Raw genomic sequence first — 115,343 nt, 5'->3', positions numbered from 1 at the left:
TGGGATATGTTATTGGACAAATATGTATAGGTACATTATCACAAAACGGTTTAGCGACGGTCTTAATTTTAGTCTTTTCTTTATTTGCTGTTGTGCTTAGTATATCTGGAGTATATATATGGGTATATGTTGATTTGAAGAGGAAGGAAATGGATGGGATGCATAATGGACAAATATAATGGCAACAACATAGTGGATTGTATACGAATATTAATACCATTTGATATAAGGAATGTTATAGGGGCCTTTATGTGGGTTTTCATGAATTTTCTTCTACTCATCATTTTATTCATATTTCCACCGTACAACATATACTCTTACGTAGCTTTGCCATTTTATGTGATATGTAATCTATGGGGGATTTGGGTTTTCTTTTATAAGCCTCGGCAGCCTCAATTGCAACATTTACTATATTCTGGATTTGTTTCGTTAAGTATTTCATTTTGTAGTTTTATAGCTGTGCAAAAGTTAGCTTATGAATTCGTAAAAATAGATTCACCTTTATTTTTTATTCTATCGCTTATTGCATATAGTTTAATTGTTTATAAATCTGAATTATTCTGGATTAAATATTTTACAGCTCACTTAAGAGGGATAACTGATCAAAATGTGAAAACCCCTAAAATTGTATTTTTTTCAAGCTTAGGTTATATAATTGGTCAAATTAGTATTGGAATTTTGAGCCAAAAGGCTTTGGCTATTTTATTAATCATTCTCGCCTCATTTTTTTCGTTGTGTTCTTAGCTCTAAGTACACATTTGTATTTTTACTTTGATTTTAGAAAACAAGGTATTACTTCGGGACATTTAAAAGAATTACATTCTCAAAAGAAGTCTAAATTGTCAAGGAAGGAAAGGAGACAAACCATGGCTGCCTCGGGGCATGTAAATATACTGCAATCTCAAAAGAAAACTAAACTTACAAGAAAAGATATACGAAATTAAGAATTTGTAATTAAATAAAACCTAGGTTTACGTAAATATCACGTCAAATGATAATAGAATTTTATCTTGTATGAATGGAAATTAAAGAAGTTAGATAGGAATCAGGCTGTACAGAAAAATTCGATAGGTTCAAATACTAATTAGTATGAGATATATAACTTATACTGATTAAAGCTTCGCCGTACGGAAAAAATAATATTCACAAATATTAATAGGTTTGGTATGATTAATTTCGACAAGTTAATCGAGGCCGGAGATATTTGAGATAAGCCATAAATTTATTTAGGGATACAGAAGTGTCCTCTAAATAAATTATGGCTTTTTTTATTGATGAACTGTAATCAATAAGGAGTTACATGTGAATAGGAGGGATATGGAAAATAAATAGTATAGTAATAACATAGAGGAATTATATTTGTAAGATTGGAATTTTAATATAGGCTTATAAAATAATGAAAGTGTATCTTCTATTTCGTGTAAATCTCATTAACTTGTTGAAATTTGCAACGTAGGAAGGGTTAGAAGGATGAGAAAAATTATTAGCGTGTTAGTTATTTTCTTTATGACGGGAAGCATCTTTGCTGGGGGAGCTGTTCATGCAGAAGCAGAAGGGAAGCATGAATGGAATACAAATAAGTTTTTAAACATTGCACATCGCGGAGCAAGTGGACATGCACCTGAGCATACTTTTGCTTCTTATGATTTAGTGAAAAAAATGAAAGCGGATTATTTGGAGTTAGATATTCAATTAACTAAGGATGGCCAATTAATTGCAATGCATGATACAGCAGTTGACCGCACTACAAATGGAACAGGTGAAGTACGAGATAAAACACTAAGTGAAATAAAAAGCTTAGATGCAGGAACTTGGTTCAATAAAGCTTATCCAGAAAAGGCTAAGCAAGAGTATGTTGGGCAAAAAGTTCCGACTCTTGAAGAAATTTTCCAAAAGTACGGAAGAAGCATGAAGTATTACATTGAAACAAAATCACCAGATGTGTATCCAGGAATGGAAGAGAAATTATTAGCTTTATTAAAAAAATATAATTTAGTAGGTCAAAACATGTCTTCTAGCCGTGTTATGATTCAATCATTTAGTAAAGATAGTTTAACAAGAATTAATAGTATGAATAAAAATATTCCGTTAGTTCAACTGCTTTGGTATTATCCAAATGAAAACAATGAGATTGTTGAATGGTCTGGCATTACACATGAACCGAAAAGTGTAACAAATGAAGATTTTCAAGAAATTAAAAAGTATGCAGTTGGTATTGGACCAAACTTACGTAATGATAACGGAGAACTAATTATTGATGAGTCATATATGAAAATGGCTAGAAATAATGGACTGCTAATTCATCCTTATACAATTAATGAGAAACCAGATATGAGATTGTTAATTAAATGGGGTGCTACAGGAATGTTTACAAATTATCCTGATCGATTACATAGTGTGTTAAAAGAAAAATAAATAGGAGAAAAGGTATACCGACGTTTTGGTATACCTTTTTCTATTATGCTAGATTATAGTAGTAGGATACATACTCTTCTAAGCCTTGAACTTCTTTTTCAGGTGGCTCAATACCGCCTTTTCTACCGTAGCAAATATTTCTCAAGTATTCTCCGAAAATCATAGAGCGACTCTTCTCATTTTCCATCCAATTATATCTATTAATTATAAATTCACCATCGAAACTTGTATCAAGTGTATATGGGATACAAGTAATAGTTTTAGGTAAATGTTTTTTTAATACTCTATATTGCCGACCAGCGCCTAAACTTTTGCATACAAATAGTAGCCGATTGATCTTTGTAAAATCAAAAATCTTTTTCGCTTCCATTACATTAGCGATAGAATGGAGGGAGTTTTTCTCGAACATGATAGCATCTTTTGGTACGCCATGTTCCATTAATTTATTTACAATTACTTCTGCTTCTGACAAATCCCCGTAATTCCAGCTCGGATGTTTCATGCCATGCAAACTAGTACCGCCTGTAACGATAATTTGATTTCCCAAACCTTGTCGATAAGCTTCTAGAGGAGCTTCCCAATTGCCAGGATGAGAACCGCCGAACACGAAAATTGCATCACATTTTTGTGGTGTAATGTCTTTTAGAAAAGTGATTTCTGTAATTTGATCGATTTGTTTTTTCGTAAGAGTAGGGACATTAGGATATTTAGGGATTACCATGTGAAAACCTCCTATATAATGAAATGACAAATTCATTATATAGCGATTTTATTAAGTGAAAAAAGGGAAGCATTTCATTTGAAAGTACCCCTTTTAAGATAACTCTCCAATAAACCAAATCTCTTTTTCATCGATTGCATCCCCATCATAAATGACTTCTTGAAAGTGCAACATTTGGGCAGTAGGACAAATTGAAATTCCCCATGTTTCCCAAAAATCAATTTCATTCGAAAGAAGAATCCATTTTTGAAATTCATTATTTCTATTGAAAAAGTTATGAAAGTAGTCATCGTTTTTGAATACGATAATTTGTGATCTCCATAAATTCTCTATAGAAATTAAAGTAACAACTCGATATGTATGTGTATCACTCGGTTTTATTTTTATTAAATGATTTACTCGATCTATTAAGGTTTGTATACATAATCGTTTTACTTTTCTAGGTGTTTTATGAGACTCAATAAAAGCTTGAGAAACTGGTAAAGGCATATACCAATATTCATCGTTATAAAAAGTAGAAGGGAACGTTTTTGTATGTTCTTCAATTCGCTGTATCATCGTGTTTGTTTTACGCTTCACCCCACGTATTTTCTTTTCACGCATTGTCAAATCATCTCCATAAATTTTTGTAGTGCAGCTGAGTGATATATATCTTTTCTAGTAATAAAAGTAGTAGGAACTTTTTTGAATCTATTAGGTAAAGGATTGAGTGATAAGTTATGTGTATGATCGTTTAAAATAGATTTCATCATAATCGCTACTCCCATACTTGATTTTACACATGCAAGTATAGCTTCAATTGTTCCGAACTCTAATACTCGTTTAGGCGAGACTCCTTCTTCTTGAAGCCAGTCCTCTAATAAACTTCTATAATAGCAACCGTGACTAAAAGCGAGTAAATTCATATCTTCTATATTTTTAAGAGAGGATAAAGGTTTTTTACTGATGAGAACTAATTCTTCTTCACGAAATACATTTGTATGAAGTTCAGTATGCTGAGTAGAGCCAGCTATAAACGCTCCGTCTAGTTTTCGATCTAATACAAGACTAATTAGTTGTTCGGTCGTATTTGTTTCTAAAATCAATTCGACTCCTGGGTATTTCTCATAATAGGCCGTTAATATAGATGGCAGCCTAACCGCGGTTGTAGATTCTGTACATCCGATTTTCAAAGTACCTTTAGGGGCGGTTCCATTACTTTGAACCGCTTTTATAGATTGATCCATTAAGTGGATAATTTGTTTGGCGTATGTTAATAAAATCTCACCGTTAGAAGTTAATGTTACACCTTTTCCGTTACGATAAAATAAAGGCACACCTAATTCGTTTTCTAGTTGTTTCATACGCATTGTTACGCCTGATTGTACATAGTTCAAATTTTTCGCTGCGTGAGAAATATTACTTTCCTTTGCCACTTCGTAAAATATAGTTAAATCTTTTATGTCCACGTATCATCCCTCCGAAAAGGTATCAATTTTTTTGATGGATTATATGATGAATCTTTATTTTATATGATATCAGAACTTTCATACAATGGAAGGGGATGGAGGGATTACAGTGTTAATCGAAGAAAGAATGAATCGTGCTTATAAGTGGGTTATGTTAATGTTTGCGACGATTGCGCAAACAACAGCAACACTTATAACATATGGTGTTGGAGCTTTCGCTTTATTTTGGAAAGAAGAATATGCGCTTACAAATATGGAAAGTGGATTGTTAGTAAGTGTTGTAAATGTTGGACCGTTATTTTGCATGCTTTTTGTCGGTCGATTACTGGATCAATATAATGAAAAATTATTAATTTCTATCAGTTCATTTTTATTAGGAGGTTCGTTTTTACTAACTAATATAGTAAGTGGATTGAATGGTCTGTTATTTGTACTTTTATTAGTAGGAATGTTTTATAGTGTTTCCCAGCCAGGAGGAAGTAAAGTGATTTTGAAATGGTTTTCAAAAGAAAATCGTGGATTAGCGATGGGAATAAGACAAGCTGGTATACCGATTGGTGGCGCATTAGCGGGAGTGCTAATCCCATTTCTTACGATACAATATAATGTGACTTACGCGATAAATAGTATGGCATGCATTTGTATAATTGGAGGATTATTATTTTTTATGTTTTATAAAGAGCCATATGTTCAAGTGGATGCAAGGAAAGGACATATTAAAATTTCTTTTTGGACGCAGCTAAAAGTAGTGATATGTAAAAAAGAGTTGTATCCAATATATATAACGGGTATTTGTATGATTTCATTGCAAATGGTGTTAGTTGGACACTTTATGAAATTTTTAGTAAAGGAACAATCTATCACATCTATTGTAGCCGGAACAGTATTTTCAGTGATGTTCTTTTCTGGAATGATTGGCCGTGTTATATTAGCATCTATTAGTGATTTGTTTTATAATGGAAATCGGCGCACGCCATTATTTATAGCTGTCTGTGCTTCTATCGGTTTAATTCTATTGTTAGTCATGAACATACATACGGTAACGACTGGTGTATTGTATGGTGTAAGTGCATTGTTAGGTTTCTTTTCAATTGGTTGGTTTAGTCTTTTTATCGCCGAAATTGCTGAATTGGCGAGTGAAGATTCCGTTGGGATAACGGTTAGTTTGGCACTTACATTCAATCAAATTGCTATTATTGTTGCACCTATTTTATTTGGTTATATTGTAGATAAGAAAGGGTATACGTATGCGTGGTTATGTATAGTGGTATTACTATGTATCTCAGCAGTCAGTTTATATAGAAAAAACAAAAAATAAAGGGAAGTTAGCAATGTAAATTTTGTATGAAGAAAATCTAAAGAAATGCCGAATGAGCGACATTTCTTTTTTTATTTGTTGTATAATCAAAACATAAATGAGAGTTATTTTCAATGATGTTCATTGCCTGTAATTTTAGACATAATGAGTTGTTTTTCTGTATCGTTATTTGCATGATTTATTTTGATTGAAAATTTTCAGTAGCATTTCTCTTTAAAGTTATAATCTATTTTACTTAATATTAAATTATAACTATATTTTATTATAGGATAGTGAAACATCATATCACCTAAACGATTATCTCTATCTGTATTTTTCATCTTAACAACTCCGTTTTTTATCCCGCATTAACGGGCAGTAAGACCCCCACCTCAAAATTCAGCGGAGGCAAAGAAGTTAGGTGGGGGTCGGGCTGCCCGTAAAAGCCCGATTGGTGAGGGCTGATTAAAGTTTCACTTTATAGTGTGTAACAAATGTTACATAAGATATTGAAATTATAGTAGGGTGCATCCGATTGTAAGGTGGAAATTTTGCAAGAAAGAAATACAATAGAGAGTAGCCAAAAACTGAATATGAGAAAAGGGAATCTAGTTCACTTGGATGAATAATAGATAGTTATTGTAAAAAATTTGAAAATTAATAGATATAGAATAGAATAGAATGGAATGGATGTGCGTTAAGTGAAACTAGATAAAAGAGGGTTCCTATTATGTTAAAGAAATGGTTAATCGTTTTCTTTATTTTTGCTATTTTTTGTGGGAGTGTCGTTGCACTCATACATGCAAGTAAAGGAAAGAAATATGATATAAAGGCATTTTCTAATGTAAATAGTAAGCAAAAGGACGATATGCAAGAAGTTGATGCCAATGAGAAAAAGCACTATGAAGTTGTAGCTGGAAAACTAGATCAATATTTAAAAGATAAAGGATTTAATGGAAGTGTTCTTGTAGCTAGTAAAGACCATGCGATTTTACGAAAAGGTTATGGGTATGCAAATGTGAAAGATAAAGTATTCACAACGCCAAGAACGAAATATCGCATTGGTTCTATTACGAAAACAGTCGTTGCAATATCTATTATGCAGCTAAAGGAAAAAGGGAAATTAAATATTGAAGACAATGTAAATAAGTATATTCCATCGTTTCCGGCAGATAAAAACATTACGTTACGAAATTTGTTAACACATACGTCCGGGTTACCAGATCAGGGACAAGGTAGGGTAGATGCGGCGTCACGATTAAAGTTAGTAACGTGGATTGGCGCGCAAAAATTGCAATTTCCTGCAGGGACAGGATGGAAATATACAGACTATAATTATATGGTACTTGCGTATATTGTAGAAAAAATAGCAAATAAACCGCTCGCTGAATATGTGAAAGAAAATATTTTTACTCCTGTTGAAATGCATGAGTCTGGAATGGGGGCAACTCTCCCTGAAGATATTTTTTTAGCAGAAGGTTATACGAGAAAAGATAATGAGTTAATCGCTACACCCCGTTTGAAAATGAACTGGTTGTATGGGTGTGGTGAAATGTATACGACTGTTGAAGATATGAAAAGACTAGATGAGGCAATAATGGATGGGAAACTGTTATCGAAACAAAGTGTCTCAGATATGTTTACTGCATCACCTGCAAGAAAATATGGATTTAGTTTCTATACGTATCCAGATTATTATCATAACCATGGCGTATTAGCAGGTTGGAATACTTTTAATAATTTTAACTGGGATAAAAAAACGTTCGTCATATTATTCTCTAACGTTCAAAATGGTATGAATGATGCATTTAATCAAGAGTTTAGGAAAATGGCGAATGATTTAATAGAAGAAAAGGGAGCATAAAAGAGAAAGAGCCTCTAGCGAGAGGCTCTTCTTTTTATAGAGTTGAAAACTCTTCAACAAGTGAGCTAAAACGATTTAGTGCACTCTCAATCGGTTCAGGAGTAGTTAAATCAACACCAGTTTTTTTCAATAAGTTTAATGGGTAGTCTGAACTTCCGCTTTTAAGGAATTCAATATAATGTTTTTGAGCATTTGGATCGCCGCTCAATAATTTATCGGCAATTTGGATTGCAGAAGCGAATCCAGTTGCATATTTGTATACGTAAAATGGACGATAGAAATGCGGTATTCTAGCCCATCCGTATTTTACTTCTTCGTCAAATACGAGAGAGTCGCCATTATACTCTCTAAATAAGTTTTCATAAACTTCACTAAAGACTTGGGCATTTAATGGTTTACCTTGCTGCGCCATTTCATGTGTGATTTTTTCAAACTCAGCGAACATGATTTGTGTAAAGAAAGTGCCTTTAAATTTATCAATGAAATGGTTTACTAAATGATTACGTACATTAGCATCTTTTGCTTCTTTTAATAAATGATGAATTAATAGCACTTCATTTACTGTAGAAGCGACTTCTGCAACAAAAATAGTATAGTGTGCAGAAATTCTTGGTTGGTATCCGTGTGAGTAGTGCGTATGCATACCGTGCCCACATTCGTGAGTAAGAGTGAAAAGGCTATTTAAATCATCATGATGATTTAAAAGAATGAAAGGGTGAACGCCGTATACACCAAAGTTATAAGCGCCGGAACGTTTTCCTGGCGTTTCTCTCACGTCGATATAACGTTTATCTTTAAAGCTTTTTAATGTTTCACTATATTCTTCACCTAATGGAGCTAGTGATTCAATCATGATGTCAAACGCTTTGTCATATGGAATGTCTTGTATTACACCCGCTACTAAATCAACGCTCAAATCGTACTGGCGTAGTTCATCTACATTTAATTTTTCTTTTCGAAGTTCATTATAAGTATGTAGTGATTGAATATTTTTTTTCGTCGTATCAATTAAATTTTCATATACTTCTTTCGGAACCATGTCGCCAAATAATGATTTTTCTAAAGCTGATGGATAGTTTCTTAGCTTTGAAACAGTAACATTATTTTTAATAGCAGCAGATAAAGTAGACGCGATAGAATTTTTTAATTGTACGTATGGCTTGTAATAAGCTTTATAGACTTCTTTACGTTTCTCGCGATTCTCATCTTCTATTAACTTTGCATACATCCCGCGTGTTAAATTTACTTTTTCTCCATCATCATTTGTAATTTCTCCAAATAGTATATCTGCATTATTTAACATGCCGTATGTATGCTGAGGAGAGGAAAGTGCTTCACCCATTTGTGATAAAATCTCTTCTTGGTCCTTATTCAATACGTGTTTTTTATAACGATATAATTCAAATAAGTCTTCTTTATAATATTGTAAGCCTTCTGCTTCTTCTATGTAAGAATGTAATGTGTCTTCATCTATGCTAAGTAAGAATGGAGAAAAGAAAGATTTAGCCGCACTTACTTTCACGTGCAATTGTGACACTTTATCAACAAGAGATTGAGCGTCAGTATCACGCGTATCAAGATCAGATTGTAATCGCGCATAAGCAAACATTAAAGATATTATGCTAGATATTTCTTCGCTCTTTGTTAAATAAGCTAATAAGCTATTACCGTCGTGAATATTGCCATTAAATTCGTGTAATTCTTTCGTTAACATTTCAATTTTATGAAAATCGCTTTCCCAATCTTCAATTGTATGGTAAATATCCGTTAAATCCCATTTCTCTTTCTCATCTACTTGTAGTCGCTCTTTAAGTTCAGTCATAATCATTTCCTTTCTAAATATGTAGTTATATTCCTATATAACTATGAAATACAACAAATTGCAAAAAATCCCTGCTGAAAATTGAAAAGCCTTGCTAAAATGGCAAGGCTTGAAAAATTATAATGTAATTCCGAATTTTGAATGTAAAAGATTTTTATATTGCACATCTGTAAGGCTTTCTTTCGTTTTTTTACCGTTTTTTGCTATTGTCAGACTATCCTTCGTTAAAGATGCATGCCCATCTTCAGTTAGTTTTACAATAAGAGGTACTTTATTAAATGGTGAGCCCTCATGTTCAACGATAATTTTTTGTGCCGCATTTGCTTTTTCTTCAGTGACTTCTTCTAAATAAAATGCATAGCCTAACGTCCAATCATCAGCAGAAGATTGATCCAAAAACTCATTATTTTTACGCATCTCTAACATGTAGTTTCCCTTTTCGGTCATTTCTTTACGAATACGATAATCTCCTGTAACGGAGTGAATGACTTCACCTGAGAAAGGGACAGGTGCAAGAGGTAAGTATGATCCGAATCCTACTTCAATTAAATAAAGTTCATTATGATATGTTAAAACGGTTGCGATATGACCAGAATCAACAGCCCATGTAGAATTTGCAGCATTGTACACTGTTCCTGAAACGAGATGAACATCAAATCCAGCGTCTTTAAGGAAGTAATACATAGTAGGATTAAGTTCATAACAAAGACCGCCACGGTTGTTTACTAAAATTTTTTCTTTTAAATTTTCTTTTGATATTTCTGTAAAGTTGTTTTCGAGAATATTTAAGTTTTCAAAAGGGATAGTTTGTGCCATCGCGTACATAATGTTAGGTAAATCTTCAAATGAAAATTTGTCTTTTTCTTCTATATGTAATCGTGCGAAAAATTGTTTTTGAAAGTCGGTCATAGAAATCCCTCCGTCATGTTTTTATAGATAAATTGTAAACAATCTTGAATAAGATGTGAAATAAAACTACTTTGAAGTATTTGTTAAATATGTGAAGTTAGACTAAAAATAATGTGGGAGAGTGAGAGATTGCTACTTTACTAATTGTAGAACGAATATTATAATAATTTCGATAAACTATGCAAACGTTTTCTTGAAAAGGGGATGGTGTAAATATGTTGAAAAGAATAATAGTAGTCGGCTTGTCGATTGTTTTGTTTTTACCTAGTATATATGGGAGGAGTAAAGTATATGCAGATACGGTTAACAATGGAACGTTAATGCAGTATTTTGAGTGGTATGCTCCGAATGATGGGAATCATTGGAATCGTTTGCATTCGGATGCTGGAAATTTAGCTCAGAAAGGAATTACATCTGTCTGGATACCGCCTGCATATAAAGGAACTACGCAAAATGACGTAGGATATGGAGCGTATGATTTATATGATTTAGGAGAATTCAATCAAAAAGGAACGGTGCGGACGAAATATGGGACAAAAGCACAGTTAAAATCTGCAATTGAAGCTTTACATAAGCAAAACATCGATGTATATGGCGATGTAGTTATGAATCATAAAGGTGGAGCAGATTATACTGAAACTGTAACAGCTGTTGAGGTAGACCGTAACAATCGAAATATTGAGGTATCAGGTGATTATGAAATTAATGCATGGACAGGGTTTAACTTTCCAGGGCGTGGCGATGCTTATTCTAATTTCAAATGGAAATGGTATCATTTTGACGGAACGGATTGGGATGAAGGAAGGAAATTAAATCGAATTTATAAATTTAGGGGGATAGGTAAAGCGTGGGACTGGGAAGTGTCTAGCGAGAATGGAAATTATGATTATTTGATGTATGCAGATCTTGATTTTGATCATCCAGATGTTGCGAATGAGATGGAAAATTGGGGAACTTGGTATGCGAATGAATTAAATTTAGATGGCTTTCGTTTAGATGCTGTTAAACATATTGATCATGAATATTTACGCGATTGGGTAAATCATGTCAGACAGCAAACAGGAAAAGAAATGTTTACGGTGGCTGAATATTGGCAAAATGATATCCAGACTTTAAATAATTATTTAGCGAAAGTCAATTATAATCAATCTGTATTTGATGCACCACTGCATTACAATTTTCATTATGCTTCAAAAGGAAATGGGAATTATGATATGAGAAATATTTTAAATGGAACAGTAATGCAAAATCACCCCACACTTGCAGTTACTCTCGTTGAGAATCATGATTCTCAGCCTGGACAATCATTGGAGTCTGTAGTAAGTCCGTGGTTTAAACCGTTGGCATATGCATTTATTTTAACTCGTGCAGAGGGCTATCCTTCAGTTTTCTATGGTGATTACTATGGTACAAACGGAAATAGTAGTTATGAAATTCCAGCGTTAAAAGATAAAATAGATCCGATTTTGACGGCACGAAAAAACTTTGCATATGGTACGCAGCGTGATTATTTAGACCATCCAGATGTAATTGGATGGACAAGAGAAGGTGATGGTGTACATGCGGATTCTGGTCTAGCAACATTAATCTCAGATGGGCCAGGAGGATCAAAGTGGATGGAAGTTGGAAAGAATAACGCAGGGGAAGTATGGTACGATATGACGGGTAATCAAACAAACACTGTAACAATTAATAAGGACGGATGGGGGCAGTTCCATGTAAGTGGAGGATCAGTTTCCATATATGTTCAGCAGTGAATTGATGATAAAAAAGAAGAGGAAGACTGAAATATAAGTCTTTCTCTTCTTTTTATATTATGCATATTTATTTTTCCTGAATCTTTATTGGAATAAAAGAGCTAGTCGACCTTTATAACAACAAGAGAGGCATTGGAATATATAATGTCACCCGAAGCTTCTCTTATTCGTACTCGAAGAACATCCCCTTGATTTAAAGATAGTAAATCAGTTCTGGCGGATGTGGAGCTTACCCCAGAACCCCCACCAACTCGCGTTTCAATTGCGAATTGAATAGAATCGTTTATTGTAAGATTTAATATACTAGACGATATAGCTTGTAGTACAAATACAATTGAAAAGGATACAGAGTACACGCCAGTGGTATCAATTGTAACAGAATTATTTAATGGATTTAGAGTAGTTCCACTAGCAGGTCCTGGAATTGTAAAATTAACATTTGTATTAACTATTGCTGAAAAACCGATTCCTACTTCAGAAGTGATTGTTCCAAATACGGGAAGAATTCCTAAACCAGTTGCGCCGGTAGGTCCTGTAACCCCAGTGGGCCCAGTTATTCCAATTCCGGTAGGTCCTGTAACCCCAGTGGGCCCAGTTATTCCAATTCCGGTAGGTCCTGTAACCCCAGTGGGCCCAGTTATTCCAATTCCAGTAAAACCTGTCGCACCGGTAGGTCCTGTGATTCCAGTAGGTCCGGTCGGAAATGTAAATGGTGGAATTGGTGGAAGTGTGGGACCAATTAAACCTGGTTCAAGAGCAGGTCCATGTAAAATAATATATTGTTCGCTCATATAGTAACCTCCTATGATTGCTTGTCATAATTATTAAATGTATTAGAGAAAGTAAATGACATTCGCAATAGCGGAGGCGCGTATTTAATTTTTTGCAGTGAAATTAAAGTTATTACTTTAAAGTTCGATACAATAAAAAAACAGTATTGGAATTGCTATAGAACTAAATATTAGTATGTTTTTGACGTGATTTTCGTCAATATTATATTTGCTTTACGATAAAATAATTATAGTGTAAAATTACACTATAATTGTAAAATTATAATAAATGGTTGTTTTTACACTTGTGTTTATGAGAAGAAGTTCTTTATATAAATCGTAATTTAAAATCGATAAGGACATTTCTGTATAGGCAGTAGTAGCAAAAGGAGAGGCAATATGAAAAGAACAATAATGAAATATAGCATCATGTTTAGTTTACTACTATTAACATCATGTGATATATCGGATGAAGAAATTGAACGAAGAGCACAAAGTTATACAAAATCGGAGTATGGTATTTCTGTAAAACTAGGTCGAATTAAAATACCCCACCTAGGTAAGGATTTTTTAGGTCCAGACACACGAACAGCTTATGTACAGCAAGTAGATGAACCGTATTTACAATTTCAAATATCCTTTGATGGACGAAGTTCTCCAAAGATAAATAATGATAACTATAAAATAAAAAAAGGAGCGAATGATTTACGAGAAAGATTCAATACATATTATGAAGAAAAAGGAAATAATACTTTGTTTACTTTCGAGCAAATGCAGACGGGGGATATTGTTTTCGATAAGGATGCAGAGAAAAGAATAGCGAAGAAACATCCGAAGCATTATGTTACGGCAGTTTTTAGAAGTAATACTATTTTAGATGTAAACAATCCTGTACATATGGAAACATTAGCGGAGGTTGCAAGAAGTATAAAAGAATTCAATAAAATAATTGAAAATAGTAAGAGTAGTGTGGATGATATAACGATTCAGTTGCCAAATGATAATAAGGATGTATTACTACATATTGCGGTAGATTATATAGTAACGGCTGAAGAGGCAAAAAAGACACTTGAGAAAAAGGTGGATTATATGAAAGCTTTACAGTCTGTAAGGAAATAGTCTGACACCTTTACTTCTCAAGAAACATATAGTATGATGATTTCAGTAAATTAGATTTCAATGACTATAATATAAATTAATGAGAGGTGCTTTTTGTGAGTGCGGTAGGTACTAAATAGGAAAAATTTAATGAAATAAATCGGATAAGAACAGGGGATTTTTATGTATACCATACCCCTAATTTTGTCATGGATTTATTTCGATACCTATGAAGATACCTACAATACTTTATAAAGCGTGTAATAAGGGGATTGCCATCCGTTTTTATGGCTTATTTCCTCATATGTTATTACTCATGCCTTGTAAATGTAAAAGCTGCGGTATCCCCGCAGCTTTTTTGTATATATTTTTAATGTATAAAAATGGTAATTGAATAATGTAGGGCTCATTGGAATCTAATGAGTAGGTATCTTCATTTATGATAGAAATCAATCATAGTGAGGAGAAATAGAATGAATACGATGACTTTTGAAAAGTTACAATATAACGAATTAAAGGATATAGTGAAATCTTATTGTGTAAGTGGATTAGGAAAAGAATTAATAAATAAATTAGAGCCGAGTACAAGTATAAAAGTAGTAAGGAATCGATTAAATGAAACAACCGAAGCGCGAGCTATATTAGATGCAGAAGGGCATGTTCCTTTTTTCGGTATTTCAAATATCGCAAGTACGATTCAAAAATTAGAAAAAGGGATGATTTTAGATCCTGAAGAGTTAGTAAGCGTTTCAGATTTTTTACGTGGCTGTAGGAAGATTAAAAAGTTTATGTTAGATAAAGAATTTTTTGCGCCAGTATTAGCTTCTTATGCAAATTCAATGACTGAATTTAAAAGTATTGAAGAGGAAATTAATTTTTCAATAAAAGGAAATAGCATTGATTCTGCCGCTAGTAAAGAGTTAAAACGAATTCGAAATAACATCGATTCTGTAGATGGAAAAATAAAAGAGCGTTTAACGAAGTTTTTAAATAGTAGTGCAAATAAGAAGTATATTCAAGAATTCTTTATTAGTAAGAAGGATGATAGGTATACGATTCCAATTAAATCTTCTTATAAAAATCAAGTTGCGGGAAGTATAGTTGAAGCGTCCGCTAAAGGTTCTACTGTATTTATAGAACCACATACGGTTACAAAGTTAAATGTGGAACTCGCAAGTTTGAAAGCAGAAGAAGCGATGGAAGAGTATCAAATTTTAGCGACTTTATCAGGAATGGTGTTAGAAAACATTTATAGTATAAAGATTAACATGGAGTTAATTAGTCAATATGATATGGTATTTGCGAAAGCGAAGTTTAGTAAATCAATCGATGGAATAGAGCCGGAGTTAAATGATCATGGCTACATTCGTTTAGTAAATTGTAAGCATCCGCTTTTAAGTGGGAAAGTAGTACCGTTAAACTTTGAAATCGGTCAAAATTACCGTAGTTTAATTATTACAGGACCAAATGCAGGCGGGAAAACAATCGTGTTAAAAACAATTGGATTGTTAACATTAGCGACAATGTCAGGCTTGCACATTGCTGGAGATAAAGAAACAGAAATTGCTATTTTCGAAAATGTATTTGTAGATATTGGTGATAATCAAAGTATCGAAAATGCACTCAGTACATTTTCATCTCATATGAAAAATTTATCTGAGATTATGAGGATGTCAAATAATAATACGTTGCTACTATTTGATGAAATAGGAAGCGGAACTGAACCGAATGAAGGGGCAGCACTTGCAATTTCTATTTTAGAGGAGTTTTATCTTGCGGGATGTATTACAGTTGCGAGTACGCATTATGGTGAAATTAAACGCTTCTCAGAAATGCACGATGATTTTATGAACGCAGCAATGCAATTTAATAGTGAGACACTAGAACCGCTTTATAAATTAGTAATCGGTAAATCAGGTGAAAGTAATGCACTTTGGATTGCGAATAAAATGAACGTAAGAGAGCGTGTACTGCAAAGAGCGAAGGCGTATATGGAAAATAAAGAGTACGCTCTAGAAAAAGTGAATGAAAGTAAAATTAGAAAACCGAAATTCCTGCAAGAAAAAAGAGAAAACCATTACGAGTACAAAATTGGCGATCGTGTAAATTTATTGGATTATGATGATTTTGGTATTATCTATAAGGAAATAGATAATTTCTATAACGTCGTTGTATATTATAACGGTGAATTTGTTGAAGTAAATATAAAACGTATTACGTTAGAGGTAGCAGCAAAGGAATTATACCCAGAGGGATACGATTTAAATACACTATTTGTCGATTATAAAGAAAGAAAAATGCAGCATGATATTGAGCGCGGATCGAAAAAAGCGCTTCGTAAAATCCAAAAAGAAATAAGAAAGAATAGAGGATAAGTTAAAATGGTAGCGATTAGACAAGAGCAACAAAATGATTATAGAAAAACAGAAGAAGTTGTACAGCAAGCATTTTTACATGAAGAATTTAGCGATAAAACAGAACATGAACTTGTGAGTCGTATTAGAAAATATGATGCATTTATTCCAGAATTATCAATCGTTGCAGTAGACGAAGAAATAGTCGGTCACATTATGTTATCTAAAATTACGATAGAACAAGGTGCAACTTCTGTAGAATCGTTAGCACTTGCACCGGTTTCAGTTGTTAGGGACCATCAGAAAAAAGGAATTGGTGGAAAACTTATTGTAGCTGCTTTAGAAAAAGCGAAAGAACTCGGATACGGATCAGTTGTAGTATTAGGACATCCAGAATACTATCCGAAATTTGGCTTTAAGAAAGCAAGTGAGTGGAATATAAAAGCACCATTTGAAGTGCCAGATGAAGTGTTTATGGTGATTGAGCTAAGTGAGAACGCTCTGCAAGGTGTAGAAGGAATTGTACAATATTCGAGTGCATTTGCTGAGTAGGAGTATCGGTTAAAAAATGTAATCATAAAAGATGCTATCTTTTTGTAGGGATATACAGAAAGATAGCTTTTTTATTAAACGAATGTACTTACGTATATTTTGCTCAATGAACAATTAAGGTGGTAAAATTGATATAGAAATGTAAAGGGAGAGAATTGAATGAAGAAGCGAGAAACAGATAGCAATGAGAATATAGTTACGTTATATGTTACGAGACACGGTAAAACAATATTAAATACGAATCATCGTGCGCAAGGGTGGGCAGACTCTCCGTTAGTAGAAATAGGTGTGGAAGTTGCCTCTAATTTAGGAACGGGATTAAAAGATGTTCATTTTGCGAATGCGTATAGTAGTGATAGTGGCCGAGCGATTGAAACTGCTAATTTAGTATTAAAATATAGTGAGCAAACAAAGTTAAAACTTGAGAAAAGAAAAAATTTACGAGAATTAAATTTTGGTATTTTTGAAGGTGAAAAACTTGAAAATATGTGGGATGTGGTTGGAAAAGCTGCGGGCGTTGCATCACCAGAAGAACTTATGAAGTTTTCTATTCAAGAAGTGATTAATCTTATTAGAGCAGCGGATCCTACAAAACAGGCGGAAGATTGGGAATTATTTTCTACTCGTATAAAAGCAGAGATTGATAAAATTAGTGAAGAATCTGCTGCAAATGGAGGCGGCAACGTTTTAGTTGTCGTTCATGGGCTTTTAATTACTACATTAATCGAAATGTTAGACAGTAGCCAAACAAAACTTGGAGTAGAAAATGCTAGTGTGACGAAGATTATATATCAAAATGGAACATACACAGTCGAGTCGGTTGGAGATATGAGTTATGTTGCAAAAGGGAAAGAGAGTGTGGAAATATAAAAATAAGAAAAGGAAGGTAGAGAGATCTAGCTTCCTTTTTATTTTATGAATTATGGGATTAATAAAATCTTCCCTGTACTTTTTCTGCTCTCTAATAATTTATGTGCAATGGCACCATCTTGTAAGGAGAATGTAGTAGGGCTCGCAATGTTTAATTTGCCAGTAGCGATCCAATCAAATAGTTGAGTAGATCGCTTTTTACGTTCTTCATACGTAGTAAGTACGTTCCAAAGGTCTCCGCCAGTTAAAGTTTTCGAAGTATCCATAAGCATACGCGGATCAACAGGCGCAGGATTACCACCGGCCATTCCGTAAAATACGACAGTACCACCAGTTTTAGTAGCGCTAAAACTTTCCTCTAATGTAGAACCTACTGATTCATATACAACATTTACTCCATCAGCGTTTGTTATTTCAAGTACTTTCGCAGGCCATGCTTCCGTATATAAAAATACGTAATCAGCACCAGCTAATGTAGCTATTTGTGCTTTTTCTTTTGATGACGTGAGGCCGATTACTGTTCCGCCTAGTAGTTTAATTATTTGGATAAGAAGTTGCCCAACACCACCAGCTGCGGCATGTACTAAAGCTATATCATCTTGTTTTATTTGATAGCTATCTTTCGTTAAATAATGTGCTGTTAATCCTTGTAATAAGACAGAAGCGGCTGTTTCAAAAGAGATAGCATCTGGAAGTACAATTGCTTTCTCAGATGGAACGGCAACTAGTTCTGCATTTGCAAATGGTACATCAGCAAATGCAATACGATTTCCAGGATTAATATTCGTAACGTCAGCTCCTACTTTTTCAACAATGCCAGCCCCTTCATAACCTAATATATACGGTGGGTTGCCAGCGAGATGATAATCGCCGCGGCGTCTATAAATATCAGCAAAGTTTAATCCAATTGCTTTCGTACGGATAAGAATTTCATTTGGGTTTATAATTGGGTCATGTATTTCTTTATATTGTAGTACATCTGGATTTCCAAACTGTTCGAAACAAAGTGCTTTCATATGGAATACCTCCATTTATATTGTTTGTCGATGCTCTTTATCATACAATACAAATATCGATAGACAAAGAGGATTATTTCGATGAAATCAATCGGAAATTACGATTGAAAAGAGGGATGATAAATGGAGATAAAACAATTAATTACATTTAAAATAGCCGCGGACACTTTGAACTTTACCCAAACTGCGAAGAAATTAAACTTTGCTCAATCAAGCGTAACAGCGCAAATTAAAACGTTAGAAGCTGAGCTAGGTACGCCGTTATTTGAAAGATTAGGAAAACGCCTTTTCTTAACTGAAGCAGGTAGGAAGTTTCAACTATATGCCGACAAGATGATTGCACTCAGTAACGAAGCGAAAATGGCTGTGAAAGATGATGAAGAAATAGCAGGTACGTTAATAATCGGTGCGCAAGAAAGCCAATGTACATATAGACTTCCTTCTATATTAAAGAGGTTTAAAGCACAATTTCCTCAAATCAAGCTTATATTTAAACCAGCGCATTCCAATAAAGATGCGAAGGAACAATTGATGGAGGGAAAAGTCGATCTTGTATTTATTTTGGACGAATGTAAAACAGAAGATACTTTACATGTGGAGCCGCTTATGAAAGAAGAATTAAAAATAGTAGCTGCTTCAGGGCATCATTTACTCGAGAAAGCTTCCATTTCTACAAAAAATTTAGAAAGTGAGACGTTGTTGCTAACAGAGCTAGGGTGCTCGTACCGGACTTTATTTGAAGAGCTACTTCGTACAGAAGATGTGTATCCAGCAAATAAAATTGAGTTCGTTAGTGTAGAGGCAATTAAACAATGTGTTATTGCAGATTTAGGAATAGCTGTTTTACCAGCGATAGTAGTAGAAAAAGATATACGAGAAGGGACGATAGAAGAGTTACATGTAGAAAGTGCAATCTCACCGATTTATACACAAATTGCTTGGCATAAAGATAAATGGATGACATTGCCACTGCAGCAATTTATTGATGTAACGAGAGAGGTTTTTACAACGGATTAAGTGGAGAAATATTTATTTTATACAATAGAAAAAATGGCAATTTTGTATAAAGAACCGATACTTGCATGAAACGAGTATCGGTTCTTTTATGTTTTAAATAAAGGATGCTAAAACATGTGTATTTCTCAACTTTTTTTCTTAGACGGATACGTAAATTTCTTCGTATATTCCAATAATCATAAGGAAATTTACAACGTTTAGTCGTTTCTGTAAGATGCCTCTAGGAAGCATGAAAGGAGGGGCGTACATAGGGGATAGATTGTCTTTATTATACGTACTTATTTTGAGGGAGGAAATTGAAAATGTTTAAAAAGTTAATGAAAGTATGTGTATTAAGTGTAGCGAGTGTAGGGCTATTATTTAGTTTCCAAGGAAGTACATTTGCTGCTACTGATTTAAGTAGTTACTATGACGGGAAAAATCCAGCAACAACGAAAGTATACGGAGGTAGTACAACGTGTGATGCAGATGGATTTAATGCAAAGTCTACAGCTGTGTACGAAGGGAGTAAAAAAGTAGGGACAGTGTATTTACGTTACAGCAATAAATGTCATGCAGCTTGGGCTAAGTTTGTTTTAGATCAACCAGCACCAGCTGTTTCTGGAGGAGTGTATGCGTACGCTGTTGTGAATAAATACAAAAATGGTGTATTTCAAAAATCAGTCACTTCTAATCAGGGAAATGAGACAATAAAAACAGGTCAAACGAGCACGTATACAGGAATGGTATTTGATTTAACTGCTGATTTCGGATACACAGCAGATGCTGAGGCGGTTACGTTTAATAACGGTTATGGAAAAACAGGACGCTATTAAAAAGGAGTGGAATACTTTGAAACTTTTAAAAAAGCTAAGCGCATGTTTTTGTCTATCATTGCTCGTTTTAACTAGTGTGTTTAGTACGACTGGTAATGATAAAGCATATGCAGAAGATCATTCGTATGATGGAAAAAGTCCGTATTACAATAGCTGTGACCAATCAGCAGTAACGAAAGAAAAGAAATGGATTGATTCCAATTCTTATGTGGAATTAAAATTTAGCACGACGTGTAAGACAGCGTGGGCAAAAGTTACTGTAACTCGTCCAGCAGTTTATAATAATGAAGCTGATGCAAGAATCGTAAGAAAAACAGATGGAAAGGCATATACTTGCGGGAGTGCTGGAGGAAATGGTGTTGTGAATAAAGGGCAAACATCATGTTATACACCAATGGTATATGATTTAGATCCAAGAAAGGCAAAGGCGCAAGGGAAACATGCTATTCCGAATAGTGATGCATATAATTATGCGGAGACAATTTGGTATTAATACGATTATAAATATGTTAAGAGCAGTTATTTGATATGAAAATGAAAGAGCCTTACTATATTTTACTGTAGTAAGGCTCGTTAAAGTTGTTTGATTTTTATTTGACTAAAGCTTTTGATAGATATTTAGAACCATTGCATTAACTAAGGTCTGTATCAGGAGGATTGTACCCAAGGTGGCGAGCCATTGATACAATTTGTCCTTTATGATGAAACTCATGTGTCTCTGTATGAGTTAAAAGCCATAACGGTGTTGTACTCCAAGGCTCTTTTTGCCATTTCACTTCATTTGCTATATTTTCGAGCCAACAGTCATTGTATACATCTAAAAAACGTTGTACAGTCTCATCTACTAACTTAAATCTAGCACGGACTTTCTCCACATCTGCATGCTCAATCTCATCATCACTAGCAAATGAAAAATCTGCTCGCTTTTGCTTAAATGCAAATGATCCAAGCCAGTATCGATAGCAATCAGCTACATGAATATGCGTCTTTATAATGCTACCGCTCCCGAAATTTGGAACAGTACTATGTAATTTTTCTAGTGGGATTTCTTCCAAAAATGAAAATAGAGTTTCTCTTGTAGAGCTAATAAGATTATATTGCTGTTTTAAAACATGTAACATGTGATTAACACTCCTCTTTTAGTTACTAAACTATTTGTGTAGTAACTAATTCTATATGTACGAGAGGTGAACCTTTTTATTATTTTTACTAAGCATATTTGATGTATTTCTTCATTGTTTCTGATAGATTAAACAAGGTGAAACTTTAATAAGTTGAACATTCTTAGTTCATAATAAATGGTACATGAAGAAGGGAGACGATCAAATGAATAGACTAGTTGGCTTAAAACAATTTGAAATAACGCGTGGGGAATTGCTTAAATTTATGGAGACGCTAGACGATAAAACTGTAGATACACAGCCAGAGGGTTTTAACAATACAATTCGCTGGCATATCGGTCATGTATTAACGGCAGCAGAAGTTTTCATGTTTGGAAAAGAATTTAAACAATTACCAACTGAATATCCAGGTATGTTTGGGTATGGTTCAAGACCATCTAAATGGAAAACAGAAGGACCATCGTTAGAAGTGTTAACGGCTCAGTTAAAAGAACAAGCGAAACGTATTAACGAAATCCCAGCAGAAGCATTTGAAAATAAACTGCCAGAGCCATTCCTAGGATTGGAAACAGTAGGGGAGCTATACGGTATGATGCTTTATCATGAAGCGGATCATATTGGGCAAATGAAGGCGATGGAGCGTATTATTAAAGCTCTTTAGTTGTAATTGCATATAAAAAACGAAATTATATTGTGAATATTATAACGACAAAAAGGATAGATAATTTATTATCTATCCTTTTTGTCGTTGAGCTTAAAGAATTATGAATGCTTGACATCGTGATACTGATAAAATAGGAATAGTTATTGTATTTGTTTTACATGATAGGAAAATATTGAGGGGAATGCAGAATTAAAGTTGCGAAACCTGCATGAAATATAAGTATAAAAAAGAGAAGAACTAGAAATAGGGGTGAATACTATGATTACATTAGAACGAAAGTTGGAGCAATACACACATACATATGGACAATTAAAGGGAGAGCTCAAATGGAAAACGAGTGATTCTCGAACAGGTATGATGATTGCCGCTTCATCTGTAGCAACCTCTTCAGCTACTAGTAGTTCATAATGTGTAACTGCTTATGCTCTTGTAATGTATAACTCCTTTGATAAGGACGGTAAAAAAGTCCATCACTCTTTAATGAGTGATGGGCTTTTTTACATAATCAGCATTATTTTTTCGACTCCTTCAAATGTTTAAGTTGTGTAACAATCATAATGCTAATAACAACGAGTAAAAACCATGAGCTAATTTTACTTAAGTGAACGAGATTCCACGCTTCCCGCTGATTTGGATATTGCCATGCTCCGAAAAATGTTGCGATGTTCTCTGCAATCCAAATAAAGAAACCGATAAGGAAAAAGGAGAGAACAAGTGGTATTTTATAGGTAACGCCTCGTAATGAAAATTCTACAAATGTCCGAAAGAAAACGATGAATAAAAGGACAGTTAATACCCATCTAAAGTCATATAGAAAATGATGTGTAAAAAAATTAAAGTAAATCATTGCTCCTAGAGGTATTGCGAAAATAGCCCTTGGCCAATGATGCATTTGTAAATGCAATCTTCTCCACGCTTGGCATATGTAACTGGCAACACTTGCATACATAAAACCACTGTAAAGCGGAACTCCAAAAACTTTTGAACATGCTTCTTCCGGATAACTCCATGAACCCAAATGTACTTTATATATTTCTAGTAGAAGGCCGATGAGGTGGAAGACAGTAATTACTTTTAGTTCGTCTTTTGTTTCAAGTCCAGTTTTGTACATAATCCACTGCATAAGAAGACATACGATGAGTATGAAATCATAGCGGTATAACCCTGGGATAGAAATGATTTTTGATAGGGCTAGTGTTAAGAAAATAACGACTGGGAATAAACAGGATAATGCTTGCTCGTAAGTGAAATGTAATAGTTGTTTTATATAGAACATTGTATCTCCTTTTTGTTAGAAAAATCAAAATAATGACTAAGTATACTACAATTTTAAAAATAAGCCAGTAGTCTATTTTGCATGTATTTGTAAGTTTTAGAAAGGAATTGTAATAAGTATTTTAATATTTAACAAATTAAAAAAATAGTTTGCTATTTTAAAAAAGTGGGGATATAATTTCTAAATAAAAATGATAATTATTATCAATAATGATTATAAATTAAAAATAATTATAAAAAACAACTGAATATAAAGGATGAAATGAAACATGTTACATAAGTCTACTATACGTGCTGGCAATAAACGCTGGATACATATTAAGTTCATATGTTTTATGAGCTTAACAATTATATGTTTAATTGGATCTATATTTTTGGCCGTCGCATTTGGTGCAAAGGATATTCAGTTGCAAACGGTGTGGACAGCGGTTTTTGATTACAATCCGAAATTAACGCAGCATCAAATCATTTACGAATTAAGGCTCTCAAGGGTAATTGGCGCAGCAGTTGTAGGAGCGGCTTTTGCGGTCGCTGGGGCTGTTATGCAAGGAGTAACACGAAATCCTTTAGCTGATGCAGGTGTGCTTGGCATAAATGCAGGTGCGATGTTTGTAGTAGCACTTAGTTTTGCCTTTTTTCCGCAAATGCCATATTCCTATTTAATGATTGTCTCTTTTATTGGAGCGGTTTTAAGTACAGTACTCATTTTTATTATCGGATCGGCCACATCAGGCGGATTAACACCGATGAGATTAACGATTGCAGGGGCAGTTATGGCCGCACTATTGCATTCGTTGAGTTCAGGTATCGCGATTTATTATGACTTAAGTCAAGATTTAGCGTTTTGGTACGCTGGTGGTGTTGCAGGGGTTAAGTGGGAACATTTGAAGTTTTTAGTTCCTATTATTCTTATAACGATTCTTTTTGCGATAGTGATAGGGCGATCTATTTCACTCATATCAATGGGGGATGACGTCGCTACGAATTTAGGAGTAAAAACGAACCGAACGAGAATACTAGGGATGATTATAGTAGTCATTCTGGCAGGTGTATCTGTTTCAGCTGTTGGTTCTATCGGATTTGTAGGACTCGTTATTCCGCATATTGCTAGAAAATTAGTTGGTGTGAATTATCGACTCATTATTCCTATGTCAGCATTATTAGGAGCTATGTTATTAGTTTTAGCTGACTTAGGGGCAAGAACAGTAAACCCTCCTAAAGAACTCGCGATAGGAATTATGGTAGCTCTTGTTGGAGTTCCGTTCTTCCTCTATATAGCACGTAAAGTTGGGAGGGAGCTATAAGTGAAGGATCTTTTGAACACAGATAAAAAGAGAGCTATTACTGTAACTACAATATTCGGTTGTATTAGTATCGCTGTCATTTTACTTAGCTTAAATACAGGGACACTTAGCATTGCACCACTCAAAGTAATTCAAACACTTTTCGGTTATGGTGATTTTGAGAGCGTAACAGTGCTATACGATTATCGTATGCCAAGAATTATAATCACCATGTTAGCTGGTATTGGCCTTGGGATTTCTGGTGCGATTTTACAAGGATTATCACGTAATGCACTTGCAGACCCTGGTATTTTAGGATTACATGCAGGTGCATCCTTCGGGCTAATTATATTCGTTACTTTCTTTCATTCTATTAATGAGAATGCATCGATTTTAATACCGTTATTTACATTTGGCGGAGGAGTGCTAGCTGCATTTTTAATTATTATACTTGCGAGTGATCGGTCAAAAGGTTTACTGCCTATTAGACTTATTCTCGTTGGTATTGCTGTTTCAGCTGGATTTAGTGCGATTTCGTTATTTTTCTCTCTCAAGTTAAATGATGAGACATATACATTTGCTTCTAGATGGTTAGTTGGTAACGTGTGGGGAAGGGATTGGATTCATGTCCTTGCATTATTACCTTGGATTTTCATACTAACTCCGTATGCATGGCTAAAATCTAAAACGTTAAATGCATTGTCACTCGGTGATAGTGTGGCAGCAGGGCTTGGTGTTTCTGTTCAAAAAGAACGGTTACTCCTTTTAGCTACAGCGGTTGGATTATCTTGCGCGAGTGTATCGATGGCAGGAGGGATTGGTTTTATCGGTTTAGTTGCTCCGCATATTGCAAGAAAGTTAGTAGGTACTACGTATCAACATTTCCTTCCACTAGCTGGCATTATCGGAATGATTATTTTAGTACTAGCAGATACGATAGGTCGTTCTATATTTGAGCCAAACTCTATTCCAGCTGGTGTAGTAGTGGCAGCTTTAGGAGCGCCGTATTTTCTTTATTTACTTACAAAAACAAAATAAATACTTCAAAGAGGAGAACATATGAAAAAGAAACTTACTATTTTATTTAGCATCATGTGTATTTTAGTACTAGCAGCATGTGGTCAAACGAAATCTAATGAAGAGGTAACGAAAAAAACGGAAAAAAGTAATGACCCCAAAATCGCCTCTATGTCTATTCACTTAACGAATAATTTACTTGCATTAGGAATTACACCAGTAGGTTCTGTAATTGGTGGAGATTTAAAAGATTTCTTACCACACGCAAAAGAACAACTGAAAGATACGAAGAAACTGGGCGTTGTAACAGATTCGAATATGGAAGCGTTACTTCAGTTAAAGCCATCTGAAATTTATGTGGATGAAAAATACGCTGGCAAAGATTTAGCGAAATACGAAAAAATTGCAAAAACACATTCTTTCAATTTAGATGAGGGTACGTGGAGAGACCACTTAAAACAAGTTGGTAAACTTGTAAACCGTGAGAAAGAAGCGGATACATATATTCAAGATTACGAAGAGCAATCAAAACGAGTAAAAAGTTTAATAGATAAAGAGTTAGGTAATAACGAAAAAGTAATGGCAATTCGCGTTACTGCAAAAGAATTACGTGTATTTAGTACGAAAAGACCGATGGGACCAATTTTATTCCAAGACTTAGGATTACAACCTGCAAATGGTGTAGAGAAAATTGATGGAAACCGTCCTTTCGAAGTCATTTCCCAAGAAGTATTACCTGACTTTGATGCAGATGCTATATTTGTTGTTGTAAATAGAGATGATAAGGCAAAAGCTGCATTTAAACAACTTCAAGAAACACCAATCTGGAAAGACTTAAAAGCTGTTAAAGGCAAGCATGTATACATTATTAATGACCAACCATGGCTAGACTATTCTGCTTTAGGTAACAAAATGGCAATGGATGAAGCGGAGAAAATGTTTACGAAATAATATCGATTCGATGTTAGGAAGATCCTCTAAATTTTGAGGGTCTTTTTTATTGTTAGAATAAATAAAAAATTATACAATAAATTTAATTTAATGCAGAGGAGATATGCCGATGTCAGCACTTATTGTAAGTATCCCGTTTATAAAGCAGTTTATGGAAATAGGGGATAAATAGGCTAGAATAATTATCCCCATTATTTAATAAAGGGGAGTTTGAAATGACAATGAATCTTTTTCAAAATAAAACGATTAAATTATCAGCTATGAGAGAAGCAGATGCTGAAGTAATGGCTATGTGGCAAGAAGATAGTGAGTATTTAAGAAATGTTGATACAGATGTAGCATTCCCGCAATCTTTACAGGAAATAGCAAGTGATGGTCTACTAAAGGGAAGGAGATCGAATAGTGTTTCTTTCATGGTAAGGACAGTTCAAGATGATCGCTTAATTGGTTTTGTTGCAATTCATGGCATAGAGTGGAATAACAGAATGGGTTTATTAGCTATTGGTATAGGAGATGCAAATGATAGGGGGAAGGGATATGGAAGAGAAGCGATCTATCTTATCTTAAAATATGCTTTCTATGAATTGAATTTACACCGCGTCGGTCTTGATGTTATTTCTTATAATAAAGCTGCTATTGAGTTGTATAAAAAGATGGGTTTTCAGATGGAAGGCTGTATGAGAGAAGCGGTTCAAAGAGATGGGAAGTATTTTGATCGCATCATTATGGGGATATTGCGGGATGAATGGATAGAGCTGCAAGGTTAGAAAGTACATTCAAAATTATATATGTAGTATGCAGGAGATATAATGAAAATTGGCGAATTTTTACAATGTACTGATTGAACTTATAAGGAGTCATGAAAAATGAATTTAGAAAAAAGTAAACCAGTAAATGAAGAGGTCGCTGAATTAAAGGAATTAATTAAAGAATTACACGGAAGTGTACATCAACTTCAAAGTGAAGTGCAGCAATTAAGGCACGAAAGACCGGTTGTTGAAGTAAGAAAAGGTGTTCAATTATCACCAGCAATCGTTGGACAAATTGGTGGCATGATATTAGGTGGATTAGCAATTATCGGTATATTTTGGTGATAAAAAAAGGTTTGCAGCATAGTGCTGCAAACCTTTTGTATTTGACGATATAATTTTACGCACTACAACTTTTACATTAAATAACGTAAATATATATAAGCATGTGATAACAATAGCGCAATAATTGTTAACGGTAAACCAATTTTTAAGAAGTCCATATACGAGAATCCATGTCCTTCACGTTTTGCAATACCAGCAACGACTACGTTTGCGGATGCTCCGATTAATGTTCCGTTTCCTCCTAAGCAAGCTCCAAGTGATAACGCCCACCACAGTACTTCGATTTGTGGAGAGTCTACAGATAGTCCGAGTCCTGTAGCTAAATCTTGAATAAGCGGAATCATCGTTGCGACAAAGGGGATATTATCAATTGTCGCAGATGCGATGCCTGATACCCATAAAATAAGTACCGCAGCGAAACCGATATCGCCATTTGTTACGTCGAGTACTTCTTTTGCGAGTGAAGAAATAAGCCCGATATCAATTAACCCGCCAACGAGAACGAATAGTCCAGCGAAGAAGAAAATAGTTACCCATTCAACGTGGGCAAATACATCTTCAATATCGTGTTCTTTTACTCCAATTAGCATAAGAATTGTAGCGCCTGTCATCGCGATAACGGCAGCGTCTACATGAATAATCGAATGAAGTACAAAGCCTAAAATAGTTAGTCCTAAAATTGAAATGGATTTTAAAAGGAGGCTTTGATCTTTAATATAATCTTTTTCGTTCAATGCCATTAATATTTTAATTTGCTCAGTTGTTGTTTTTAGTTTGTTACGATACATGAAGTAAATAATGCCAAGTGTAACGATAGAAATAATAATTACGATTGGAGCTAAGTTTAGTAAAAAGGCATTAAAATCTAAATGTTTGTTTGCTGATCCAATCATAATGTTCGGTGGGTCACCGATTAATGTTGCTGTTCCGCCTATATTTGAAAATAGCACTTCTGAAATCAAATAAGGAACAGGGTTTACTTTTAAAATACGTGTAATGGATAGTGTAACAGGTACGATTAATAAGACGGTTGTTACGTTGTCCAAAAATGCTGATCCGACAGCAGTTAATAGGGATAGCAATAATAAAATGCGGATGGGTTTTCCGCCAGCTGCTTTTGCCGCTTTAATAGCTACAAATTCAAATACGCCTGATTGACTCGTAATATGTACGAGAATCATCATCCCAATTAAAAGGGTAATCGTTTCCCATTGAATGTGTGATGTGAAAGCGGTATGTAAATCTACAACTCCAAAAATAATCATAATAGCAGCACCAAATAGTGCGATTACAGCACGATTCAATTTCTCAGAAATAATAAATCCGTACGTGATTAAAAATATGGCAATTGCAAAATAATATTGCCAATTTGCTACTTCATGTGCTGATTGTTCCAATCATGTCACCTTCTTTAAAGTATGTATTCAATTGTCGAAATGTATCTCGCTGTATTCATACGGGATAAAATATATTGTAGCAAATTCAAAAAAGAAAGAAAACTATTTAACAAAGTGAAGGAAAAAATGATGATTTTACATATGATATAAAAAAATAAAGAAACACAGTGCAAATTATTAGGAAAAGTGGGCGCTGTCCTCTAATATAGAGATAGCAATTTACATTATTTTTGCGTAAAATGGTTTAAAGAGGTGAATTCCGATGGAAATAGTAAAAGATAGTTCTCTTATTCAAAATGAAATTGAACGTTTTGTAAATAAAGATGTATATATTCATTTAGAAACAACGAACGGAGCGTATGCGTCACACTTTAATGAAAAGATGATGACGGTTGGTGCATTCATTCGAAATGCAATTATTCGCTTTGAGCGCGGGAAGATTACTGGAACGAATCCATACCGAGTTGGTTTAAAAATGGATCATGGCTGGGTATATGCAGAAGGTATTACGCACTGGGAAGTAGACGATAAAGAGCGTTTATTACTTGCAGGGCACGATAATCAAGGCCGTTTAGCAGTTGCACTTGAGTTAAGCTTAACGCCATTTAAGTAAGAAGGAGGGAAACTTATGGAGAGACATGTACTTGTTGTATTTCCGCATCCAGATGACGAAGCATTTGCTGCGGGAGGAACAATTCGCTTATTAACAGATCAAGGAGTACCTGTAACGTATGCGTGCGGTACTTTAGGACAAATGGGACGTAACATGGGGAAAAATGTATTTGCTAACCGTGAAACGATTCCAAATATACGTGAAAAAGAATTAAAAGATGCATGTGAAGCGATGGGAATTCAAGATTTAAGAATGCTTGGTTTCCATGATAAAACGTTAGAATTTGAAGATGTTGATTTCGTTGCAGATAAAATTGAAGCAATCATTCAAGAAGTAAATCCATCTCGAATTATTACATTTTATCCAGAGCACGGCGTACATCCAGATCATGATGCATTTGGTCGCGCTGTCGTTCGCGCTGTATCACGTATGCAAAAAGAAGAACGTCCAGTCATTCATGCAGTTGCAATTACGAAAAATCGTGAAGCTGTATTAGGTGAGCCGGATGTTGTAAATAATATTAGTGAAGTATTCGAGCATAAATTAGCTGCACTAGGTGCGCATCGTTCCCAAACAGAAGCGATGTTAGAAGAAACACACGCAAAAATTAAAAACAAAGATGCAGCAACATTAAAATGGCTGCAACTTGAACAATTTTGGACTTATAAATGGGAGTAGGCTAGAAGGGAATCTTCTAGTAGCTCTTACATAGAAAAAGCATCGTCATTTGGACGGTGCTTTTTTAGTGAATAATTTTTATTCTCCTGTTATTAGCGAACAGTCATCACTTTATCTCTTAGTCCATTCTTTTACGAATTCATCATGATATGCTTCGCTCCAATGGTATGGCTGCAACTCTTTTAACGGTTTGAAAATAATATCTTGTTTCGAATTTGTAATGGCGCATAGTACTTCCGGTCCCCAATAAAATAAACGTTCTTGGCATACACCACAAGGTGATAACACTTTTAATTCAGAATGCTCATTTTCCCTTGCAAGACAAATAGAATGTGTAACTTTCTTATGAAATTTATGTGCTTCTAAAATAGCACCTGTTTCCATACAAAGTTCTGTTGAAGCGTTTATTACGTCAGGGGCGACACTTGTATAAATGGAGCCGTCTTCTACACGAATTGCTGCAGCTCCGCCCCAACCATGTGGATATCTTTGGTCAATTAAACGTTTCACTGTATCATATAATTGTTGTTCAATGCTCAATTGTAGTTCCTCATTTCTACGTAATTTTCCATTCAATGACTATGTTATTTTTTTAGTAATACCGTTCAAAAAGAATAGACATCTAATTTCACACTATGGATGTAAGAATTACTCTTCATCTGCATCCTTATCCTCTAAGGAAATTAATAGAGGGATTGATATAGTTACAAGAATGATTAAAGTGGTGATAAAAGATTTAGAAAGAGAAAAAGAACCTTCAATTAAAGGTGATAAAAACTTGAACGAAAGTATACTTGTTATTAAGGAAGTTACTAAAAAGCTAAAAAGTGATATATTTTTATTCTTTATAGATGTCTCTATAAAGTCTTTAATACAGGTTATTACGACAAATATAGTTAATATGATAAGAGAAATAAAATAATGTGTTACATTTGTCATACTAATAGTAGGATCGTCTATTATGTAAGCAAGTAACTTGGATACTAACATGCCTCCAAACAATAAAATAATAAAAGCGAGTAATCCTTCCGATATATAAGTGCTGAAATTATCTTTCTTGTTAAAAAGCTTATAGTTCAGAGTAGATTGGGTTATTTGAATTAGGAATAGGGTAATAATCCATACATAATATACAATTGGTAATTCTCCTGAGAATAGAGAGATTAGGAAGTTTAATATTGTCCTTAAAATTTCAATCATTACGAAAGTCCTCCTGTTTGTAAGCTTGCGACATTAAAATATAATAGTCTATTATTTAATAATTAGAATTGTTAATTCAAACTATTTCTAATTATTCCATAAAAAGGTGGTAGCATCAAGTTATCTTTTTGACAAATCCGCCAAGGCCGAGCACTAGAAAAAGAAACGTAATATGTAATATAATCAAAAAGTATATTTAAAAAATCAATGTTAATATTACCCTCCTATAAGTATTAACATACGTAATTGAGGTGTTTTCTTTGTTGTTTTATGATCGAATTTCTATAATGGCCCCTCCTGTTCCGTAGCTTAGGAAAGTCTTTTTATTTCTGAGATTTTCAAAGTTATAGGAGGGTATGAAAAATGAAAAAAGTCTCAGTACCATCACTTTTGTTAATGATCATTCTTGTCGCATTTCCGCAAATTAGTGAAACGATTTACACACCGTCTTTACCTGACATTTCAAAGGCGTTACATGTAAGGGATAATGAGGTGCAGTTAACACTAAGTGTGTATTTTGCTGGATTTGCTTTAGGTGTATTTTTTATTGGATGGTTATCAGATATAATTGGCCGTCGCCCGGCAATGTTATTTGGAATTGTCGTATATGGCGTTGGGAGTTTCTTATGCTTTATTGCAAATTCCATTGAAGTTTTATTGGTAAGTCGTTTTATTCAAGCGTTTGGAGCAAGTGCTGGCTCTGTTGTTACACAAACGATTCTACGTGAAAGTGTAGAAGGGCATAAGAGGCATGTTATGTTTGCTCAAATCTCGGCAGTCATTGCCTTTACACCAGCGATAGGGCCATTAATTGGTGGCTTTCTTGATCAAATGTTTGGATTTAAAATCGTATTTTTAAGTTTAGTAGTTATGAGTGTCGGGATTTTTCTGTATACGTTTGTTTCTCTTCCGGAAACAAAAACGGACTCAGTAACGAATAAAATAAATGTGTTTTCAGTTTTGAAGAGATTAATTACAAATCCGAAAGTAGTAACATATGGGTTATTAATTGGAGGAGCGAATGGTGTTTTATTTAGCTATTATGCAGAAGCGCCATTTATCTTTATTGAATACTTTCAGTTATCGCCTAGTATGTATGGATTTTTAGGAATTGTTGTTGCTTCAGCTTCTATTATTGGAGCAAAAGTTTCAAAACGTTTACTTGCTACTTATAAACCAGAGAAGATTATATATATCGGTTGTCTCGTAATGACAGGAGGAGCTATCCTTTTAACTGTTATTACTTCATTGGGATCAAATCCAAACATAATATATATGATTGTATTTTTAGTAGCGATGTTTATATTGCTATTAGGAATTGGAGTAGCGTTGCCTAACTGTTTAAGTTTAGCATTAGTAGATTTTCAAGATGTTATTGGTACAGCCGGAGCTTTGTTTAGCTTAGGGTACTATGTAATTGTAACGATGATAATTTGGGGAATGAGTCAGCTGCATACGGGCTCGTTACTCGTGATGCCACTTTATTTTCTGGCTATAGTAGTTATCATGATGGTGTTTACTAAAGTGTTTATTTTAGGTAAAGAAACTTCAAAAATGAGTTAAATATGAAATAGTAAAAGAGTCTCATTTTTTTATGAGACTCTTTTATATTTTATCCCGCTGTTTCGAGGCAGCAAGATTCCTGCCTCAAAATTGGGCTGGACTAAAGAAGTTAGTAGTTTATTAATATATTAAATTTCTGGTTGGTATATAAATTGGACGTGTGGGAAATTACGTTATCAACTATAAAGATTGAAGTACATGAGGTGTGAAACCGAGGAAGAAATACACTCCTCGGTTATTTATATTGTAATAATATTTATACCGGAATCATATTGAATAGATGTATTTTATTGTTAATTCAGTTAAAAATTAAACGTAATCATGCATATTAATTTATCGAAAAAATAATTGAATTTTTCAGATTAATGAATTAATATAAGGTAAGTAATTTTAAGATTTATAGAATATTGGAGGATGAAAGGTTTTGAGAATTTTGTAAGAGGCAAAAAACGATTTTAAGATAGCTTTAAAGCTAGTGTAAAATGACGTTTGCTTCATCATTTTCAAGGCCGAACGGAATTAGGGGAAGACATCTTGTTTTAAAATGCGGTTATGAATCATCTAAGAGGGGGAAGAGAAGTGGCAAACAAAGAATTGAAAAGAGGCTTAGAAGCACGTCATATTCAAATGATTGCTTTAGGCGGAACGATTGGTGTTGGCTTGTTTATGGGGTCAGCCAGCACGATTAAATGGACAGGTCCGTCAGTAATGCTTGCGTATGCAATTGCAGGTATTTTTATTTTCTTCATTATGCGTGCGATGGGCGAAATGTTGTATATGGAGCCGAGTACAGGTTCATTTGCGACGTTCGGTCATAAGTATATTCATCCGCTAGCTGGTTATATGACAGCGTGGAGTAACTGGTTCCAGTGGGTTATCGTTGGGATGTCAGAAATTATTGCGGTAGGAGCATATATGCAATATTGGTTCCCAGACTTACCAGCTTGGATACCAGGTGTAATCGCAATGGTTATTCTTGGCGCAGCTAACTTAATTTCTGTTAAGTCATTTGGTGAATTTGAATTTTGGTTTGCGATGATTAAGATCGTTACGATTCTATTAATGATTATTGCCGGTTTTGGACTTATTTTCTTCGGAATTGGTAACGGCGGAGAAGCGATTGGCATATCAAATCTTTGGTCAAACGGCGGTTTCTTTACAGGGGGTTTTTCAGGATTCTTCTTTGCTTTATCACTTGTAGTGGGTGCATACCAAGGTGTGGAGTTAATCGGTATTACTGCTGGTGAAGCAAAGGATCCGAAGAAGACACTTACAAGAGCGATTCAAAGTACAATTTGGCGTATTTTAATTTTCTATATTGGTGCTATTTTCGTTATTGTAACTGTGTATCCGTGGGATCAATTAAGTACAATTGGTAGTCCATTCGTAGCAACTTTCGCGAAGGTTGGTATTACGGCAGCAGCTGGACTTATTAACTTCGTTGTTATTACAGCGGCGATGTCTGGTTGTAATAGTGGTATTTATAGTGCGGGTCGTATGCTTTATACGTTAGGGGTAAATGGACAAGCGCCGAAATATTTCACGAAACTTTCTGGGAATGGTGTGCCTTTATTCGGAACAGTTGGCGTAATTATCGGTTTAGCGGTCGGTGTTGTATTAAGTTATATCGCACCGAAAAACTTATTCGTATATGTATATAGTGCGAGCGTACTTCCTGGTATGGTACCATGGTTCGTCATTTTAATTAGTCAAATTAACTTTAGAAAAGAAAAAGGGGCAGAGATGAAAGATCATCCGTTCAAAATGCCATTTGCTCCTGTCACAAACTATTTAACAATTGCCTTTTTAATTATGGTATTAATCGGAATGTGGTTTAACGATGATACACGTATTTCACTAGTTGTAGGTATTGTTTTCTTAGCTATCGTAACAATTAGTTTCTATGCTTTCGGAATAGGGAAACGACGTCCATTAGATGTTCCAAATGATCAAGAGATTTCAAGTAAATAAAGATAATAAAAAGTCCGATTTCTCATTTGGAAATCGGACTTTTTATTATTAAAACTTTTCTAAAACGATTTTCCCAATTGTACTTCCGCTTTCAAGTAATGCATGTGCTTTCTTTATGTTTTCAGCGTTAATTGGTGTGAATGTTTCATTTAGAGTAGTCTTTAAAACGCCTTCATCTAATAGTTCACTTACTTTATTTAATAGTTCGTGCTGCGTAATCATATCGCCAGTTTCATACATCGCTTTTGTGAACATAAACTCCCAAACGAATGTAGCACTTTTACTTTTTAAAATACCCATCTCAAGAGGGTGTTCATTTTCTACGATAGAGCAAATTTTTCCTTGTGGTTTAATAAGCTCACATATTGCTTGCCAATGTTGATCTGTATTGTTTAAGCAGAAAATATAATCTACGTCTTTTAGCCCAAACTCTAATATTTGATCTTGTAAAGGCTGGTGATGGTTAATGATATAATCGGCACCAAATTTTTCAACCCAGTGTATCGTTTCATTGCGGGATGCAGTTGTGATGACATTCAGTCCAGCCCATTTTGCAAGTTGAATTGCAATCGAGCCAACACCACCAGCACCGCCGATAATTAAAATGTTTTTAAATGTATTCTCATCTCTTTTATTATAATCAATACCTAAACGTTCAAATAAACCTTCCCATGCTGTAATAGCTGTTAAAGGAAGTGCTGCAGACTCCGCATCACTTAACGTTTTTGGTTTTTTACCAACAATTCTTTCATCAACTAAATGATATTCACTATATGTACCTTGTCTCGTAATGCTTCCAGCGTAAAACACTTCGTCGCCTTCTTTAAATAACGTACAGCTTTCGCCAGTTTGCACGACAACACCACTAGCATCCCAACCAAGTATTTTCGCTACATCTTCTTTTTTATCTTTCGGAGAGCGAACTTTTGTATCAACTGGGTTAACGGAAATAGCGTTAATTTTAACGAGTAGATCTCTTCCTGTAGCAACAGGTCTTTCAACTTCAATATCAATTAAACTGTTTTCTTCTTCAATAGGTAAGTATTCATGTAAACCAATTGCTTTCATTTCTATTCCCTCCATTAAAGTAAGAGTCATTTACTCTTTTATTATAGATGGTGAAATGCCATTATGTAAAAAAGTACACGCTTTTTTATTTATGCTGGTATGAAAGTGTGGAAGGAGTTTGTTTCTAAAAAACAGAATTTTTTACTGTGTTACTTTATCTCAAATTAAATGTAAAGGTGGATACATAATGACAGTAAAGAAGCTTTATTTCATCCCAGCAGGTCGTTGTATGTTAGATCAATCTTCTGTTAATAGTACGCTCACACCGGGGAATTTATTGAACTTACCTGTATGGTGTTATCTTTTGGAGACAGAAGAGGGGCCTATTTTAGTAGATACAGGTATGCCAGAAAGTGCGGTTCATAATGAAAACTTATTTGAAGGGACATTTGCAGAGGGACAGATTTTGCCGAAAATGACTGAAGAAGATAGAATCGTAACTATTTTAAAACGTGTAGGATATAAGCCGGAAGACCTTCTATATATTATTAGTTCTCACTTGCATTTTGATCATGCAGGAGGAAATGGTGCTTTTTTGAATACGCCAATTATTATACAGCGTGCTGAATATGAGGCAGCGCAGCATAGAGAGGAATATTTGAAAGAGTGCATACTACCAGATTTAAACTACAAAATTATTGAAGGTGATTATGAAGTGGTACCTGGTGTTCGATTATTGTATACACCAGGACATTCTCCAGGGCATCAGTCATTATTAATTGAGACGGAAAAATCCGGTCCTGTATTATTAACGATTGATGCATCTTATACGAAAGAGAATTTTGAAGATGAAGTACCGTTTGCGGGGTTTGATTCGGAATTAGCCTTATCTTCAATTAAACGTTTAAAAGAAGTTGTGATGAAAGAGAAACCGATTGTTTTCTTTGGACACGATATAGAACAGGAAAAGGGATGTAAAGTGTTCCCAGAATATATATAGTGCAAAAAGTCATGGGCAAATAAGCTCATGACTTTTTCGTTTAAATAATTTTTTTGAATAAGTTATAAACTTTTTTAGAACTATCTTCATTTAATTGATAGTACGTAAGGTTTACATCATCGGGAGTATCTTGCTGAGCAATCATCACTTCGTTACTGTGATGGTCAACTACCCATATGAAATATTTTTTATAAGTTCCATCCTCGAAAGTAATCCACATATCACAGTCTATTAAATCTGATCCTTCTTCATCTAATGTTAATTTTCCTTTTTTGGCTGTATCCATACTGTTCATGAATGTTTTTAATTCATCTGTTTTTGTGAGAAAGATATCCTTTTTTGTTTTAATTGACTCGACATGTATATCTTTTATTTCCTGTTTTCCTAAAAAGACAGGGGGCTCATTTGGATCTCTTTGAGTTGAAATAATAGTAGCTTTCTTCTTTGGCTTATTTGCTGTATAGAAGTCTTGAATAGATTTTCCAGAGTTAAAAAACCATACGATACCAAAAATAATCAATGCGCTACCGAGCAGTAAAATGATTTTCTTAATAGAATATTCTCCTCTCTATTACTTCGTATGAAGAGTTTTTCTATTAATATATGATAGGGAGGCGCAAAGTATTATAGTTGAACTTGGTTATGCTTCAAAGTTTTAACAGGGCGATCTACGAGTAAATTGTAAGTGAGACCAATTAGTACGAAAATGCCACCGATAACTTTGCCCATTGAGAGTTCTTGTGACAAGATGAAATCAATGATAGTCCCCGCAAATAATTGTCCGATAAAGATGAGTAACGTTAAATAAAATGCTGATATTTTAGGAGTGATATAGTTGGATAATGAAATAACGATAACGCCTACTAATCCGCCTAAGTACACAGCGATAGGAATAGATTGTAACGTCTGCATTGGAATATGCAATGAATCTGAGCTGAAAATTAAAAATAGCATAGAGAAAAATAATCCAGTAATATAATTAAAAAACGTGCCTTCCCAATTTCCAATTTTCGCTGCTAAAGTTGCGTTAATAATTCTAGCAACAACGATAGAAACACCAGCTAAAATAGCGATTGTAATATATAACATTTTCTTGCCTCCATTAATAAATTGTCATGATTATAATTCCGGAAGAGATGAAACATAATCCAATTAGTTTTTTCTTTTCAAACTTTGCAACTTTCATTCCTAATAAGCCGAAATGATCAATAACGATGGAAGCGATAGATTGACCGAGTAAACTTAATGCAATCGTAATAGAAGCACCAAGGACGGAGAAACTTATATTATTAAAAAGAACAGTGAATACTCCAATCGCTCCAGCGCTATATAGAAAAAGTGGAATACTTTTATCAAAATGAATTTTATTTTTGTTTACGATTAAAATGAAGATAACTGCAATTAAACCGACAAGGTGAATGACAACGCTTGCGGTATACTTGCCAATTAACTCAGATAAAATCCCATTCAGTGGAAGCATAACGGCGATGAGCACACCAATAAAGACAGAAAGAAAGTTATACAATGTAATATCCCCTTTAATTTTCATATTTGTAATGACTGTATCATGCTGAAATTGTGTATTACTATGACATATGTCATAGTGGAAGAAGAAAATTTTGATTACAATGGGGATGAGTTGTAAAGGCGGGGGAACGATGAAGAAAGTATGTAATTCTATTAAATTAGCAGGGTATATGAAACAAAATAATATTGACTCCTTTTTTAGTAATGATATGAATCCGTATATGGAACTTATATTTTTTAAAAAGAATGAGTTTATTTGTAGAGAAAATGAAGAGATAGACTATTTATATTTTTTCGTTGAAGGAAAAGCGAAGGCATTTAATACATTAAGTAACGGTAAATCTGTATTATTATGCTTTTATGATAGTTTGCAGCTGTTAGGAGATGTGGAGTTAATTCATTCGCAAAAGACAGCTTCAAACGTACAAGTAATGGCAGATTCATATTGTGTTGGTTTGCCTTTAGGAAAAGTGAGAAATCAACTATTTCATGATGCGAAATTTTTACGATGTATTTGCGGATCGTTAGCACATAAATTAAACCGACTTTCAAAAAATAGTACTATTAATTTACTATATCCACTTGAAAATAGACTTGCGAGTTACATGTTAGCAGCGGGAGAACGAGCGGTGCAGCACGGGAATCGAATTGTATTTAGTGGGAATTTAACGGAAACAGCTGAATTGTTAGGGACGAGTTATCGGCACCTATTACGCACATTAAATATTTTTTGTGATAAAGAGATTATAAAGAAGAACAATGGTTGCTTTGAAGTAGTGAATGTGGATGTTTTGAGGGAATTGGCGGCAGATGTTTATAAGTAGGAGAGGATTATAAATGATTACACCTATATTTAGAATTTTTGATATTGAACAAGCAAAGCAATTTTATTTAGATTTTTTAGGATTTAAACTGGATTGGGAACATCGGTATGAGAAACATATGCCATTATATATGCAAATTTCATTGCATGATGCTGTAATACATTTATCAGAACATCATGGAGATGCTTCGCCAGGTGGTGCGATTCGCATCAAAATAGATAATGTAGAGGATTATCATTCTATATTATTGAATCAAGAATATGCTTATTCAAAGCCAAATATAGAAAAAACACCTTGGGATATAATTGAATTAACTGTAAATGATCCGTTTTCAAATAGAATCGTATTTTATGAGGAGAGATAGTAGAGCCGGAAGGGATTACTATATAAATTTTTTATAGATAGTGCAGTGTAATTACGTATTAAATAAATGTAATGAAGAGTAGTTCATAAAGTAGCAAACTACTCTTTTTCTTTTTGTTAAACAAATTGAATTATTGAAAAATAAATTGTATCATAAAACATATGAACGGATGATCATATATTCATATGTTTTATGAAGGAGGAAAAAGATGTTAGATGTAATTATTATTGGAGCGGGTCAAGCTGGATTAACAATGGGATATTACTTGAAGCAAGAAGGATATAATTTTTTATTACTTGAGGCAGGAAACCGAATTGGGGATTCATGGAGAAACAGATATGATTCTTTACAGCTCTTTACACCGAGAGAATATAGTAGTTTACCCGGGATGATATTAAAAGGGGAAAGGAATGAATTTCCACATAAAGATGAAATTGCAACGTATTTAGAAGAATATGCAAGACATTTTCAATTACCAATCCAATTGCAAACGGAAGTTTTAAAAATAAGGAAAGAGAAAGAAATATTTGAATTGCACACTCCTACAGAAATTTTACAATCGAAAAAAGTTATTATCGCATCGGGTGGGTTTCATCAACCATTTATCCCTTCAGTTTCAGAAAATCTTTCATCACATGTTTTTCAAATACATTCATCACAATATAAATCACCATCACAAATTCCACAAGGGAAAGTACTAGTAGTAGGTGGCGGGAATTCAGGAATGCAAATAGCAGTAGAACTTGCAAAAACTCATGAAGTTATGATGTCTATCAGTCATCCTTTAACGTTTTTACCGTTACATTTTTTTAGAAAAAGTATTTTTAATTGGTTAGAAAAATTGGGTTTATTGTATGCTGAAGTTAGTACCAAGAGGGGGAAATGGTTTCAGAAGAGAAAAGATCCTATTTTTGGATTTGAAGGTAAGGAACTCATTCGTAATGGAGCAATACAACTACAGGAAAAAGTAGTAAGTGCATCAGAAAATAACATTATGTTTCAGAACGGTGAAACATATAGTGCAGAAAGTATTATATGGTCAACAGGTTTTATTCAGAATTATAACTGGATTGAAATTGAAAAGGCAGTGAATGAGAATGGATTTCCAAATCATGTAAAGGGGATAAGTCCAGTAGGAGGATTGTATTATATCGGTTTACCGTGGCAGTCTCAAAGAGGTTCTGCACTTATTTGTGGTGTAGGAAAGGATGCGGCGTATTTACTTTCTGAAATCAAAAAAATAGATCAGTAGCAGCGACTACTGATCATCCATATGTACATGAATTAGGAGAGGTCAAACATTTATTGACTTTATTATAATTGATTTTCATAAGAATAAAAACTGAAAATTCTAATTTTATGTTGAGAAAGTTTTTTCTATCGAAATATATAAAAGAATAGGGGGTTTTTAGGAAAAAGAAATATGATATTTATATTTTAATAAATTGTGATATAGTTTATAAAGAACAGATTACATAAAATGTTATTTTATTACATATAAAGTAAGGGGGGATGGTTGTGAAGTTTGATGATCAACGCCTACTAGGAGTACGATTAGGTTCTGTACTAGTAACAGAGGAGAATCAATATTTAGTAATTAAGAAAAAAGATCATTATGCACTATTAAATATACATAATTTAGAATGCACACATGTTGAAGTGCAGCTAGAACATGTTGAAGAAATGTTGCAGGAAGATTTCCAAGAAAGTATAACGGAGATTATCGCACCAGAACATATAAAAATTGTTGCGAAAAATGTTATATAAAGAAAGAAGCTGGAAGGAACAGCTTCTTTCTTTTCATTATAAGGATAACATTTTTAAGACGTCACCAATAATCCCTTCCATTTGATGAACACCTAAGTCAGTGTTCGTCATAATAACAGCACCATTACCCCGGTATGGATAACAAACCATCATACATTGAAATCCAACGCCCCATCCAAGTGAATATATTTGTAAGTCTTCATTAGAATTATCTAGAAAAACCCCTAATCCAGTCCATTTTGAGCAACCTTGAGGTGAAATCATATCTTGTACTGTTTTTTGAGAAAGTTTTAGTTTGCCCTTTCCTTGTAAGGAATGAATGATTTCAATTACTAAAGTTGATAAGTCTGTTGGTGTTGTCCAAATACCTGAAGCAGCTGCGAAGGGATAAAATGGATACTTTTCATTTGTAACGGTGCCATTTTTATTATGCTCGCAAGCAAAGGTCTCCATTTTATTTATATCTTCAGAAGAGAATACTGTACTATTTTTTAGCTGGAGTGGCTGAATGATATATTCTTCAAGTAAAAGATTGAATGGTTTTCCAGTTATATCTTCAAGTAGTAGTTCAATAATACAAAAGTTTGCATCGGAGTAGTGAAATTCGCTTTCTGGTTTATAAGTTATTTCTATTGGTACTGGGCAATAGGATGTTTTACCGGCAAGGAGTTCAGACATGTTTGGTCGCCCTTGTGCAAATGTATAATGTCCAAAACTATTAGGAGGATCAATAATTCCAGATTGGTGACTTAATAAATTTCGCAGGGTGACTTTTTTCTGTGAGGTAAATAGGTTGGTAGGTATGTTCCAAGATGTGGGTCTATCATTTATGTCTTCATCTAAATGTATGATTTCTTGATCTGATAACGTTAGTACGAGCATTGTAGTGATGAATTTACTAATTGAACAAGAGTTGAATATAGAATTCGTAGTGACAGTTCTAGTTGTTCTAGATTCAAGCGTTCCAAAGGCAATCGTTTCGTCTAGTTTGCCATCACGTATAATAGCAAGGCTTAAACCTGCAACGGAATATTGGTTCATTTTTTCGTATATATCGTTACTTTTTAAGTTCATAGTGACTCCTTTCTTAAAAAGACAGAATGTTAGTTCTATTATACAGTAGTAAATAGAGAGAAAAAGAAAAAACTTCATCTTTTATCGATGAAGTTTTTTTAGTTAATTCGAAGTGAATGTTTTAAAAAATTTATCTCGGTACATGTACATAAACCATGAAGTTGTTAGTAAGGAAATGATAACTTGTTTGTTTTGAATTGGCGCATTGAAAACAAGCCAGCCAACGATATCAAATAATAAATGTAGTGCAATTGAAAGAACTACAAATTGTAGCAACGTATTTAAAAATCTTTTCATAAAGTGTCCCCCCTAAAATAAAAGGTTTTATCAACATTGTTGTATATTACTATTATACATTAAATGTGTTTTATGGTAAAATTTACATAAGATAATGGAATAAAACAAATGAAAGCTAATAGGGGGGATAGTCATGGAATTTTGGATGATCATACCGATAGCGGTCTTTGGGTTTATTTATATTGTTGAAAAATTAAATAGAATCGAAAAGAAAACGGATGCACGTTTAAAGAGGATGGAAGATAGATTACAGCTAATTACGAAAGAAATGGGAATTATAGATAGAGAACCTGAAATTAATAAAGAGTTACGCCAGCTTATGGAAGAAGGAAAAACAGTTACAGCAGTTAAAAGAGTAAGAGAGGCTTTTGGTTTTTCTTTACTAGAAGCGAAGCAATATGTTGATAAATTATAAAAAAGATCATCCATTTGGATGATCTTTTTTCAATGCACCATGCGTGTATTTACATAAGCAGCAATTATAACGTGGCCGATTATAATGATAGGAAATAAGATTTTGACATTAGGAGTAGTGAAGACACTACCAATTGTGGCAATAGCACCGGCAGTTAAATTATAAAGACCAACTATTTTTGATAACTTATCTTTATTTGGCACACGGCGTTCATTGAATCCTGATAAGAGCCAAGTGTATTGTTTAACTCCGATGAAATAGGCTAGTGCAAATGAAATGATTGCTAGTATGAATAATGATGGAGAAGCGAAGAGAGTCATTGAAAACACCTCCGTTAAAGGGTTATAAATAAATTATAGTATGAATTTGAATGTTTAACAAAATACAATTAAAGCGCACAAAATTTTGTGCGTTTTTTATTCATGTTATGAAAAATATGTAAGAAAATATGGAACAAATATTTGAGATGAATTGTCTATTATAGGTAATAACTATTTCGTTTGAAAGAAAGGGTGGAGAAAATGAAAAAGAATATATTATTAAAAGTAGGGGTATGTGTAAGTTTACTAGGAGCAACTCAATTTATGAGTACAATTTCTTCTGTGAAAGCGGAACAAAAGCTAGAGCAAAAAGTAATAAAAAATGAATCAGGAACCATTTCAATTTCTCAGTTAAACAAGCATGTATGGGTTCATACGGAGTTAGGTTATTTTAACGGGGAAGCAGTTCCTTCGAACGGTCTAGTTCTTATTACTTCTGAAGGTTTAGTACTTGTCGATTCTTCTTGGGATGATAAGTTAACGAAGGAATTAATAGAAATGGTAGAAAAGAAATTTAAGAAGCGCGTAACGGATGTCATTATTACACATGCGCACGCTGATCGTATTGACGGAATTAAAATGTTGAAAGAAAGAGGTATTAAAGCGCATAGTACGGCATTAACTGCAGAACTAGCAAAGAAAAATGGATAGGAAGAACCACTTGGAGATTTACAAACCGTTACAAATTTGAAGTTTGGAAATATGAAAGTAGAAACATTTTACCCAGGAAAAGGGCATACAGAAGATAATATTGTCGTATGGTTACCACAATACAACATTTTAGCTGGAGGCTGTTTAGTGAAATCTAGGTCTGCGAAAGATTTAGGGAACGTTGCTGATGCTTATGTAAATGAATGGTCTACATCGGTTGAGAATGTGCTGACGCGATATAGAAATATAAATGCAGTAGTGCCTGGTCATGGAGAAGTAGGGGACAGAGGATTACTTTTACATACATTGGATTTGTTGAAATAAGAAAAAGCGAGGAGAAACAATTTTCTCCTCGCTTTCTTCTAACTATATTTAAATGCAAAGCCTGCATACGTTACTGAGATTTTAATTCCAAGTATACAAATATCAGTACTGTCATAATAGCGATAACAACGTAAGTAGCATCAAGCATTATAAGTGTTTTTAAAGTTTCAGTCATTCTCATTCACCCCTGGTATGAAAATATAACATAATCTCTTATCAATCAGATAATAGATTATAAAGATAACAATGTACATGAAATTTATTAAGTAGATTCTATATAAATATATCATATAAATAATGTAAACAATGTTAAGATAATGTAAATGTATTGTAAAGAAAGGGGCGGTTCATCATGTTTATAAATCTATTTATTTGTAAATGCTATGTATCTCTCGTGTGCCGGATAGAACACAGTTATAACATGTGAAAAATAAATTCATTTTGACAAATCAATCACGATGGTAGCCGTTACTAAATTTTCCTCTATTACTTCTACTTGTACTTGTTCATCGTTTCTCCAATTGATATTGAAGTTGTCTGTCGTATACATTTCCTTAAGAGTGACCTCTTTATATTTTTCTAAAATGCTACCTCTTTTCCCATAATAGATTCTTACAGTTGAACTGGGACTTGGTCCTTTTGATTTTATTGTTTCTCTAAGCTCGATAATATTTATTAAATTTGGAGATTCACTTTTTTGAAAGGTAAAGGAACTGACCACTTTTTGTACCTTCTTAAAAACAGGACCATTGGATTTATTTGATATGTCAAATTCCACAACTTCAGGTACGGATTCTTTTCCTCGTAGCGTTATCGTTGCTTCATAATCGTTTTTCCAATCTACGGAAACGTTTGAGGAATCGAGACGTTCCCCGTCATTTGCAATACTTGTGTCAAAATGTTCCCATAAGCCGTATTTAATTCTTACAGGAAAGGAACCATGAGAAGAGTCTGAATCTATTTTTACTACCTTAATCGTATTTTTATTATTTGGAGAATGACTTTTTTTAAGTGTAATGTCCTGTAAATACAAAATGTAAGACAAACAGCCTACTACTAAAATAATTGGAATTACAATACGTAAGGTAGTAATGGGACGTCCTCGTGTCGCTTTTTTCTTAGTACTTTTACTATTTTGTTCAAGTTCTTTTTCAATACTTGTTTGAACTGTTACTTTTGGCGTGCGAATAAGCCACCAAATGAAAGCTATAAGTAGTAAGAAAAGAGGTATTCCTTGAATAAAGAGAAATCCTTTCCAAAAATCTAGTCTAGTACTATAGGGAGAATCTGTTGCCATCACCCCTATAAAAAGTGACACTGGGCTTACAAGTATATTCATCCCTAAACCGATCAATACGAATGAAAGATTTTTATTCCTAATTTTTCGTGATCCAGCGATAATAAATAGAAATACTGCAATACCGAGTATAAGAAACAGTATTCCGTAATAAACCATCGTATATACCATATTATCCCTCCATAACTTTAATTGTACCATCAGTAAGGAAAATTTTGTGAAATGTTAAATAAATATGATATTTGTATTCCTTAACAGTACGCCGATATATGATGCAAATAAATAATGATTTGCAAATATGAATATTAGAAGACAGTAACAATATTATGTCAACAATGTGAACTGTCACAAATTTTTATATTTTATTGTGATTGATATCACATCCCTTTTCCTCAATGGGTATTATGCTTGATTTGTAAGGAATGATTGGGAGAGGGTGGGATGATCATGTTTTGTTATCAATGTGAACAAACGCCAACAGGCGGATGTAAAGTAATAGGTGTTTGTGGTAAAAATGAAACAATAGCAAGTTTACAAGATACGATTGTATTTGGATTAAAAGGAATTGCTGCTTATCGTACGCATGCTGCTCAGCTAGGGTATACGGATGGTTTTGTAGATGCTACAACGCAAGAAGCATTGTATATGACATTAACAAATTCTAACTTTAATGAACAAGAACATATTGATATGGCTATGAAAGTTGGGAAATCGGCTTTACGAGTAATGGAGTTGTTAGATGAGGCACATACGAATCACTTTGGTGTTCCAGAACCTGTTCAAATTACACAAAACCATGTGGAAGGTAAAGCAATTGTAGTTACTGGTCATAATTTGTTTGCGTTAGAAGAATTATTAAAACAAACAGAAGGAAAAGAAATTAATATTTATACGCATTCTGAAATGTTACCAGCACACGGGTATCCGCAGCTGAAAAAATATAAGCATTTAAAAGGAAACATCGGTAAGGCATGGTATGATCAACGACGTCTTTTTGAAAAATTTACAGGTGCCATATTAGCGACAACGAACTGTGTAATGCCAATTAAAGGATTATACTCTGATCGATTCTTTTCATATGATATCGCAGGTTTAGAAGGTGTACAAAAAATTGAAAATGATGATTTTGCACCGTTGATTCAAAAAGCGCTAGAACTTCCAGAAGTACATATGGAGTCGGATGAACAGTTAGTAACAGGGTTTCATCATAATACAGTATTATCATTGGCCCCAGAAATTATTGAGGCAGTAAAAGAAGGGAAGATTAAGCGTTTCTTTGTCATCGCAGGTTGTGATGCACCAGGAAAAGGCGGGGAATATTATCGTGAATTAGCAACGTCACTTCCGCCAGAAACGGTTATTTTAACGACTTCTTGCGGAAAATTCCGCTTTAATGATGTAGAGTACGGTGTTGTACCTGGTACAGAGATTCCGCGTTACATTGACTTAGGACAATGCAATAATTCAATTTCTACAGTGAAAATAGCAGCCGCTTTAGCAGATGCATTTCAATGTGAAGTGAACGAATTGCCAGTTAGTATTGTCCTTTCATGGTTTGAACAAAAAGCGGTTGCGATTTTACTTGGACTATTTAGTCTCGGCATTCAAGATATTCGCATCGGTCCAAAGGCGCCTGAATTTATTTCACCTGGCGTGCTTGATGTATTACAAGAAACATTCGGTTTGAAACTGATTACAAATGCAGCGGAAGATATGGAAATGATGTTATCGTAACAAAAGGATGATTTGTCTTATTCAGAAGAAGAACTGGCCTATAGCGCCCCGAAACAAAAATGTAGAATTTTTGTTTCGGGGCATTTTTTTTTAGTGGGATAGGTAATAGTTGATTTTAGAAAAATATAAAAATCGAGTTGACATTTACAACTACTCAGTCATACAATGTACTTGTAATAGGTAATACTGAGTAGTGCTGTTTCTCAAAATATTTTCAGCAAACGATAGGTAATAGCGGTTTTTAGAAAAATTTTAAAAATCAGTTGACATTCACAACTACTTAGTCATACAATGTAGTTGTAATAAGTAATACTGAATAGTGTGGTTTTACTCAAAAGCTATTCAGTAAAAATTCGCCTTAGTACTCTGTGATACTGAATATAAGTCAGACAGAATAGGGGGTAAAGGAGGATCAGGATATGGAAAATTTAACTGAAATGTTGAAAGGTTCACTGGAAGGGTGTGTACTGGAAATCATCAGCCGCCGTGAAACGTACGGCTATGAGATTACCCGCTACCTGAATGATCTTGGGTTTACCGAAGTCGTAGAAGGGACGGTTTATACTATCCTCGTACGATTAGAAAAGAAAAAGCTTGTGAATATTGAAAAGAAACCATCAGATATGGGGCCGCCTCGTAAGTTTTATTCATTAAATGAAGCAGGCCGTCAGGAACTTGAATTGTTTTGGAAAAAATGGGATTTTGTATCTTCAAAAATTAACGTCTTGAAGTCAAACTAGCCTCATAATATAAAATGTTCCGGCTCATATTTGGAGAGTTTCTTGTTCTGCTTTATAAAAAAGGAGGAAAATAATATGTTGGAAATATTCAAAAAATTAATTGGTGATAAAAAAGAGTACAGAATGATGATGGCACGTGTTGCAGCACTACCCGAGGACTATCAATTTGTGTTTAAGAAAATTCAAAACTACATGTGGAATTTTTCGACCGGAAACGGTATGGATATGCTGCACATACAGTATGAATTAATCGATTTGTTTGAAGCTGGTGCAGCAGAAGGCAGACAAGTGCTTGACATTACTGGGGAAGACGTAGCATCTTTTGCTGACGAACTAGTGGCAAACGCTAAAACGTATGTCTCCAAGTATCGTGAAGATTTGAATGAAAGTATTATGAAGAAGTTGAGAAAAAAATAAATACAATTAGGAATACCAACTGATTAGCTGGTTACAAATGTGAATTGCCACCATCGCTATTCAGTTATATTTTTAAATCACTACTAAGTATTACAGATTATCAGTGATACTAAATAGAGGGTATAGGTAATCTATTTTGATAAAGGGGGAAAAAGTATGAGTAATGCAGCGGTTTCTGTAAAAGGATTAAAAAAATCTTTTAAAGATAAAGAAGTCTTAAAGGGAGTGGATTTTGAAGTGCAGCGTGGCGAAATTTTCGCGCTGCTAGGCTCAAATGGAGCGGGGAAAACGACAACGGTAAATATCCTTTCGACGCTAATGAAACAAGATGATGGTGAAGTAAGTATTTGTGGATTTAATATCGAACGTCAACCAGATCATGTTCGTCAAAGCATCAGTTTGACAGGGCAGTTCGCAGCTTTAGACGGCATGCTTACCGGGAGGGAAAACTTGATCATGATTGCCAAGTTACGTGGTGTCTCCAATCCTGTTCAAATCGCTGACAATTTGCTTGGAAGATTTATCCTGACGGATGCGGCTAATCAGAGGGCAGATCAGTATTCAGGCGGGATGAAGCGCCGGCTTGATATCGCGATGAGTTTGATTGGGGCGCCAGCAGTTATTTTTCTTGACGAACCAACGACTGGACTTGATCCTGAAGCGCGGATCGAAGTGTGGGATACAGTCAAGGAACTTGCTGGTGGAGGCACAACCATCTTGCTAACAACCCAGTATTTAGAGGAAGCAGAACAACTGGCAGATCGTATCGCTATTTTGCATGGCGGAAAAATTATTACGACAGGTACTCTTACTGAACTAAAAGAGATGTTCCCGCCAGCAAAAGTGAAGTATATCGAGAAGCAGCCGACATTGGAAGAAATTTTCCTTGCGATTATTGGTAAAAAGGGGGAGATGTAAATGAAAAGCAAAACAGGGGTATTACTAGGGCGCTTAATGCGTAATATTATGCGTAGTCCGGATACAATTATTACAGTAGCGATTACACCAATTATGATGATGCTATTGTTTGTCTACGTGTTTGGCGGGGCGATAAAGACAGGAACGGATAACTACGTTAATTATTTATTGCCAGGAATTTTGCTAATGGCTATCGCATCCGGTGTGGCTTACACTTCTGTGCGATTATTTACGGATGTAAAGAGTGGGCTAATGGCACGTTTTATTACGATGCCAATTAAGCGCTCATCGATATTGTGGGCTCACGTTTTAACCTCTCTTGTTGCGAATGCTCTTACTATCGTAGTGGTTATACTTGTTGCGCTCTTAATGGGCTTCCGTTCCAGTGCTAATATGCTAGAATGGCTTGCAGTAGTTGGGATACTAGGAACGTTTACGCTAGCGCTCACATGGCTAGCTATCATTCCAGGGCTGAAAGCGAAGTCTATGGAGGGAGCGACAGCGTACTCGTACCCACTAATTTTTCTACCATTTATTAGTTCAGCTTTTGTACCTACTGAAACGATGCCAAAAATTGTTCGTGCATTTGCAGAGAATCAGCCTGTAACTTCAATTGTAAATGCCATTCGTGCCCTTTTATATGAAGGGACTGTTGGCAACGATATTTGGATTGCGCTTGCTTGGTGCGTAGGAATCATGATTATCTCGTACTTTTTTGCTAGTAAAGCATTTAAACGTCAGTTAGGGTAAGTGAATTAAATCATCCGAAATTATATACGTTTTAGAAAAAGCACGGGAAGATTTTCCGTGCTTTAATAATACATTCATACTTCGCTTAATTGTAGTAGTTTTAAAGTAAATAGGAGAATAATGAATTGAATACAAATGCCATGAAATATGGTATGTAACGCTTAACTAAAATAACTTGAAAATAAACAGAATATTCTATATAAATATAGAGGTCATAGTTGTGATGTGTTATATTTATACTTATAAGGTATATAATGTATAAATTAATTGTTTAGGGGATGGAAAAGGGAGAGATTCAAATGAAATGGTATTTATATGCTCTCAAAAACTATGCCAAATTTAGTGGGAGAGCAACGAGAAAAGAGTACTGGATTTTTACTTTAGTTAATAAGGTTACGTTTTGGTCATTAATATATTTTGCCTCATATTCTCCGTCTGTCTTCTATTTAAGAGCCAATATTACTTTGCTATATATAGCAATTTTTATCGTTCCTACTCTGGCAGTGGAAGCTCGTCGATTACATGATAGTGGAAAAACCGGATGGTGGCAGCTATTAAATTTGGTGCCATTTGGAGGAGCGGTTCTACTTGTGTTTTGTATCATTGAAAGTGACGAAGGCGAGAATAAGTATGGACCAAATCCACATTCAAATCTGAAACAAGCAATTTAATGTATGTATAGTAAACTCTAATATAAAAAGGTGTGAACTAAAAGCTAGTTCACACCTTTTTATTGTATTATTCTTAGAAGCTTCGTTCAGCTTTGATAGCAAATACAATGTTTTCCCTAGGAATTTAAAATTATGGACAACTGGTAACGAATTAAATTCAATATTTTGAGGTGTAACCGATCGCTGCTTATGGTGAATATAAACATAACCTCTCTTGGAAATCGTTTAATACTTCTTCGGGCATTTCCTTGATTGTAAGATCTTTCCCTAAGAAAAGTAGCCAATTTGTCATCTCTGTCACTTCATCGGAATTGTGAACATCGATAAATGTTTTTAAAATGGCTGTAGTTTGGTAAGGGTTTGTATAAGAAATTGAAACTTTGAAAGGGTGGTATTTTTTGAACTGGGCTATTGCTTTTGGGCCAAGTTCAAGTACAAGGTTCATTACCTCGTCCTTTTTATTGAGTTTTTCTAAAATCTTTTTCGTATTTAACCTCTTTTTCGTTGTGTACGGTTCGATATTAATGAGGTCATCGACAGGAAACATCAGCTTCTTTTCTTCTTTTAAGTCAAATCCTTCAATGATCCAATGGCTTTTTTCTTGATAAAGGTGTAATAGGTAAATTGGATAAGACTTGATTTTTTCTTCTTTGACAGTAATCAATAAATGTCTATCCAAAAGAAGGATTTGAATGAGTTTTTCTAACATAGGGTGGGGGAGGTCAGAAAGCTCAAGTAAATCGGGATTATGAGGGTTAGTCCCTTCAAAAAGCAAGAGTTGATTTAAAAGAACAAGGTCATCTTGCTGAGTTTCGGAGATGAGTCCTAGTAGTTTTTCGGCTAAAGACTGGCGACTTTTTAAATAGGGAAGTTGTTGATTTCTTGTAGCCATAAAGGCAATAAAAAGAGCTTTCACTTCATTATCAGTAAAGTGAACAACGGGCAGGATAGAGTTATGCATAACAAAATATCCACCAGTTCTCCCAACTTCAGCAACAAGTGGCATGCCCATAGCTTCAATTTCTCTAATGTCTCTAATAGCTGTCGATCGTGATATGTTAAATTCTCGTATGATTTCAGTAATTGTAAAGTGGGAGCGATTGTTGATATAACGCATGATTGTATTAATACGTTCAACTTTTTTCATTGGAGTCTCCTAAACAGTATCATTTTTTGACATGATTTAAAGATATTATAAACTTATCAGATGAAAAGATAAATCATTTGATTCATTTTAAAAGAAGGAAGGTTTTGAATATGAAAAATTATACGATTGAAGAAAAAGATAGCTTTATTGTGTTAGGTATTGGAACTGAAATTAAGAGTGACTATACAGACTTTGCTGGAATCAATAAAGAAAAGGAAGACTTTTGGTCGGCTGTTAAAGAAGATGGAAGGCTGGATACTTTAAAGGCTCTAGCTACAAATGAATACATTTTTTCTGTGAGTGAAGCGGTGAATAACAAGATGATGTATTATGCTGGTGTTATGACAGAGGCACAAATAGAAGAAGCATCTAGAGTAATCCAGTTTCCGAAGGGAGAATACTTAGTAGTGAAAGGGGAAGACAAAACGGCTGAAGAGCTAAGCAATAAGCTGACTGACATTGCCTTCGGTCAAGTTTTACCAGATGCAAAAGATTTTGCCTATGTTGGTGGGCCGAATACAACGGTTGAGATGGGACAGAGAGACGGCTTAGTATTTGGTGAAATGTGGATTCCAGTTGTTAGGAAGTAAAGTGATAAAAGGTACCAATATGGAAAGTAGAGGCTAACAATATTGAATTGTTGGCCTTTTTGACATAAATAAATTATTCATATGCTACTACACATTATGTTCTGATAAAATGGAATAAAAGGAAATTAATGTAAGTTGGTGGCGATTTGAATAAAAAAAGGATATTTGAGCTATTCATAGTAGCGTTTATTTTTCTATTCCTTCATGTAAGCACATATACCAATGAAAAATTTAACGATAAATTGGGATCCTTTACTTTCATTGTGCTACTTCCTATGCTTTCTATTTACAGCGTATTTATAGAAAAGTATTTTGATGATATACAAAAGTGGATTCGAAATATCACATTTTGTTTTGCTTTGTTAGTAGTAGTTTTAGTAGCTCTATGGATAGGATATTTTTAGAACCTTACTTCAGGGACAGTTCATTTAGTGCCCAATATTTTGTCTATCTATAGGAAAAGGGAACTAGGTAATTCTTTAAACGGAGACACCAAAGTGGATATTCTTTTAAATAAAAAGGCTTTCTTTTGTACAATATAGGATAAAAAGGAGAGGTATGTGAAAAAGAGATTGGTAGTATGCATAATATACAGCGTCCCAAAAGCTACATTTGCTAAAAACTAATCCCCCTCTCATAAGCAGTAAATACTTTTTATGAGAGGGGTTTATTCAATTTAAGCCTATAAAAATTGAATGAAAGCAATGCAAGTTCTCACTTATTTAGAATAAGAGAAAAGGTGATGTTTTATTTATTCAATAAAATACTGATGGTGTATATTATCGTTAGATACTCGACTTGCCATAATAGCGCCCTCCATTGAAGATGCAAGAAAAGAAGCGAGCGATATAATGTCTATATCTTCTTTAAGCTCTTGTTTCTCTATTCCTTCTTTTATGAGAGAAGCCATTAACATTACTGTATCATCATAACCTTTTGCTGCTGCTTTTTGTAATTCTGGGAATACTCCAGTACTTTCAATTGCGCTATTAAGCAATGGACAGCCTCCAGCAATAGGGGGATTATTAGCTGCATTTTGATATACAAGGAAAATTGCAAGAATTTTATCGATTGCTGTCTTTTTATTTTCCATTGCTTTATGAAAAGGAAATAATCAAAAATACGCACATAAGACATATTATGATAATCAAGAAAGATAACAATAGAAAAAATCGGCAGGAAATAATGAGAATAGCAGATTTTCTTATATATAATGAGAGCTCAACTTAATTTAATAAATATTTTTTATAAAAAATATTTTTGACCCCCATAAAACTTTGTATTCCTCCGAATATGTATAGTGAAGAAAATTAATAGAAGAAAAATGATTATGAAAGAATATTGAAGTGTTAATAAAATTACTAGATTAAGTGGGCATCCGAAATAAAAGGATGGAATTACCAATGATATAAAGAAGAGTTATTCAAGGATTGCAGATAAAATAGAAAAAGAGTAAGCAAAACAAGCGGAAGAAAATAAGAACGTACATTAAAATATAGGTTTAACTATAGTGCCGAGAGAAAAGAGAAATCATTAGGAAAACGGTGAAAAAAGTTAGTCTCGAAAAATATAAGTAACAGCAAGAAGACAAACCAAAAGAAAAGTACTAACAAAATGTGGTTGAATGGTCACTTGTTTAGTGACCATTTTTCTATGTGAAGGAGGCTGGGAGATTACAAGTGTTGAGTTTAGTAATGAAGATCTTAAGAAAACCAAAAATAGAAGATATCGTATATAACATACAAAATAACGAAGAAGATAAAGAAGCTTTTATCGTGCAGTATCAGCCGTTTATTAGAAAATCAATCTCGTCTGTCTGCCGCAGATATATTACAGAACAGGATGATGAATATAGTATTGGATTGTTTGCGTTTAATGAAGCAATTGAACAGTATTCATATAAAAAGGGGAAATCTTTTCTAGCGTTTGCTGATCTTCTTATAAAAAGAGATGTAATTGACTATATACGCAAGGAGTCTAAGCATAACCTTGTCTTTTTAAAAGAAGATGAGCAAGAGGAAATGTTAGAAATGCAAGTATCACTTACGGAGTATATGAAAGAGATGGAAAATAGTAACCGTAAGGAGGAAATTCTTCATTTTCAAAGTGTGTTAGCTGAGTTTAAAATCACATTTTCAGAGCTTGCTAAAGAATCCCCTAAGCATCGTGATACGCGTGAGCACTTAATAGAAATTGTGAAGATTATTATAAAAGAAGAAGAAATGATGGAGGAGCTGTTCCGAAAGAAAAAGTTACCGCTTAAACATATTGAACCGCGTGTTAGGGTAAGTCGTAAAACGTTGGAGCGGCATAGAAAATATATCATTGCAATGTGTATTATCTTCGTAAACAACTATACATACATTCTTGATTATATAAGGGGAGGGAAGCATGATGAATAAAGGAATTGTGATGGATATAAAAAAACATAGCGTAGTTGTTTTAACACCAAATGGAGAGTTTATTACGTGTAAAAGAAAAGGGGATTCTTGCGTGATTGGAGAGGAAATCTCGTTTGAAGAACAAGAACAAAAAGCATCGCGTTTTTCAATCCCTTATTTCTTAAAGCCGGCATCATTACTCGTTGCTTGTTTTCTATGTGCGCTGTTATTTTTCTACAACCAACCGGAAGAAAAAGTATTTGCTTACGTCTCAGTTGACATTAATCCAAGTTTAGAGGTGAGCGTAACGAAGGATCTTCGCGTTATAGATTTACAAGCTTGTAATGATGATGGAAGGCGTATTTTAAAAGAATTGCAGCAATGGGAAAATAAACAATTGCAAGAAGTGATACGTACAATTATAAAGCAGAGTCAAGATGATAAGTATTTAACGAATGATAAGCAAGTTATGCTAACCGCTATTGCAAAGGATAAGTCGCTAGAATCACAGTTGGAAAAGGCAATGAAAGAATTAAAGAAAGAGTATGAGCTAAAACATATTACAGTCGAATATCAAAGTAGCACGATGCAAGTACGAGAGAATGCTAGAAAAGCTGGAATTGGCACAGGTGTCTATATAAAGCAAGAGAACGAGAAGAACAAATCGCTTACTCCACCTGCCACGCCGTCTAATCCGGTGGAAAACGAAGAAGAGGTGCAATCACAGCCGGAGTCATCTCCTGATGTATCACCAGATTTGTCTCCTGTAAAAGACAAAAAATATGAGAAGCCACAACATCAAGAACAAAAGAAAACAGAGGAACAGCCATCTAGGCAAATAAAAGAAAATAATGAACAACAGCAAGGAAATAACGGAAGAGGATCTCAGCAAGAAAATAGAGGATCCCAACAAGGAAATAATGGAAATCAGCAAGGTAACAACGGAAGAGGGCCTCAACAAGGGAATAATGGGAATGAGCAAGGTAACAACGGAAGAGGATCCCAACAAGGAAATAATGAGAATCAGCAAGGTAACAATGGAAGAGGATCCCAACAGGGGAATAATGGGAATGAGCAAGGTAACAACGGAAGAGGATCCCAACAAGGGAATAATGGGAATGAGCAAGGTAACAACGGAAGAGGATCCCAACAAGGGAATAATGGGAATGAGCAAGGTAACAACGGAAGAGGATCCCAACAAGGGAATAATGGAAATCAGCAAGGTAACAACGGAAGAGGATCTCAACAAGGGAATAATGGGAATGAGCAAGGTAACAACGGAAGAGGGTCCCAGAAAGAAAATAATGGGAACGAGCAAGGAAACAATGGAAGAGGATCTCAACAAGAGAATAGGGGCCACCAACAAGGAAATGAAAAGAAGAATCAATAGAATATGGAAGTGAGAGATTCAATCCAAAGCTAAAAGGAGTTATCTCGCTATTGTGAGCAGTAAAAACTCCCATCTCAAAATTTGGCTGAGGCAAAGAAGTTAGATGGGAGTTGGGCTGCTTATAAATGTTCGATTGATGAGGCTGATTAAAGTTTCACTTTATTATTCTATAGTTCTATTAAGAAGGAGTATGTGAAAAATATAATGAAGAAAAACATTCAACAAGAGAAAGATAAATCAAAACCTGTTTTTTATGATCCGAAAGGAAGGAGAAACATAGCTTTTATCTCGTTTCTATGTTTCTCTATAGTTAGCATAAGTATTGTATTTTATTTTTTCTTTCAAAGTATTTTTTCAACACCAGAAATTCCAAATATGAATCCTACTATAAAACAAGATACGAAACTTGTACCAATTAATCAAAAACTTAGTGAGGAGCAGTTAAAGAAGGAAGAATTCAAGCCAAATACCGAAATGAAGGATAATAAAAATTTGGTGAATTCGATGAACGATAGTAAACAACGTAAAGAAGTGTATGGTTTTTATGTAAATTGGGATGAAAATAGTACAGCGTCTTTAAAAGAAAATATCGATTCATTAACCACGTTAGTACCAGAATGGTATCATTTAAAAGAAGATTTAACGATTAGAAGTGAGATAAAACCAGAGATTGTAAAACTAGCTCAAAAAAATCATGTGAAAATTATGCCGTTACTTACTAACTATACAGAAAAAGCTTCTGGCCCTGATAGTGATCTTATCCATAAGTTACTGAATTCGCCGAATGATGTGAAGACGAAATTTATTAATGATTTAGTAAGCGAAGTTAAAAAGAATCAGTTTTCAGGTATTAATATTGACTTTGAGGCCGTACCTGAAAGCGATAGAGAAAACTTAACAAATTTCATGAAAGAACTTACTACGACCTTTCATAAACATGATTTGCTCGTCACACAAGATGTTCCAGCTAATGATAAGGCTTTTGATTATGGTGCGTTAGCAAAAGTAATAGATCGAATGATTGTAATGATGTACGATGAGCATTATGGAGCGGGGGAACCAGGCCCAATTGCTTCAAATAAATGGTTTCAATATACATTAAAAGAACTGAATATTCCGTCTAATAAACTTATAGTTGCTTTCGGTAACTATGGATATGATTGGGAAATAAATAGTAAAAAACCTGCGAAGTCTTTAACTTTTTCAGAAGTTATGGCAATGGCTCATGATTCCAATATGAAAATTCAATGGGATAACATGAGTGGAAATCCTTATTTTAGATATAAAACAGGAGAGAAAGAACATACTGCTTGGTTCTTAGATAGTGTTACTCTCTATAATCAAGTGAAAATCGCAATGGACAACAATGCAAAGGGGTTTGCGTTATGGAGATTAGGAGCAGAAGACCCTACAATATGGAAAGTTTTAAAAAATCCGATTGAGGCACAAAAAAATCCTAATGCATTACATAAAATTACTAGTTTAGATGAAGTGAATTATGCTGGCCAAGGTGAAATTTTGCAGATTGAGAATGAAAGAAAAAATGGGGTGAGAGATTTCAAAGTAGGAAAAGATGGGTATCTTACAGATGAAGTATATGAATCCTTACCATCTGCATACGAAGTGCAACAACATGGAAAACCAAAAGGAAAACAAGTAGTATTAACATTTGATGATGGACCAAATCCGAAATATACACCGGAAATTTTAGATATATTGAAAGAGAATAAAATAAAAGCTGCTTTTTTTGTACTTGGTGAAAACGCGCAACTACATCCTAATATTGTGAAAAGAATATACGATGAAGGTCATGAAATTGGCAATCATACTTTCAAGCATCCTAACGTCGCTGATACGTCTTTACTACGAACAAAATTAGAGCTTAATACGACGCAACGTTTAATTCAAGAAATAACTGGACATTCTACGGTTTTATTTAGACCACCATATGAAGCGGATGCTAACCCAGATTCATCAAATGAAATATTGCCTATTTTGCGTGCACAAAATATGAACTATACAATGGTGGGGGAAAAAGTTGATCCTGAAGACTGGGCAACACCATCAACAAATGAATTAGTAAAGCGTACTCTTACTCCCATTTATAAGGGAGAGGGAAATATTGTTCTTCTCCATGATGCAGGAGGGAATCGTACCCATACAGTAGAGGCGTTGCCGATCATTATTAAAGACCTTAAAAAGCATGGATATAGTTTTGTAACAATTTCAGATTTAATGAATAAAGAACGAGATGAAATTATGCCTCCTGTTTCTTCTGAAGGGAAGCAATATTTACTTTACAATAAAGCTGTTTTTTCAGGGGCGGGATACTTTAAACATATATTAACAACTATTTTTTATATTGCTATTGGATTAGGTATTTTTCGATTCTTATTCTTAATTTATTTTGCATGGAAGCAGAAAAGAAAAACGCTATCTCGCTATATTAATGTGTCCTATCAACCTTTTGTTAGTGTTGTCATAGCAGCATATAATGAAGAAAAGGTGATAGCTAAGACAATTCGCTCAATTTTGGATAGTAAGTATGGAGAATTTGAAGTTATTGTTGTGGATGACGGATCGACAGATGGTACGTCAAAAGTAATGCAAGAAACATTTTATAAACACCCTAAAGTTCGTTTCATTCAGAAAGAAAACGGCGGGAAATCATCGGCAATGAACCTAGGGTTTCAACAATCGCGAGGAGAGATCATTGTCACTTTAGATGCGGATACTATTATTGCGCAAGACGCTATTTCTCTCATGATTAGACACTTTGAAGATCAGAATGTAGCGGCAGTTTCAGGTAATGTCAAAGTGGGGAATAGACGAAACTTGTTAACTACTTGGCAACATGTTGAGTATATTACAGGGTTTAATTTAGAACGTAGAGCTTTTGATGAGTTAAATTGTATTACAGTAGTTCCAGGAGCTATTGGGGCATGGCGTAAAAAGAATGTAGTTGAATCTGGATATTTAAGTAAGGATACGTTAGCAGAAGATACGGATCTTACTATTACATTTTTACGTCAAGGATATAAAATTGTATATGAAGAAAAGGCCTATGCTTTTACGGAATCACCTGAAGATGTGAAAAGTCTCATTAAACAGCGATATCGTTGGTCATATGGTACACTCCAATGTCTTTGGAAACATCGAAAAGCAGTGTTTCATACAAAACATAAAACGTTAGGATTTATTGCATTGCCTAACATGTGGTTATTCCAATATGTTCTGCAATTCATTGCTCCTTTAGCAGATATATTAATGATTATGGGGCTGTTTAGTAGCAATCCGCTAAAAGTGTTAGGGTTTTACCTTGTATTCTTTTTATTGGACCTTCTCGCGTCTCTCTTTGCATTTAAATTAGAGGAAGAGAATCCGAAACCACTAGCATGGTTAATTTTACAACGCTTTATTTATCGTCAATTTATGACTTATGTTGTCATTAAATCTATATTCTCATCTATTCGAGGAGTAGCGGTAGGATGGAATAAATTAAAGAGAATGGGGAGTGTTCAGCATTCCACGGAACATAAGGAGGCATCTTAAGAGGGCGGGTTACCTGCTCTCTTTTTTCATTGGTTTTAGTAAGTAATATGTAATATAAAGCCTTCGCTTCCATAACGAAATTCCTAATCATTACTGATAGTGAGACATTATGTTAAGATACTCCTTTAGTTTCGGGAAAAAGTTTTTTTATCTTTTTTTAAAATGACGGACATAAAATCATATATACCTTCGAATTATATATATGGATATCAATAATATTTATATAAAAGGGGAGTAAGAAATATGAAAGCAAATAAAGAAATGTACGTAGAAATCACTGAAGTGTTAAAGGTATTGGCACATCCTGTCCGTTTATCTTTAGTAGAAATAATGCTTACAAAAGGCCCTACTAACGTAACAACAATGTATGAAACATTACAAATGCCTCAAAGTACAATTAGTCAACATTTATCTAAACTAAAAGCTACTAAAATGGTTACAGGTACTCGGAAAGGATTAGAAATTTATTATGAAGTAACGGATAGTCGTACAAAGGCAATTTTATCAAGTTTGTTGTAACGCTGACTGTCTAGACTTCAAAATTAAGAAGAGGATACGAAAGCAATTCTATGGAGAGAATTTTTAAGGTTTTTACAAAAGTGAAGATCTGAAGCAAAGTCCCTTAATAAATAAAATAGTTGTTTGAATATATGGTATAAAATGGAATTTTTATACCATATTCCTTATATATGTAATAGAAGGAAGAATGTTTTGATTTCAATCTATACGCTATCTTTATAATTATTAATTACCTTAAACACTTGAGAAAATAATAATAGGTTTGGAGTAAAAGTAAGTCCATCCAAGCTTAATTCCTAAGTGGAAAAATCAACATGCTCACTATAAAAATAATCATAGCTAAAATCCCCTGCACCCTCGGTTTTTTAAAATTACTTGTTACCTCATTTATTAAAAAAACAATTAAGGACCTATTGAGTGATAATAAATTGTTCAGTTAAAGGTCCATTTTGTGGAATGTAAGGAAAGGTCTGAATTTCAATAGACACCTGGATTCGCATACTGATAGAATAAGCAGAAATATAATAAAGGTGGAATGGAATTGAGAAAAAGGTTAGGATGCTTACACGCCCATTATTCAAATATAGAATATATAGAAAATGCACTTACCTCATTTAACATTGAATTAATCCATTTTGTTGACCCAGCATTAATGTATCAGGTTACATCAAATGAAAAATTCCAAGAATCAGATGCTCAATATAAAGTTAAAGAGCAAATAGAATGGATTGCTCAATGTAATGTTGATGCTATCCTTATTACTTGTACAAATTATATTGCAATTTTACATGAAGACCAACTTTCAATATCAGTGCCAATCATTAAAATTGATGTACCGTTCTTTGATTACATATGCAATATACAGCAACCTCAGACAATTATTTTTACAAATCCTGCAACTGTTGAAGGTACAGTAGAACGCCTTAAACATCATGCTAATAGCCGTCAAAAATCTTTAGATTTAGAGGTTATTGTCATAAATAGTGTTTTTGAATTGATAATGAAAGGACTAAAAGAAGAATACAACCAAGAAATTACAAAGTTCTTAAATCAAATCATTAAAGATGAAAAGAAAGTTATCTCTGTTGCTCAATTATCTATGGTTGATGCAACTAAGCAAGTTGAGTATAAAACAGCTAAGACTATTATTAATCCATTGAATACATTAGTATCTTATATTGTAAATAAATTAAAATTAGAGAAGAAAAATCAGTGATAAACTGTTGTGTTCTTCTTTAGCTAAAGGGTGCAATTGTTGAGTGGCAGAGAAAGGAAATAATCAAAAATCCTCTTTTTAAAATTTGGGAACTTGAACAAATTGGATTAATAAAATAGCATCCTTATTTAAGTAGTAAGGATAAAATAATCATTTACAATTTAAAAAAAGACGTATGATTAATTTAGAGTTTTTATTATACCGCCCCCTAATTTTCTATGCCTAATTGAAATTAGGGGGTTTTTTAGGTAATCCTAACTTATTTAATTTATATTCTAAAAGAAGTACCACAAAAATCAAAGAAGAATTTGCGAGATTACTTTTAAAATCAGTAACATGAAAACATCCAAAGTACAAATAGGGATTGAAAGTGATTATTTTTAAATATCAAAAATTTAAGGGAATAGTTATAGTTGGGTAATATTGATACAAATTAAAATAGAAAAGATATGGAAGTTCATCTATAGATCTAATACTAAAGGGAAAATAACTGAAATATAAATGTAATTGAAAGGAGTGGAGTAACAATGGAGGTAAGCTTTTTTTTAGGATTTTTTTGGGGATGGGTAACGGTTATCATCACAGGAATACTTTTTGTGCGACCATCTGTACTACGTGAACTGAAAAAATTAGTGGTAGAAGACAGGGGATTTGGAATTATGTATGGATTTTTATCAATTTTCCTAGGTTTAGGTACTGTTATCCTACATAATGTTTGGGCCTTTAATTGGCAGGGACTCATTACACTTACTGCATGGCTCGCACTATTAAAAGGAATTTATGTAATTGCATATCCTGAACCATCCAAGAAAACTGATTTTGAAGTAAGGGTGCTATCTACTCGTATAGTGCTTGCTATCCTTGGTATTTTATCTTTATGGATGCTTATAATACTTTATATGAAATAGAAACAAATATTTTTGATTATAAGAGTGTAGGTGGGAGTTTTCTATAGTCCATCGGAGTGAAATTTTATAGTTAACTGTAAGTTTAGTATTTTTCCCTTGTAGACATGTTTTTATAAATAGTGAGATGGGCAAAACGAAAAGAATCCTAAATAAATAGGATTCTTTTCGTTTTATAAAAGTGAATTTATCTTGTATCACTAATATAATTGATAATCATTTTTCTGGACTATTCGCAGTTATCTACCTTGTTATACTCAATGTCGGCTATGTGACCATCTGGTCGAATCAAAATGGTATCTATATTTTTCAACTCGGAATCTTGTATTTCTCCTACAACTACCTTTATGTGCGAATCAATATTCATTTTATTTATCTTATCTATATAAGAAGGGTGTATTAATAAAATAAAGTTACCATCTTTCATTAATTCAAAGAGTTTATAATTTTTCTTATTTAGAGAAGAAATAGTGAGGTTTGTACATCTTTTTCCTATCAATGGATGTCTTTCTGTATCGTGCATCGATGAATACATTACCCCTAAGCCGCTTACTCTTTCAGATAAATCGTGATTTATCTCGGGATATGTAAGTAAGTGCGAAAATAAATCCCTTAATTCCATTCCTGCGTTTGAAAAGTTTATCATTAATTGTTCTTGCGCTTGTACTTCCTTGAAAAATTGTTTTCCCACAGCATGTCTTTCAATATGATAACTTTCTAATAGACTTTCATATTTATTTTGTTTTATTGCGAGTCCTAATTTCCAGCCTATATTAAAAGCATCTTGTAGACCTACATTCAAACCTTGTCCTCCAGCAGGGAAATGAATATGTGCTGCATCCCCTGCTAAGAATACACGCTTATGTTGATAAGTATTTGCTAGTTTGGTTGCATTGCCAAAGCGAGAAAGCCATATTGCGTTCTTAATTTGAAGATGTTCACCTGTAATACTATAAATACTATCTATAAACTCTTTTTCTGTAACAGCAACATGAACGGGTATCGTCTGATTCTTAGGATCAACAATTGCAAAACGAAATACATCAGGTGCAATAGGTACCATCATTAATATCCCATTTATATTAGAAGTAGATAAAAATGGAGTATCTGGTATATCTTCTAAAATAACATCACCTAATATAGCAGTAGTTGTTGTGTTTGTTCCACTAAACGGTATATTTGATAATTCACGAACTATACTTCTTGCTCCATCAGCTCCTATTACATATGGAACTTCTATTTTATATATTGTTTCTCTTTGTTTTATTTCTAGTTGTACGAATGTTTCATATTGTTTTAAGTCTTTCAGAGTATGCCCGCGTTTAATGACTACACCTAATTCTAATGCACGTTTTTCTAATATTTCTTCTGTAATAGATTGGGGAATAAAAAGTGTATACGGAAAATCAGTATTTAAATTTTTAAAGTTTAATCTTGTATCTAAGGCAGCAAAATGACTTGTATTTAATTTCTTGCCTCTAGCTAAAAATCGATCTGCAATACCTCTCATAGCCATCAATTCTAAGGAGCGGGGGTGTAGTGTGAGTGCTCTAGAATTTCGTACCCGGTCTAATCTTCTCTCTAAAACAACAACTTTTACGCCTTGGATAGCTAATTCACATGCTGTCATAAGTCCAACTGGACCACCACCAACTATCGCTACATCATAATAATTGTCCATATCATGCCCTCCATTTATTTAATTGTTTAAGAGCTAATGTAAAAAATGTAAATAGATTTATAAATGCTATCTATTGTACATATATAATTATACTTCATTTTAGTTTCCTTGGAAACTAAAATGAAGTTTCTAGGAGAAGTCTACATAGTAAGTGTGTAGTTAAAGCTATATAGCGTGTCTGCAGCAGTAGTCATTGGGGAGCATTGATATGTAATGGCATTTGCATTAACGGCTACAGATTCTTCTACTTGTGCTATTTTTGCTAAAAATGCTACTGCTGTAGTTCCATGTGGGAGTTGTAAAGGTCTTTCCGCTATTCGTAGTTTTAATGAAGTAGTAGTGGTTTTAACTCGACTTCAAATAATTCGCTTTCAATTTCAGTAAGTGCATACATCGATACAGGATGTGGAGAGGTATTAGATAAGACTTGTGATGAAAGAAGTTCTCCTGATGACGAGTAAAATGTAACAAACACTTGTGAAAATGGAGGGACCATAATGATTACACGGTCAGTTTTTTGTAACGTATTAACCAACTCCAAAATAATATATTTTTATAAAAATCAAAAAACAATAGATAAATATAAAGATATTATTATGGGTACTTTTCCGATAGTGAATTAAGAAAATTAATAAACTCTTTATTTTATTGTAAATAATTTAAGAGCACACAAATATGCGTGCTCTTAGAATAGAAAGGTAGTTTTCTATGAGTAGGGAGTCCCCATATAATAAAATATGCTTGTCCAATTTAAATGTGAGAAGTTTTTTATAAAAATGCTATTTGGTAAGTCTATGTGAAAAATCACCTTGTACAGGAACTCTTTGCAAAGTATTTTGTCTGCAGTCATGATTATTAAAGTTGATGAGAGCTGTTATTCGGCTAATAAAACCACATCTCAAATTGTTGACTATATGTCTAACAACTAGGATGCGGTTCAATTAATAAAAAGTATAGGATACTTTTGTTATAAAGAGTATTTATAGATGAATGTTATTGTTTTTTACTTCTGAAAGATTTGAGGTTCTAAATTACAAGTTGTTGGAGTCCCTCTACTATAACATTTCAATAGAAATATTGAACTACTAATATGAATGTATCAGATTTAATAAAGACGGTAATGTTCTTTTAGTCATGTAATCTTTTCATTTGATGATCTTTTCCCCATTCACATAGTTCATCCATAATTTGCATTAAAGATTTCCCGTATTCGCTTATTGTGTACTCAACCTTTGGTGGTACTTCTTGATATACAGTACGATGGATAATCCCATCAGCTTCAAGTTGCCGAAGTTGTTGTGTAAGAACTTTTTGCGTAATGTTTGGGATTTCTCGTCGGATTTCATTTGTTCGCATTTTTCCATCCATCAACACACATAAAATATGAACTTTCCATTTTCCGCCGATTACATCGAGTGTCGTTGCAATTGGGCAGTCTTCATTTTGATTCATATAACACCTCCACAGGTACTTTAAGGTTCCTATAGCACTTTAAAGTACGTACTTTTCAATTATATGTGACTCACTCATACTAATACGTAAAGGATTGAATAATTAAAAAAGGGGATGGAAGATGATGAGAACACTTGTAATTGTAGCACACCCTGATATTGAAAAATCAAAAATTAATAAAAGATGGATTGAAGAACTTGAAAAACATTCGGATGAAATAACGGTGCATGAATTATATAAAGTAGCACCAAATTGGGAGTTTAATATTGAAGAAGAGCAAAAGCTGTTAGTAGAACACGACCGATATATATTTCAATTTCCGCTTTATTGGTACAGTTCACCACCATTATTGAAAAAATGGTTTGACGATGTGTTAACATATGGATTTGCGTACGGATCAAAAGGAGATAAAGTGAAGGGGAAAGAGTTTGGTGTAGCTATTTCTATAGGTGGATTAGAAAAAGACTATGAAAATAGTGGAATCACGATGGATGAGTTAACAAAACCATTTCAAGCTACGTGCTTATATACAGATATGAAATTTATACCTTCGTTTTATTTATATGGTGCTGAATATAAATTAAGTGATGAAGAGATTGATAAAAGCGCACCGGAGTATGTACGATATGTGATGAATAAGGAGTATTCTAATATATAAGAGGAAACAGCCATTTACTTGTTAAGTAGATGGCTATTTTTATAAAATTTATATTCACTAAGTGTAATCTTTAGTAAATTAATAGTTAATATGGTAAAATAAAAAAACTAACATATATAAAGGGGAGTTTTACTTGAGAACGATGCAAAAATTATTACAAAAAAGAGCAATGCAATCACCAAATTTGGAAGCGCTTGTGGGGGGAGAGAAAAGGTATTCGTTTCAGCAGTATAATGAACGAGTAAATCAGCTTGCACACTATTTGTTACAAAGCGGTGTACAAAGAGGAGATCGTATTGGAATACTATGCAAAAATAATCATCCGTTTCCAAGCGTTATGATGACAAGTTTAAAAATTGGAGCGGTATGTATTCCACTAAATCATCAGCTTACTGCTTATGAATTAGAAACGATTATAAAAGAAGCGAAATTAAAAGTGTTAGTTATTGATGAAGAATTTCATGAAGCTTTAAAGATTGATGCTGTTAAAGAAATTCCTTATGTAATGAAAACGACAAAAGAAGGCTTTGGTTCATTTGAGTTAACATTACAAGAACAGCCAAGTACAGAGCCGAACGTAGAAGTTCATGAAGATGATGATGCGATTTACTTATTTACTTCAGGAACGACTGGGCAGGCGAAGGCGTGTGTCATTGGACATAAGAACTTACATCATTATTTTGCTGAGATTGCAGGACAAAGAGAAATTCCAGCAGGTGAACGCTTTTTATCCGTGCATCCATTGTTCCATATGAGTGGCGTGCTTTCTATTTTAAATTGCATTTATCATGGCGTTACGATGATTTTCTTAGCTGATTCGAATCCTACTCTCATTTGGGATAAGATTGAAGAAGAGAAAATTACGACGATGCTTGCGTTTCCAGCTGTTTATAGCTACATGCTTGATGAGCTAAATAAAAAGGAACGAAACATTTCAACTTTTAAAGTAGCGCAAAGCGGTGGTACAAAAGTGCCAGAAACACTTATTCAAAAATATATGGAAAAAGGAATATATATGGTGCAAGGCTATGGGAGTACAGAAGGTTGGGTTGTCACTTCATGGCATCCAATGATGGGAAAAGAAAAGATGTCTTCTGTAGGAAAAACTTTGAAACATGTAGAACTGAAAATTGTTCATCCAGAAACAGGTGATGAACTAACAACAAATGAAGTTGGCGAGATTCATGTAAAAAGTCCATACATGTTTAAAGGGTATTGGAATAATGAAAAGGCGACGAAGAAGGTAGTAAAAGATAGTTGGTTTAACATGGGCGATGCTGGCATGATAGATGATGACGGATTCCTGCATATTATGGGAAGATATAAAGACGTTATCATACGCGGTGGTGACAACGTATATCCAGATCAAGTAGAAGATGTCATTCATGAAATACATGGTGTTTTAGAAGTTGCAGTAGTTGGGGTTCCGGATGACTTTTGGGGTGAGGTTCCGACAGCGTATATTGTAAAAGATATGCAAACGTCCTTAACAGAAGAAGAAATTATACAACACTGTAAAGAAAAATTAGCAAGTTATAAAATACCAGAAGTTGTATTTATGGAAGAATTACCGAAAAATGCTTTAGGGAAAGTGTTGAAGAGGGAATTAAGAGAAGGTGTACTTGTAAAATAAAAAGCGATTAGATGATGAGGAATCCAGTTATGCAGTGAGCATGACTGGATTTTTTGTTTGTAAAGAACATAATAATTTACTAGATTTTGTATTTCTTGTAAGATAATAAAGAATATTCAATCATTAATTAAAGGAAGAGATATAAATGAAGCTGCCGCTATTACAAATAGAGACAGAGAGACTTATGATCCGTCCGTTCCAAAATGATGATTATGAAAGTTGGTTCGATGGATTTCATAAGAGACTACCATCGCAGTATAAATATGACGATGGCTATCAAGTTATGGCATCCTCAACGAAAGAATGGTTCACGGAATGGATTAGAGGGTTTGATGAAGCAGCACATCGAGATGAGATGTATGTATTAGGTGTTTTTCGTAAAGAAGACGGGGCTAATATTGGAAAGCTAGAGCTTATAAAAATTTTACGTATGGATTATCAGTGGGCGATGATGGGGTATTCCATACATAATCAATACTGGAAAAATGGATATGGCATGGAAAGTGTGAAAGCCGCATTATCGTTATTTTTTAATGGTCTTCATTTTCATAGAATTGAATTACATATACGTGTTGATAATGAGCCATCCATTCGTCTTGCGGAACGAGCAGGTTTTTCTTTTGAATGCAAGAGAGAGGCGTTTTCTTTAGAGAATGGTAAGTGGATGGATTTTCTTATTTATTATAAAAATAATGAAACGAACAAATAGGGGACTAAAAAATGAAGAACATAAACGTATTTCATTATGACGCATTCACGAATAAACCGCATATGGGGAATCCCGCAGGTGTTGTATTAGAGGCGGATGGATTAACGGAAGGGGAAATGCAGCGTATTGCTGAAAAAGTTGGGTTTAATGAAACATCCTTTGTTCTTTCTTCAAAAGAAGCAGATATAAAGATTCGCTATTTTACTCCCGGTCATGAAATGGATTTATGTGGTCATGCGACAGTAGGGACTATATATGCACTTCATGAAAGGGGATTATTAGAAGGGAATCATAATTTAACAATTGAAACGAAGGCAGGGATTTTGCCGATACATATAGATGCGAATGAAAGTGGAGAAACTTTTATTAAAATGAGGCAAGCAACACCAAAGTTTCAAGATTTTACAGGTTCTCAAGAGGCATTAGCACACAGTATTGGTCTTGAAGTAAATGATTTAGATGAAAAATTACCAATTGTATATGGAAGTACTGGTATTTGGACTGTAATTGTACCTGTTAAAAATCTAGAAGCATGTGAGAAAATGAAACCTAATAATAATGAATTTTCATTTGTGTTAAAAGAAATACCAAAGGCCTCTATTCATCCGCTTTGCACAGAAACATATAATGCAGAAGCAAAAATGCACGGTCGTCATTTTTCATCACCTTACTCTGGAACAATAGAAGATCCAGTGACAGGAACAGCTTCAGGTGTAATGGGAGCGTACTATGCGATGTATTTGGAAAAAGATTTTGACCATGAAATGGAGTTAATTGTTGAACAAGGACAGGAAATGAATAAAGATGGTCGTGTAACGGTATATGTAACGAAAGATGTAGAGAATGAAAAGTTACAAATAGATATTGCGGGAACAGCGGTGTATGTAAAAGAGTTTGAAATTTCGATATAAGAAATGAAAGCCCGGAATACATCCGGACTTTCATTATCTGTTCAACACTTCAATATACGAAGCATCTCCAGTTGTTCTTAAAGCAGATCGGAAATTATTGTTTTCTAACGTTTTAGCGACTTGTTGTAACTGCTGTGCATCATCATGATGGATAAGTAAGCTGTCCGCACCGCTTTCTTCTATATGAATGTGTTCGACATTTCCAATAGCATCATGTACTGCTTTTAAAAATTCAGGTTTCATAGTGACCTCCTATATGTGTGTAACGTTCTTGTTATTATTTCCTTATTTTTGAAATGTAAAAGTAAATGAATTTTTGTTATATTAAGATTTTTGAAGGGGTTTCCTATTTGTTTGTCAAATAATAGTAAAGTTGTCTTTTAAGTTGAGGGAATCTTCGGAATTGAAGGATGAGGGAATGGACATTTCAATGATTGCTGCGCAACTAGTTAAGGAGAAAGTTATTTCACATGATCCAAATAGCATAAAAGTGTTGAACGGAGGAACGACAAGTACTGTGTATTTGTTGGATGAAAAATATGTAGTAAAGCTGAATGAACCGGACGTAATACGTGAAGAAGCTAATTTTCTCTCGTTTTATGGGGGGAATACTTTATTTTCAAAGCTTTTGTATAAGGAACCTTTACATACATATTTCGTATATTCTTTCCTTGAAGGTAATACTTCGTGCGAACAAGGATATAAAAGAAGTACGCTTCGTACACTTGTAAAAGAAGTTATTAATAAGTATAAAATTGTCCCAGAGGCAGATGGCTGGGGGTGGAAAGAAAGTCCGGTTCAATCTTGGAATGAATTTTTAAAAGGAAATGTGATGGAAGCTTATGAAAATGTAAAACGTTACATAAATGAGGAAGAGTATAGAATTGTTCTTAAACTAGCAAATAGGGATGCCGGAGTAAATCAGCCATTTTTATTACATGGTGATTTCGGATTTCATAATTTTATATTTCGCGAAAATAGGTTACATGGAGTAATTGATCCGTTACCAGTCCTCGGAGATCCTTTATATGACTTAATTTACGCGTTCTGTTCAACTCCGGAAGATTTAACGAAAGAAACGATTGATTATGCGATGAAAGAATGTGTATTTCTTAAAAAAGATCGAGATTTATACGAGGAAATAGTCATAGGATTATATTTGCGTATAGATACATGTTTAAGACACCACCCGAAAGATTTAGAAGATTATTTACTAGCTTGGCGTTATTGGATAGGCAAAATTAAGCCGGCTTTATAGTACAAATAGTTTGGGGAGATAGTGAAATGAACATAGCAGAAGCAAAACGAGATTTAGCATAAAGAACGAAAAGAGGATTTCCAGTTATAATAGCTGGTATTTTATTTTGGATTGTAGCAAGTGTAACGGGTGTTCTTCTTTCAGAAAAGCAAGTTGTGTGGGTGTATTTAATTGGTATGGGTTGTGTATTTCCTTTTGGCTTAATGATAGCTGCTATATTGAAAATTGATATGTTTGCGAAAGGAAATCCGCTAGGGACTTTAGCTGGATTAATTGGCGGGATAAATGTATTAAATATTCCGTTTGTATTACTTGCCTATTTTCAAGTTCCAGAGTGGCTACCTTTTGTAGTAGCAATGTTAATAGGCGTTCATTTTATACCGTACGTATGGATTTATGAAAGTACAAGTTATGGTTTATTGGCAGTAGGGACTGTATTCGTAACATCAGCTTGCGGGATTCTTTTTGCAGACAATGGATTTACTGTCATTCCATTGTCAGTTACAGTTGTCTACTTACTCAGTCTAATTGGTTTATTAATTGAAAATAAAAAATTAAATCAGTATCAACAAAAATCAGTTTCATAAAAATATAGGGGTAGGGGGAATTATGATGAAAAATTTCGTTTGTACAACGTGTGGCGTACAGTATGCAGCGAGTGTGGAAGAACCGGTAAGTTGTGTTATTTGTGATGAGGAGAGACAATATGTGAATCCGAAAGGGCAGTCTTGGACGACTTTAGAAAACTTGCAATCGAGTGGTACATATAAAAATGAAATGATAGAAGAAGAAAATGGGCTTTATAGTATTACGACAAAACCGGCATTTGCGATTGGTCAAACGGGATATGTAGTAAAAACGGAAGCGTATCGTTTACTATGGGATTGTATTACGTATTTAGATGAAACGACAATTGAGAAGATAAAGGAGTTGGGCGGGTTAGATGCGATAGCACTATCTCATCCTCATTACTATTCAACGCAAGTAGAATGGGCAGAAACGTTTGATGTACCAATTTATATACATGAAGACGATAAAGAGTGGGTAGTACGCCCGAGTAGCCGTATTATTTACTGGTCTGGTGAGTCTTTACAATTAGCGGATGGAATTACTATTCATCGTCTCGGAGGACATTTTAGCGGCGGTTCTGTATTACATTGGGAAGAAGGAAATGATGGGAAAGGTATTTTATTAACAGGTGATATTATTCAAGTCGTAGCGGATCAGCAGTGGGTGAGTTTCATGTACAGCTATCCAAATTTGATTCCATTACCGGCAAGAAAAGTGGAGGAAATGGCGAATCGAGTGAAGCCGTTCCAATTTAATCGTTTATATAATGCTTTTCACCGAGTAGTGAAAGAGAATGCAAATGAGGCAGTGGAACGTTCTGCTGAAAGATATATTAAGGCAGTAGAAGGAAAGTTATTTCATACGTAAAAGGAGAATTAGCTCTATGAAAACCTTAGTATGCTTCGGTGATAGTATTACAGCTGATGAAATGTTTTTTGATGGAACGCCAAGGTTAACACCACGTCTAAAAGAGATGTTTCCAAATTGGAAGGTGGTAAATGCGGGGGTTCCGGGTGATAATACGTTTGATGCGTTACATAGGATTGAAGATGATGTACTATCACATAAACCAGACTTTGTAACAGTTTTTCTTGGTACGAATGATTCGGTATTATTTGATCCAGTACCATTACAAGTATACAAAGATAATTTAGGGAAGATTGTAAGTATGATTTCACCAGAAAAGGTATTACTTATTAATCCTGCGCCAGTTGATGAAGAACGTCAGCATAATAGAACCAATAAAGTGCTTGGTCAGTATGCAGACGTAGTAGAGGAAGTAGCGAAGGAAACAGGAAGTTATTTTCTAAATTTGTATGCTGAAATGATTCAAGAGCCTCATTATAAAAGATTAGTAGAAAATGATGAAAAAGACGGTTTACATTTTGGTCGACAAGGCTATGAATATGTAGCGGAGTTAATTGGTAAAAAGTTAAAAGGGATTTTGTAAGAAGCAAAGTGTGCGCGCTTTGCTTTTTTGCTCGTGTATTTCCTCCTACAATGTTGCTGTGTTCAATATAGTAGTTTTTATTATGCTAAACATGTAGGGAAGAACTGAATAAAGTGGAATATAATTTGTTCCGCTAATGGAATGCATCCAAGACTTAACAGTTGATTAATTGAACTGTAAAGTTTAAAATTACAGTATAGTTTTTAGAAGTGAGTTGCCATCGTTTGTAAAAAACAGATAAATTAAATATTCTCGAATAAATAATATAATGTGTATTTCATTCTAAACTGTAATTTTTTTTAATACATTTCAATAATCTATATAATAATTTTAAAAGTAAAGGAGTGTGTGTAAAATATGGTGATTTTATATACGACAGCAAGCTGTAGTTCATGCCGAAAAGCAAAAGCATGGCTTGAAGAACATCAAATTGATTATACCGAAAAAAATATCGTATCAAATTCGCTTACAGTCGATGAACTTAAATCCATTCTTCGTTTAACTGAAGATGGTGCTACTGAAATTATTTCAACTAGATCTAAAACTTTTCAGGAATTAAATATAAATATTGAGGCGCTTTCGCTTAATGAGTTTTATAAATTAATAATTGAGTATCCTCAAATGTTACGTCGTCCAATTATGCTGGATGAAAAAAGATTACAGGTTGGTTTTAATGAGGACGAAATTCGCAAATTTTTACCGCGTAGCGTTCGAGCATTTTTGAATATTGAATTGCAAAAAATGGCTAATTAATAAGTAATATTTTGAAAGGAGGAGACAGAAGTGATTGAAGTATGTGTTACAGTTAATTATAAAGATAGAAACTATCACACAAATGTTATTGTGAGTAAAGATACGATTTGGACACAAATTAAACAATTGGCAGAAGAACAAGTTAAGAGACAGTGGACTGTTTAAATTTATTTGCAGCTTAAAAAGCTATATGAAGTTAGGAGATATAGGGGAGTTCTGATAGAATATAAAGAGATTTATTTTTTCATGCTAAGCATGCTTCTTATATATTTTAACGTTTGACTAACCTATCTGTAATATTTATGGCTACAGTATGTTACGAAGAGAGGAATCATTTTTTTATCGTAGGAGGACAACAATGAACAGCGACTTTACCTTGGCCATACACAGTTTAACTTATTTAGCTTTACAGCCAGATCGGATGTCAACAAGTAATGCTATTTCTGAAAGTGCAGGTGTTCATCCGGTACGTATTCGCAAAGTACTAAGTTTGTTAAAAAAACATAAGTTTATACAATCAAAAGAGGGAACGGGTGGAGGTTTTATTTTTGCCCGTGATTTAAGTGAAATTAATCTTTGGAATATGTATCAAATAACCTCTGAAGGTGCATTGCAGCCGAAGTGTCCAGAATCAAACGATCAGTGTATTGTAGGTTCGAACATGCGGAAAGTTCTTTTTGCTATTTTCTTAGGTGCAGAAGAACATCTAGGTGAATATTTAAAGAATTATACAATGAAAGAAGTTGTTGACCTTATTAATCAAGAACGTTAAGCGGCTTAATTATTATGTAGCCGTGAGTTCTTAAAAAATAACTGTAAATAAAAATATTACAGTTCAAGTTAGTTTTTATATATTTTTTATTGCTACAAAAAATATGTATAAGAAGGTGAAAAAGTATGATGTCAAATAATAATCATGTTTTAAAAGTGGGAGATTGGGTTCGTGGAATATCAAATGAGGGTGAATTCATAGTTGGTTACATTGTATCACTTGATGAAGTAGAAGATGTAGTTACAGTTAGCATTGTGAAACGCGATGATAAGTACACAAAAAAAGAAGCGATTTTACTCTTTAGTAAACACGTTAACAAACTTCCAGAATCAAAGGTAATAAATAAGGAGCAAATCCTTTATCTTATAGACCTTGCATTATTAACAGGGGATGAAGAATGGTTTATTGAGCTCTCTGCAAAATTAAACTCGATAAAAGAGCTAGTTAATGAGTGATTGTAAAGATTACATTATTATATTTTCTATGTAACTGTGCAAATTCAAACTTTTGAAGGGGCACACAATCCGCCTTATGGAGAGGACACAATTACTTTTCGGATAAAGTGAAACTTTAATCAGTGGGGGTTTTGTTCATCCCCCACTGATTATTAACCCTCACCAATCGGACGTTAACGGACAGCCCGACTCCCATCTAACTTCTTTGCTCCAACTGAATTTTGAGGTGGGAGTTTTACTGTCCGTTAACGCGGGATAAAAGGAAATGAAATAAAATCCATTCATTACAAACATAGAATTATCCCTGAAGAAGAGTTGAAAAAACTAAAATTAAGATGACATTGAAGTGATTTGTTTGTTCACCTCTAATAATGATGTAAATAAGCTGTCCATATGGGCAGCTTATTTTTTCGTTGAGCAAAATTTTAGCGATTCTCTCTTTGCCATCAAGTTGAAAATGTATGCGAATGCAATATCTGTAATATATATCCTGAAAATTGGCTTGTGCATTTGAAGAGATATTTCTTTTTAACTATATTAATTATTTACTAGAATATCTTTTTTGAATCAAAATAAAATTTTTCGGTAAAGATGGATATAAGTATTTTTAAAATGAGTAGCTTAAATAAACAATATTTTACTCTGTTTTATGCTAATTAATACCGTTTTAAGTGATAGGAACAAGGGTTACATACTAACTGTAAAATATTATCCATGTAAAATTATATCCAATTAATATTCTGAAAATATAAAAATATTAATTTTATAAATATACACGTTATAATGAGGGCGTCGAGAGAAATTTTATTATCTCTGGAGAAAATATAAAAAATGCGATTACTAGTAAGAAAGGTGTGTGGTTAGAGGCGAAATGTATGTAAAGTGCTTCAGTGGCTTGTGTAATCAATACCATAAATGCTGCCGAAGCTATGAAAGTGATGTATAGAATTGAGAAAGAAGTGCCTCATAAATGAAGAGAGGCCGGTTTAACTAAAATTACTGTTACAAGTAATTCAGAGAAACCATTAAAGTAATACACTGTTATTAGAAATGTTGCAACGTATTTATGAAATCTATTCTATATTGTTCTCTTAAGCGGTCTTTATATAAGGAGCGGATAGTACGAGTAAACTTTTTTGTTAACGCTAACAATTATATTAGGACGCTATCTAGCGAATGTTTTAATTTGGATTCATTTTGATGAAGGACTTGCAATGTGGGGCAACTTGTAAGGAATTCATTTTTCAAAAAAGAAAGTATTCGTTAGTCATAAAGAGAGACGCAGGAATAGATAAAAGGGGGAGTTATTATATGAACGGGAATACTGCAAAGAAAATAGAAGTTCAAGCTGAAAATAACGCACGAAAAAATGAGCAATATGCAGATCCGAAAAAGTGGCATAAGCAGGATACTACATGGGCATTGAGCCTATTTGGAACTGCAATTGGAGCAGGGGTGCTCTTTTTACCGATTAATGCAGGTTCAGGTGGATTATTATCATTACTACTAATTACATTGCTTGCATATCCAGTTATGTATTACTCACATAGGGCACTTGCTAAAATGATATACGCTTCTAATTCTGCTGATGAGGGGATCACAGGTACAATTAGAGAGTATTTCGGAGATAAAGCGAGTATCATTTTTAACATCGTATATTTCGGTTCAATTTATACAATCGTACTAATGTATTCGGTTGCACTTACAAATACTGCAAGTAGTTTTATCGTACATCAATTGCACATGCCAGAGCCTCCAAGGGCTATTTTATCACTTGTATTAGTTCTTGGTCTTATCGCTATACTGAATTTTGGTCAAGATATTACTGTAAAAGTCATGAGTATGCTAGTGTATCCTTTCATAGCTTCTCTACTGTTTATCGCAATATCTTTAATTCCACAGTGGAATACGTCAATGCTTAGCTTCTCAGCTGTTTCTACTGCTTCAACAGGAACAGGATATTTTGGAACGATATTAATGATTCTACCAATCATCGTATTCTCATTTAATCATTCACCTATGATTTCATCATTTGTTGTGAAACAGAGAGCTACGTATGGAATAGAAGCTACTGATGCTAAATGTGCACAAATACAAAAAGTTTGTTACATTATGACATTTGTTGTAGTTATGTTCTTCGTTTGGAGTAGTGCACTGAGCTTAACTCCAGATGATTTAAAAATGGCAAAAGAGCAAAACTTATCAATCCTTTCTTATCTTGCGAATGAGCTTAATTCACCTGTAATTACGATCGCAGCTCCAATCATTGCTTTTGTGGCTATTACAAAATCTTTCCTTGGCCATTATATCGGAGCATTTGAAGTAATGCGTGACATGATTATTAAGTTCGGTAAATCACGTGGAAAAGTAATTGAAGAAAAAACAATTAAGACAATCGTCCTTACTTTTGTTGTATTATCATGCTGGTTTGTTGCTTATACAAATCCAAGTATTCTTGGACTTATTGATTCTCTAAGTGGTCCATTAGTTGCTGCTATCTTATGTCTATTACCGATGTATGCAATTCAAAAAGTACCAGTACTAGCTAAATACAAAGGGAAAATGAGTAACGTATTTGTTATTATTGTAGGTGTACTTACTGTTTTAGCAAGTATTAAATCATTATTCTAAATCACGATTGTTAGTTCTAATACAAAATAGAACGATTTTGGGACAGGCTTCTCCGTTTAGAGAGTCTGTCCTTTTTAATGCGTTACAATTTAATCTTATTGATTTTATGGGATATTTCCGCATAATTGTAACTAAGAGAGATGATTTTAGGTTGAGTAAACTGAATATTAGTACAACGGTTTCGGGAGATATAATTGTTACCCGTCTAATCGGCAAAATTAAAATAGATGATGTGTATGAATGGTTTAATGGTCTTGAGCAAGTTTGTCAGCAATTCATTTCCGAGGGACGGAAATACAAATTGCTGGTCGATAGAAAAGGATACATACCAGATCATTTTTCTGTTCAAAAGTATGGAAAGAGAAGTTTTTCAATGAAACGATTTTGAATCACAGTAAGGCAATTGCTTTTCTCCTTGAGGAAGGGGAGATACTGAATTATTTACAACAGTCTAATACGAAAGAATCCGTAAAGTTTTTTGATGATTATGAACAAGCATTCCTTTGGTTGAATGAATATTTCCTATAAAATTGTTAGCGAACGAGTTGCTTAAGCAACTGGTTTTTTTATACTTGTAATATTGTCGTTGTCTCTATACGAAATGTTTAGTGCGTATAGCATTTTAAGGGACATACATTTTTAGTGCGTTAAATATAATTCATAATAGCACCAGGAAGAAATGAATACGCTTTACGGTATTAGATATATTGATTTTAAAAATATCAATGCGGGATAAAGTGAGGAAGGGGGATAAAGATATGAGTACTTCAAATTTGAGTGAAATCAGTAAACAAATTTTAATAGAGGAGGAAACACTTCAATTTTCCTCTTTTACAAATGAAGATGCACTGCAAATAGGTTTATTTATCGTTGAAACAGCGAAGCAAGAGGGGAAATTAATTGCTGTTGATATAGCGAAAAATGGTGTGCAACTATTTCATTTTAAGATGACAGGGACAACTGAGGAAAATACGCAATGGATTGAGCGTAAAAAACGAGTTGTTTCTTTGCATAATCATAGCTCGTATTATATGCAAATACAAAGTGAAATCACTGGCGTTCCATATAATGAAAAGTATCTTTTAGATAGGTCGGATTATGCTGCGTTTGGTGGATGTTTTCCTGTCCAAATAAAAGACGTAGGGGTCATTGGAATGATAACAGTTTCAGGATTACCACCAGAAGAAGATCATGAATTAGTTATAAGAGCCGTTAAAAATCATTTGAAGCAATAATAAAAAGGCAAAATCGAACAAGGATATGTTCGATTTTGCCTTTTTATTATTCATTTTATGAACCTGTTTCTAATAAATAGACAAGCATGCAAAAAATATTACGAATGAAAATCTTTAATTCGAGACACTTTTCTTGACGATTATAATCTATGTAGTTAATATGATAGACATAAAATAACTTAATTACTTTTGATAATTAAGTTATTTTATATAAGCTATAGTGTGTAAGTAGCATGTGTTAAAAATGCTTTGAATTGCCACTATTAATATTGGGGACAATGAGAAAGCGACAAATATAAAAAATTAGAAGTTAAGAAGTAAGAGTGAATCAACAATAATAGTAGCTTCTGTACAATGCATTTTTACTATAGTGACAATGACTATACATCACGAGGGGGACTGAAATTGGAATCAATGACCTTTGTTTTATTTGGAGCAACAGGGGATTTAGCTAAAAGGAAAATTTACCCCGCGCTATATAACTTATATAGAGATCAAAAGCTTCCAAAGCAAATATCCGTTATTGGGCTTGGAAGACGTGAAGTATCTCATTTAGATTTTCAAAAAAGAGTAAAAGAATCAATAGAAACTTTTTCTCGTCGCAAAGATGAAGGTACTCCGAAAATAGAAGATTTTTTAGAGTATTTTCGTTATTGTCCGTTGGATGTGAATAAGCCAGAAGATTATAAAAGGTTATTACAAGTAGTTCGTGAAAGGGAAGAAGAACAAAATATACAAGGGAATAGAATGTTCTACCTTTCAGTTACTCCTGACTTCTTTGAGACCATTGCTTTAAATATTAAGGAAAGTGGACTTGATAAAACGGATGGATGGAAGCGCCTAATGATTGAGAAACCGTTTGGTCATGATCTTACATCTGCCCGAGAGCTGAATGATAAGCTTAGCCGAACGTTTGAAGAAGACGAAATATACCGTATTGATCATTATTTAGGTAAGCCGATGGTTCAAAATATTGAAGCGCTTGAATTTGCAAACCCTGTTCTCCAATCGATTTGGAATAAAGAACATATTGCGAATGTACAAATCACAGCTAGTGAAACTGTTGGTGTAGAAGAAAGGGCAGGATATTATGATCATGCAGGAGCCATTCGTGATATGGTTCAAAATCATATGCTGCAAATATTAATGATGACTGCTATGAATCTGCCGGAAAAGATTAATGCATGTGAAATTCGTGAGGAAAAACGAAAGGTCATGGAGACTCTTCGTAAAGTGAAAAAAGAAGACGTTCAGAAGCATATCATCCGCGGACAATATGCTTCAGGGGAGATAAAAGGACAACCAGTTGTAGCGTATAGAGAGGAGCCGGGAGTAAATCCTTCTTCTCAAACAGATACATTTGTTGCGGCTCGTTTATGGATTGATAACCCATTTTGGACTGATGTTCCTTTTTACATACGAACAGGAAAAAGAATGAAAGAAAAGTCTACTCGTATTGTAATTGAGTTTAAAAATACATTAAAACAGCAGTATCAAGATAGTAATCCAAATGCAGCGCCTAATTTGTTAATCATTGAAATTAGCCCAAATGAAAATGTTTCACTCCAATTAAATAGTAAAAATCCATTGAACAATGGAGAGCTTGAACCGATCCGTATTCATTTTACTTGTGAGCAAACAGGAGTGGGAGTACCGGAAGCTTACGAAAGACTTATCTATGACGCTGTATGTGGAGATTCTACATTCTTTGCACACTGGAGAGAAGTTGAATTGTCATGGGAGTGGGTGCAACCAATCCTTGAAGCGTTCGAAGAGAACTTGTTACCTCTTCATGAATATGAGTCTGGCTCGTATGGTCCGGATGCTGCTCATGCTCTATTACAAGAAAGTGAATTTAAATGGTGGTTAGATGAGGAATGGAAAAAGTAAGTACATTCTTAAATGAATTTTTTTAAGAATGTACTTATATAACAAAAGGAATTCATGATTTTAATCATATGTATTTTTGATGCAGGGTAATTTAAGGAGGAATTATATTATGAGAGTAGGATTAATTGGTTTAGGTAAAATGGGATTAAATTTAGGGAAGAATTTAATGGATCATAAACATGAAGTAGCTGCATTTGATTTAAATACGAGTGCAGTGGAAGAAATGAAAGAGTACGGGGCTACAGGTGTATCTAGTTTAAGCGAACTTGTTCAATCATTACAATCACCAAGAATTCTTTGGGTAATGGTTCCGCACGCTGTCGTTGATTCTGTTATTGATGAAGTTACACCATTGCTTTCAAAAGGAGATATTTTAATTGAAGCGGGTAATTCACATTATAAAGAGTCGATTCGCCGATATGAGCAACTAAAGAAAGACGGCATTCACTTTATGGATGCAGGAACTTCTGGCGGAATGGAAGGCGCTCGTAATGGTGCTTGTTACATGATCGGGGGCGATCAAGAAGCTTGGGACATCGTTGAACCTATTTTCCGTGATACAGCTGTAGAAAATGGATACTTATATGCTGGAAAAGCTGGTAGTGGCCACTTCTTAAAAATGGTTCATAACGGAATTGAATACGGTATGATGGCTGCTATTGGTGAAGGATTTGAAATTTTAGAGAAAAGTGAATTTGATTACGATTATGAAAAAGTATCAAGAGTATGGAACAACGGTTCAGTTATTCGCTCTTGGTTAATGGAATTAACAGAAAATGCATTTTCTAAAGATGCAAAACTGGATGAAATTAAGGGCGTTATGCATTCTTCTGGTGAAGGAAAATGGACAGTAGAAACAGCATTAGACCTTCAAACAGCAACTCCTGTTATTGCAATGTCTTTATTAATGCGCTACCGCTCATTAGACAATGATACGTTTACAGGGAAAGTTGTCGCAGCTCTGCGTAATGAATTTGGTGGACATGCAGTAGAAAAGAAATAAACATCTTAAAATTTTAACTCATCAACGTTTAAAAACTGGAGGGAATGAATTATGAAGTTTTTTATTGATACTGCAAATCTTGAGGACATAAAAAAAGCCTATAAACTTGGAGTTGTAGCTGGTGTTACAACGAATCCTTCTTTAGTAGCAAAAGAGGGCATTAAGTTTGAAGACCGTATTGCAGAAATTTGTCAGGCAGTACCTAAAGTTGAATCTGTTTCAGCAGAAGTAACGCCAGATGCAGTTACAGCTGAAGAGATGATCGCTCAAGCAGAAGAACTGATTAAAATTAACGGTGGCGATGAAAAAGTTACAATAAAACTTCCAATGACACTAGCAGGATTAGAAGCTTGTCGTTATCTTACTGAAAAAGGTGTGAAAACGAACGTTACACTTATTTTCACTGTGAATCAAGCTCTTTTAGCTGCTCGAGCAGGTGCAACGTACGTTTCTCCATTTTTAGGACGCTTAGATGATATTTCTGAAGATGGCGTACTATTAGTTGCTAAAATTGCTGAATTATTCGATGTTCATCAATTAGATACACAAATTATTGCAGCTTCTGTTAGACATCCGGATCATGTAACTCGCGTAGCGATGGCAGGTGCTCACATTGCAACAATTCCTTATAAAGTCATTGAACAACTTGCTATGCACCCACTAACAGATCAAGGTATTGAAAAGTTTGCTGCGGATTGGGCGAAAGCTCCTAAGTTATAATGAAGTGAGGCTTTCATTTTTCAAAAAAGCACTATAGTTAGGAAAAGGACCTCCTTATGAGAGTGAAGTTTATGAAAACGTAGCTCTCATAAGGGAGCGTCTTTTTTGTATACATCATGGTGCTCTTTTTTATAGGAATATTTTAAAAGGGGTTACGTGGTGAACTCAAAATATATGATTGGTGTAGATATTGGAACAACTAGTACAAAATCAGTTTTGTTTTTGACTGATGGATCTGTTATTGCAAGTCATGGGATTGAATATCCTTTGTATTCTCCTACGCCAGAAACAGCAGAACAAGATCCAGAAGAGATTTTTCAAGCGGTCATACATACGATTAAAGAAACTATACAATCAAGTAATGTGCAGCCAGTTGATATTCTTTGTGTTTCTTTTAGTTCGGCAATGCATAGTGTCATTGCTGTAGACGAAGCAGGGAATCCGTTAACGAGATGTATTACTTGGGCAGATAATAGAAGTGCGAGCTGGGCAGAGAAAATAAAGAATGATATGAATGGTCATGAAATTTACCTTCGTACTGGTACACCAATCCATCCTATGTCACCACTTTCGAAATTAGTTTGGCTTAAAAATGAGCATGCTGAGTTATTTGCAAAAAGCTATAAATTCATCTCAATTAAAGAGTATGTTTTCTATAAGTTATTTAAAGAATATGTAATTGATTATTCTATTGCATCAGCAACAGGAATGTTCAATTTGAAATCTTTAAAATGGGATGAAGAAGCTTTGCGTGTTGCAGGAATTACAGATGAAAAGCTATCTACAGTTGTTCCAACGACGCACAGTTTAATCGGGATACATGAAGAACTTGCAAGAGAGATGAATGTACTTGTTACGACTCCTTTTATAGTCGGTGCGAGTGATGGAGTTCTATCGAATTTAGGCGTAAATGCAATAGAACCTGGAGTAGTTGCTATTACAATTGGTACGAGCGGTGCGGTGCGAGTTGTCACAAATCAGCCTGTAACGGATCCGAAGGGTAGGACTTTTTGTTACGCGTTAACTGAGGACCTTTGGGTAATTGGTGGACCGGTGAATAATGGCGGTATGATTTATAGGTGGGTTCGTGACCAGTTATGTACGTTAGAAGTTGAGCAAGGGAAGCGCTTAGGACAAGATCCTTATGAATTGCTTACGGAAATAGCAGCAAAAGTGAATCCTGGATCTGACGGTTTATTGTTTCATCCGTATTTAGCAGGAGAAAGAGCTCCTTTATGGAATGCGAATGCACGGGGATCTTTCTTTGGACTTGGTCTACATCATAAGAAAGAGCATCTTATCCGTGCTGTTTTAGAGGGAATTATTTATAACTTGTATACCGTTCTCCTTGCTTTAAAAGAGCTAATTGGTGAACCGAAAAAAATTCAAGCGACAGGTGGATTTGCAAGGTCGGAACTTTGGAGGCAGATGATGGCGGATATTTTTCATCAAGACGTATACGTTCCGGAAAGTTTCGAAAGTTCTTGTCTAGGGGCAGCTATCCTCGGGTTATATAGTCTAGGTGAAATAGATACATTATGCGTAGTATCTGAAATGGTAGGTGCGAATTTTTATCATGAGCCAAACATGGAAAGTGTGGAGAAATATAAAGATTTAATACCGATCTATATTCGTTTGTCCTGTCACTTGGAAGAAGAATATGAAAGTATAGCAGCGTATCAAAAAAAGTGGGTTTAAAGGCTATTTAGCAGAGAAATATGGTAACGTATAAAGAAGTACTCCAATTTTTTTAGGATACTCTTTCAACATAAAATATTTTAAGTAGTATGGTGAACGAAAAATATAGGGAGAGAGGGTTATGAAAATGAAGGACAACAAAGAGTTTATTGGATATGTTGGAACGTACACGAAAGAAAATAGTGAAGGAATATATAAGTTTACTTTAGATACGGAAGCAAAGAAAATTAGTAATGTAACACTTGCGGCTAAGCTGGATAACCCTACGTATGTAACGATTAGCAAAAATAATGAATATCTCTATTCTGTTGTTAAGGAAGGCGAATCTGGTGGTGTAGCTGCTTGTTCGATTCATAGTCATACTGGAGAGCTAACGGAACAAAACAGACAAGTAGTAGAAGGGGCTTCTCCTTGTCATATTAGTGTTGATAGTGGAAATCGTACGGTAGTTACAGCGAATTACCATAAAGGAACGATTGAGTCTTTTGTAGTTAATGAAGAAGATGGAACTGTAAATCCTGCCACATCTATTATGGCACATGAAGGTTCAGGTCCGAACAAAGAAAGACAAGAAAAACCACATGCACATTACGCGGGATATACTCCTGATGAAAAATATGTGGTTGGTGTTGATTTAGGGATTGATAAAATACTTACGTATGAAATAAAAGATAGTGAGTTAAAAGAAGTAAATAGTTTGTCTGTAAACCCAGGAAGTGGTCCGAGACATATTGCTTTCCACCCGAATGGAAAGCGTGCTTATGTCATGACTGAACTCAGCTCGGAAGTTATTGCATTATCATATAATCCGGAAGTAGGATCCTTTACAGAGTTGCAGTATATTTCTACCATTCCAAAAGAATTTGATGACAATAGTCAAGGAAGTGCGATTCATATTTCTTCTGACGGCCGCTTTGTATATGCAGGTAATCGCGGTCATAATAGTATCGCTGTTTTCAGTGTGGATCAAAATTCAGGTCAGCTTACATTTGTTGCACATACATCTACAGAAGGAAATTGGCCGAGGGACTTTGTATTAGACCCGACTGAAAAGTTTCTTATTGCGACAAATGAAAAGTCACATAACCTTGTACTATTTTCAAGAAATGAAACGACAGGTGAGCTAACTCTTTTACAATCTGACGTTGTTGTGCCAGAGCCTGTTTGTGTGAAGTTTTTGAATGTTTAATTTAAGTTGAGGTTCAATGCATATAGCGGTGTCGATGTTTGTCGGTAAATCGATATTCCTTGTCGAAACGTCGGTATATTAAAATAATCGTTGATATAATTGAAGTTGTGTTCGATATATTTGAAAAATCGTTGATATAATTTCAAATCCTCAAAAACAGAGAAAAGCAAAGCGATATCGCTTTGTTTTTTACTGTTTTTTCTTAGGTCTACGTACTAATTCGCCACCGCAGTTTGGGCAAACGTTGTGTCTTTCTTCTGTACACGGTGCACAAAATGTACATTCATACACGCAAATGTAAGCTTCAGAGTTTGGTTCGAGAGATTGATTGCAAATTTGACAGTTTGTTTTCATTTCGAGTGCCATAGTAAGTCTCCTTTTAGTTAGAAAATTTATAATTTAATTATAATTCATTAAGTAGAAACTGTCTTTTTCAATTGAAAGGAAATTGAATGATAAAGTTATGATTTGAAATGAAAGATGCTCGTTTATTTTTAAATTGATTATTTCGTGCAGTTAGAATATTATGAAATAGTCAAAAGACAACAGGGGGTATATATTTTGACTAATCATAATGAACATTTAAAAGCAAACTGCGAAAAATGCTTCGGTTTATGTTGCGTGGCGTTACCGTTCGCAGCATCAGTAGATTTTGCAGTGAATAAAGATGGTGGTAAACCATGTTCCAATCTACAGTCAGATTATAAATGTAGCATACATAAAAACCTTAGAGGAAAAGGTTATAAAGGTTGTACAGTATTTGAATGTTTCGGCGCTGGACAGAAGATTTCGCAAGTTACATTTAACGGGATTGATTGGCGGAAAGATGCTAAGTATGCGAGAAAAATGTACGATGCTTTTCCAGTTATGCATCAACTTCATGAAATACTGTGGTATTTGAATGAGGCTATTCTGTTAAAGGCGACACAATCGATTCATAAAGAACTAAGTAAAGCAATTGAAGAGACGGAGCGCCTTTCAAATTTAAGTGCGGACGAGTTAATGAAAGTAAACATTCCATTACACCGTGCAGAAGTAAATGTGTTACTTTTAGAAACAAGTGAGCTAGTTTGGAAGGAAATGAATGTCGCGCGTAAGAAACGAATGAGTCATCGAGGAGCAGACCTTATGGGGGCCAATTTGAAAAAGAAAGATTTGCAAGGAGCGAATTTAAGAGGAGCTTATTTAATTGCGGCTAACTTAAATGGAGCAAACTTAAGAGGAGCAGATCTTATCGGAGCGGATTTACGAGATGCAGATATTCGCGGAGCAGATTTTACAAATAGTATTTTTCTGACGCAAGTTCAAATTAATGCAGCGAAAGGGGATAAACATACGAAATTACCGAAATTGTTGTCCCGTCCATCGCATTGGAGTGCGTAAAGAATGTGGAACAGGCAGAGACTAAGAATCTCTGCCTGTTTTTCATTTCTTTTCAAAAGTAGTAATAAAAACACTACATATAATAAGAATACCACCAATAAAAAAGTTGCTGCTCAATGTTTCATTTAATAGTAACCAACCAAGCAATGATCCGACGATAGGTTGAAAGAAGAAAAATAACGATCCGATGCTTGCGTCCATTAACTCTAAGCCTTTATTCCAAAGGAAAAAGGCACCTGCTGTTGAGACGACTCCTAAATATACTACGCCTAATATTACGTACGTATTTCCTGTTTCGATAGAGGTTGATTGTAGTTCCCATAGCATAAAAGGTGTAATGAAAAAGAGTGAAAAGAATATGGCGTACGTTGTAATCACTAAAGATGAAAATCGAGTTGAAGCAATCTTCACATAAATAGATAGTAAAGCCCACGTAATAGCGGCCCCGACTAATATAATCGTACCGATAAAATAGGAGCCAATTTCAATATCCCATCCAATGACGATAATGACACCGATTGTCGCTATGATAGTAGATAGAAGTCTGCGAGCGGTTAGCTTTTCTTTTAAAATGATCGCTGCAAATATAACTATAAATGCAGGTGTAGCTGATGTGACTAAAGAGCCTGTATGAGCGTCGGATAATTTTGTTCCGATAAATTGACAAGTAATCGAAATGAAGTAGCCGATAAATCCAATCCAAGCGAATAATAGCCAATCTTTTTTACGAATGGTTACTTTTTTCTTTTGCTTTTTCTCAGCTACTTTCAAAATGAAATATAAAACAACGAAAGCAATGATAAAGCGTAGCCAAACGAGTGTCAGCGGTGGGATAAAGTCGAGTACATATTTGCTAACAACATACATACCGCCCCATATACTTGCTGCTAGTGATAAACATATAGCTCCTAAAATTGTTTGTTTCATGTAAAGTACCTCCGTCTATTTTTAGGGTTTTATGAGTTCCCTAAGACGAGGCATAGTGCACGTGTTATAAGAATGCCCGTCTTAGTTTATAGACGGCCTACAGGTTGATCGTTTTCGAATGAAGTGTTGTAGTACATGAGTGCATTCCTCCTTCATATTTTATAATGATATTATAACTTAATTTTCAGTTTATTGGAGGGTGTTATGAAATATATTGTTATAAAATCACATGTTAGCAATTATCCGAATCCAATTTTTTTAGAAGAGGGGGATGTAGTGAAAATGATAGAAAGTTACACTGGTCCTGAAAACTGGGATAACTGGATGTTTTGTCATGAAGAAAAGTATAAACGGAAAGGTTGGGTTCCGGAGCAAATTATAATGAAAAATACAACTGATGTAGGAATCATTACGAAACAATATACTGCCAAAGAATTAAATGTAAGTATTGGAGAAAGATTGATTGGATTAGAAGAATTGAATGGATGGATTTGGTGTGAAAAAACAGGTGGTGAGGATGGCTGGGTACCGAAGGAAAACTTACAAAAATATTAGTAATACTATTTGGTTATTAATATAGGAAACATATTTTTGGTTTATGAGTATATTGGTTGTAGGATGAAAAAGTAGATTAATAGAGAACGAGGAGGGGGATTGTTATAACTACAACCGTTATTTCTCATTTTTATAATGAAGAGTATTTATTACCGTGGTGGCTTGCTCATCATACGAAACTGTTTGATCATGGCATTTTAATTAATAAAGGTTCAACAGATCGTTCGGTTGAAATTTGTAAAAAGTTCGCTCCGCACTGGGAAGTACGAGATTCTACAAATCCAGAGTTTGATGCGTTAGCGACAGATCATGAAGTGATGAGGGTGGAGCAAGAAGTAGAGGGATGGAAACTAATTTTAAATACGACTGAGTTTCTTTGTGTACATGATAAAAATCAGTTTTGGAAATCACTCAATGAATTGGGAGGAAGGATGTATTGGCTGGAAGGGCTTATTATGGTTGATGATCCTAACTACAATTATCTGGACCTTAACTTTGGGATACCTTTAATGAAACAGCGATTTCACGGTTATTTACCAGAAGATTGGCCGTTATGGAGAAGAGGTAGATTTATTCATAATCATGAACATGGAAGTTATACGGTTGGAAGACATTTATCTGCACATGAATCTATGATTTACCCGCTACTAGCGTGTATTGCATGGTTTGGTTTCAGCCCTTGGAACGATGCGATGAGAAAGAGGAAATTACAAATTGGCCCGACTCTTTCTGAAGCTAGTAAGCATGGGGGAATGGGTACGCACCATATTATCACGCCAGAAAAATTAGAGGAATGGTATAAAGATTTAGCAAGAGGGACGAAGGATTTACGCTTTAGTGATGCGTATCGTTATGTTTTTTTATAAATGATTCCCACCATGAAATTGTTTCTTCAATTCCTGTATTTAAATCATATGTTGGTTTCCAGTTTACTTCAGTTTTTAAACGTTCTACATGAACGCCGACGAATAAAGGTTCATCTTTAGAGAAAGGGATTGCACCTAGTTTAATTAAATGTTCTTTTCCTATCTTTTTAGCAATGATAGACGCCAATTCTTTAATTTGTACAGATTGACCAGAAGCGATATTGATTGTGCCAGTAACGCCGTGTTCTAATACTGTTACGAGAGCATCAGCGACGTCGCCCACATGGAGGAAATCTCTTGATTGTTTTCCATGTGTACATAGTGCTTCCTCATTTTTTAATAAGGAAATGATAATGTTAGAAACGAGCCGATTCCCTTGTTCGTGAGGGCCATACATATGAAAAATGCGGCCCCAACACATGCTGAGACCTGTTTGCTCGGCGTATGACTGTAGCCAGGAGTGTAGTGCGTTTTTACATAATGAATATGGTGTTTTATAAGAAAGAAGCGGTGAATCTTCAAATAATACGCCGTTAAACCATTCATACTCTGCGCCAGTACCGGCAACGATGACTCGCTTTCCGCCGCACGTTGTGAAGTGTTGAATTAATGAGATGCTAGATGTAAGCCAATAGTAATTATTAATAGATACATAACAAGCTGGCGGCACTGCTTCCCAAGCTAAATGAATGAGATGACTAGGCTTCATGTCGAAAATGAGTTTTTTTACTTCTTCATCACAAAGTAAGTTTACTTGATGCCAGTGGCAAGAGATGTGAGAAGGCTTCTTTGTATGATAAGTGGCGTGCACCTCATAGCCCCTTTGTATAAGAAAATTTACAACATATTTACCAATCCATCCGCTACCGCCTGTTACAAGAATTTTTTTCATGGCTCAATGACCTCAACTTCTGGAATTGTTACTAAAAATTTGCCGCCCCATTCACGAATGAAAGAGCATTCTTTCATAATTTCATCTTTCAAATTCCAAGGGAGTATGAGAATGTAATCAGGTTTTGTACGCTTTATTTCTTCTGGAGATTTTATTGGAATGCGTGTTCCTGGTAGTAGGAGATTTTGTTTGTGAGGGTTTTTATCTACTGTATAAGCTAAAAATTCTTTTCCTATTCCGCAATAATTTAAAAGGGTGTTTCCTTTAGCTGGCGCACCGTAACCGATAATTTGTTTGTTTAAAGCTTTTGCTTCGATAAAAAACTGTAAAATATTTATTTTCAATTGCTCGATGCGTTTAGAAAAAAGTAGATAACATTCTAATGTATTTAGCCCGTGATCTACTTCTTTTTGGATTAATTTTGTAACACTGGAATGGATAGTGGATGTGTCACTATGATGTTTTACAAAAATACGTAAGGAACCACCGTGCGTTGCAAGCTCTTTTACATCGACAATTTGTAAATGATGATGAGCTAAAACTTTTTGAAGACTTATAAGTGAGAAATAGGAGAAGTGCTCATGGTAGATCGTATCAAACTGTTTAAAGGATATGAGATTTAATAAGTGTGGGAATTCAATTGTTATTGTTCCGTCTTGTTTTAATAACGTTTTTAAACCAGCGACAAAATCATGTAAGTTCGGGACGTGTGCCAATACGTTATTTGCGATGATTAAATCAGCTTGTGGTAATTTTTTTGCTAAGTCATTGCTGAAAAAGTTCACTTCAGTAGGAATTCCTTTTTGGATAGCGATTTCTGCTACATTTTTTGCTGGTTCAATTCCTAACGTTTCGATATGTTCTTTTTGAAAGTATTGTAATAAGTACCCATCGTTACTCGCGATTTCAATTACTTTTGAATGGTTTGTTAAGTTAAAACGCTTAATTGCCATTTCTACATATTGCTTAGCGTGTAGTAGCCAGCTTGATGAGTAAGAACTGAAGTATAAATAGTCATGAAAAATATTGTGAGGAGATTCAAATTCATCTAATTGTACAAGTAAACAAGAGGGACAGACAAACGTGTGCAGCGGATAAAATGGTTCCATTTTATATGAGTGTTCTGGAACGACAAATGAGTTTGCGAGAGGGGAAACACCTAAATCTAAAAAAGTATTTGTTAGTAATGAGTGGCAAAAACGGCATTTTTTCTGTTCCATTTTATAGCCCCCTTATAAATTTTTGAATGCATCGATTTGTTGTCGCGTGAAAGATTCCATATTTTCACCAGATGCATATTTTTTGTACCAATCAACAGTCCAAGTGATAGAATGATCTGTTGATAACTTAGGAGTCCAACCGAGTTTATTTACTGCTTTTGTACTATCAAGTGTTAAAATTGGTGCTTCATAAGGCGTAGTTGTATGAGGAGAAAGGACTGTTAATGGTTGATTCCACAAGTTCATGATACATTGAATGACATCATGAACTGTTCTATTAGGTTCATTCATCGGGCCGAAATTCCACGCCGCTGCACATGCGGCGTCTTGCCAAAGTTTTTCAGCTAAAAGTATATAGCCGTGTAAAGGATCTAATACGTGTTGCCACGGGCGAATAGCGTTTTTGTTTCTAATATTTAACGTAGCATTTTGTAAATATGCACGAATGACATCTGGGAATAATCGGTCATTTGCCCAATCACCGCCGCCGATAACGTTACCAGCTCTTACTGAGGCAAGATTCAGAGTGTTAGTGCGGAAGAATGATTTTTGATAGGATGTTGCCACTAGTTCAGCGCAAGCTTTACTGGCACTATAAGGGTCGAAACCTCCTAGTCGGTCGCTTTCCACGAATGCACGGTTACCGCTCCCATCATTTTCATAGCATTTATCGCTTGTAACATTAATGATGCCGCGTATACTTTTTATCTGTTTTGCCGCTTCTAATACATGAACAGTACCTAAAACATTCGTTTTAAATGTTTCAATAGGATTTTTATAGGAAGTAGTAACGATCGGCTGGGCTGCTAAATGAAATAGTATATCAGGGTTATGTTGCTTTAGGGCATGGAATAAAGAATCGTAATCTGTAATGTCGCCATGAATTGATGTGCACTCATTTGCTACATTACCTTGTTCAAAAAGGCTAGGATTAGAGGGGAGTTGATAGGAGTATCCGATTACTTCTGCGCCTAAAGAAGTTAAAAAAAGGGTGAGCCATGAGCCTTTAAATCCAGTATGTCCCGTAATAAATACTTTTTTCTTATTCCAAAAAGATGATGAAGCCATACTACCAAACCTTCCACGGAGCGTTATTACTTTCCCATAGCTCGACTAATTTATTTTTATCGCGCAATGTATCCATCGGATGCCAAAAACCAGTATGTTGATATGCGGCCAATTCGTTTTTGTTTACTAGCTGAACTAAAGTGTCTGTTTCGAAAACAGACTTATCGCCACTAATATAATTAAAAACATCAGGATTTAAAACGAAAAAACCACCGTTAACCCAGCCACCATCCCCGAGTGGCTTCTCTTGAAAGGATGTTACTGACTGTTTATCTAATATGAGAGAACCGAATCTACCAGGAGGTTGTACGGCGGTAACTGTTGCCATTTTTCCATGTTTTTTATGAAATGCAATAAGTTCTTTTATATTTACGTTACTTAATCCATCGCCATAAGTGAGACAGAAAGGTTCGTCTCCAACAAAATTTTGAATCTTTTTCACTCGTCCTCCTGTTTCGGTATTTACACCAGTATCGATTAGTGTAACTTTCCACGGTTCTACACGATGAGAATGGCTAGTAATTGTATTATCCCTTAAATGTATCGTGAAATCTGACATGTGTAGATTGTAATTTAGAAAGAACTCTTTAATTGCATATCCTTTATACCCTAAGCAAATAATAAACTCTGTAATGCCGTAATGGCTATACAAACTCATAATGTGCCATAAAATAGGCTTTGTTCCAATTTCAATCATAGGTTTCGGTTTTAAATGTGTTTCTTCCCCAATCCTTGTCCCATATCCACCAGCAAGAATAACAGCTTTCATTTTTTCCTCCTAAAATAAAAATTTATAATATATACAGTATTCATATGAAATACAAATGGTATGGTTTTTAGCTAAGTGCGTAAAAATATGTGGAACATGATAGGGTGAGAAATATTAAGGTTTGAATATGTGGAATAATTGTTGATACTCAGGGTGATTACGTAGATCCTGTGTTGAATTAGTTAACATTAAAAATCGAGCTTCGAGTTCTTCAGAGGACCGACCATATTGTTTTTGAAGTCCTAAGCGAACGCCCTTTTTTGAGAGGGTGGGTGTAATTTGTAATTTTCTTGCCTTTGTATGTTCGTTCCAAGGGCTAAAATAAAATTTAAAAATGAATGAAGGGGAGTTATAAATGATAGGTTGGTGCCGCGTAAAATGTCTGCCTGGTAAATATGCGCCATCAAGATGGTTGTGTATAAATCTCCAGGCACAGCCGATTTCTGGTTTATAAGGAAAGAGCCCGTGATATCGTTGTTCTACTAAAGGAATGGAATATCTTAGTTTTGAATAATTGTAATCATGCTTATCAATCATGACAATCATTCTAATCGCATACATATTTTGGCCTAACGTATGAAGTGATGAGAAAAATTCTTCTACATTATTACAACAAAGAAATTCTGTAGTATTTAATACAATTTTCCAACCTGAAACTTCTCTTTCAATTTCCATTACCTCAATATCAGTATTAGTGGGATCGAAATCAAGGAATCTTGAATTTCGTACTTCCCAGTTGGGAGCAAATAATTTGCAAATTTCAACTGAACGATCTGTAGAACCTCTATTAATTAAAATACCGTGATCGAATATTTTTGTGTGGTGCATAAGCCACCATGGTAATAAATACTCCTCGTTATAAAAGTGAGAGATAACTGTCCTAGTGATTTTAATCTCCTCCAATTGCATAAATAATGATTTTATTTCAATATTATTATCATATGTTTTACCTTAAGAAAGGTTGAAAGGAACGGGGAATTCCATTTTTCTATTTTAGTATCGGTATATCGAAAAAACAGTAATCTAACTATATAGATAGAGTTATAGAGTGTGAATATAATACATACTTAGAAGGTATGTAGAATTGTGTATAAATTATGAATAATAAACCGTCACGTTTGACTGTACAGTTTATGTATTGTATGATGTTAGTAATATAAACAAGGGGGGAAGATCGTTGGGAAGGTGTATCGAATCGGACAGTTGGCTCTCATGGCTCACGTGTCGAAACGAACGATTGATTATTATACGAATCTAGGTATCTTAAAAGCGGAGCGATCTCAATCTAATTATCGCTATTACGATGAAACAGCATTTGAGACATTACAATTTATTGAGAAGTGCAAAGAAATGCATATGCCGCTTTGTGAGATTAAAGAGAAAATCGAGGAGAAGAAGAAGCTGCTCGGTATCAATGAACACGTTTCGAAACAAGTGAATGAAGTGACAGACCATATTCATCGATTAGAAGCAGAGTTAACGGAGTTAAAGCCGCTTTTAGATGGATTGACTGATTCACAACGTGAAAAAATATCGAAATCTTTATCTGGTCAAACGACAGCTTTAATACAGACACTTGCTCTATTATTATAGAAAAAGTGAAATCCGACCTCTTTAATTTTTGTATCGGGCTATGTTTTCTAAGAAACAAATAAGAAAACATTATAGTATACAGGAGGTGGACACCTTAGTTTTTTAAACTAAGGGGATTCATTGGAAATATTTAATTTAGTCATGGTTGCGATTTTAATCGCATTTACTGGATTTTTCGTAGCAGCAGAGTTTGCGATTGTAAAAGTACGTTCAAGTCGTATTGATCAGCTTGTTGCGGAAGGGAAACGCGGTGCTTTAGCAGCGAAAAAAGTAACAACAAATTTAGATGAATATTTATCTGCTTGTCAATTAGGTATTACAGTTACAGCTATGGGATTAGGTTGGTTAGGTGAACCGACAATCGAAAAGTTATTACATCCGTTATTTGAGAAATGGAACTTAAATCCTTCTATTTCATCAGTATTAACATTTGGTCTTGCTTTTATGATTATGACGTATTTACACGTTGTAGTAGGGGAATTAGCTCCGAAAACGATGGCAATTCAAAAGGCTGAAAGGGTAACGTTATTATTGGCAGGTCCATTAATGATGTTCTATAAAGTGATGTATCCATTTATTTGGGTATTGAACGGTTCAGCGCGTGTTGTAACTGGCTTATTCGGTTTAAAACCAGCTTCAGAACATGAAGTAGCTCATACAGAGGAAGAATTACGCCTTATCCTTTCAGATAGCTATGAAAGTGGCGAAATTAATCAGGCTGAATACAAGTATGTAAATAACATTTTTGAATTTGATAATCGTATTGCAAAAGAGATTATGGTACCGCGAACAGAAATCGTTGGTTTCTACCTGGAAGATTCAGTAGAAGAACACATGAAAGTAATCCAAAATGAGCGATACACACGTTATCCGATTTTTGGAGAAGATAAAGATGATATTATCGGTATGGTCAATGTAAAAGATTTCTTTATTCGATATATGACCGAGGATCAAAAAGATTTATCATCAATTCGCTCGTATATGCGTCCGATTATTGAAGTGATGGAAACGACTCCAATTCACGATCTATTACTTCAAATGCAGAAGAAGCGAATTCCGATGGCTGTTTTATATGATGAGTACGGAGGAACAGCTGGAATTGTAACGCTTGAGGACATCTTGGAGGAAATCGTCGGCGAAATTCGTGACGAATATGATGAAGATGAAGCACCACCAATTCAACATGTGAACGAGCAACATATCATTGTTGATGGAAAAGTGCTTATCTCAGAAGTGAAAGATTTATTTGGATTACACATTGAAGAAGATGATGTGGATACAATCGGTGGATGGATCATGATGCAAAATCATGAAATTGAAGAAGGACAACATGTTGAGGCGGAAGGTTATGAATTTAAAGTGTTAGAAAAAGACGCTTACCAAATTAAACGTGTTGAAATCCGTAAGATGGAACAAGAGCAAGAAGAAGAGAAAGCAGCAACTGTGTAAGTTGCTGCTTTTCTTCTAAAGTATAAAAAATGCAAAATTAGGAGCGGATATTTTGATTCAAACAGCCTTACGTGTATATCGATTACAATTGTATGTGATCTTTAGTGGTTTACTACTTATGTGGACGATTACTCCGTTTGGAAAACAAGTAACAGGATTTGGTATCGGATTAGCTGTAAGTGCATATTGCCTTTGGTTATTAGCTCGCAGAGTGGAGAAACTCGGGAAAAGTATCGTAATGAAAGAAAAGGCTCCTGGATTAGGAATTTTAAATCGATTTGCAGCAGCCATATTAGGAGCTATCATTATGTATGAAATTGAGCATGAAATGGAAATGTGGGCATTCGGTACAGGCATTTTAGGTGGTCACTTTTTAATGATTGCGAATTTAGCTTATGCAAATATGCAGTTAGTGAAAGAAGAAGAGAAGCAAAGGGAACAGGCTTCGAAAAACATAGAGCTATGATGAAAGGGACCTAATCGGGGTTCCTTTTTTAGTTTAGCGATAATATAAAAGGAATCAAATTAACGACAAATATAATACGCTTCTTTTTTGTGTTTTTCAATAGTATGAAAAATAATAAAAAAAAATTAAAAAACCCATCGATTTCTAAAGCTTAAGTATGTTATCATGACAAAAGACTTTTTGAAAGAGGTGGATACCAATGTTACAAGCGCTACTTATTTTTGTGCTTCAAATTATTTACGTTCCCATTTTAACAATCCGTACGATTTTGCTTGTAAAGAATCAAACAAGATCCGCTGCTGCTGTTGGATTGTTAGAGGGAGCTATTTACATTGTCAGTTTAGGTATTGTGTTTCAAGATTTATCAAATTGGATGAACATCGTTGCCTATGTCATTGGCTTTAGTGCGGGACTGTTATTAGGCGGTTATATAGAGAATAAATTAGCAATTGGTTATATTACGTATCAAGTTAGTTTACTAGACCGTTGTAATGAATTAGTAGATGAATTACGTCACTCTGGATTTGGCGTTACAGTATTTGAAGGTGAAGGTATTAATTCTATACGTTATCGCTTAGATATCGTTGCAAAGCGTTCTAGAGAAAAAGAACTGTTAGAAATTATTAATGAAATTGCACCGAAAGCGTTTATGTCTTCTTATGAAATCCGTTCATTTAAAGGTGGATATTTAACGAAGGCGATGAAGAAAAGAGCGTTAATGAAGAAAAAAGATCATCATGTATCGTAAAAAAAGAGAGTAGTGCAGTTTTAAAAACATGGTATAATCCCATATGTAAAAGAGAGGAATCTATTTTGATGTAGATTCCTCTCTTTTTTATTGTTAATTGAAAAACTAAATCGTATAATTATTTTTTTTACTCATCCTCAAATTAATGATTAGCCATATAATTTGAAAAAATACCGGTATGGTAAACGCGATTAATAAAACGATAAGTGATATTGATTTAATTTCGGGTGTTTGAATGACACCAGCACCATCAACATCTCGTAGCCAAATAATAGCTGCCCATATTCCAAAAACGATAATCCAAAATATGTTACCAATCCACCAAGAAATCCATCGTTTTTTCATGTTAGCACCCCTTACATTTATCCACTGTTAAAAGTATATTTTTGTTCGTTATATTTATAAGGAAATACCTATTAAATTAATTTTTTTTAACGGTATATCTAACTTGTTTAAACGTTACCATTTCTCCATCTTTATCATCATCCTCATTCTGTAAAAGTTGAACTCGTGGCTTATAGTCTGTCCTATGAGCATCCTTGATACCTGTAATATCAAGTTTGTAGGATTCACCATTCTTTATTTTTTGTTCGAATACTTTTGTGTTGGCAACATAAATAAAAGTCACTTTATTTTCATCAATACCTTCAGTCTTAATTTCTAATTCATTATCTTTTGTTGTAATCGTCGGTGTTAATAATTCAATACTGCCGTTTCCGGTTTCTAAAGAATTTTCTACTATAGTTGAACATCCGGATAATATGATTGCAGTGAATAGCAGAATCATTAATTTCTTTTTCATAACATCCCCCAATTTCAAGTGATTTTGGATTTTGGCATTGCTAGAGTGCTAGTGTTTTATGTAAATGTTTAGTTAGCATTCTTTTAATTATACCATAATATGTAAAATAGAACAGACTGCATATCCAATTTAAGGGAGATTGAAATTTTACTTATTGCCGTAAATTAGTATTTTTACAGTAGGTATATATCTTCTTTAGGAAATCCTTTTTCATATTTAAAATATGTAGTGAAATAAAACCAATAATTCCTATTCCACCAAAAATAAGCCATGGTGTATACATTCCGCTTAAGTTGGCTGTAAAAGATGTACCGGTATAATTACCGATGATAAAACCAAATGCGAGTGATAGTTGATAAAATCCGAAGTAAGTAGCTGTATAGGTTTCGTTACTGTAATTTGCAATAGCGATATCAGCGTTAGGTAATACGAGTGTTTCACCAATTGTAAATAAAATTACACAAATAAATAACCAATATGGGTGCTGGAATAAAGGGATGAGTAAAAAGGAAATGCCCATTAATAAAATACCGTATTTAATAATCGACAGCGTGTTGTATTTGTGAAATAGTTTTCGAAATAACACCATAAATATGACCCCTGTTATTGCATTTATCGTAATAACGAGTGTAGCAAGCTGATTGCTATTACTAATGTTTTTCATATGAAGTGGAAGTGCGACAGTAAGCTGAGTAAACATAATATAGAAGAAAATCATGATAAATGAAAACAGAAGAAAAGGTTTGTTTTGTAAGATAGCCTGTATTCCTAGTGTGATAGACGTATTTTCAGTAGTGACTTGGAAGTGATTTTTAAGTAAGTAAAAGATAAAAGCGAATAACAGCATAAGAGATCCTGTTAGAGAAAAAGCATAGATTGGATCGAGTAAGAGTAAGAACCCTCCGGCAATTGGTCCAATTATTGCACCGCAATTAAAACTAAGATTTAAATATGTAAATAAATTTTTTCTTGTATGAGCTGGTTGTGAGCCAAATATGGCGCGCGCAGCAGGTTCATAAAATGCAGTTCCGAAGCCGATAAGTGCAGAAGAAATAGAAATGGTATAGAAATCAGAGCATATTCCTAAAGCGATAAAGCCGATTCCTCTTAAAAATAATCCGGCTATCATCATAATGATATATCCTGTTTTGTCAGCAATTAACCCTGAGAATAATGGGATAACGCGTGATGTGATTGTCATAACCGTCAACACTGTTCCTACTTGGACAGCAGAAAAATGAAGAAAGGTTAATAGATAAATAGCTAAAAATGCGTATACCGCAAAATACCCAAAAGACATAAAAAATGAAGAAATAAGCATGAAACGTATCGGTAGTGAGAAACTTTTCATAGAACTCCTCCTAATATTGTAACCAGTAAAATGATTTGATGGTTAACTATTTTATATTATAATTATACATAAAGTCAGAAAAAAGTAAATTTTAAGAAGAAGGTGGATGGAATTGAATCAAAATGCACCAAATGAACTAGAATATATTCGGGAATTTTTAAATACATGGAAAATACCAAATGATACGAGAGAAGCAATTGATTTGTTGCAGACCGAAGATGATATAAAGCAATTTATGAACAAACATTTTCATGAAGAGTTTCCGTTTTATAGGATAGAGGAATTAAAAAGTTTTCGAGAAGACATTCGGATGACGATTGAAGGCGGAGGATCATTGCAAAAGTGGTTAGAGAAATATCCATTTCATGTACATGTAATGGAAGATATGAAAGGTATTACATATGAGCCTGTGCACGAAGAGAATATATATACAAAAGTATTAAGCATAGTTTTAATGGCAGTTCAAGAAAATTTGTGGGGGAGGTTAAAAGCATGTCCAGATTGCCGCTGGGTATTTTATGACAATTCACGAAATGGAAGTAAAAAATGGTGCGGTATGTACGCTGGAGAAGAAGGAGGAAGAGCGTGCGGTACGATTGCGAAAGTGAAAAATTACCGGGCGAAGAGAAAAGGAAGATCAGGTTATAATGTGTAATTTAAATTAGGGGAAGAAAATGGAATGGGGGAATGTAGAATATGAAGGGTACACAAATGTTAGCTTTAAATAAAAAGTGTTGGGATACAGTTGCGCCATATTTCTTTCAAGTAGATTGTTTGCCGAAATATGGTCCGTATACAGCGTCTGAAGACGAGATTCATTTGTTCGATTCAATTAGAAAGAAAAAGGTTCTTGATATTGGATGTGGAAGTGGGCATTCGCTGCAATATATGGCAGAGCATGGGGCGGAAGAGTTATGGGGTCTTGATCTTTCCAGTGAACAAATTAAAACAGCGAATGAAACGTTAAAGAGTTGGAATCCAAAGTTAATATGCGGAGCAATGGAAGAGGAATCGGATATTCCGAAAGGGTATTTTGATATTGTGTACTCGATTTATGCATTAGGTTGGACTTCGGATTTAGGGAAAACGTTAGAACTGATTTATTCATATGTAAAGCCAGGAGGAAGTTTTATTTTTAGCTGGGAGCACCCAGTATATTCAAATTTACAGTATGGTACAGAAGAAATTGCTTTCAAGTCTTCTTACCATGAGGAAACGCCTATTACATTTGAAACATTTAAAGGTGAAAATGTACAAGCGACATTATATAAGAGAAAAATAAGTACATACATAAATGAGTTAAACCGAGCAGGATTTATAATTGAGAGAATAGAAGAGCCTGAACCATCGAGCTCGTTTGATGGAGAACGAGCTGAGCCGTCTACGAAATATTATTCTTTATATAAAGCTAGAATGGTGCCAACTACCTTTATTATTAAGGCGAGGAAATGAAAAATACAGCGTACGCTTTTTTCAGCGTACGCTGTATTTTATTAAAGGTTAGTACTTATCTTTTCGGTTGAAAAATATGCTGAAAGAAGTATTTGTGATGCAAATTATCTACAACTTTATTTGCTTGATATGTGCGGTGTTGTTCGAGTCGAAGTCTTTGCTCCATCATTTTTATTGCGTGATCAGATAAACGTAACATTTTACATTTCTCCTTTTCTATAAATATAGGTGACTATTTGATATCGATCCCATATTTATAATTAAGGAGGCAAAATGTGTAACATAGGCAAAAAGCACCTTCCTCTCCCATTACGCTTACGAGGTTAGCTGTCGGACTCGGGAAGTGAGAGTTTCCCTACTTAAATAAGATTCGCCCCAAGTAGCATAGCTACAAAAATGGTTCCCCCGCTCCAAAATTTGGACTCAGCAAAAGGTTTTATAAAGTAAAAGATAACATAAGTCAATCGATAAGTCAAACTATTTGTTGTTTTCTGATTTTTTTGAGGGAGGTTAAAACTACACCATCGGGTAATATGATATCCTTTACTTCAATAAATCCATGTTTTTTATATAAAGACAGAGCGGGGGTATTTTCTTTTCCTGTTTGTACAATATATGTTTGGGAAGGGGAGAACATGTCAAATACATATAGTAGTAATTTTGTTGCAATCCCTTTATGAAAATGATCAGGGGATACTACTAAACGATGAATATCAACTTCCTCTTCATCTACTTTAAAAGAAATAAACCCAGCAAGTGTATCTTCATAAAAATAGCCGTAAAACATTTCATCACAGGATTGAATATCGGCTACAGTATCATAAAGGCGAGGGATAACCGTACTATTTATATATTTTGCCTCGATTTCATAAGCGGGTATTTGAATGTTTAAAATAGAAGTAGCGGTGTTGCGGGAAGTTGTTATTAATTTTTGAATCATAGGGTAAAACCTCCTTGTAGACTTTATTTTCATAGATTTGACAAGATTTTTCTTTTTTGGATATAATAATTACATAATAATTTAGTATGAAAAAGAAATACACCATAATAGAAATGGAGGACTAAAAATGGGATGGATTATCACATTAATAGTTGGTGCTATTATAGGTGCAATTGCAGGTTCTATAACGGGTAAAAATTTTCCGGGTGGTATGTTTGGAAATATTATCGCAGGTTTATTAGGTGCTTCGTTAGGTGGTAGATTATTTGGATCTTTTGGGCCATCATTTGGTGGGATTCATGTTGTGCCAGCATTATTAGGTGCAATTGTATTAATTCTTATTGTATCATTTGTAGTGAAAGCTGCAAAGAAATAGAGATATAGATTATGACGAAAAGCCCTGAATAAGGGCTTTTCATCTTTCGAAGAGGTGGTTTCGTTGGAGAAATTAAATATAAGAAAAAGAGATAAGTTGAAAAAGTTTTTTAGAGAACACAATTATTTAGCAGTGCTACTTGGGTTTGCACTATTGTTCATTAATATTTTATTACTAACAAAAATATCATTTGTTTTTACACCGTTTATCGTCTTTTTAAAGACAATTTTCTTCCCGGTATTATTAGCGGGTGTACTATTTTATATTTTGCATCCATTCGTTTCGCTTCTCGAAAAGAAAGGTGTATCAAGAATTGTATCGATAGCTTCTATATATTTAATAGTAATAGGATTATTTGTATTTTTAGTCTTGACGGTTATTCCTATTATTAAAGATCAAATTGATGCATTAATAGATAACTTACCGTATTTCGGTCATGAAATTGAGAGAGCAGCACGTAGATTTGGAGAAAGTAATTTATTAGGAAAAATTCAGGAGAATTTAAATATCGATGTAGCGAGTATGGTAAAAGACTACACAGTTGATTTTACGAAGTCGTTATCATCAGTAACTGGAAATGTAACTGGATTTTTAAGTACTATTACAGAGGTCGTTTTAACATTTGTAATGGTTCCATTTATATTGTTCTACCTTTTAAAAGATGGTGAGCAATTACCGAATCACTTTTTAAAGTTTATTTCAGAACAAAGACAGCCAGCAGCGATGAGAATACTAGATGATATGCATTATGCGATTAGCTCGTATATTAGAGGGCAAATTATTGTTAGCTTGTTTATCGGAATTATGCTATTAATTGGTTACCTTATTATTGGTATTAAATATGCGGTACTGCTTGCAATTTTAGCGATGATTGTAAATATCGTTCCGTACGTAGGGCCAATCATCGCAATTACACCAGCTTTAATTATTGCGTTTATTGACTCACCAGCAATGGTGTTAAAAGTAATTATCGTTATGATGGTTGTACAATTAGCAGAAGGTAAATTTATTTCTCCGCAAGTTATGGGGAAAAAGTTAGATATTCATCCAATTACAATCATATTTATCATTTTAACTGCTGGAAACTTATTTGGTATTATGGGGATTATTTTAGCGATTCCAGGGTATGCGATATTAAAAGTGTTAGTGACACACGGGTATAGATTTGTTAAGTTGAATACGTAGGAAAAAGAGCTAAAACAGAATGTTCTGTTTTAGCTCTTTTTTAGTAACAATTGATTTGCAATTTCGCTGTGTTTTTAAATTGTAAATCAATTCTGTTTTCGTTAAACAGAAAATTCAGTTTTAGATAAAAGAGAAATGTGATAAACTGTAAAAAATAACGAAAAGCGATGAAAGAGAAGAGTACATATTCGAAACTTTTCAGAGAGCTGATGTGTGGTGGAAATCGGTAAGGGATGAATATGGAATGGGCTCTAGAGCTTCTAGCTGAAATGAGTAGGCAAAGACGGTTACTTCACGTTAAGAAGTTGAAGTGAGCTATGATGATAGCTAATGAAGGTGGTACCGCGGGAGTCTCTCGTCCTTTTTAAGGATGAGAGGCTCTTTTTATTTTTGGAAAGGAGGAGTTAGGATGAGCGAAAAAATAATGTTAACAGGAATTAAGCCGACAGGTTACCCGCATTTAGGGAATTATATTGGGGCAATTAAACCTGCACTGCAAATGTCGAAAAAGAATGAAGGAAAAGCATTGTACTTTATAGCGGATTATCATGCGTTAAATGCTGTACATGATCCAGAGAAGTTCAGTAATTATACGAAAGAGGTAGCAGCTACTTGGTTATCACTCGGACTTGGTGAAGATGTTATTTTTTACAGGCAAACAGAAGTGCCGGAGATTCTAGAATTAGCTTGGATATTAGCTTGCCTAACTCCGAAAGGGCTTATGAACCGTGCCCATGCGTATAAAGCGAAGGTGGAGCAAAATAAAGAAGCAGGTTTAGAGTTAGATGCAGGAGTGAATATGGGATTATATACGTACCCGATTTTAATGGCTGCTGACATATTACTATTTCAAGCAACTCATGTACCAGTCGGGAAAGATCAAATTCAGCATATTGAAATCGCGCGTGATATTGCGACGTATTTTAATCATACATTCGGCACGACATTTACACTTCCGCAGTATGTCATACAAGAAGAAGGTGCCATTTTACCTGGTCTTGATGGAAGGAAGATGAGTAAAAGTTACGGAAATGTGATCCCGTTATTTGCAGAACAAGAAAAACTACGAAAGTTAATCTTTAAAATTAAAACAGACTCCTCACTTCCGAATGAACAGAAAGAATTAGAAACGTTATTTACGATATATAAAGAATTTGCGACGGAAGATGAAATACTGTTGATGCGTGAAAAGTATGAAACTGGCATTGGATGGGGCGATGTGAAAAAAGAGTTGTTTCACGTTGTAGACCGCGAATTAGCCGGACCTCGTGAGAAATACGCTATGTATATGAATGAGCCAAATTTATTATACGAAGCATTAGAAAAAGGTGCTGAGCGGGCAAGAGAAATCGCGAAGGTAAATTTAGCAAAAATAAAGAAACGGATTGGATTTGAGAGGGAACGTTAAGCGTTCCCTTATTTTTTTAGATAATCTGTAATAATCCTTTCAATAACAGGAGGAAGATTATTAGGTAATTCATCAAGTGAAAAGAAGCGTAGTTCTTTTGATTCACTTTGATCGCATACAAGTTCACCATGAAATTCTCGGCAAATATAAACAACGAATACACCATGTACTTGATCGCCGTTTGGATAGATTTGAAAGAAATCTGGCCCTGAGTATGTACGGAATAGTTCTGGATTTTTAATAATAAGTCCAGTTTCTTCAAACACTTCTCGTTTTAAAGCATCTTCTAACGTTTCGTTATATTCTAGGGCGCCGCCAATAATACTCCAGCTGTTAAAATCCGTACGGAGCTGCAGTAATATTTCATTTTTCTCATTTAATATAATAGCGTGTGAGCCAATTAAAATAAGTGGTTGATTGCCTACTAGATTTCTCATATCTTCAATATAACCCATGTCATTGCTCCTTGTATTTAATAATAGTTAGGAAGTTCTTTTAACATTCTTTCTGTTTTACGTGCAGTAAAGGCTAAGTTATGGTCATCTTTCGTTCTGAAAAATAATGTGCGTAAAAAGGTTTTAATGTTGGCACATAAAATACAATATTCATTTAGCGAAAGGCGTTTTCTAATTTGAGGAAGCCTTTTTATTTTTTTATGAATAATTGAAATTAACTCATCTTGCCGGAAATCATGATATAGCATCGATAGTAACGGCGTAACAATTCGTTCATCTTCATTGTTATGAAAAAGGTCAGATGGAATGAAGATTTTATTTAATAAACAATGAATTAATTCTTCGTACCACTCAAAAGTCGTATAGGAATTGTGAACAATTTCAGTAAAGGCATCAGATACGTGTGCAAGACAATGAGCCCATCCTTTATTTTCAATATAGCCTCGAAAATCCGTTTCTAAGTTTGTGTATGTAATGAGTTTGTTTTTTATTTCTTCGATATCCTCCTCTGTAAAAAAATAGTGCGAGTTAGCGAATTGGAGTATTAACGCAATTAACGAAACAGTGTAAGAACGTGTGAAAACCCCATCTGTATGTGGGGAGTAAATGTCACAATATAAATACTCATCACTTAAACAAGTTTGCAACAGTAATTTTAGCTGATCATCCATAAGGAATTCATGATGAATGAAATGCGCAAAACATTTATATATAAGTTGGTAACGAACGTAACTATCAGTCGTTCCGATATACTGAAGCATGTTGAGTGTTAACTCATTTATATCTATATGTTGCAGTTGCGTATAGTCATTTTGTTGTATAAGCTCTAACTGTTGTTGTAACGTTGTAATATCCAATGGAGAACCTCCTCCGCACTTTAAAGATGCGATGTTTTCTAGTATTCTATATATTCAAGGACAATCCTGCTCATGCAAGGAGAACAAATAGAAATTCGAGTATGACATAGATGAGGGAAGTATATGATGACTATAGAACAGTTAGAAAAACATTTTAAAATAAGAAGAAATGCTTCTTCTATCATGATAAAAGAAAATAATGCAGAGCCTTTTACAGAAGCGCAATTAAAGGAAATCATGCAATATTGCGTTGCTGAGGCTGAAAAAGAGGGAATAGAAAACTTACATTTTGAGATTTCGTCAAAAAGTCCCAATTACGATGTGTATAAAAAATGTTTCGAAACGTATTCATTTGAATATGTTACCGAAAACATGATTGTGTTTAAGGATATATATGAAGTAGAAGATGTAGAAAGTGAAATTGATTTTAAGCTGATTGAAGAAGTAGGAGAAGATACATTTTATTCTCTTTGGAACGAAATGACGGAAGAGCAAGTCACTTATGATCAATTTGTAAATATGATGCTACAAGAAATTGGTGAGCAGTGGAAAGAACATTGTTTAACCGCGAGTATCAATGAAGGGCCGATAGGAATTGTAATTCCGCATATTGAAAGAGGAACGTTAGAAGAAGGAAAACTCATGTATTTCGCAGTCGCTCCAAATATGCGAAATAAAGGATACGAAGCAGCATTCTTTACAGGAGCAATGTTTGTCTTAAAAGAAATAGGTGCATCTTATTATATTGGCGAGACAAATGTACAAAATGAGTGGATGAAGGATGTTTTTGAAAAGGACGGATGTCAGCTGCTAAGTTGTACTGAGCGATATGTGAGGGTGTTTTAGGAGGATGAAAAAGGTTCTTGAACTTGTTTAACGGGAATCCGTGTACAACTTATGAACAAATAAAAGAACTTTTTGCCTCTTTGTAAGATAAAAAGAAAAATGAGAACGACAAAATAGATATTCCTATAATACAATAAAGAAAGATTCGATTATATGAGAAAGCGTTGGTGAAAGAATGGAGCAGCAAAGAAATGGGTTACAAGCAACTGTACAAAGAAATGAAGATAATACGTTACAAATAAAGTGGGAAAATAATATAGAGGAAGTTCGCATTTACTGGAGTACTTTGCCAGATCATATTGAAGAAAATGGAGAATTACTTGCAACGGTAAATGGAGAATCATCATGTACACTTGTAAACCCAAGTGAAAATGAGCGTCCATATTTTAGACTAGTAGGTAGTAATGGACAAGCAGTGACAGTAGCTGAGCGTAGATTGCCATTACAAGGCGCGTTTAACTTCCGTGATATGGGAGGATATGAAACGACAGATGGCCGTAAAGTAAAATGGGGCAAACTGTACCGTTCTGAAGAATTAGCAGGACTAACAGAGTGGGATATCGACTATTTACAAAAGTCTGGCTTAAAGTTAATTTGTGACTATCGTACAGACTTTGAAGTGAAGCATAAGCCGAATCCAGAGATTACAGGTGCTCGTCAAGTGTGCTTACCAGTTATGCAAGACTTAGCGAAAGATTTAAATATAAATGAATTTTTCCAAGTTGGTGACCTTTCTAAGTTAGGGAAACCAGGCGAGTATCTTGTGAAAATGAATCAAGATTTCGTAAGTGGTAATGAAGCATTCGTGAGCTTCTTAAACTTAGCGCAAAACCCAGAAAACTTACCGTTAGTAAACCATTGTACAGCTGGAAAAGACCGTACTGGATTTGGCTCAGCACTATTATTACTTTTACTAGGTGTACCGGAAAAAACAGTAATGGAAGATTACTTACTAAGTAACGGTTTCCGTGAAAAGTTAAATGAAAAAATGATGGCCTTTTTAGGTGCAAAATTACAAAACGATGAAAGTAGAGTAATATTAGGTGCAATGTTTGAAGCACGTGCTGAATATTTACAAGCTGCGATTGATGAAGTGAAAAAGCAATACGGTTCAGTTGAAGCGTATGCTGAAAAAGCAATTGGCTTTACGAAAGAGTCGTTAGAGGAAATGAAAGAGTTATTGTTAGAGGATAAATAATGATGAGGGAGGCTGATTGGATTAGCCTCCTTTTCTTATTGTTGTTATAATTTTGTTTAGGAGGATTGTTGTGCACCGGGGGATAAAATGATTCATACACGTGTAAAAGCAGAGGGGTTAAAAGAGAAGCTAGCAACAATACTAAGTCAAGATTATAAGGAACTGGCTGTTCAGAATTTAAAGGTGATTGGAACGGGAGTGCAAAATATTGTTTTTCGGGGAGATTCAGAAAAGGGAGCTTTAGCTTTTCGAGTGCCGTGGGAGAGAGAAGTAGAAAATATAAATGAAGATTTATTTAATAGTCGGATTTCATTAGAAAAGGAAGCAGAGCTCTCTGAGTTTTGTCATTCAAAAGGTATTCCAGTGCCAAAGATACACGGATTGCATCTTTCTACCGAACTTGATTTTTTAATTTTGGATTGTGTGTGTACAGATCATATGCCAATTTCTGCGTACAAAATAGGCGAATTAGTTAGTAAGCTTCATAGTATGCCAAATGAAGATTTACATTACGAACAAAACATTAGAGAGCTCATTAGTAAGTATATAGCAGAACGAATTGTGAAACGGGTAGAAGGGTTTAATACAATCACGAACTGTGGAATGAAACTTCCAGATACGAAAACAATTGAACATATTCTTAGTACAGCAGATTATGAAAAGTGCTTACTACATATGGATATTCGACCGGCCAATTTAATTGGATATAATGGAGAGGTTAAAGCGATAGTTGATTGGGATAACGCTCTAATTGGTCACCCATTACTGGAGCTTATGAGAATAGCTGAAACAAATGAGGTTAGTTGGGATGAATTTAAAGATGGATATAAGAATGATAGTATCTTTAACGCTACTCCTCATATTGTTAGTTTATTTTATAGATTAGATACAGCGGTCATGCTTGCAAACTTATTTATAGCACATTTGAAAATAGAAGATAAAGGTGTATTCTATAAAGAGCGGGTTAAAGCAATCCATCACGAAATATATAAAAGTTTATCCCGTTTTAATGGGCAGTAAGACCCCCACCTCAAAATTCAGCGAGAGCAAAGAATTTAGGTGGGTGATCAACTGCCCATAAAAGTCCGATTGGTTCAACTAATAATCAGTGGGGGATGAAGAAAACCCCCACTGATTAAAGTTTCACTTTATAAGCTATGAGAATAAATTTTTGAAATAGAATTGAGGAGAAAGAACATCATGAAATACAAAGTTATATTATTCGACGTAGACGATACATTATTAGATTTCCCTGAAACGGAAAGACACGCATTACATAATGCGTTTGTACAGTTCGGGATGCCTACAGGGTATAATGATTATCTTGCAAGTTATAAAGAGATTAGTAATGGATTATGGAGAGATTTAGAAAATAGAATGATTACGCTAAGTGAATTAGCGGTAGATCGATTTAGACAATTATTTGCCCTTCATAATATAAAAGTAGATGCACAGCAATTTAGCGATGTATACCTTGAAAACTTAGGGAAAGAAGTACACCTTATAGAAGGTGCAGTGCAATTATGTGAGAATCTACAAGATTGCAAGTTAGGTATTATTACGAATGGATATACGAAGGTGCAACAATCGAGAATTGGAAATTCGCCTTTATGTAATTTCTTTGATCATATTATTATTTCAGAAGAGGTTGCTCATCAAAAACCAGCACGTGAGATTTTTGATTATGCATTTGAGAAGTTTGGAATTACTGATAGGTCAAGTGTACTAATGGTCGGAGATTCACTAACTTCTGATATGAGAGGCGGAAAAGATTACGGCATTGATACGTGTTGGTATAATCCGAGTTTGAAAGAAAATAGGACAGATGTTAAGCCGACTTATGAAGTGGAGAGTCTGCTACAAATTTTAGAAGTTGTGGAAGTGGTTGAAGAAAAGGTAGCTTCATTTTAATTGTGTTGATATTTGTCGATAAGTCGATATTCTTTGTCGAATCGTCGATATATCGAAAAAATCGTTGATATATTTTGAGTTACGGTAGATATATTGGAAAAATCGTCGATATAATTTGAGTTGCATTCAATTTATATCGATAATCGGTGTAACAACTAGAGGTGAGTAAAGAATGTTAACGTTTTTATTTGAGTTAGACAAAAGTATTCCGCAGAAGGATGAGCCACGGTATGCCGCTTATGCAAATGGCTTTATTGAAGGGGATTTAACGATTCTTGTCGGTGACAGCGTACTTTTTCAGAAGTCATGTATGAAGGTTGCAGAGCTTGGTATTTATTTAGGACAGTGGATGGAACAAGTGCAACATGGGCAGAACGAACAGTTGAATTATGAAACGAGTGATCGTGAGGAAGTAATTCTTGGATTCTTATACGAAGAGGAAGATCAGTGGAGAGTTGCTTCCAGTTGGCAGCAATTTGAACTGCAAGAGCGTATATCCACTACAGCGTTAGTAGAAAGCGTTGGGCGTTATTTGAATGAGCTAAATAAGGAACTGCGCGCGATAGAATATCCTGTGACGTTTGATCAGTACTTAAGAGGAGAGCGAATGATGCAGCTTTCTTATAAACGACCGTGTGATAGTAAGGCGGATACGATGTCAATAGAGGTTTATAATGAAAGCGAAAAAGTAGGCGCAGTACGGGGCTATTATAAAAATACGTTGATGAAAGTACTAGATTTCATTCCGAAAGTCGGTAGTAATATTATTTATGAAATAAAGGATAGTAAGGACAATATTCGCGTCATTGCAAAGGATGTAAGTAGGCAGCGTCAAAGAAGGATTTTAGTAACGTACATCGATCATCATGATGCAGAACATGAAATACTTATATGTGACGGAAAGTTATTAGATGCAAATTTCTTATTTACCTTTACATATAAGAGGGAAGAATATGTTGTTCACAAAACTCCAATTGGACTTGGAAAGTTATTACGAAACGGCTATGTAATCGCAGAATGGAATATTCGTCTTGAGGAAGATATGTATGATATTGAGATGAATGTATATGATGAGAATTATATAGAGGATCAATATTTATTGTTAGGCGTATTTCATGCGATTTTGTATGGGTAATCATTGTATACACGAAAAATACCGGCATTCTTTGTGAAAAGAATGCTGGTATTTTTTATTTATCCTCAAAAATAAAAATCTCATCAATCGTACTATAAAGTGCCTTCGCTATATCGTGAGCGAGTTGTAAGGAAGGGTTATATTTTCCTTTTTCGAGGTGGCTAATCGTTTCACGGCGTACGCCAACAGCGTTCGCTAAATCTTCTTGTGTCATGTTTAATTTGGCGCGGTATTCTTTTATTTTCGTTACGAACGCCATGGCGCATCTTCCGTTTCATCAACAGGTTTATCGTAAAAGAACATAGAGAAGCCGAAAGTAAGAATGAGTGTACTGAAAATAAGAGCGATATCAATCTCTTGTAGCGCCGGGTTTGGAAATAACATTTCAATAAACAGAATGATAGCGGTAGTTAGTAATGTAACGATAAAGGCATTGCGGCACGATTTATTCACGATTTGTTCAAATAGTTCATCGTGTTGAACCGTTCTATATGTTGTGAAAAAGGAGAAGAAACAGAACATAGTAAACAATCCTTTTTCATAAAAAAAGCCGAGGAAACCGAAGAAACCGAGAAATCCTAAATATTTTATCCAAGTTGTTTTCACGATAGATTCTCCTTTCAATGTTAGAAATAATTCTCTTTATGTTATAAATATATCACATGTGAAAATGTATAGTAATAATAGTTTTCCAATTCTTTTCATAATAATAGTAAAAAGAGGAAATATACTGCGAAATAAAGAGGATAATATTGTAAAATGGTTGTAAGGAGGGGGAGGAAGGCATGTTAACTTGGATCATGATCGTTGTATTACTTGTAGTCATTACTGTAGTGGCGACGGTGTTAATTGGGCGAAATGGTGATGCAAATTATAGTAAAGCGACAAAGGGGAATATTAGAAGGCTTACGATGATTTATATTATACTAGCTGTCGTTTTAATCGTTGGATTAGGTTTGTATATTTATTTTAAAGGTTAAAAACTGAAAAAATACAAAAATCTAAAAATAGAAGTATGCTATAATGTTAATATAGTTATTTGGTAATTAAGGAAAGGGTTGGATGTAATGATTGAAATTACGAATGTGTCAAAAAGTTATAATGGGTCTACCTATGCAGTAAAAGATTTAAGTTTATCTGTGCCTAGCGGAGAAATCTTTGGATTTTTAGGGCCGAATGGTGCGGGTAAATCAACGACAATTAAGATGATTACTGGTATTCATGGGGTAGACAAAGGGACGATTACGATTAACGGTATAGATATTATGAAAAATCCGATGGAAGCGAAAAAGACGTTTGGTTATGTCCCAGATAGCCCAGATATGTTTTTACGATTAAAGGGAATTGAATATTTAAACTTTATGGCAGATATGTATGAAGTGCCGAAAGAAGTACGACAAGAACGAATTGAGTCTTTAGCGAAGAAATTTGATCTTTACAATGCGTTATCGGATCAAATTCAAAGTTACTCGCACGGTATGAGACAAAAAATCGTTATTATTGGTGTGCTCGTGCATGAGCCAGATGTATGGGTTTTAGACGAACCGTTAACAGGGCTTGATCCGAAATCTGCATATATTTTAAAAGAAATGATGAGAGAACATGCGGATAAAGGAAAGATTGTATTTTTCTCTACACACGTATTAGAAGTGGCAGAAAAATTATGTGACCGCGTTGCGATTATTAATAAGGGAAATCTTCAGTTTAAAGGGGATTTAGATGAAATGAGAGATCATTTTAAATCCAATGAATCACTTGAAAAAATGTTCTTGGAGATGACGGGCAATGAGTAAAATTTTGACGTTAACGAAAGTATTATTGAAATTAAATTATGCAGATTTTATTACAGATAAGAAGAAGCGATGGGCGTATGTATTTTCATTTGTAGCCATTTTATTTGTCGGCTTTTTACTATTTGGTTCTATCACGCACGCAATGTATGAGGGAATGATACATTTAGGGCAAGATCCAGGAATGATTATCGCAATGGGACTTGCGATTGCGAGTATATGGGTATTTTTAATGAGTATAACGAACATTTTAACTGTATTTTACTATAGTAATGACATTGAAATGTTATTGCCGTTACCATTGAAACCAGCCCAGATTATTTCGGCAAAATTTTTAACAGTATTAATTACACAATACGTAATGAGTTCATTCATTTTATTACCAATCTTTATTACGTACGGGTTAAAAAGTAGTGCATTTATTACATATTACATATACATGATTTTTATTTACTTACTCTTCCCGATTGTGCCGTTAGTATTAGCTTCATTACTGATGACAGTTATTATGAGGTATACAAATATAGCGAAAAACAAAGATCGAGGCAATATATTTATTGGAATCGTAAGTATACTATTTATTGTAGGAATTAATGTGTTTTTACAGTGGAAAAATAAAAGTTCGTTTTCTGAAGATGCAATTGCGGATTACCTAGCGAACAACCAATCTTCTCTTTTAGTACAAATGACAAACTATTTTCCAACTACATATTTTGGAGCAGTGGCATTAGTAGAAAATGCAAATTGGAAGGGACCTTTATACGTATTAATCTTTGCACTTATTTCATTTGTATTTTTTGTGTTGTTTTATTACATTGCAGAGCGTACATATTTAAAAGGGGTTATTGGACTTTCAACGAGTACAGCAAAAAAAGAGGTTATTTCAGCAGAAGGCTTACAGAAATCAACGGTACAAAGTTCACATTTAAAAGCGTATGTGAAAAAAGAATTTAAAACGTTATTCCGTACACCACAATTTTTCTTAAATTGCATTGTACAAACTTTCGTTATGCCGATTATGTTATTTTTTGTTTTATTCGTGCAAGATGGAAATTTAGAGTGGATTACAGGTTATATTGATAACCCAAAGTCAGCAGGTCTTGCAATTGGTGTTGGCCTTTGTGCATCGTTATTTTTAATGGGAAGTAACGTCATCGCAACAACATCATTTTCACGTGATGGAAGTTCATGGTTTGTGAATCGTTATTTACCTGTAAAAGCTTCGGATATCTTTTTTGCAAAAGCGATTACTGCTTGGTTAATTAATGTAATTATTTTAGCAGTATTCGGTATTACGATGGCAGTTGTGGCGGGGATTTCTCCTGTATTCATGTTACTGTGGTTTTTACTAAGTGCGAACGGGTTACTGTTAATTAATTTAATCGGTACACGCTGGGATGCACAAACTGCAGATATTCATTGGGATACAGAACAGAAATTATTTAAGAGCCGATATACAACTTTGTGGAATTTTTTAGCTAATATTTTTATAGCTTTAGTTATTGTTGCGGGAGTAGGTTTATTATACTTCTTCCTTCAAGTAGGACTGTGGGTAATGTTTATTGTTTTATTTGTAATGTTTACGATTGTAAATTATATCTTCATTAAAATTTTAAAATTAGGTGCAGAACGTATATTGTCAAATATTGAATAAATAGATAGATCCTCTGTATTCGCGTGCAG

121 protein-coding genes, 8 pseudogenes, 1 riboswitch and 1 other annotated feature (1 of these 131 cut by a window edge) are annotated in these 115,343 nt (G+C 34.4%); of the genes and pseudogenes, 86 read left to right on the top strand and 43 right to left on the bottom strand.

Features of this window, described 5'->3' with window-relative positions:
• The 3 genes and pseudogenes from AAG068_RS17185 to AAG068_RS17175 form a co-directional block, all read left to right on the top strand.
• Window positions 1-179, top strand: partial view of a hypothetical protein gene (locus tag AAG068_RS17185; protein WP_342715134.1) — the 3' portion only. 475 nt of this gene lie to the left of the window's left edge; 179 of the gene's 654 nt are visible here — the last part of the coding sequence; its start codon lies beyond the left edge, outside the window; it ends in the stop codon at window positions 177-179.
• Window positions 154-944: pseudogene (locus AAG068_RS17180) on the top strand (hypothetical protein). The gene AAG068_RS17185 and the pseudogene AAG068_RS17180 overlap by 26 nt, the downstream one beginning before the upstream one ends.
• A gap of 526 nt (window positions 945-1,470) precedes the next feature.
• A complete protein-coding gene (locus tag AAG068_RS17175) occupies window positions 1,471-2,415 on the top strand; it encodes a glycerophosphodiester phosphodiesterase (RefSeq protein WP_342715133.1) in 945 nt (314 codons plus the stop codon).
• A gap of 43 nt (window positions 2,416-2,458) precedes the next feature.
• Here AAG068_RS17175 and AAG068_RS17170 read toward each other — a convergent pair whose 3' ends face one another.
• The 3 genes from AAG068_RS17170 to AAG068_RS17160 all read right to left on the bottom strand — a co-directional run bounded on the left by AAG068_RS17170 (window position 2,459) and on the right by AAG068_RS17160 (window position 4,584).
• Window positions 2,459-3,136, bottom strand: coding sequence for a YdcF family protein (locus AAG068_RS17170; RefSeq protein ID WP_342715132.1), 678 nt, complete (start codon window positions 3,134-3,136; stop codon window positions 2,459-2,461).
• Between the two features lie 93 nt (window positions 3,137-3,229).
• The gene (locus tag AAG068_RS17165) at window positions 3,230-3,739 is read right to left on the bottom strand and encodes a DUF3916 domain-containing protein (protein ID WP_342715131.1); all 510 of its coding nucleotides are present in this window, start codon (window positions 3,737-3,739) and stop codon (window positions 3,230-3,232) included.
• 2 nt (window positions 3,740-3,741) lie between these two features.
• Window positions 3,742-4,584 carry a LysR family transcriptional regulator gene (locus AAG068_RS17160; RefSeq protein WP_342715130.1) on the bottom strand — a complete coding sequence of 281 codons (843 nt, stop codon included), beginning with the start codon at window positions 4,582-4,584 and terminating at the stop codon, window positions 3,742-3,744.
• Between the two features lie 85 nt (window positions 4,585-4,669).
• Here AAG068_RS17160 and AAG068_RS17155 point away from each other — a divergent pair, with 85 nt between their 5' ends.
• Entirely contained in the window at window positions 4,670-5,902 is a 1,233-nt protein-coding gene (locus AAG068_RS17155; protein WP_342715129.1) for an MFS transporter, read from the top strand.
• Window positions 5,903-6,012: 110 nt separating this feature from the next.
• On the opposite strand, the pseudogene AAG068_RS17150 reads toward AAG068_RS17155, so the two are convergent.
• A pseudogene (locus tag AAG068_RS17150) lies at window positions 6,013-6,222 on the bottom strand (hypothetical protein).
• A 389-nt stretch (window positions 6,223-6,611) separates the two neighbouring features.
• Here AAG068_RS17150 and AAG068_RS17145 point away from each other — a divergent pair.
• Window positions 6,612-7,745, top strand: coding sequence for a serine hydrolase domain-containing protein (locus tag AAG068_RS17145; RefSeq protein WP_342715128.1), 1,134 nt, complete (start codon window positions 6,612-6,614; stop codon window positions 7,743-7,745).
• 34 nt (window positions 7,746-7,779) lie between these two features.
• On the opposite strand, the gene pepF is transcribed toward AAG068_RS17145, so the two are convergent.
• Window positions 7,780-9,567 carry an oligoendopeptidase F gene (pepF, locus tag AAG068_RS17140; RefSeq protein WP_342715127.1) on the bottom strand — a complete coding sequence of 596 codons (1,788 nt, stop codon included), beginning with the start codon at window positions 9,565-9,567 and terminating at the stop codon, window positions 7,780-7,782.
• 117 nt (window positions 9,568-9,684) lie between these two features.
• Window positions 9,685-10,476, bottom strand: a complete 792-nt coding sequence (locus AAG068_RS17135) for an arylamine N-acetyltransferase family protein (protein ID WP_342715126.1) — start codon at window positions 10,474-10,476, stop codon at window positions 9,685-9,687.
• 215 nt (window positions 10,477-10,691) lie between these two features.
• Between AAG068_RS17135 and amyS the strand changes: the two genes are divergently transcribed.
• Window positions 10,692-12,233, top strand: a complete 1,542-nt coding sequence (amyS, locus tag AAG068_RS17130; protein WP_342715125.1) for an alpha-amylase — start codon at window positions 10,692-10,694, stop codon at window positions 12,231-12,233.
• Between the two features lie 101 nt (window positions 12,234-12,334).
• On the opposite strand, the gene betA is transcribed toward amyS, so the two are convergent.
• Complete coding sequence (gene betA, locus AAG068_RS17125; protein ID WP_342715124.1) at window positions 12,335-13,024, bottom strand: collagen-like exosporium glycoprotein BetA; 690 nt, start codon at window positions 13,022-13,024, stop codon at window positions 12,335-12,337.
• Window positions 13,025-13,402: 378 nt separating this feature from the next.
• On the opposite strand from betA, the gene AAG068_RS17120 reads away from it, so the two are divergent.
• The 4 genes from AAG068_RS17120 to AAG068_RS17105 all read left to right on the top strand — a co-directional run bounded on the left by AAG068_RS17120 (window position 13,403) and on the right by AAG068_RS17105 (window position 17,877).
• On the top strand, window positions 13,403-14,122 hold the full coding sequence (locus tag AAG068_RS17120) for a hypothetical protein (RefSeq protein ID WP_342715123.1): 720 nt from the start codon (window positions 13,403-13,405) through the stop codon (window positions 14,120-14,122).
• A gap of 452 nt (window positions 14,123-14,574) precedes the next feature.
• Window positions 14,575-16,476 (top strand): endonuclease MutS2, encoded by a 1,902-nt coding sequence (locus tag AAG068_RS17115; RefSeq protein WP_342715122.1) that lies wholly within the window; start codon window positions 14,575-14,577, stop codon window positions 16,474-16,476.
• Window positions 16,477-16,482: 6 nt separating this feature from the next.
• On the top strand, window positions 16,483-17,007 hold the full coding sequence (locus tag AAG068_RS17110) for a GNAT family N-acetyltransferase (RefSeq protein ID WP_342715121.1): 525 nt from the start codon (window positions 16,483-16,485) through the stop codon (window positions 17,005-17,007).
• Window positions 17,008-17,166: 159 nt separating this feature from the next.
• Complete coding sequence (locus AAG068_RS17105; protein WP_048525683.1) at window positions 17,167-17,877, top strand: histidine phosphatase family protein; 711 nt, start codon at window positions 17,167-17,169, stop codon at window positions 17,875-17,877.
• Window positions 17,878-17,927: 50 nt separating this feature from the next.
• Here the strand turns inward: AAG068_RS17105 and AAG068_RS17100 are convergent, their stop codons facing one another.
• Window positions 17,928-18,893: a quinone oxidoreductase family protein gene (locus AAG068_RS17100; protein WP_342715120.1), complete on the bottom strand. Its 966-nt coding sequence runs from the start codon at window positions 18,891-18,893 to the stop codon at window positions 17,928-17,930.
• Between the two features lie 123 nt (window positions 18,894-19,016).
• Between AAG068_RS17100 and AAG068_RS17095 the strand changes: the two genes are divergently transcribed.
• The 3 genes from AAG068_RS17095 to AAG068_RS17085 all read left to right on the top strand — a co-directional run bounded on the left by AAG068_RS17095 (window position 19,017) and on the right by AAG068_RS17085 (window position 21,218).
• Window positions 19,017-19,910, top strand: a complete 894-nt coding sequence (locus tag AAG068_RS17095; RefSeq protein WP_342715119.1) for a LysR family transcriptional regulator — start codon at window positions 19,017-19,019, stop codon at window positions 19,908-19,910.
• Window positions 19,911-20,212: 302 nt separating this feature from the next.
• Complete coding sequence (locus AAG068_RS17090) at window positions 20,213-20,725, top strand: DUF2690 domain-containing protein (protein ID WP_342715118.1); 513 nt, start codon at window positions 20,213-20,215, stop codon at window positions 20,723-20,725.
• 16 nt (window positions 20,726-20,741) lie between these two features.
• Entirely contained in the window at window positions 20,742-21,218 is a 477-nt protein-coding gene (locus AAG068_RS17085; protein ID WP_342715117.1) for a DUF2690 domain-containing protein, read from the top strand.
• Window positions 21,219-21,357: 139 nt separating this feature from the next.
• On the opposite strand, the gene AAG068_RS17080 is transcribed toward AAG068_RS17085, so the two are convergent.
• Window positions 21,358-21,846, bottom strand: coding sequence for a DinB family protein (locus AAG068_RS17080; RefSeq protein ID WP_342715116.1), 489 nt, complete (start codon window positions 21,844-21,846; stop codon window positions 21,358-21,360).
• A 184-nt stretch (window positions 21,847-22,030) separates the two neighbouring features.
• Here AAG068_RS17080 and AAG068_RS17075 point away from each other — a divergent pair, with 184 nt between their 5' ends.
• Both AAG068_RS17075 and AAG068_RS17070 read left to right on the top strand, forming a co-directional pair.
• Complete coding sequence (locus tag AAG068_RS17075; RefSeq protein WP_342715115.1) at window positions 22,031-22,507, top strand: DinB family protein; 477 nt, start codon at window positions 22,031-22,033, stop codon at window positions 22,505-22,507.
• Window positions 22,508-22,718: 211 nt separating this feature from the next.
• A pseudogene (locus tag AAG068_RS17070) lies at window positions 22,719-22,879 on the top strand (DUF4003 domain-containing protein); the annotation flags it as partial.
• Between the two features lie 142 nt (window positions 22,880-23,021).
• On the opposite strand, the gene AAG068_RS17065 reads toward AAG068_RS17070, so the two are convergent.
• Entirely contained in the window at window positions 23,022-23,786 is a 765-nt protein-coding gene (locus tag AAG068_RS17065; protein WP_342715114.1) for a DUF817 domain-containing protein, read from the bottom strand.
• Window positions 23,787-24,054: 268 nt separating this feature from the next.
• Here AAG068_RS17065 and AAG068_RS17060 point away from each other — a divergent pair, with 268 nt between their 5' ends.
• From AAG068_RS17060 to AAG068_RS17040, 5 genes are all read left to right on the top strand, one after another.
• Window positions 24,055-25,089: a FecCD family ABC transporter permease gene (locus AAG068_RS17060; RefSeq protein WP_342715113.1), complete on the top strand. Its 1,035-nt coding sequence runs from the start codon at window positions 24,055-24,057 to the stop codon at window positions 25,087-25,089.
• Window positions 25,090-26,106, top strand: coding sequence for a FecCD family ABC transporter permease (locus AAG068_RS17055; protein ID WP_342715112.1), 1,017 nt, complete (start codon window positions 25,090-25,092; stop codon window positions 26,104-26,106).
• Between the two features lie 21 nt (window positions 26,107-26,127).
• Window positions 26,128-27,036, top strand: a complete 909-nt coding sequence (locus AAG068_RS17050; RefSeq protein ID WP_342715111.1) for an iron-hydroxamate ABC transporter substrate-binding protein — start codon at window positions 26,128-26,130, stop codon at window positions 27,034-27,036.
• Between the two features lie 215 nt (window positions 27,037-27,251).
• A complete protein-coding gene (locus AAG068_RS17045; RefSeq protein WP_342715110.1) occupies window positions 27,252-27,803 on the top strand; it encodes a GNAT family N-acetyltransferase in 552 nt (183 codons plus the stop codon).
• Window positions 27,804-27,902: 99 nt separating this feature from the next.
• On the top strand, window positions 27,903-28,130 hold the full coding sequence (locus AAG068_RS17040) for a hypothetical protein (RefSeq protein ID WP_001047523.1): 228 nt from the start codon (window positions 27,903-27,905) through the stop codon (window positions 28,128-28,130).
• A gap of 71 nt (window positions 28,131-28,201) precedes the next feature.
• Here the strand turns inward: AAG068_RS17040 and AAG068_RS17035 are convergent, their stop codons facing one another.
• Complete coding sequence (locus AAG068_RS17035) at window positions 28,202-29,527, bottom strand: ArsB/NhaD family transporter (RefSeq protein ID WP_342715109.1); 1,326 nt, start codon at window positions 29,525-29,527, stop codon at window positions 28,202-28,204.
• Window positions 29,528-29,789: 262 nt separating this feature from the next.
• Here AAG068_RS17035 and AAG068_RS17030 point away from each other — a divergent pair, with 262 nt between their 5' ends.
• Both AAG068_RS17030 and bshB2 read left to right on the top strand, forming a co-directional pair.
• Window positions 29,790-30,140: a YojF family protein gene (locus AAG068_RS17030; protein WP_000407039.1), complete on the top strand. Its 351-nt coding sequence runs from the start codon at window positions 29,790-29,792 to the stop codon at window positions 30,138-30,140.
• A gap of 15 nt (window positions 30,141-30,155) precedes the next feature.
• Window positions 30,156-30,818 (top strand): bacillithiol biosynthesis deacetylase BshB2, encoded by a 663-nt coding sequence (gene bshB2 / locus AAG068_RS17025; protein WP_098387652.1) that lies wholly within the window; start codon window positions 30,156-30,158, stop codon window positions 30,816-30,818.
• A 111-nt stretch (window positions 30,819-30,929) separates the two neighbouring features.
• On the opposite strand, the gene AAG068_RS17020 is transcribed toward bshB2, so the two are convergent.
• The gene (locus AAG068_RS17020) at window positions 30,930-31,358 is read right to left on the bottom strand and encodes a cytidine deaminase (protein WP_342715105.1); all 429 of its coding nucleotides are present in this window, start codon (window positions 31,356-31,358) and stop codon (window positions 30,930-30,932) included.
• A 108-nt stretch (window positions 31,359-31,466) separates the two neighbouring features.
• Window positions 31,467-32,018 carry a DUF5823 family protein gene (locus AAG068_RS17015; RefSeq protein ID WP_342715104.1) on the bottom strand — a complete coding sequence of 184 codons (552 nt, stop codon included), beginning with the start codon at window positions 32,016-32,018 and terminating at the stop codon, window positions 31,467-31,469.
• A 363-nt stretch (window positions 32,019-32,381) separates the two neighbouring features.
• On the opposite strand from AAG068_RS17015, the gene AAG068_RS17010 reads away from it, so the two are divergent.
• Both AAG068_RS17010 and AAG068_RS17005 read left to right on the top strand, forming a co-directional pair.
• The gene (locus AAG068_RS17010) at window positions 32,382-33,581 is read left to right on the top strand and encodes a multidrug effflux MFS transporter (protein ID WP_342715103.1); all 1,200 of its coding nucleotides are present in this window, start codon (window positions 32,382-32,384) and stop codon (window positions 33,579-33,581) included.
• Between the two features lie 579 nt (window positions 33,582-34,160).
• On the top strand, window positions 34,161-35,552 hold the full coding sequence (locus AAG068_RS17005) for an amino acid permease (RefSeq protein WP_142291789.1): 1,392 nt from the start codon (window positions 34,161-34,163) through the stop codon (window positions 35,550-35,552).
• 48 nt (window positions 35,553-35,600) lie between these two features.
• Here AAG068_RS17005 and AAG068_RS17000 read toward each other — a convergent pair whose 3' ends face one another.
• Window positions 35,601-36,620: a zinc-binding alcohol dehydrogenase family protein gene (locus tag AAG068_RS17000; RefSeq protein ID WP_342715102.1), complete on the bottom strand. Its 1,020-nt coding sequence runs from the start codon at window positions 36,618-36,620 to the stop codon at window positions 35,601-35,603.
• A gap of 187 nt (window positions 36,621-36,807) precedes the next feature.
• Here AAG068_RS17000 and aiiA point away from each other — a divergent pair, with 187 nt between their 5' ends.
• Window positions 36,808-37,560: a quorum-quenching N-acyl homoserine lactonase AiiA gene (gene aiiA, locus AAG068_RS16995; protein ID WP_166703243.1), complete on the top strand. Its 753-nt coding sequence runs from the start codon at window positions 36,808-36,810 to the stop codon at window positions 37,558-37,560.
• Between the two features lie 40 nt (window positions 37,561-37,600).
• Here aiiA and AAG068_RS16990 read toward each other — a convergent pair whose 3' ends face one another.
• From AAG068_RS16990 to AAG068_RS16980, 3 genes are all read right to left on the bottom strand, one after another.
• Window positions 37,601-38,095, bottom strand: a complete 495-nt coding sequence (locus tag AAG068_RS16990) for a hypothetical protein (RefSeq protein ID WP_052494319.1) — start codon at window positions 38,093-38,095, stop codon at window positions 37,601-37,603.
• A gap of 89 nt (window positions 38,096-38,184) precedes the next feature.
• Window positions 38,185-38,649 (bottom strand): DMT family transporter, encoded by a 465-nt coding sequence (locus AAG068_RS16985; RefSeq protein ID WP_342715101.1) that lies wholly within the window; start codon window positions 38,647-38,649, stop codon window positions 38,185-38,187.
• A gap of 13 nt (window positions 38,650-38,662) precedes the next feature.
• Window positions 38,663-39,109: a DMT family transporter gene (locus AAG068_RS16980; protein WP_243497915.1), complete on the bottom strand. Its 447-nt coding sequence runs from the start codon at window positions 39,107-39,109 to the stop codon at window positions 38,663-38,665.
• 109 nt (window positions 39,110-39,218) lie between these two features.
• On the opposite strand from AAG068_RS16980, the gene AAG068_RS16975 reads away from it, so the two are divergent.
• The 4 genes from AAG068_RS16975 to AAG068_RS16960 all read left to right on the top strand — a co-directional run bounded on the left by AAG068_RS16975 (window position 39,219) and on the right by AAG068_RS16960 (window position 42,042).
• Window positions 39,219-39,911 (top strand): cyclic nucleotide-binding domain-containing protein, encoded by a 693-nt coding sequence (locus AAG068_RS16975; RefSeq protein ID WP_342719780.1) that lies wholly within the window; start codon window positions 39,219-39,221, stop codon window positions 39,909-39,911.
• Between the two features lie 13 nt (window positions 39,912-39,924).
• A complete protein-coding gene (locus AAG068_RS16970) occupies window positions 39,925-40,275 on the top strand; it encodes a glyoxalase superfamily protein (protein WP_342715100.1) in 351 nt (116 codons plus the stop codon).
• Window positions 40,276-40,483: 208 nt separating this feature from the next.
• Entirely contained in the window at window positions 40,484-41,527 is a 1,044-nt protein-coding gene (locus AAG068_RS16965) for a flavin-containing monooxygenase (protein WP_048525551.1), read from the top strand.
• A gap of 266 nt (window positions 41,528-41,793) precedes the next feature.
• On the top strand, window positions 41,794-42,042 hold the full coding sequence (locus AAG068_RS16960) for a hypothetical protein (RefSeq protein WP_048525552.1): 249 nt from the start codon (window positions 41,794-41,796) through the stop codon (window positions 42,040-42,042).
• Between the two features lie 36 nt (window positions 42,043-42,078).
• On the opposite strand, the gene AAG068_RS16955 is transcribed toward AAG068_RS16960, so the two are convergent.
• Together AAG068_RS16955 and AAG068_RS16950 are read right to left on the bottom strand one after the other, a co-directional pair.
• Complete coding sequence (locus tag AAG068_RS16955; protein ID WP_342715099.1) at window positions 42,079-43,116, bottom strand: serine hydrolase domain-containing protein; 1,038 nt, start codon at window positions 43,114-43,116, stop codon at window positions 42,079-42,081.
• 102 nt (window positions 43,117-43,218) lie between these two features.
• A complete protein-coding gene (locus AAG068_RS16950) occupies window positions 43,219-43,413 on the bottom strand; it encodes a hypothetical protein (RefSeq protein WP_098669601.1) in 195 nt (64 codons plus the stop codon).
• 133 nt (window positions 43,414-43,546) lie between these two features.
• Here AAG068_RS16950 and AAG068_RS16945 point away from each other — a divergent pair, with 133 nt between their 5' ends.
• Window positions 43,547-43,828 carry a hypothetical protein gene (locus AAG068_RS16945; RefSeq protein WP_262787228.1) on the top strand — a complete coding sequence of 94 codons (282 nt, stop codon included), beginning with the start codon at window positions 43,547-43,549 and terminating at the stop codon, window positions 43,826-43,828.
• A gap of 29 nt (window positions 43,829-43,857) precedes the next feature.
• On the opposite strand, the gene AAG068_RS16940 is transcribed toward AAG068_RS16945, so the two are convergent.
• On the bottom strand, window positions 43,858-44,148 hold the full coding sequence (locus AAG068_RS16940) for a DUF3784 domain-containing protein (RefSeq protein ID WP_342715097.1): 291 nt from the start codon (window positions 44,146-44,148) through the stop codon (window positions 43,858-43,860).
• 201 nt (window positions 44,149-44,349) lie between these two features.
• Between AAG068_RS16940 and bla2 the strand changes: the two are divergent.
• A pseudogene (gene bla2 / locus AAG068_RS16935) lies at window positions 44,350-45,123 on the top strand (BcII family subclass B1 metallo-beta-lactamase).
• Window positions 45,124-45,559: 436 nt separating this feature from the next.
• Here the strand turns inward: bla2 and AAG068_RS16930 are convergent.
• The gene (locus tag AAG068_RS16930; RefSeq protein WP_342715096.1) at window positions 45,560-46,591 is read right to left on the bottom strand and encodes a hypothetical protein; all 1,032 of its coding nucleotides are present in this window, start codon (window positions 46,589-46,591) and stop codon (window positions 45,560-45,562) included.
• A 276-nt stretch (window positions 46,592-46,867) separates the two neighbouring features.
• Here AAG068_RS16930 and hcp point away from each other — a divergent pair, with 276 nt between their 5' ends.
• The 6 genes from hcp to AAG068_RS16900 all read left to right on the top strand — a co-directional run bounded on the left by hcp (window position 46,868) and on the right by AAG068_RS16900 (window position 51,650).
• Window positions 46,868-48,154, top strand: a complete 1,287-nt coding sequence (gene hcp, locus AAG068_RS16925) for a hydroxylamine reductase (protein WP_342715095.1) — start codon at window positions 46,868-46,870, stop codon at window positions 48,152-48,154.
• Window positions 48,155-48,573: 419 nt separating this feature from the next.
• Window positions 48,574-48,894, top strand: coding sequence for a PadR family transcriptional regulator (locus tag AAG068_RS16920; protein ID WP_103102415.1), 321 nt, complete (start codon window positions 48,574-48,576; stop codon window positions 48,892-48,894).
• Window positions 48,895-48,969: 75 nt separating this feature from the next.
• Window positions 48,970-49,311 carry a DUF1048 domain-containing protein gene (locus AAG068_RS16915; protein WP_000889650.1) on the top strand — a complete coding sequence of 114 codons (342 nt, stop codon included), beginning with the start codon at window positions 48,970-48,972 and terminating at the stop codon, window positions 49,309-49,311.
• Window positions 49,312-49,467: 156 nt separating this feature from the next.
• Window positions 49,468-50,229 carry an ABC transporter ATP-binding protein gene (locus AAG068_RS16910; RefSeq protein ID WP_342715094.1) on the top strand — a complete coding sequence of 254 codons (762 nt, stop codon included), beginning with the start codon at window positions 49,468-49,470 and terminating at the stop codon, window positions 50,227-50,229.
• On the top strand, window positions 50,230-50,979 hold the full coding sequence (locus AAG068_RS16905; protein WP_342715093.1) for an ABC transporter permease: 750 nt from the start codon (window positions 50,230-50,232) through the stop codon (window positions 50,977-50,979). It abuts the gene before it with no gap.
• A 299-nt stretch (window positions 50,980-51,278) separates the two neighbouring features.
• The gene (locus AAG068_RS16900) at window positions 51,279-51,650 is read left to right on the top strand and encodes a DUF805 domain-containing protein (RefSeq protein WP_097908020.1); all 372 of its coding nucleotides are present in this window, start codon (window positions 51,279-51,281) and stop codon (window positions 51,648-51,650) included.
• A gap of 187 nt (window positions 51,651-51,837) precedes the next feature.
• On the opposite strand, the gene AAG068_RS16895 is transcribed toward AAG068_RS16900, so the two are convergent.
• The gene (locus AAG068_RS16895) at window positions 51,838-52,797 is read right to left on the bottom strand and encodes a helix-turn-helix transcriptional regulator (RefSeq protein WP_342715092.1); all 960 of its coding nucleotides are present in this window, start codon (window positions 52,795-52,797) and stop codon (window positions 51,838-51,840) included.
• 110 nt (window positions 52,798-52,907) lie between these two features.
• Between AAG068_RS16895 and AAG068_RS16890 the strand changes: the two genes are divergently transcribed.
• Complete coding sequence (locus AAG068_RS16890; protein ID WP_342715091.1) at window positions 52,908-53,387, top strand: GyrI-like domain-containing protein; 480 nt, start codon at window positions 52,908-52,910, stop codon at window positions 53,385-53,387.
• A gap of 146 nt (window positions 53,388-53,533) precedes the next feature.
• The gene (locus AAG068_RS16885) at window positions 53,534-53,791 is read left to right on the top strand and encodes a DUF3963 domain-containing protein (RefSeq protein ID WP_342715090.1); all 258 of its coding nucleotides are present in this window, start codon (window positions 53,534-53,536) and stop codon (window positions 53,789-53,791) included.
• 347 nt (window positions 53,792-54,138) lie between these two features.
• On the opposite strand, the pseudogene AAG068_RS16880 reads toward AAG068_RS16885, so the two are convergent.
• Window positions 54,139-54,492 (bottom strand): annotated as a pseudogene (locus AAG068_RS16880) (TetR family transcriptional regulator C-terminal domain-containing protein); the annotation flags it as partial.
• 574 nt (window positions 54,493-55,066) lie between these two features.
• Between AAG068_RS16880 and sigI the strand changes: the two are divergent.
• From sigI to AAG068_RS16845, 6 genes are all read left to right on the top strand, one after another.
• Window positions 55,067-55,789 (top strand): RNA polymerase sigma factor SigI, encoded by a 723-nt coding sequence (gene sigI / locus AAG068_RS16875; protein ID WP_342715089.1) that lies wholly within the window; start codon window positions 55,067-55,069, stop codon window positions 55,787-55,789.
• On the top strand, window positions 55,779-57,158 hold the full coding sequence (locus AAG068_RS16870; RefSeq protein ID WP_342715088.1) for an anti-sigma factor domain-containing protein: 1,380 nt from the start codon (window positions 55,779-55,781) through the stop codon (window positions 57,156-57,158). The genes sigI and AAG068_RS16870 overlap by 11 nt, the downstream gene beginning before the upstream one ends.
• 204 nt (window positions 57,159-57,362) lie before the next feature.
• Window positions 57,363-60,710 (top strand): glycosyltransferase, encoded by a 3,348-nt coding sequence (locus tag AAG068_RS16865; RefSeq protein WP_342715087.1) that lies wholly within the window; start codon window positions 57,363-57,365, stop codon window positions 60,708-60,710.
• A 243-nt stretch (window positions 60,711-60,953) separates the two neighbouring features.
• Window positions 60,954-61,229: an ArsR/SmtB family transcription factor gene (locus AAG068_RS16860; protein ID WP_000646593.1), complete on the top strand. Its 276-nt coding sequence runs from the start codon at window positions 60,954-60,956 to the stop codon at window positions 61,227-61,229.
• A 535-nt stretch (window positions 61,230-61,764) separates the two neighbouring features.
• Entirely contained in the window at window positions 61,765-62,445 is a 681-nt protein-coding gene (locus AAG068_RS16850) for a hypothetical protein (RefSeq protein ID WP_342715086.1), read from the top strand.
• Window positions 62,446-62,972: 527 nt separating this feature from the next.
• Window positions 62,973-63,353 (top strand): hypothetical protein, encoded by a 381-nt coding sequence (locus tag AAG068_RS16845; RefSeq protein WP_000453934.1) that lies wholly within the window; start codon window positions 62,973-62,975, stop codon window positions 63,351-63,353.
• 226 nt (window positions 63,354-63,579) lie between these two features.
• Here the strand turns inward: AAG068_RS16845 and AAG068_RS16840 are convergent, their stop codons facing one another.
• From AAG068_RS16840 to AAG068_RS16830, 3 genes are all read right to left on the bottom strand, one after another.
• Complete coding sequence (locus AAG068_RS16840) at window positions 63,580-65,031, bottom strand: FAD-dependent oxidoreductase (RefSeq protein ID WP_342715085.1); 1,452 nt, start codon at window positions 65,029-65,031, stop codon at window positions 63,580-63,582.
• Between the two features lie 325 nt (window positions 65,032-65,356).
• Complete coding sequence (locus AAG068_RS16835) at window positions 65,357-65,572, bottom strand: hypothetical protein (protein WP_164083069.1); 216 nt, start codon at window positions 65,570-65,572, stop codon at window positions 65,357-65,359.
• Between the two features lie 587 nt (window positions 65,573-66,159).
• Window positions 66,160-66,483, bottom strand: coding sequence for a winged helix-turn-helix transcriptional regulator (locus AAG068_RS16830; RefSeq protein ID WP_073515730.1), 324 nt, complete (start codon window positions 66,481-66,483; stop codon window positions 66,160-66,162).
• A gap of 124 nt (window positions 66,484-66,607) precedes the next feature.
• On the opposite strand from AAG068_RS16830, the gene AAG068_RS16825 reads away from it, so the two are divergent.
• The 4 genes from AAG068_RS16825 to AAG068_RS16810 all read left to right on the top strand — a co-directional run bounded on the left by AAG068_RS16825 (window position 66,608) and on the right by AAG068_RS16810 (window position 70,394).
• Window positions 66,608-67,141: an NAD(P)H-dependent oxidoreductase gene (locus tag AAG068_RS16825; protein WP_342719779.1), complete on the top strand. Its 534-nt coding sequence runs from the start codon at window positions 66,608-66,610 to the stop codon at window positions 67,139-67,141.
• Between the two features lie 133 nt (window positions 67,142-67,274).
• Window positions 67,275-68,774 (top strand): class I adenylate-forming enzyme family protein, encoded by a 1,500-nt coding sequence (locus AAG068_RS16820; protein WP_342715084.1) that lies wholly within the window; start codon window positions 67,275-67,277, stop codon window positions 68,772-68,774.
• A gap of 145 nt (window positions 68,775-68,919) precedes the next feature.
• Window positions 68,920-69,483 (top strand): GNAT family N-acetyltransferase, encoded by a 564-nt coding sequence (locus tag AAG068_RS16815; RefSeq protein WP_342715083.1) that lies wholly within the window; start codon window positions 68,920-68,922, stop codon window positions 69,481-69,483.
• Between the two features lie 11 nt (window positions 69,484-69,494).
• Window positions 69,495-70,394: a PhzF family phenazine biosynthesis isomerase gene (locus tag AAG068_RS16810; RefSeq protein WP_342715082.1), complete on the top strand. Its 900-nt coding sequence runs from the start codon at window positions 69,495-69,497 to the stop codon at window positions 70,392-70,394.
• A gap of 33 nt (window positions 70,395-70,427) precedes the next feature.
• Here AAG068_RS16810 and AAG068_RS16805 read toward each other — a convergent pair whose 3' ends face one another.
• A complete protein-coding gene (locus AAG068_RS16805) occupies window positions 70,428-70,637 on the bottom strand; it encodes a hypothetical protein (protein WP_000801653.1) in 210 nt (69 codons plus the stop codon).
• Window positions 70,638-70,812: 175 nt separating this feature from the next.
• Here AAG068_RS16805 and AAG068_RS16800 point away from each other — a divergent pair, with 175 nt between their 5' ends.
• The 17 genes and pseudogenes from AAG068_RS16800 to AAG068_RS16720 all read left to right on the top strand — a co-directional run bounded on the left by AAG068_RS16800 (window position 70,813) and on the right by AAG068_RS16720 (window position 86,018).
• On the top strand, window positions 70,813-71,652 hold the full coding sequence (locus tag AAG068_RS16800) for a phosphotransferase family protein (RefSeq protein ID WP_342715079.1): 840 nt from the start codon (window positions 70,813-70,815) through the stop codon (window positions 71,650-71,652).
• Window positions 71,653-71,678: 26 nt separating this feature from the next.
• Window positions 71,679-72,239: pseudogene (locus tag AAG068_RS16795) on the top strand (DUF7010 family protein).
• Window positions 72,240-72,264: 25 nt separating this feature from the next.
• Window positions 72,265-73,089, top strand: coding sequence for a hypothetical protein (locus tag AAG068_RS16790; RefSeq protein ID WP_342715078.1), 825 nt, complete (start codon window positions 72,265-72,267; stop codon window positions 73,087-73,089).
• 16 nt (window positions 73,090-73,105) lie between these two features.
• Window positions 73,106-73,672, top strand: a complete 567-nt coding sequence (locus AAG068_RS16785) for an SGNH/GDSL hydrolase family protein (RefSeq protein ID WP_342715077.1) — start codon at window positions 73,106-73,108, stop codon at window positions 73,670-73,672.
• Between the two features lie 357 nt (window positions 73,673-74,029).
• Window positions 74,030-74,425, top strand: coding sequence for a transcriptional regulator SpxA (gene spxA, locus AAG068_RS16780; protein ID WP_342715076.1), 396 nt, complete (start codon window positions 74,030-74,032; stop codon window positions 74,423-74,425).
• Window positions 74,426-74,455: 30 nt separating this feature from the next.
• Entirely contained in the window at window positions 74,456-74,590 is a 135-nt protein-coding gene (locus AAG068_RS16775) for a BA3454 family stress response protein (RefSeq protein WP_144613957.1), read from the top strand.
• 193 nt (window positions 74,591-74,783) lie between these two features.
• A complete protein-coding gene (gene saiR / locus AAG068_RS16770) occupies window positions 74,784-75,197 on the top strand; it encodes an Rrf2-family transcriptional regulator SaiR (protein WP_001083471.1) in 414 nt (137 codons plus the stop codon).
• 125 nt (window positions 75,198-75,322) lie between these two features.
• Window positions 75,323-75,652: an IDEAL domain-containing protein gene (locus AAG068_RS16765; RefSeq protein ID WP_342715074.1), complete on the top strand. Its 330-nt coding sequence runs from the start codon at window positions 75,323-75,325 to the stop codon at window positions 75,650-75,652.
• A gap of 21 nt (window positions 75,653-75,673) precedes the next feature.
• Window positions 75,674-75,760 (top strand): annotated as a pseudogene (locus tag AAG068_RS16760) (DUF3888 domain-containing protein); the annotation flags it as partial.
• Window positions 75,761-76,963: 1,203 nt separating this feature from the next.
• Window positions 76,964-78,283, top strand: coding sequence for an aromatic amino acid transport family protein (locus AAG068_RS16755; protein WP_048525115.1), 1,320 nt, complete (start codon window positions 76,964-76,966; stop codon window positions 78,281-78,283).
• Window positions 78,284-78,389: 106 nt separating this feature from the next.
• Window positions 78,390-78,811 (top strand): annotated as a pseudogene (locus AAG068_RS16750) (STAS/SEC14 domain-containing protein).
• A 230-nt stretch (window positions 78,812-79,041) separates the two neighbouring features.
• A complete protein-coding gene (locus AAG068_RS16745; protein WP_342715073.1) occupies window positions 79,042-79,518 on the top strand; it encodes a heme-degrading domain-containing protein in 477 nt (158 codons plus the stop codon).
• A gap of 405 nt (window positions 79,519-79,923) precedes the next feature.
• Complete coding sequence (gene zwf / locus AAG068_RS16740) at window positions 79,924-81,408, top strand: glucose-6-phosphate dehydrogenase (protein WP_342715072.1); 1,485 nt, start codon at window positions 79,924-79,926, stop codon at window positions 81,406-81,408.
• A 109-nt stretch (window positions 81,409-81,517) separates the two neighbouring features.
• Window positions 81,518-82,411, top strand: coding sequence for a phosphogluconate dehydrogenase (NAD(+)-dependent, decarboxylating) (gnd, locus tag AAG068_RS16735; protein ID WP_137051334.1), 894 nt, complete (start codon window positions 81,518-81,520; stop codon window positions 82,409-82,411).
• A 51-nt stretch (window positions 82,412-82,462) separates the two neighbouring features.
• The gene (gene fsa / locus AAG068_RS16730) at window positions 82,463-83,131 is read left to right on the top strand and encodes a fructose-6-phosphate aldolase (RefSeq protein ID WP_342715071.1); all 669 of its coding nucleotides are present in this window, start codon (window positions 82,463-82,465) and stop codon (window positions 83,129-83,131) included.
• Window positions 83,132-83,287: 156 nt separating this feature from the next.
• Window positions 83,288-84,829 carry a gluconokinase gene (gntK, locus tag AAG068_RS16725; RefSeq protein ID WP_342715070.1) on the top strand — a complete coding sequence of 514 codons (1,542 nt, stop codon included), beginning with the start codon at window positions 83,288-83,290 and terminating at the stop codon, window positions 84,827-84,829.
• A gap of 121 nt (window positions 84,830-84,950) precedes the next feature.
• The gene (locus AAG068_RS16720; RefSeq protein WP_342715069.1) at window positions 84,951-86,018 is read left to right on the top strand and encodes a lactonase family protein; all 1,068 of its coding nucleotides are present in this window, start codon (window positions 84,951-84,953) and stop codon (window positions 86,016-86,018) included.
• Window positions 86,019-86,207: 189 nt separating this feature from the next.
• Here AAG068_RS16720 and AAG068_RS16715 read toward each other — a convergent pair whose 3' ends face one another.
• Window positions 86,208-86,384, bottom strand: a complete 177-nt coding sequence (locus AAG068_RS16715; RefSeq protein WP_075309468.1) for a DUF1272 domain-containing protein — start codon at window positions 86,382-86,384, stop codon at window positions 86,208-86,210.
• A gap of 195 nt (window positions 86,385-86,579) precedes the next feature.
• Here AAG068_RS16715 and AAG068_RS16710 point away from each other — a divergent pair, with 195 nt between their 5' ends.
• Window positions 86,580-87,401 carry a pentapeptide repeat-containing protein gene (locus AAG068_RS16710; RefSeq protein WP_342715068.1) on the top strand — a complete coding sequence of 274 codons (822 nt, stop codon included), beginning with the start codon at window positions 86,580-86,582 and terminating at the stop codon, window positions 87,399-87,401.
• A gap of 42 nt (window positions 87,402-87,443) precedes the next feature.
• Here the strand turns inward: AAG068_RS16710 and AAG068_RS16705 are convergent, their stop codons facing one another.
• On the bottom strand, window positions 87,444-88,328 hold the full coding sequence (locus AAG068_RS16705; RefSeq protein WP_342715067.1) for a DMT family transporter: 885 nt from the start codon (window positions 88,326-88,328) through the stop codon (window positions 87,444-87,446).
• Window positions 88,329-88,532: 204 nt separating this feature from the next.
• On the opposite strand from AAG068_RS16705, the gene AAG068_RS16700 reads away from it, so the two are divergent.
• Window positions 88,533-88,883: an SH3 domain-containing protein gene (locus tag AAG068_RS16700; RefSeq protein ID WP_342715066.1), complete on the top strand. Its 351-nt coding sequence runs from the start codon at window positions 88,533-88,535 to the stop codon at window positions 88,881-88,883.
• A gap of 98 nt (window positions 88,884-88,981) precedes the next feature.
• On the top strand, window positions 88,982-89,749 hold the full coding sequence (locus tag AAG068_RS16695) for a glycosyltransferase family 2 protein (protein WP_428846005.1): 768 nt from the start codon (window positions 88,982-88,984) through the stop codon (window positions 89,747-89,749).
• On the opposite strand, the gene AAG068_RS16690 is transcribed toward AAG068_RS16695, so the two are convergent.
• The 5 genes from AAG068_RS16690 to AAG068_RS16670 all read right to left on the bottom strand — a co-directional run bounded on the left by AAG068_RS16690 (window position 89,718) and on the right by AAG068_RS16670 (window position 94,607).
• Window positions 89,718-90,641, bottom strand: a complete 924-nt coding sequence (locus AAG068_RS16690) for an NAD-dependent epimerase/dehydratase family protein (protein WP_342715065.1) — start codon at window positions 90,639-90,641, stop codon at window positions 89,718-89,720. The two genes, AAG068_RS16695 and AAG068_RS16690, sit on opposite strands and share 32 nt — an antisense overlap.
• Window positions 90,638-91,861, bottom strand: a complete 1,224-nt coding sequence (locus AAG068_RS16685) for a class I SAM-dependent methyltransferase (RefSeq protein ID WP_342715064.1) — start codon at window positions 91,859-91,861, stop codon at window positions 90,638-90,640. The genes AAG068_RS16690 and AAG068_RS16685 overlap by 4 nt, the downstream gene beginning before the upstream one ends.
• 12 nt (window positions 91,862-91,873) lie before the next feature.
• Entirely contained in the window at window positions 91,874-92,929 is a 1,056-nt protein-coding gene (gene rfbG / locus AAG068_RS16680; RefSeq protein WP_342715063.1) for a CDP-glucose 4,6-dehydratase, read from the bottom strand.
• 1 nt (window position 92,930) lies between these two features.
• On the bottom strand, window positions 92,931-93,698 hold the full coding sequence (gene rfbF / locus AAG068_RS16675) for a glucose-1-phosphate cytidylyltransferase (protein ID WP_342715062.1): 768 nt from the start codon (window positions 93,696-93,698) through the stop codon (window positions 92,931-92,933).
• 114 nt (window positions 93,699-93,812) lie between these two features.
• Complete coding sequence (locus AAG068_RS16670) at window positions 93,813-94,607, bottom strand: glycosyltransferase family 2 protein (RefSeq protein ID WP_342715061.1); 795 nt, start codon at window positions 94,605-94,607, stop codon at window positions 93,813-93,815.
• Between the two features lie 276 nt (window positions 94,608-94,883).
• Here AAG068_RS16670 and AAG068_RS16665 point away from each other — a divergent pair, with 276 nt between their 5' ends.
• From AAG068_RS16665 to AAG068_RS16650, 4 genes are all read left to right on the top strand, one after another.
• A complete protein-coding gene (locus AAG068_RS16665; protein ID WP_000285637.1) occupies window positions 94,884-95,291 on the top strand; it encodes a MerR family transcriptional regulator in 408 nt (135 codons plus the stop codon).
• A gap of 120 nt (window positions 95,292-95,411) precedes the next feature.
• Window positions 95,412-96,740, top strand: coding sequence for a hemolysin family protein (locus AAG068_RS16660; RefSeq protein ID WP_000402271.1), 1,329 nt, complete (start codon window positions 95,412-95,414; stop codon window positions 96,738-96,740).
• Between the two features lie 52 nt (window positions 96,741-96,792).
• Window positions 96,793-97,206, top strand: coding sequence for an ATP synthase subunit I (locus AAG068_RS16655; protein ID WP_000616539.1), 414 nt, complete (start codon window positions 96,793-96,795; stop codon window positions 97,204-97,206).
• 199 nt (window positions 97,207-97,405) lie between these two features.
• Window positions 97,406-97,954, top strand: coding sequence for a DUF2179 domain-containing protein (locus tag AAG068_RS16650; protein ID WP_000938435.1), 549 nt, complete (start codon window positions 97,406-97,408; stop codon window positions 97,952-97,954).
• A gap of 105 nt (window positions 97,955-98,059) precedes the next feature.
• On the opposite strand, the gene AAG068_RS16645 is transcribed toward AAG068_RS16650, so the two are convergent.
• From AAG068_RS16645 to AAG068_RS16635, 3 genes are all read right to left on the bottom strand, one after another.
• Window positions 98,060-98,299 (bottom strand): DUF3923 family protein, encoded by a 240-nt coding sequence (locus tag AAG068_RS16645; protein ID WP_342715060.1) that lies wholly within the window; start codon window positions 98,297-98,299, stop codon window positions 98,060-98,062.
• A gap of 76 nt (window positions 98,300-98,375) precedes the next feature.
• Window positions 98,376-98,756 (bottom strand): hypothetical protein, encoded by a 381-nt coding sequence (locus tag AAG068_RS16640; protein ID WP_342715059.1) that lies wholly within the window; start codon window positions 98,754-98,756, stop codon window positions 98,376-98,378.
• 151 nt (window positions 98,757-98,907) lie between these two features.
• Window positions 98,908-100,107, bottom strand: a complete 1,200-nt coding sequence (locus AAG068_RS16635) for an MDR family MFS transporter (protein WP_342715058.1) — start codon at window positions 100,105-100,107, stop codon at window positions 98,908-98,910.
• Between the two features lie 112 nt (window positions 100,108-100,219).
• On the opposite strand from AAG068_RS16635, the gene AAG068_RS16630 reads away from it, so the two are divergent.
• Window positions 100,220-100,762, top strand: a complete 543-nt coding sequence (locus tag AAG068_RS16630; protein ID WP_342715057.1) for a CGNR zinc finger domain-containing protein — start codon at window positions 100,220-100,222, stop codon at window positions 100,760-100,762.
• A 41-nt stretch (window positions 100,763-100,803) separates the two neighbouring features.
• Entirely contained in the window at window positions 100,804-101,559 is a 756-nt protein-coding gene (locus AAG068_RS16625) for a class I SAM-dependent methyltransferase (protein ID WP_342715056.1), read from the top strand.
• 55 nt (window positions 101,560-101,614) lie between these two features.
• Here the strand turns inward: AAG068_RS16625 and AAG068_RS16620 are convergent, their stop codons facing one another.
• Complete coding sequence (locus AAG068_RS16620; RefSeq protein ID WP_000945246.1) at window positions 101,615-101,758, bottom strand: hypothetical protein; 144 nt, start codon at window positions 101,756-101,758, stop codon at window positions 101,615-101,617.
• Window positions 101,759-101,855: 97 nt separating this feature from the next.
• Window positions 101,856-101,998: riboswitch (cyclic di-AMP (ydaO/yuaA leader) on the bottom strand.
• A 33-nt stretch (window positions 101,999-102,031) separates the two neighbouring features.
• Entirely contained in the window at window positions 102,032-102,499 is a 468-nt protein-coding gene (locus AAG068_RS16615) for a GNAT family N-acetyltransferase (RefSeq protein ID WP_342715050.1), read from the bottom strand.
• A gap of 127 nt (window positions 102,500-102,626) precedes the next feature.
• On the opposite strand from AAG068_RS16615, the gene AAG068_RS16610 reads away from it, so the two are divergent.
• From AAG068_RS16610 to AAG068_RS16600, 3 genes are all read left to right on the top strand, one after another.
• Window positions 102,627-102,875: a GlsB/YeaQ/YmgE family stress response membrane protein gene (locus AAG068_RS16610; RefSeq protein ID WP_000539720.1), complete on the top strand. Its 249-nt coding sequence runs from the start codon at window positions 102,627-102,629 to the stop codon at window positions 102,873-102,875.
• A 63-nt stretch (window positions 102,876-102,938) separates the two neighbouring features.
• Window positions 102,939-104,060: an AI-2E family transporter gene (locus AAG068_RS16605; protein WP_142337473.1), complete on the top strand. Its 1,122-nt coding sequence runs from the start codon at window positions 102,939-102,941 to the stop codon at window positions 104,058-104,060.
• A gap of 158 nt (window positions 104,061-104,218) precedes the next feature.
• Window positions 104,219-104,426: a binding site (T-box leader), on the top strand.
• A gap of 43 nt (window positions 104,427-104,469) precedes the next feature.
• Window positions 104,470-105,468 (top strand): tryptophan--tRNA ligase, encoded by a 999-nt coding sequence (locus tag AAG068_RS16600; protein ID WP_342715047.1) that lies wholly within the window; start codon window positions 104,470-104,472, stop codon window positions 105,466-105,468.
• Between the two features lie 8 nt (window positions 105,469-105,476).
• Here AAG068_RS16600 and AAG068_RS16595 read toward each other — a convergent pair whose 3' ends face one another.
• Together AAG068_RS16595 and AAG068_RS16590 are read right to left on the bottom strand one after the other, a co-directional pair.
• Window positions 105,477-105,923, bottom strand: a complete 447-nt coding sequence (locus AAG068_RS16595; RefSeq protein WP_342715046.1) for an NUDIX hydrolase — start codon at window positions 105,921-105,923, stop codon at window positions 105,477-105,479.
• Window positions 105,924-105,940: 17 nt separating this feature from the next.
• Window positions 105,941-106,780 carry a DUF2785 domain-containing protein gene (locus AAG068_RS16590; protein ID WP_342715045.1) on the bottom strand — a complete coding sequence of 280 codons (840 nt, stop codon included), beginning with the start codon at window positions 106,778-106,780 and terminating at the stop codon, window positions 105,941-105,943.
• Between the two features lie 123 nt (window positions 106,781-106,903).
• Here AAG068_RS16590 and AAG068_RS16585 point away from each other — a divergent pair, with 123 nt between their 5' ends.
• The 5 genes from AAG068_RS16585 to AAG068_RS16565 all read left to right on the top strand — a co-directional run bounded on the left by AAG068_RS16585 (window position 106,904) and on the right by AAG068_RS16565 (window position 111,870).
• Window positions 106,904-107,626: a GNAT family N-acetyltransferase gene (locus AAG068_RS16585; protein ID WP_342715044.1), complete on the top strand. Its 723-nt coding sequence runs from the start codon at window positions 106,904-106,906 to the stop codon at window positions 107,624-107,626.
• 175 nt (window positions 107,627-107,801) lie between these two features.
• A complete protein-coding gene (locus tag AAG068_RS16580; RefSeq protein ID WP_342715043.1) occupies window positions 107,802-108,824 on the top strand; it encodes a tyrosine-protein phosphatase in 1,023 nt (340 codons plus the stop codon).
• An 87-nt stretch (window positions 108,825-108,911) separates the two neighbouring features.
• Window positions 108,912-109,844, top strand: a complete 933-nt coding sequence (locus AAG068_RS16575; protein WP_342715042.1) for a phosphotransferase family protein — start codon at window positions 108,912-108,914, stop codon at window positions 109,842-109,844.
• A 180-nt stretch (window positions 109,845-110,024) separates the two neighbouring features.
• A complete protein-coding gene (locus AAG068_RS16570) occupies window positions 110,025-110,735 on the top strand; it encodes a YjjG family noncanonical pyrimidine nucleotidase (RefSeq protein ID WP_342715040.1) in 711 nt (236 codons plus the stop codon).
• A 172-nt stretch (window positions 110,736-110,907) separates the two neighbouring features.
• Window positions 110,908-111,870 carry a tubby C-terminal domain-like protein gene (locus AAG068_RS16565; RefSeq protein WP_342715039.1) on the top strand — a complete coding sequence of 321 codons (963 nt, stop codon included), beginning with the start codon at window positions 110,908-110,910 and terminating at the stop codon, window positions 111,868-111,870.
• Between the two features lie 55 nt (window positions 111,871-111,925).
• Here AAG068_RS16565 and AAG068_RS16560 read toward each other — a convergent pair whose 3' ends face one another.
• Together AAG068_RS16560 and AAG068_RS16555 are read right to left on the bottom strand one after the other, a co-directional pair.
• The gene (locus AAG068_RS16560) at window positions 111,926-112,129 is read right to left on the bottom strand and encodes a helix-turn-helix transcriptional regulator (RefSeq protein ID WP_342715038.1); all 204 of its coding nucleotides are present in this window, start codon (window positions 112,127-112,129) and stop codon (window positions 111,926-111,928) included.
• Window positions 112,117-112,476, bottom strand: a complete 360-nt coding sequence (locus AAG068_RS16555; protein WP_342715037.1) for a DUF3796 domain-containing protein — start codon at window positions 112,474-112,476, stop codon at window positions 112,117-112,119. Before AAG068_RS16555 ends, AAG068_RS16560 begins: the two co-directional genes overlap by 13 nt.
• A gap of 179 nt (window positions 112,477-112,655) precedes the next feature.
• On the opposite strand from AAG068_RS16555, the gene AAG068_RS16550 reads away from it, so the two are divergent.
• From AAG068_RS16550 to AAG068_RS16540, 3 genes are all read left to right on the top strand, one after another.
• Window positions 112,656-112,850 carry a hypothetical protein gene (locus tag AAG068_RS16550; protein ID WP_000958869.1) on the top strand — a complete coding sequence of 65 codons (195 nt, stop codon included), beginning with the start codon at window positions 112,656-112,658 and terminating at the stop codon, window positions 112,848-112,850.
• Between the two features lie 87 nt (window positions 112,851-112,937).
• Window positions 112,938-113,663: an ABC transporter ATP-binding protein gene (locus AAG068_RS16545; protein ID WP_342715036.1), complete on the top strand. Its 726-nt coding sequence runs from the start codon at window positions 112,938-112,940 to the stop codon at window positions 113,661-113,663.
• Entirely contained in the window at window positions 113,656-115,314 is a 1,659-nt protein-coding gene (locus AAG068_RS16540; protein WP_342715035.1) for a putative ABC transporter permease subunit, read from the top strand. Before AAG068_RS16545 ends, AAG068_RS16540 begins: the two co-directional genes overlap by 8 nt.
• The last annotated feature ends 29 nt before the right edge of the window (window positions 115,315-115,343 follow it).

Origin of the sequence: Bacillus paramycoides, from assembly GCF_038971285.1 — a bacterium.
Classification (GTDB): domain Bacteria; phylum Bacillota; class Bacilli; order Bacillales; family Bacillaceae_G; genus Bacillus_A.
This window is presented reverse-complemented; position numbering and strand designations above follow the sequence as displayed.

Excerpts from the sequence above, each read along its gene's own strand:
- AAG068_RS16830 (WP_073515730.1), bottom strand. The coding sequence starts at position 66,483 with ATGAATCAAAATGAAGACTGCCCAATTGCAACGACACTCGATGTAATC.
- AAG068_RS17155 (WP_342715129.1), top strand. The coding sequence starts at position 4,670 with ATGGAAGGGGATGGAGGGATTACAGTGTTAATCGAAGAAAGAATGAAT.
- rfbG (WP_342715063.1), bottom strand. The coding sequence starts at position 92,929 with ATGGCTTCATCATCTTTTTGGAATAAGAAAAAAGTATTTATTACGGGA.
- hcp (WP_342715095.1), top strand. The coding sequence starts at position 46,868 with ATGTTTTGTTATCAATGTGAACAAACGCCAACAGGCGGATGTAAAGTA.
- AAG068_RS16815 (WP_342715083.1), top strand. The coding sequence starts at position 68,920 with ATGAAGCTGCCGCTATTACAAATAGAGACAGAGAGACTTATGATCCGT.
- AAG068_RS17120 (WP_342715123.1), top strand. The coding sequence starts at position 13,403 with ATGAAAAGAACAATAATGAAATATAGCATCATGTTTAGTTTACTACTA.
- AAG068_RS16745 (WP_342715073.1), top strand. The coding sequence starts at position 79,042 with ATGAGTACTTCAAATTTGAGTGAAATCAGTAAACAAATTTTAATAGAG.
- AAG068_RS16575 (WP_342715042.1), top strand. The coding sequence starts at position 108,912 with ATGATTCATACACGTGTAAAAGCAGAGGGGTTAAAAGAGAAGCTAGCA.
- AAG068_RS16825 (WP_342719779.1), top strand. The coding sequence starts at position 66,608 with ATGAGAACACTTGTAATTGTAGCACACCCTGATATTGAAAAATCAAAA.
- AAG068_RS16955 (WP_342715099.1), bottom strand. The coding sequence starts at position 43,116 with ATGAACTTAAAAAGTAACGATATATACGAAAAAATGAACCAATATTCC.
- AAG068_RS17165 (WP_342715131.1), bottom strand. The coding sequence starts at position 3,739 with ATGCGTGAAAAGAAAATACGTGGGGTGAAGCGTAAAACAAACACGATG.
- AAG068_RS16915 (WP_000889650.1), top strand. The coding sequence starts at position 48,970 with ATGTTGGAAATATTCAAAAAATTAATTGGTGATAAAAAAGAGTACAGA.
- AAG068_RS16610 (WP_000539720.1), top strand. The coding sequence starts at position 102,627 with ATGGGATGGATTATCACATTAATAGTTGGTGCTATTATAGGTGCAATT.
- AAG068_RS16545 (WP_342715036.1), top strand. The coding sequence starts at position 112,938 with ATGATTGAAATTACGAATGTGTCAAAAAGTTATAATGGGTCTACCTAT.
- AAG068_RS16865 (WP_342715087.1), top strand. The coding sequence starts at position 57,363 with ATGAAGAAAAACATTCAACAAGAGAAAGATAAATCAAAACCTGTTTTT.
- spxA (WP_342715076.1), top strand. The coding sequence starts at position 74,030 with ATGGTGATTTTATATACGACAGCAAGCTGTAGTTCATGCCGAAAAGCA.
- AAG068_RS17045 (WP_342715110.1), top strand. The coding sequence starts at position 27,252 with ATGACAATGAATCTTTTTCAAAATAAAACGATTAAATTATCAGCTATG.
- AAG068_RS16650 (WP_000938435.1), top strand. The coding sequence starts at position 97,406 with ATGTTACAAGCGCTACTTATTTTTGTGCTTCAAATTATTTACGTTCCC.
- AAG068_RS16985 (WP_342715101.1), bottom strand. The coding sequence starts at position 38,649 with ATGTTATATATTACAATCGCTATTTTAGCTGGTGTTTCTATCGTTGTT.
- AAG068_RS16800 (WP_342715079.1), top strand. The coding sequence starts at position 70,813 with ATGGACATTTCAATGATTGCTGCGCAACTAGTTAAGGAGAAAGTTATT.
- AAG068_RS17040 (WP_001047523.1), top strand. The coding sequence starts at position 27,903 with ATGAATTTAGAAAAAAGTAAACCAGTAAATGAAGAGGTCGCTGAATTA.
- AAG068_RS16720 (WP_342715069.1), top strand. The coding sequence starts at position 84,951 with ATGAAAATGAAGGACAACAAAGAGTTTATTGGATATGTTGGAACGTAC.
- AAG068_RS16790 (WP_342715078.1), top strand. The coding sequence starts at position 72,265 with ATGAAAAATTTCGTTTGTACAACGTGTGGCGTACAGTATGCAGCGAGT.
- fsa (WP_342715071.1), top strand. The coding sequence starts at position 82,463 with ATGAAGTTTTTTATTGATACTGCAAATCTTGAGGACATAAAAAAAGCC.
- AAG068_RS16615 (WP_342715050.1), bottom strand. The coding sequence starts at position 102,499 with ATGATTCAAAAATTAATAACAACTTCCCGCAACACCGCTACTTCTATT.
- AAG068_RS16700 (WP_342715066.1), top strand. The coding sequence starts at position 88,533 with ATGAAATATATTGTTATAAAATCACATGTTAGCAATTATCCGAATCCA.
- AAG068_RS17065 (WP_342715114.1), bottom strand. The coding sequence starts at position 23,786 with ATGTTCTATATAAAACAACTATTACATTTCACTTACGAGCAAGCATTA.
- AAG068_RS16685 (WP_342715064.1), bottom strand. The coding sequence starts at position 91,861 with ATGGAACAGAAAAAATGCCGTTTTTGCCACTCATTACTAACAAATACT.
- AAG068_RS16860 (WP_000646593.1), top strand. The coding sequence starts at position 60,954 with ATGAAAGCAAATAAAGAAATGTACGTAGAAATCACTGAAGTGTTAAAG.
- AAG068_RS16570 (WP_342715040.1), top strand. The coding sequence starts at position 110,025 with ATGAAATACAAAGTTATATTATTCGACGTAGACGATACATTATTAGAT.
- AAG068_RS16580 (WP_342715043.1), top strand. The coding sequence starts at position 107,802 with ATGGAGCAGCAAAGAAATGGGTTACAAGCAACTGTACAAAGAAATGAA.
- AAG068_RS17080 (WP_342715116.1), bottom strand. The coding sequence starts at position 21,846 with ATGTTACATGTTTTAAAACAGCAATATAATCTTATTAGCTCTACAAGA.
- AAG068_RS16540 (WP_342715035.1), top strand. The coding sequence starts at position 113,656 with ATGAGTAAAATTTTGACGTTAACGAAAGTATTATTGAAATTAAATTAT.
- AAG068_RS16565 (WP_342715039.1), top strand. The coding sequence starts at position 110,908 with ATGTTAACGTTTTTATTTGAGTTAGACAAAAGTATTCCGCAGAAGGAT.
- AAG068_RS17115 (WP_342715122.1), top strand. The coding sequence starts at position 14,575 with ATGAATACGATGACTTTTGAAAAGTTACAATATAACGAATTAAAGGAT.
- AAG068_RS17075 (WP_342715115.1), top strand. The coding sequence starts at position 22,031 with ATGAAGAAGGGAGACGATCAAATGAATAGACTAGTTGGCTTAAAACAA.
- AAG068_RS16845 (WP_000453934.1), top strand. The coding sequence starts at position 62,973 with ATGGAGGTAAGCTTTTTTTTAGGATTTTTTTGGGGATGGGTAACGGTT.
- AAG068_RS16705 (WP_342715067.1), bottom strand. The coding sequence starts at position 88,328 with ATGAAACAAACAATTTTAGGAGCTATATGTTTATCACTAGCAGCAAGT.
- AAG068_RS16755 (WP_048525115.1), top strand. The coding sequence starts at position 76,964 with ATGAACGGGAATACTGCAAAGAAAATAGAAGTTCAAGCTGAAAATAAC.
- AAG068_RS16970 (WP_342715100.1), top strand. The coding sequence starts at position 39,925 with ATGATTACACCTATATTTAGAATTTTTGATATTGAACAAGCAAAGCAA.
- AAG068_RS17060 (WP_342715113.1), top strand. The coding sequence starts at position 24,055 with ATGTTACATAAGTCTACTATACGTGCTGGCAATAAACGCTGGATACAT.
- AAG068_RS16765 (WP_342715074.1), top strand. The coding sequence starts at position 75,323 with ATGATGTCAAATAATAATCATGTTTTAAAAGTGGGAGATTGGGTTCGT.
- AAG068_RS16950 (WP_098669601.1), bottom strand. The coding sequence starts at position 43,413 with ATGAAAAGATTTTTAAATACGTTGCTACAATTTGTAGTTCTTTCAATT.
- AAG068_RS16640 (WP_342715059.1), bottom strand. The coding sequence starts at position 98,756 with ATGAAAAAGAAATTAATGATTCTGCTATTCACTGCAATCATATTATCC.
- gnd (WP_137051334.1), top strand. The coding sequence starts at position 81,518 with ATGAGAGTAGGATTAATTGGTTTAGGTAAAATGGGATTAAATTTAGGG.
- AAG068_RS16785 (WP_342715077.1), top strand. The coding sequence starts at position 73,106 with ATGAAAACCTTAGTATGCTTCGGTGATAGTATTACAGCTGATGAAATG.
- AAG068_RS17050 (WP_342715111.1), top strand. The coding sequence starts at position 26,128 with ATGAAAAAGAAACTTACTATTTTATTTAGCATCATGTGTATTTTAGTA.
- AAG068_RS17175 (WP_342715133.1), top strand. The coding sequence starts at position 1,471 with ATGAGAAAAATTATTAGCGTGTTAGTTATTTTCTTTATGACGGGAAGC.
- AAG068_RS16805 (WP_000801653.1), bottom strand. The coding sequence starts at position 70,637 with ATGAAACCTGAATTTTTAAAAGCAGTACATGATGCTATTGGAAATGTC.
- AAG068_RS17000 (WP_342715102.1), bottom strand. The coding sequence starts at position 36,620 with ATGAAAGCAATTGGTTTACATGAATACTTACCTATTGAAGAAGAAAAC.
- AAG068_RS17090 (WP_342715118.1), top strand. The coding sequence starts at position 20,213 with ATGTTTAAAAAGTTAATGAAAGTATGTGTATTAAGTGTAGCGAGTGTA.
- AAG068_RS16930 (WP_342715096.1), bottom strand. The coding sequence starts at position 46,591 with ATGGTATATACGATGGTTTATTACGGAATACTGTTTCTTATACTCGGT.
- AAG068_RS16645 (WP_342715060.1), bottom strand. The coding sequence starts at position 98,299 with ATGAAAAAACGATGGATTTCTTGGTGGATTGGTAACATATTTTGGATT.
- AAG068_RS16560 (WP_342715038.1), bottom strand. The coding sequence starts at position 112,129 with ATGGCGTTCGTAACGAAAATAAAAGAATACCGCGCCAAATTAAACATG.
- AAG068_RS16595 (WP_342715046.1), bottom strand. The coding sequence starts at position 105,923 with ATGGGTTATATTGAAGATATGAGAAATCTAGTAGGCAATCAACCACTT.
- AAG068_RS16870 (WP_342715088.1), top strand. The coding sequence starts at position 55,779 with ATGATGAATAAAGGAATTGTGATGGATATAAAAAAACATAGCGTAGTT.
- AAG068_RS17010 (WP_342715103.1), top strand. The coding sequence starts at position 32,382 with ATGAAAAAAGTCTCAGTACCATCACTTTTGTTAATGATCATTCTTGTC.
- AAG068_RS16905 (WP_342715093.1), top strand. The coding sequence starts at position 50,230 with ATGAAAAGCAAAACAGGGGTATTACTAGGGCGCTTAATGCGTAATATT.
- AAG068_RS16840 (WP_342715085.1), bottom strand. The coding sequence starts at position 65,031 with ATGGACAATTATTATGATGTAGCGATAGTTGGTGGTGGTCCAGTTGGA.
- AAG068_RS16895 (WP_342715092.1), bottom strand. The coding sequence starts at position 52,797 with ATGAAAAAAGTTGAACGTATTAATACAATCATGCGTTATATCAACAAT.
- AAG068_RS16900 (WP_097908020.1), top strand. The coding sequence starts at position 51,279 with ATGAAATGGTATTTATATGCTCTCAAAAACTATGCCAAATTTAGTGGG.
- AAG068_RS16975 (WP_342719780.1), top strand. The coding sequence starts at position 39,219 with ATGAAGAAAGTATGTAATTCTATTAAATTAGCAGGGTATATGAAACAA.
- AAG068_RS17015 (WP_342715104.1), bottom strand. The coding sequence starts at position 32,018 with ATGATTGAAATTTTAAGGACAATATTAAACTTCCTAATCTCTCTATTC.
- AAG068_RS16980 (WP_243497915.1), bottom strand. The coding sequence starts at position 39,109 with ATGAAAATTAAAGGGGATATTACATTGTATAACTTTCTTTCTGTCTTT.
- aiiA (WP_166703243.1), top strand. The coding sequence starts at position 36,808 with ATGACAGTAAAGAAGCTTTATTTCATCCCAGCAGGTCGTTGTATGTTA.
- amyS (WP_342715125.1), top strand. The coding sequence starts at position 10,692 with ATGTTGAAAAGAATAATAGTAGTCGGCTTGTCGATTGTTTTGTTTTTA.
- AAG068_RS17145 (WP_342715128.1), top strand. The coding sequence starts at position 6,612 with ATGTTAAAGAAATGGTTAATCGTTTTCTTTATTTTTGCTATTTTTTGT.
- AAG068_RS17100 (WP_342715120.1), bottom strand. The coding sequence starts at position 18,893 with ATGAAAGCACTTTGTTTCGAACAGTTTGGAAATCCAGATGTACTACAA.
- AAG068_RS16620 (WP_000945246.1), bottom strand. The coding sequence starts at position 101,758 with ATGTTACGTTTATCTGATCACGCAATAAAAATGATGGAGCAAAGACTT.
- AAG068_RS17030 (WP_000407039.1), top strand. The coding sequence starts at position 29,790 with ATGGAAATAGTAAAAGATAGTTCTCTTATTCAAAATGAAATTGAACGT.
- AAG068_RS16920 (WP_103102415.1), top strand. The coding sequence starts at position 48,574 with ATGGAAAATTTAACTGAAATGTTGAAAGGTTCACTGGAAGGGTGTGTA.
- AAG068_RS16600 (WP_342715047.1), top strand. The coding sequence starts at position 104,470 with ATGAGCGAAAAAATAATGTTAACAGGAATTAAGCCGACAGGTTACCCG.
- AAG068_RS16810 (WP_342715082.1), top strand. The coding sequence starts at position 69,495 with ATGAAGAACATAAACGTATTTCATTATGACGCATTCACGAATAAACCG.
- AAG068_RS17095 (WP_342715119.1), top strand. The coding sequence starts at position 19,017 with ATGGAGATAAAACAATTAATTACATTTAAAATAGCCGCGGACACTTTG.
- AAG068_RS17110 (WP_342715121.1), top strand. The coding sequence starts at position 16,483 with ATGGTAGCGATTAGACAAGAGCAACAAAATGATTATAGAAAAACAGAA.
- AAG068_RS16625 (WP_342715056.1), top strand. The coding sequence starts at position 100,804 with ATGAAGGGTACACAAATGTTAGCTTTAAATAAAAAGTGTTGGGATACA.
- AAG068_RS16890 (WP_342715091.1), top strand. The coding sequence starts at position 52,908 with ATGAAAAATTATACGATTGAAGAAAAAGATAGCTTTATTGTGTTAGGT.
- AAG068_RS16715 (WP_075309468.1), bottom strand. The coding sequence starts at position 86,384 with ATGGCACTCGAAATGAAAACAAACTGTCAAATTTGCAATCAATCTCTC.
- AAG068_RS16690 (WP_342715065.1), bottom strand. The coding sequence starts at position 90,641 with ATGAAAAAAATTCTTGTAACAGGCGGTAGCGGATGGATTGGTAAATAT.
- rfbF (WP_342715062.1), bottom strand. The coding sequence starts at position 93,698 with ATGAAAGCTGTTATTCTTGCTGGTGGATATGGGACAAGGATTGGGGAA.
- AAG068_RS16585 (WP_342715044.1), top strand. The coding sequence starts at position 106,904 with ATGATGACTATAGAACAGTTAGAAAAACATTTTAAAATAAGAAGAAAT.
- AAG068_RS16945 (WP_262787228.1), top strand. The coding sequence starts at position 43,547 with ATGGAATTTTGGATGATCATACCGATAGCGGTCTTTGGGTTTATTTAT.
- pepF (WP_342715127.1), bottom strand. The coding sequence starts at position 9,567 with ATGACTGAACTTAAAGAGCGACTACAAGTAGATGAGAAAGAGAAATGG.
- AAG068_RS17105 (WP_048525683.1), top strand. The coding sequence starts at position 17,167 with ATGAAGAAGCGAGAAACAGATAGCAATGAGAATATAGTTACGTTATAT.
- bshB2 (WP_098387652.1), top strand. The coding sequence starts at position 30,156 with ATGGAGAGACATGTACTTGTTGTATTTCCGCATCCAGATGACGAAGCA.
- AAG068_RS17170 (WP_342715132.1), bottom strand. The coding sequence starts at position 3,136 with ATGGTAATCCCTAAATATCCTAATGTCCCTACTCTTACGAAAAAACAA.
- AAG068_RS16940 (WP_342715097.1), bottom strand. The coding sequence starts at position 44,148 with ATGACTCTCTTCGCTTCTCCATCATTATTCATACTAGCAATCATTTCA.
- AAG068_RS16635 (WP_342715058.1), bottom strand. The coding sequence starts at position 100,107 with ATGAAAAGTTTCTCACTACCGATACGTTTCATGCTTATTTCTTCATTT.
- AAG068_RS16965 (WP_048525551.1), top strand. The coding sequence starts at position 40,484 with ATGTTAGATGTAATTATTATTGGAGCGGGTCAAGCTGGATTAACAATG.
- AAG068_RS16910 (WP_342715094.1), top strand. The coding sequence starts at position 49,468 with ATGAGTAATGCAGCGGTTTCTGTAAAAGGATTAAAAAAATCTTTTAAA.
- AAG068_RS16850 (WP_342715086.1), top strand. The coding sequence starts at position 61,765 with ATGGAATTGAGAAAAAGGTTAGGATGCTTACACGCCCATTATTCAAAT.
- saiR (WP_001083471.1), top strand. The coding sequence starts at position 74,784 with ATGAACAGCGACTTTACCTTGGCCATACACAGTTTAACTTATTTAGCT.
- AAG068_RS16550 (WP_000958869.1), top strand. The coding sequence starts at position 112,656 with ATGTTAACTTGGATCATGATCGTTGTATTACTTGTAGTCATTACTGTA.
- betA (WP_342715124.1), bottom strand. The coding sequence starts at position 13,024 with ATGAGCGAACAATATATTATTTTACATGGACCTGCTCTTGAACCAGGT.
- AAG068_RS16670 (WP_342715061.1), bottom strand. The coding sequence starts at position 94,607 with ATGCAATTGGAGGAGATTAAAATCACTAGGACAGTTATCTCTCACTTT.
- AAG068_RS17135 (WP_342715126.1), bottom strand. The coding sequence starts at position 10,476 with ATGACCGACTTTCAAAAACAATTTTTCGCACGATTACATATAGAAGAA.